We start from the raw sequence: 115,343 nt of genomic DNA, 5'->3' as shown, positions 1-115,343 counted from the left end.
GGCAGTTGCCGTAGCGGCGATTGTTTGGATTTTACTTGTTATAAAGCTGTTTCACAAGGTGTTCTTTGAATAGTAGAGGGAATTCAATAAAGACATGCGTAAAATTATTATAGGATGGGTCAGTTATGTTTATTTATACTGATATTGTCGAGAAATTTTCGTGTGAGATGTGCGGTCAATGTTGTCGTAATTCGTGGCGGGTAACAGTTGACGAGCAGAGCTACCTCCGTAATCAAGCGCTGTTTGTCGGTACAGGCCGGGAATGGGAGTTTAATCAAGCCTTTAATAAATTAGCCCATTCTGAGGGATATGGTGAGTACGCTTATATCGCTAAACAGCCGGCAGGAGGCTGCTGGTTTCTAGACACGGATAATAGATGCCGGCTGCACAAGGAGGGCGGACACCGTCAGCTAGATGCCGTGTGTCAGACTTTCCCGCGTTACCCGATGAGCACAGCACGCGGTATTGAAATCACACTCAGCTTTAGCTGCCCGGCGGTGTTGAAATTGGCAGACAGAATCGAACCGCTAAAGCTTATCAGGTCAGAACAGTCGCCTATTGAGCTGCTGCCTGACAACTATGTGGCCGAGATTCACCCCGCTCAGCAGCCGCTTTCTAACCCTTTACGCTATTATTTTGAATTGGAAATGCACTTTATTGATATCCTGCAATGCCGGGGGTTATCTCTGCCAAAACGCCTGACTTTGCTTAATGATACAGCCCGAGAAATAAACAGCTTCGCCAAAGAAACTGATATTGCCGGTAAGCTGACTTATTTGTTTAATCGCAACTATGATGACATGGAGGCCCTGAATGCGCTGGAATCAAGTGTGACCGCCAGTGCTTTGATTGAGAACTTCTTCGTTAGCTTTGTATTTAAAAAGCCTTTTTATATCTATGGGGTTGAAAAAACATTACGTCTGTTTAACTATATGTGGCAGCAAATCAACAGCAGCCGGAACATAATCGATACCATTCGGCAACTTGAATTTCAATACGGACATGACCGTACCGCTTTAAGTACAAAAGTCTGAATCGGGATTTGTGCTTATTTATTGGACGTGGCTGGGCATATATAAATACGCGTTGCATTTTGAAGCGAAACAACTTCAGCCCATAGGTAAAAAGAATTGCCACCTTTAACAAGATGGCAATTCTTTTTACCTTATTGAAATAGTTATTGGGTATGAAGTGTATAAGAACTTAAGGAGGTGCCGTTTTGATCGACGAAATTGATGTGAATTGGGTTGTCAAAATTTAATGTTAAACGGTCTAGCGGAATAATATCATAGGCTTTTGTGCTTGACCAACTGGTATTATAGAGTGGACTTTTGGTTCTGATCGTGACAGTGAGGTCGTTACCTGTCTGGATAACCCTTTCGATACCAATACCGTACCCCCTGTCGGCAACAGAACCTAAGTGTGCGTATAACACTAGCTGCCGGCCAAAATCGATAGAATCTACTTTGTCGACAATGATACTGGGAACTTCGGTCGTGGTGCCTGGTTTATTCAACAGGACACCTAATTTCATGTTAGCCGGATAAGCGCTTTCCCGCCATGCCCAACCAGCAAAGGCATCATTGCTGTACAGGGTTCGGCCACCGGTAACTATCGGGCCGGTTGCTGCACCAAGGGTTCCGTATCCGTATAGGCTGGCTGGACGATAAGTGGCAGGATACTTGCTGTTGCCGATACCGCGGATGGTAGTAATAACCCAGTTGCCATTATTTCTTTCTAAGTCAACTTTAAAGGTTTGGCCGCTTGTTTTTACTTGTACAATGGCTTTCCCACCCGTTATTGATAGCAAGCTAAAGCGGTCGTTGGTTGCATCGAAGCCAAAGGTGGCTGCATTGTCTTTTACAACGGCAACCGGATTGCCGGCAACTATGGTATCACCGCCGGTGCCGCCGGTAATTACCTCCTTTACGCTGTCAATTGCCCAGCCGCCATTATCCTTACTTAAATAAACCTTATAAGTTTGGCCGTTGGTGGTTTTAACCAAAACCAGCGCCTCATTGTCCCGGCGCCATTGCAAAGAAAAACTGTCATTGTTGGCATCAAAACCATAGGTGCCGGCAAGGGCCTTGACAGCCGCTACCGGTGAAGCAGCAGCAAAGTCTTTAGCATCCGTAGCTTCTTTGTCACGGTTCTTGTCACGTTCGCGGGCTTTGTCGGTATCCCCGGAAGTAATGTTCTTGCTGGTATCACTGGTATCCCCGGAAGTAATGTTCTTGTTGGTATCCCCGGTATCTCCGGAAGTAATGTTCTTGTTGGTATCAGCGGTTTCGCCGGTTTGTGCCGGTGCGGCAACTACCGTGTTATCAGCTGCATGAACCTTGGAAATCGGCAGGCCCGGCAACAGAGCCGAGGTTACAACGGCAGCGCCGGCAAGAGCAGCCAATAACCGTTTGTACTTGCGTTTGGCAATTTTTCTACGGCTGTTGTTCTTCATATTGTGCTCCTTTCGTTACCAAGGTTTATATTTAGTTTTAAGTTATTGTCTGCAAAAACGCATAATAAAAGTCGAAGTATTTTATGGCTAACTAACCAGAAAGAATAGTTTTTGGAGTAAAAAGTGTTTTGGAAAATAAACAGATAAACCAAATTATATAATAAACTAAGCTTGACTCCCGAATTTTGTGGGATAAATTAGAGTAAGACGTTGATACTAATCTAATGAAGAAAAATTTCGCAAGGAGGCAATAAAATGAAAAAATATGAATGTACAATATGTGGCTATATTTATGATCCGGAAAAAGGGGATCCGGATTCCGGTATTGCACCGGGAACCGCTTTTGAAGATATTCCGGATGAGTGGGTTTGCCCGGATTGTGGTGTGGACAAAAGCCAATTTACAGTTGTTGAATAATAAATAACCGAGGTGCTGCATGACGCTGGTACATTAGAGCGGTTATTCAGTTGAATTTGCTCAAAATTACAGGCGCAGCAACCGGCTATTGACAAAAATAAAGTCTAAAACTAAGCTAATAATAAGAAAATTATACTGGAGGTCGCTATGCCACAACTTATTATAAAAGGCTTAGAGCAAGACAAAGTAAAGCAAATCAGCAAGCCGCTTGTTGACGAGCTGCAACAGATTATAGGCTGTCCGCGTGATTATTTTACTCTTGAGGTAGTAAGCAGTATTTTTATTATGGACGGAGAAGAACGGCAAATAACACCGTTTGTGCAGGTGAACTGGTTCGACCGGGGGCAAGCGGTGCAGGATCAGGTTGCCGCGGCTATTTGCCGTCATTTGCAGCAAGCCGGTTGTCCGCAGGTAGAAACTTTTTTTGTGGTTCTGGAAGAAAACAGATACTATGAAAACCAAAATCACTATTAAAATTATAGAACTAAGTTAAGTAAACAAAGGTTATTATCAGCTGATAGCGGTCTATCAGTGTTAATAACCTTTTTCTGTTCTTTGAAACGAATGCAGGTTGTTTCCTTTTAAAAATACATTTGGATAAAAATAATTAATTAAAAATTATTCTTGCAAAAACACATTTTACTTTGAAGGATTTTAGTAGATAGTGGAGAATAGCATCAATATGGCAATTTTAAAAGGGGGAGGATATATTTGGATAATAAAGTTTTTTATAAGCTAAGTTACGGGCTGTATATAATTGGTTCAACACAAGAAGGAAAGTTCAACGGACAGATAGCAAATACGGTTTTTCAGATATCTTCCAATCCGCAGACTGTAGCGATTAGCATAAACAAAAATAATCTCACCAACGAGTTTATTAAGGCAAGCAAAGTGTTTTCAGTATCGATTTTACCAAAGACTGTACCACTGGATTTTATCGGACGTTTTGGTTTTAAATCCGGTCGAAATAATGCCAAATATGAAACGGTTTCATTTAAAGAAGGCGTAACCGGTGCACCTATATTGTTGGAAAATTCGGTCGCTTATCTGGAAGCAGAGGTTGTTGACATTCTTGAGGTGGAAACCCATACTTTGTTTATTGGAAAAGTTAAAAATGCCGAACTAGTAAGTAATGAAGAACCAATGACATATGCTTATTATCATCAAGTAAAAAATGGCACGGCACCTTCTGTTTCTTCTAACACCAAAAAAGATGAGAATACAGCCAGCGGAACAACAGTAGATGATAAGCTGAAAAAATATGAATGCTCGATATGCGGCTATGTTTATGATCCCGCCAAGGGGGATCCAGATTCCGGGATAGCTCCGGGAACAGCGTTTGCTGACATTCCGGAGGATTGGGTTTGTCCGATCTGTGGTGTGGCGAAAAGCCAATTTACAGAAATTAATTAACAATAAGGAGAGGATAGTATGACAAATGTAAGAGAATTGTACAAATGTAACGTTTGCGGTAATGTGGTGGAAATTGCTCATCCAGGCGCACCGGCGTTAGTTTGCTGTGGTAAGCCAATGGAAAAGCTGGAGGCCCGCGGTGAAGATACCGGTAAGGAAAAACATGTGCCGGTTATCGAAGAAACCGGTGCTGGAATCGTTGTTAAGGTAGGTAGTGTTGAACATCCGATGGAAGAGAAACATTCGATCCGGTTTATCGAAGTCTTAACAAAACATCAAGTATTACGTGCAGAGCTAGTACCGGGACAAAAACCGGAAGCAGAATTTCCGGTCAAACGTCAGGATGTACTAGAAGTCAGAGAATACTGTAACCTGCATGGATTGTGGAAAAATAACTAAAGTCAGGCTAGGTAAAATACAAACGGAGGATATTTCTATGAAAGAACTAAAAGGAACTAAAACAGAACAAAATTTAATGGACGCTTTTGCGGGAGAATCGAAGGCGAGAAATAAATATACTTACTTTGCGTCTGTGGCCAAGAAAGAAGGGTATGAGCAGATTGCCGCTTTATTTTTGGAAACAGCAGAAAACGAAAAAGAACACGCTAAAATATGGTTTAAAAAACTCGGCGGAATCAGCAACACGATGGCTAATTTAGAAGAAGCCGCTGCCGGGGAAAACTATGAATGGACAGGAATGTATCCCCAGATGGCCGAAGAAGCTCGCCAAGAAGGATTTGACGATATTGCGCGGCTGTTTGATGGTGTAGCTAGAATCGAAAAGGAACATGAAGAACGCTATAAAAAGCTTTTGCAAAATATCAACGATGGACAAGTATTTAAGAAAGACGGAAAAGTATTCTGGAAATGCCGGAACTGCGGCCACATCCATGAAGGCTTAAATTCACCGGAAAAATGCCCGGTTTGCGACCACCCGAAAGCATATTTTGAAGTAATGGCTGCTAACTTTTAGTTGCGCTTTTGCTTAGAATTAAGCAAACTAAGAAGGAATAAGGTTATTATCGGCTGATAGGTTTATCGGTGATAATAGCCTTTTTCTTTTGCAATAGGGGTTTTAATCCTCTATTTCAGGCAGAGACTTGATAGTGAATTGGTGGTTTCTTCCTTGCTATACGGAACGACGTTTATTGGCGACTAATAGATTTTATGGCATGGTTCTTGCTACAATTATAATACAACCGCTGCTATTATAACGGCGGAGACTTGCTAAGGCACAAGCTCAATAAAGCTAAAACGTTTGCTGCATTTAACAGGAAGGAGCGGAAACTAGTGAAAGAAAGATGTGTTTCAGGAAAAAAATTGCAGTATTTGCAGTACCCGGAAGGGGAACGAGCTGGCATACGAGAATCTAAATTATATAATGTGCCGCTTACCATGGCACAGGGGTGGATAGTATGAGACCGCTAATTGTAATAAAAGGTGCCGGTGATTTGGCGACAGGTATTGCTCACCGGTTATTTATGAGCGGTTTCCGGATTATTATGACCGATTTGGCTCAGCCAACCGTCGTCCGGCGGACAGTGGCTTTTGCGGAAGCCGTATTCACCGGATCAATGATTGTGGAGGGGGTAACGGCAGTAAAGACAGAACTCACCCAGGCTATCGAAGTGGTTCAGCAAGGTAACATCGCAGTAGTGGTAGACGAACAGGCTGCGGTGGTCGGACACTATAAGCCATGGGGAGTGGTTGATGCTATTTTAGCCAAGCGAAATTTGGGCACTACCATCGGGGATGCTCCTGTTGTCGTCGGTGTAGGGCCAGGATTTATTGCTGGAACCGATGTACACGCCGTTGTGGAAACTAAGCGCGGCCACTATCTGGGGAAAGTTATTACCAGCGGAGCCGCTATACCGAACACCGGCATTCCCGGCGATGTTGGCGGTTATACTCACGAACGGGTTTTGCGGGCTCCTGGTAGTGGTATTTTCCAGACAGTGGGCCAAATTGGCCGGCAGGTAGCGGCTGGTGAGATTGTTGCGAGGGTAACCGGGGTACCTGTGCAGGCTACGATTTCAGGTGTATTGCGGGGGCTGTTACGGGATGGCCTGGCCGTTACGCCGGGGATGAAGGTCGGCGATATTGATCCTCGCTGTGTACCAGACCATTGTTTTACCATATCGGATAAAGCGCGGGCTGTGGGCGGCGGAGTGCTGGAGGCTATTCTCCTCATAGGCAGCCGGCAGAAAGTACGGATATTTTAAAACTCCGGTTATGGTAGACTTGGTGCAATAATAATACAGTAAAGGCAAGTGGATTGCGAAAGATGAAAAAATCAATTTTGCAAGAAATACAGGATGCTGTTGTTCAATATGCCAAAATTATTGCCCATGTTATCCGTGTTGATGTTGAGATTGTGGATACAAATTTATATCGTATTGTTGGTACCGGTGTTTATGATACCGGCATTAACGAAGATATGTCCCGGGAGGGATTTGTCTATAAGCATGTACTGGCCACCGGCAAGCCTCAATTTATTGAAGAACCCGGCAAACATGAATTATGTAACTTTTGTCCTAAACAAGGTCGTTGTGATGAAAAATTGGAGTTATGTACGCCTATCCTATTAGGCGATGAAATCATCGGGGTTATCGGCCTGATTTGCTTTGAAGAGGCCCAGAAGAAACAACTATTGCAGGATTTGAGTTTTTATCAGTTGTTTTTAGAGCAGATTGCTGACTTTATTAGTGCTAAGGCCTATGAACGGCGCGAAAGCGAGCGCAATCAGCGCATGATGGAAGTCTTATTCCAGGTCATTAATAATGTGGATAAGGGGGTATTGCTGCTAGATAAGAGCAGTCAGATTGTCCAAATTAATGACAGTGCCATCAAGCAGCTCCAGCTTACTGAAAATTGTATGGGCAAACCGGTCTCGATCGTAGCTACAAGTGACTCGATGCTCGGCGTAGAAGAGTATAAGGTTACTATTAATAACACCACCTATTTCCTTATGGGGGATTTATTTTCAGTATCTTCAGGGCTGTCGTCCTATGAGCGGATTTTTATTTTTAATGAGATAAAAAATGTAAAATCAGGTATTTATGATTTAACCAAAGTAGCAATACCAGTCACTTTAGATAATATTGTGGGCTGCGCGCCGGTTACCCAGCAGCTTAAAGCCAAGTTAAGCAAAATTGCCGATTCTAATTCTACCGTCCTTATTACCGGGGAAAGCGGTACAGGTAAAGAGGTTGTTGCCAGAGCTATCCATGCTGCCGGCAACCGCAGTGAACGGCCGTTTATTGGTATTAACTGTGCTGCGATTCCTGATACACTGCTGGAGAGTGAGCTATTCGGGTATGTTAAGGGGGCGTTTTCCGGAGCTGACCCCCGCGGGAAAATCGGTAAGTTTGAACTAGCTAACAAGGGAGTAATTTTTTTAGACGAAATTGGTGATATGCCTTTGTACCTGCAGGTCAAGCTGCTCAGAGTGCTGCAGGAGCGCAAGCTTGTGCGCATTGGCTCTAACCAGTTGCTTTCCCTTGATGTTCGTGTTATTGCTGCTACGAACAAAGATTTAAAAGAGCTTATCAAGGAAAAAAAATTCCGGGAAGACTTGTATTACCGCTTAAATGTAATTCCTCTTGAGGTGCCGCCACTGCGTAATAGGGTTGAGGATATTGACCTACTGGTCGACTCTATGATGGAGAAATATGGCGGTTTGTTCCGGAAAAAAATCCGCGGCATTGAGCAGGATACTATGAATTTATTAAAGCAATACAGTTGGCCGGGAAACATCCGGGAACTGGAAAATACCGTAGAGTTTATGATTAATATGGCTGATGCCGATGGCTATCTGACGAGGGATACGCTGCCACGAAGCTTTTTTGACAACAAGGCGGTTTTGGCGGATGAGCAGCAGACAGGTTACATAAAGCCATTGCGCCAAATCGAACAGGACTACATACTGAAAGCGGTTCGCCAATTTGGCGATACTACTCAGGGAAAGCTGGCGGCTGCCAAGCATCTGGAAATTGGTATTGCTACTTTGTACCGGAAGCTGCATGAAATAGAGGCCGAACAGAATAAGATAAAGTAGACTGACTTTCAGATGGGGTTATAACCCCACTTGAAGGTTAGTCGCCTTTATGAATAAAAACATCCTTTCTACTTTTTTAACATAAAGAGAAAGGATGTTTTTATCATTATGATAACATGACAGCAGATATTTTGCAGACGAGGGGTGAGTGAGTTAGCAGTAGTATAAGGAACAGACCAAATGGGAGTTAAAATCAGAAGGTTTCCTATCAAAATGATAAGTTTTATCATTTTGATAGGAAACATAAGCAAATTTAATGCTCTCAATGAACAGATTTTTTAGAATTTTGTAGAAAAAAAGAGGATTGGCATAGATGGCTTACTATGATTTTATGGGGGCTGTGTGCTAATTTGCCTTATTTTAAAAAAGGCCATATTTCTGCTATGGCTTATATTGGCATGCTTATTGCAAAGTAAATAAACAAGAAAGAACACAATAATCAGAAACGAGGTACTAGAAATGGAGCAGCAAATAAAATGGGTCAAAAATCAAATGAACGAAAAAAGCCAAAAGGTTTCGATTAACTTCCTAAGCTTTTCCGAAATTAGCAAGGTAAGACAATTCCACAAGAGTTTTCCCGAATATAGTACAACTCCGCTGCAGCAATTAGATGATTTGGCTGCACGACTGGGTGTAGCCGGGGTATATGTTAAAGACGAGTCTTACCGGTTTGGTTTAAATGCTTTTAAGGTGCTTGGCGGCTCGTTCGCCATGGCCAAGTATCTGGCGCAGAGCTTAGGTAAAGACATAAGCGAGCTGGATTATAAACGACTGACTTCTGAGGAAATTCGTAAGCAGTTGGGAGAAATCACTTTTACCACTGCTACTGATGGCAATCATGGCCGGGGGGTTGCCTGGACGGCAAACCGCTTAAAGCAAAAGTCGGTTGTATATATGCCTAAAGGTTCTTCTGAAACAAGGTTGAAAAATATTCAGGCTGAAGGTGCCACAGCTTCGATTACCAATCTCAACTATGATGATGCTGTCCGTTTGGCTACCGAAAATGCAAATAAGTTCGGTTGGGTTGTTGTACAAGATACGGCCTGGGAGGGGTATGAAGATATTCCTACCTGGATTATGCAAGGGTATGGCACTATGGCTTTGGAAGCTTTGGAACAGCTTAAAACGGCTGGTGTGGAAAAGCCCACCCATGTGTTTGTGCAGGCAGGCGTTGGTTCGTTAGCCGGTGCGGTCCAGGGTTTCTTTGCCTCAGCCTGTCCGGACAATACGCCGGTAACGGTAATCGTTGAGTCAGATCAGGCTGACTGCTTATACAAATCAGCTTTGGCTAACGATGGCGAACCAAGAATTGTTACCGGTGAATTAACAACCATAATGGCAGGCTTAGCTTGCGGTGAGCCCAATGTCATTGGCTGGAACGTACTGCGTGATTATAGCGATATGTTTGTTTCCTGTCCTGACTGGGTGGCTGCCAAAGGTATGAGGGTACTGGGAAATCCTGTAGGCAAAGATACCCGGGTAATTTCCGGGGAATCGGGTGCTGTTACTGCCGGTCTCTTAACCGAGTTAATGACTAATCCGGATATGGCTGAAGCCAAAGCCAAGCTGGGACTGGATGAAAACTCGAGAGTTCTTTTGTTTAGCACCGAAGGAGATACTGATCCGGTTAAATATCGCAGCATAACCTGGGATGGTGAGTGTCCTACACCGGCGCGCCGCTAAATATACTGTTAGGAATGGGTAACCGGAATTTGAATTAAATCACAAACGGGGAGTGGGGAGCATGTTACTTGTAGGAAACGGTACTGTTATAACGAGAGACGCAGGATTGCCCTATCTAGACAATGGCTGTGTGGCTATTAAAGAAAACGTCATCGTCGAAGTGGGAGATACCCAAAGCATACGTAAAAAATATCCGGCTGCTGCGTTTATGGATGCTAAGGGCAAGGTAATTATGCCAGGCATGATCAATACCCATATGCACCTATACAGCACCTTTGCCAGGGGAATGGCACTCAAGGATGCTCCTCCCCAAAATTTTGTTGAGATTTTAGAAAGATTATGGTGGCGGCTGGATAAGGCGCTGACTTTAGAAGATGTATATTATAGTGCTTTGCCGGTCTTAATTGATTGTGTCAAAAACGGTACAACTACTATTTTTGACCATCATGCCAGCCCGGGTGTTGTTAGGGATAGCTTGTTTATTTTGGCTAAGGCAGCTAAGGTAGCCGGGGTGCGTGGCAGTTTCTGCTACGAGGTGTCTGACCGGGATGGCGAAGGCGTAATGCGTGAAGGCATCCGGGAAAATGTTGAGTTTATCAAACACGCTAACAACGATCAGGATGAAATGGTTCGTGGCATGTTTGGGTTGCATGCTTCTATGACCCTGAGTGATAAAACTCTTGCTGCATGTGCTGAGGCTAACGCCGGTACTGGCGCCGGTTTTCATGTGCATACAGCCGAAGCCGCCTCTGACCTGGAAGCCGGTTTGCGGCAGTACGGAAAATCACCGGTAGAACGGTTTGTTTCCCATAATATGTATGGCCCTAAATCAATTGCCGTACATTGTGTGCATGTAACGGAGAGAGATAAGGAGCTGCTTAAGGAAACCGGGGTTAATGTTGTCCACAACCCTGAATCCAATATGGGAAATGCGGTAGGCTGCTCACCGGTACTTGATTTGATGAGCCGGGGTATCAGAGTGGGATTGGGTACTGACGGCTATACCAGTGATATGTTCGAATCGTATAAAGTGGCGAACATTTTACACAAACACCATAACGCCAGCCCCAGTGTTGCCTGGGCGGAAGCGCCGACAATGCTGTTTGCCAATAATGCCGGTATCGCGGCAGAGTACTTCTCTCGTCCGCTTGGACGGTTAGCTGCCGGCTGCTATGCCGATGTTATTATAGTTGATTACTGCCCGCCAACCCCATTAACCAAGAATAACGCCGATGGACACATTTTGTTTGGTATGTCTGGCCGCAGCGTAGTCAGTACCATTATTAATGGCAAGGTTGTTATGGAAAACCGTCAACTCACAGGTATTGACGAGCGGGAAGTGTGTGAAAAAGCCCGTCAGCTCAGCCGTAAGCTGTGGGAGCGTTTTTAAATAAAGCAGGGAGAGCGATGCTTTATGACAACAATGCTGATAAAAAACGCCAAGGCAATTGTCACTGTAGATAAAGATGACAGCATATTAGAGAATCAAAATATCCTGCTATGTGATAACCGGATTGAGTACATTGGTTTAAGATGCCCGGCAGCTGAAGAAACGATTGATGCCTCAGGAATGTTTGTATATCCCGGTCTAATTAACACCCACCATCATTTGTACCAAACCTTTACCCGCAATTTGCCGCAAGTGCAAAATATGGAACTGTTTCCTTGGTTATGTACTTTATATGAAATATGGCGGGGCTTAACACCGGAGATCATCTATCACAGTTCATTAGTAGGCATGGGCGAGCTTCTAAAATATGGCTGCACTACGTGTTTTGATCATCATTATATATTTCCCAAAACCAATTCCGAGCAGTTCATTGATCAGCAATTTGCCGCAGCCAGCCAGTTGGGTATCCGTTTTCACGCATCCCGGGGGAGTATGTCCAGAGGCAAAAGCAGCGGCGGATTGCCGCCGGATGATTTAGTCCAGACAGTAGATGAAATTCTTAAGGACAGTGAGCGGTTGGTTGACAAATACCACGATAAAAGTAAGTATTCTATGCGCCAGGTGGCTCTTGCTCCCTGCTCACCGTTTAGTGTTACCAGTGATTTAATGAAAGAAACGGCAGTCCTGGCCAGGACCAAAAAAGTCCGGCTGCATACCCATCTGGCAGAAACTAAAGAGGAAGAAGAATACTGCCTCAAACTATTTGATTTAAGGCCGCTTGCTTATATGGAAAGTCTCGGCTGGGTTGGTAGTGATGTCTGGTATGCACATGGCATAGATTTTAATGAAGACGAACTGCAATTGCTGGCGGCAACGCAAACCGGTGTGGCGCATTGCCCTGTTTCTAATCAGAAGCTGTCCTCTGGGGTGGCGCAGCTTCCCCGGATGCTGGAACTCGGAGTGCCTGTCGGTTTGGCGGTGGATGGCAGCGCCAGCAATGATGGTTCTAACCTGTTAGGCGAAATCCGGACGGCCTTCTTACTGCACCGGCTTGAGGCAAGTTCTAAGGCACCCACCGGTTATGATATTCTGAAACTGGCCACAACCGGCAGTGCCAAAGTACTGGGACGCGAGGACGTTGGCAGTCTGGAAGCCGGTAAAGCCGCCGACTTATTTATGATAAATGTTAATACCCTGGAATATGTTGGTACTCATTTTGATCCTAAGTCTCTATTAGGAACAGTCGGTGTATCCCGGCCGGCAGCCTATACCATTGTTAATGGCCGAGTGGTTGTGAAAGACGGCAAGCTTTGTACGATTGATGAAGAAAAAGTTACCGCCTACGCTAATGCGCTGGTAAATAAACTGAATGCCTAGGAAACTCAATTCGATGCAGGTCCGGATGGATATGCACTTTTGAACGGAAAGGAGGAGAAAAGAATGAGTGTGGGCAAGAGTTTTCCGCGTGTTGACGGCATGGTCAAGGTAACAGGCAAAGCCCAGTATGTTGATGACATATATGAAAGAAATATGCTCCATGCCAAGGTTTTTCGCAGTACTATTGCCAACGGCTGGGTTAAAAAAATTGATATAAGCAAGGCCAAGGCCCTGCCGGGTGTGGAAGCTGTCGTAACTTACCAGGATGTTCCTAAACACACTTTTCCTACAGCGGGTCATCCCTACAGTAAAGATCCGGCACACCAGGACGTGGCAGACCGCAATCTGCTGACCCAGCGGGTGCGGCTGTACGGTGATGAAATCGCCGCCGTTATCGCTGTTGACGAGCTGACAGCTGAAAAGGCTGTACGGCTGATTGAAGCGGAGTACGAAGAATATGCCCCGATTTTAACAGCAGAGGATGCCCTGAAAGAGGGCGCAATCGAAATCCATGAGGGAACAAAAAATATTGTTGGTCATGACAACTACAAACTGGGCGATGTTGAAGCCGCATTTAGCCAGGCTGACTTTATATTTGAAGATAAGTTTGACACCAGCACCGTGCAGCACTGCGCCATGGAGAACCATACGGCCTATGCCTATATTGATAATAACGGCAAAATTACGGTTGTGTCTTCCACCCAAATTCCGCATATTGCCCGCCGGATTGTCGGTCAGGCACTGGGAATACACTGGGGGCGGGTACGGGTAATTAAGCCGTATGTCGGCGGTGGTTTTGGCAGTAAGCAAGACGCTGTTGTTGAACCGCTGGTCGCCTTTTTAACGACTATTGTTCACGGGCGGCCGGTACGCCTGCAGTTTAGCAGGGAAGAAACCTTTATCGCCAGCCGGGTGCGGCACGCCATTTCCTATAAGCTGCGGACTGCCGTCAACAAGGACGGTATGTTGGTCGCCAGGCAGGCGCAAGCCGCTTCCTTAAACGGCGGCTACGCTTCCCACGGACATTCTATTGCTGCCAACAGCGGTTCAAAATACCGGCAGTTATACAATCAGAAAGCAATAAACTATGAATCCCAAACCCTCTATACCAATATGCCTTCAGCCGGTGCTATGCGGGGTTACGGGATTCCCCAGGTTATGTTTGCCTTAGAGAGCCATATGGAGGATGTTGCCAGAGCAATTGATATCGATCCGATTGAGTTCCGGCTGAAAAACATTACCAGACAAGGCTGGAAAGATCCGCTTAGCCGAATTATGGTCGGCAGTAATGGTCTTGCCGAATGTATTGTCAAAGGCAAGGAACTTTTGCGCTGGGATGAAAAAAAAGCCCTGCTAGAGAACCAAGCAGGACCTAAGCGCCGCGGTATTGGTATGGCTAACTTTGCCTATGCCACCGGTACACATCCGGTGGGACTCGAAATTGGCGGTGCCCGTATTGTTATGAATGAGGATGGGTCGGTACAGGTACAAATCGGCGCTACTGAAATCGGTCAGGGCAGTGACACCGTATTTTGCCAAATGGCGGCCGAGACCATCGGCATTCCTATGAATATGGTAAATATTGTTGCCGATCAGGATACTGACATTTCTCCGGTCGATACGGGTTCTTACGCATCCCGGCAGACGTATGTAACTGGTATGGCCGTAAAAAAAGCGGCCGAGGAAATTAAGCGCAAGACCCTTGATTATGCCTGGGGTATGACCGACATACCGGCAGCAGCGATGGATATTGTCGACGGCTGGATTATTTACCGGCATAGCGGTGAACAGCTTATGCCGATAGCCGAAGTGGCGCTTGATAGTTGGTACAATACCGTCTTTGCCAGTCCTATTACTGCCGATGTCACCAATAATGCCAGGGTAAACGCTTTGGCGTTTGGCTGTACTTTTGTTGAGGTTGAAGTAGATATACCCACAGGTAAGGTTGAAGTGCTGGAGATTTACAACATTCATGACGCCGGAAAACTAATTAACCCCCAACTGGCCGCCGGTCAGGTACACGGTGGTGTCAGCATGGGAATTGGTTATGCATTGTATGAACAACTGCTCTTTGACAGCAAAACAGGAAAACCCTTAAATAACAATCTGCTGGACTACAAATTAATGACTACAATGGATACTCCGGACATTGGGGCTGAATTTATCGAAACCTACGAGCCTACCGGTCCATATGGGAATAAAGCTTTGGGTGAACCGCCAGCCATTTCTCCTGCACCTGCTATCCGCAACGCCATTTTAGATGCAACCGGTGTTAAGTTTAATCAAGTACCCATGACTCCGCAGCGGCTTGTGGAAAAATTTAAGGCGGCAGGCTTAATTTAGAGAAGGGGTGACCGGGATGTACGATATTGCCAGGTATGAAGAAGCGTATACGGTGGAGGAAGCGATTGCTTTATTGCAGTCCAATCCCCGTGCCGTCATCATTTCCGGTGGCAGTGATATTCTAATCAAGCTTCATGAAGGCCGAATGCCGGAAGCCGAATTGGTAAGCATCCACGGTATACCGGAGTTGAAAGGGATAACGCTGACCTCAGATGGTACCATTGCTATCGGTGCAGGCACAAGCTTTACTACTATAAGCCGTGACGTGATTGTACAGCAGTATATTCCCGTGTTAGGGGAAGCGGTAGGCATGGTAGGCGGGCCTCAGGTACGTAATATCGGTACTATCGGCGGTAATGTTTGCAATGGAGTAACGTCGGCTGACAGTGCGTCGACCTTATTTGCCCTGAATGCCTTGCTAAGGATTCAAGATTCTGCCGGCGAAAGGCTAGTTTCCATTCATGATTTTTACAAAGGCGCGGGTAAGGTAGACCTAGCCCATGGTGAAATTTTAACCGCTATTTTGATTACCAGAGAAAACTATGCGGGCTTCAGCGGCCACTATATCAAATACGCCATGCGTAATGCTATGGATATAGCTACCTTAGGCTGCGTTGTTGTCTTAAAGCTTACTAGTAAAAATAAGGTGGAGGATTTCCGGTTGGCCTTAGGAGTTGCCGGACCCACTCCCCTGCGCTGCCCCAAGACGGAAGCACTGGCCAAAGGCCGGCTGTTTGATGATAAATTGGTGGAGGAAATCGGAAAAATGGCCATTTCCGAAGTTAATCCCCGGACCTCCTGGCGTGCTTCCAGAGAGTTTCGTTTGCAACTGGTGGAGGAATTAAGTAAACGAGCCTTTGTGGAGGCTTGCCATAAAGCCGGGGGTGCCGCGATATGATGACAAGAAGAATTGCTTTTACCGTGAATGGCAAGGATCATACTCTCGAAGTTGATGTACGGGAATCGCTGTTAGATGTGTTGCGTAACAGATTGGATCTGACAGGGGTGAAAAAAGGTTGTGCCGTAGGCGAATGCGGCGCTTGCACGGTACTCATTGACGGCGAGCCTTTTGATACCTGCATTTATCTGGCCGTATGGGCGGATGGCAAAGAAATCCGCACAATTGAGGGCGAAGCCAAAGAGGGGAAGCTGTCTCGGGTACAGGAGGCTTTTTTAGAAGAAGCGGCCGTGCAATGTGGTTTCTGTACTCCGGGACTGGTTATGACAACAACTGCTTTGGTGGAAAGCGGGCAATCGTATACCAAAGAGGAAATCAAGAGGGAACTTTCCGGCCATATGTGCCGTTGTACTGGATATCACAACATCATAAAAGCTGCTGAAAAAGTGTTAGACGAAAATGCCGGGAAGGTCCATGACTGCTGTGGGAAATGCCATCAATAAGATGGATTTACCATATAAACGGGAGGGGAAAAAATGGACCAAGGTATACTTGATCGACTGTTTAAACTCAGTCAGAAGGAAACAGACGTCAAGACAGAAATGCTGGCCGGCTTGACCACTTTTGTGGCTCTTGCGTACATCATTTTTGTCAACCCCAACATTTTGGCAGATGCAGGAATTCCCAAAGAAGCTGCCATTGCTTCAACTATTTGGGCGACTGCATTAGCTACTACCCTTATGGCCGTGTGGGCCAACTTCCCAATCGCCGTAGCACCTGGTATGGGGCTAAATGCATTCTTTGCTTACTATGTAGTCGGCGTATTGCAGCTTTCCTGGCAGGTTGCGTTAGGCGCGGTATTTTTCTCAGGTATCCTATTCCTTATCTTAACCATCGGCGGTATTCGACAAGCCATCATCAAATCTGTACCCATGAACCTGAAATGTGCTATCGGCGTAGGTATCGGCTTATTTATTGCTTTTATCGGACTAAAAAATGCCGGCATTATTATTGCAGATAAAGCGACATTTGTAACAGTGGGCCATTTGACAAAAACAGAACCGCTGCTTGCGTGTTTCGGCCTGATTTTAACTGCGGTACTCATGGCCAGAAATGTAAAAGGTTCCATGCTTATCGGGATTATTACCACAACGATTTTAGGAATGTTTGTTGGTGCTGTGCCGACACCCCAGGGGATCAACGATATCGTTAGCTTCAGTCTTCCCAGTATGATGCCCACCTTTATGCAGTTAGACCTGATAGGCGCGTGGCATTATGGCATATTCTCCATTATCTTTACCTTTACCATTGTCGAGCTTTTTGACAATATGGGCACCCTCATCGGCTTGACCCGCAAGGCTAAGTTGATGAACGACAAAGGAGAAATCGAAAACCTGGATAAAGCGCTGACGACCGACGCGGTTGGCACACTTACCAGTGCGATTTTTGGCACCTCAACCGTAACCTCTTATGTAGAAAGTGCAGCCGGGATCGCCGAAGGCGGTAAAACAGGTTTGACTGCCCTGACGATTGCAGCCTTGTTCCTGGTCTCCTTACTGTTTGCGCCGCTGATTGGCTTGGTACCCGGCTTTGCTACTGCTCCGGCACTTATTCTGGTAGGCGCACTTATGATGGCTGAAATCGTTCACGTTAAATTTGACGACTTTACCGATGCTTTGCCGGCCTTCCTGACCATCATTATGATGCCCTTAACTTTCAGTATTGCCAACGGTTTTGCCTTTGGTTTTATCAGCTATACCTTTGTTAAGGTATTGGCCGGCCGCGCCAAAGAAGTCAGTGTGGTTATGTGGCTTGTCAGCTTGGCTTTCCTGGCAAACTTCTATATGCGTCTTCACTAAGCCAATGACAAATTTCGTAATCTTTAGAAATTTGGGCCTTGTGAGTGGTTAAAGGTGAGAAAGGCAGCCGGCCTTTTGCCAGAAGAGAAAGGGGATGCGGTATGAAGCGGATACAAGAGTTGGTGGATACGGCTTTAGGCAGATCGGCTGCTGATCTGGTATTGAAAGGTGCTCAGGTTTTTAACGTATTTACAGGTAGTTTTACCAAGGGGGACGTAGCCATCGTCAATGGCTATATTGTGGGGGTTGGCGAATACAGCGGCCGCAAAGAAATTGACGCAGCAGGAAAGTACATAACGCCAGGCTTTATTGACGGACATGTGCATATGGAAAGCGCTATGGTAAGTCCTGCTCAGTTTACTTGCGCAGTAGTACCCAACGGGACAACGACAGTGATTGCCGATCCCCACGAAATAGCCAATGTTTTAGGTGTGGAGGGCATCCGCTATATGCTGAATGCCACCGGGCAGCTTCCCTTAAATGTATATCTGATGCTGCCGTCTTGTGTGCCGGCCACCCCGCTGGAACACGCGGGCGCTGTTTTAGCAGCCAAGGATTTAGCAGAGTTTATTGATGAGCCAAGGGTACTGGGGTTAGGAGAAATGATGGATTACCCCGGGGTTTTAAATAGCGATGCCGCCATTATTGAAAAGCTTCATTTGGCGCAGGGCAAACGAATTGACGGTCATGCTCCCGGTTTAAGTGGTAAAGAACTGACAGGCTATATTGCCGCAGGAATCGGTTCTGATCATGAATGTGTCACGCCGGAAGAAGCAACAGAGCGGGTGGCGCAAGGCATGCATGTCATGTTAAGGGAAGGGTCGGCAGCCAAAAACCTGGTCCGGCTGCTGCCGGCCGTAAACCAGTACACGGTAAGTCGCTGTATGTTTGCCACCGATGACCGGCATCCCGAGGATTTATTGGAGCAAGGTCACATTAATCATATGGTGAGAATGGCCGTAACAGCAGGAACCCAGCTGGCTTGGGTATTGCAAATGGCTACCATCAATGCTGCCGGTTACTTTGGCCTTAGGGATCTGGGAGCAATTGCCCCGGGATACCGGGCTGACTTACTGGTATTTGATAATCTGGAAGAATGGCGCCCGGAAATGGTGTTTAAGGATGGTCAACTGGCCGCCGAAAATGGAAAGTCCCTGTTTATGAATTTCTTTGTCGACGACAAAGCGGTACGCAACACCCTTTGCCTGGGAGAAATCAGCCGGAATAAGCTCAGACTTCCGGCCAGATCGGCTACAGCCAGAGTCATTGGTTTAGTACCACATCAGCTTGTAACAACATCGGTAGAAGTAACGCTGCCGATGGTAGAGGGACAATTTGTCCCTGATATTCACAGAGATATTCTGAAACTAGTGGTGTGGGAACGGCACAAGGGAACAGGCAATGTCGGTGTAGGACTGCTGCAGGGCTTAGGCCTCAAGCAGGGAGCCATCGCTTCGACAATTGCCCACGATTCTCACAATCTGGTGGTAGCAGGGACAGATGATGATGCCATTATGCTGGCGATAAAAGCCATTGAACATATGCAGGGCGGATTAGCTATTGTTAGTGAAGGGGAGATACTGGGTACATTGCCATTACCACTGGCCGGACTCATGACAGATCAGGATATTGCTGAAGTACGGGAACAACTCGCAGCCCTTCACAAAATTGCCCGCAGTCTGGGAGTTAAAGAAGAATATGACCCGTTTATGACGTTAGCATTTTTAAGTTTACCGGTCATTCCGGCTTTAAAGCTCACTGACCAAGGCTTGGTAGATGTTACAACCTTTAAACATATATCTATATCTGTGTAATTTAGGTAGGCATATTGTGTTAATTTAGCACTCAAAAAAATACGAGGTGATGTTTAGTGTCAGAGAGTACACGTCATCCAGTTGATGAAATGCTGCCAACAGGCCAGTTGTTTGTCTATGGTTTACAGCATGTATTGGCAATGTATGCCGGTGCTGTTGCCGTTCCGCTTATTGTTGCTAATGCCATTGGACTAAGCACTGAGCAGTTAATCTTCCTAATAAACGCTGACTTATTTACCTGTGGTATTGCTACTTTGATACAGACTCTGGGCTTTGGGAACATGGGGATTAAGATTCCGATGATTCAGGGGGTTACGTTTGCCGCCGTTACTCCTATGATTATTATCGGTAAAACCCACGGTATGACGGCCATATATGGCGCCATCATTGTAGCGGGAATTGTCACCTACCTCGTGGCTCCTTATTTTAGCAAGCTCATCCGGTTTTTCCCGCCGGTAGTTACCGGTAGTATCATCACGATTATCGGTGTTAGCTTGATGCCGGTAGCTGTTATGTGGGCGGCAGGCGGCAATCCGACAGCTAAGAATTTTGCCAGTCCCGAGAATATAATGATGGCGTTGGTTGTTATGGTATTAGTGCTGTTCTTTTATCGATACTTTACTGGTTTCCTGAGCAACATTGCGGTTCTGTTAGGTTTAATTTGTGGAACGATTATCGCCATTCCTTTTGGTATGGTTAACTTCAGTCAAGTAGGTACGGCCCATTGGCTGGGACTCACAACTCCGTTTTGGTTTGGTCTGCCAACGTTCGATCTTGCTTCTATTGCTGCCATGGTGCTGGTAATGCTGGTAGTTATGACGGAGACTACCGGGGACTGTATTGCTATCGGCGAGATTATCGAAAAGCCTATCCACAAGGAGGATTTGGCCAGGGGTTTACGGGCCGACGGTTTCTCTACCGTGCTGGGAGGTATCCTCAATAGCTTTCCGTATACCGCATTTGCGCAAAACGTAGGCTTAGTAGGGTTAACCAGGGTTAAAAGCCGTTTTGTTGTGGCAGCTGCCGGTGTTATCCTCATTGCGCTGGGATTGGTGCCTAAACTGGCAGCTTTGGTTGCCGCTATACCGCATCCGGTACTTGGCGGAGCAGGCATTGTCATGTTTGGTATGGTAGCCGCCAGCGGCATTAAAACCTTGTCCAAAGTCAATTTTGACGGGACCTACAACATTATGGTGGTAGGTATCAGTATTGGTATTGGTATGATTACTCTGGCTGTTCCTAACTTCTATCACGGTTTCCCCAGTTGGCTGCAGGTTATTCTGCATAGCGGTATTACCGCCGGCAGTTTGGCTGCCATTCTCTTAAATCTCTTACTAAATGGTAACGAGGCAGCCCATGATGTAACCGAACAGAAAGATATTTCAGCAAAAGGCTGATGGGAGGAAAAACGAAAAAAGACAGTACCTTTGCTATCTGGGATATGCTTGGCCGGTAATTGGCCACTCCCATCGGACCGGCAGCCGGTCCGACACCCAGCTGACACGGAGCATTATTGCCGGCTGGGTGTCGGGCGGGCGCTTTATGGAAATTTAGTTAGACTTATCTCATCAGATAAAAGGAAAATCCGAGGAACTCTTAAGGCTGGTTATGATGCCGGTTACGTAGCCTGTGGGTTCCCTAAAGATACAGTCCCTACCGGGTTAACTATCCCTATCTCTGGATAAACCGTGCTTCTTCCTATGGGAAGCCGATTATCAATAAGAAACCGTCAATGCGTTTGCCTTGCAGGCAATACCCTGAAGCGGCGGGAAGGAGGGCAAGAAGCAACGCTTACTGTAGGTGAGCAAGCACAACCTTTGAGGCTGATTAAAAAAAAGAAAGGGGTTAACTACCTTGAAACTTGATTTTGAAAAAATAATGGAACTTGCCAAAAAATATGAACCGGAAATGAGCAAATTTTTGCGCGACATGATTGCCATTCCCAGCGAAAGCTGTCAGGAAGAGAAGGTTGTTCTGCGTATAAAAGAAGAGATGGAGAAAGTGGGTTTCGATAAGGTAGAAATTGACCCAATGGGCAATATTCTTGGCTACGTTGGCCATGGCAAGCACCTTATTGCTATGGATGCCCATATTGACACGGTAGGTGTCGGCAATCCCGAAAACTGGAAATATGATCCGTATAAAGGCTATGAAGATGATGAAATCATCATCGGCCGCGGCGCCAGCGACCAGGAAGGCGGCATGGCTTCCATGGTATATGCCGGCAAAATTATCAAAGACCTTGGCCTGGAAGATGACTATACCCTGGTTGTTGTTGGTTCAGTACAGGAAGAAGACTGCGACGGCCTGTGCTGGCAGTACATTATCAACGAAGACAAACTGCGTCCGGAGTTTGTTATCAGTACCGAGCCGACAGACGGCAAGATTTACCGGGGCCAAAGAGGACGCATGGAAATCAGGGTAAAGACAACAGGAGTGAGCTGCCATGGTTCAGCACCTGAACGCGGCGACAATGCTATCTATAAAATGGGACCAATCCTCAGTGATTTGAAAGCTTTGCACGAAAATCTCAAGGATCATGATTTCCTCGGTAAAGGCAGCTTGACGGTTTCGGAAATTTTCCATACCTCGCCTTCACGCTGTGCTGTTGCTGACAGCTGCTGGATCTCTATCGACAGACGCTTAACCGCCGGCGAAACCGGTGAATATGCCATCCAGCAAATTAAAAATCTTCCGTCGGTAAAAGCAGCCAACGCTGAAGTAACCATGTATACCTATGAAAGACCTGCTTATACCGGCTTAGTATATCCGACCGAGTGCTACTTCCCTACCTGGCTTATTGAAAATGAGCACCCGGTATGCCACACCCTGGTAGACTCCTTTAAGGGTCTGTTTAAGGAAGAACCCAAAGTGGATAAATGGACTTTCTCGACTAACGGTGTTTCCATTATGGGACGGTATGGTATTCCTTGTATCGGTTTTGGCCCGGGTCACGAAGACCAGGCTCATGCGCCCAATGAACGCACTTGGAAAAAAGAGCTGGTCAACTGCGCCGCTATGTATGCTGCCATTCCGACAATTTATGTTCAGCAATATGCCGACAAAATGACTGGCCGTACCCAAAACTTAGTATAAGGCTGCCGCTAGCCGAGCTTGCTATGCAATTACACCATAAAAATATATATAACATGATTATTTTAGGGAGGAATTTACGATGCAAACCGTATTCAGAGGAAGACATTTTATTAACTTGGAAGACTTCACCAAAGAAGAAGTAGATACCATGCTTGAGGTCTCTTTAGACCTGAAGAAAAAATTTGCCATGGGTATACCGACTCCGTATTTGCTCCATCAATCCATGTTCTTAATGTTCTTTGAACAATCTACCCGAACCAGAAACTCCATGGAAGCCGGTTTTGCCCAATTAGGCGGCCATGCCGGATTCTTAGATTCCAGCAGCATGCAAATTGCACATGGCGAAAGTGCCAAAGACACCGCTATCATCCTGTCCCGCTTCGGTCATGCTATTGCCTGCCGGTACTGCAACTGGGGCTATGGCAACAAGTACCTGACAGAAATGGCCAAATGGTCCACTAAGCCGATTATGAACCTGCAATGCGACCTGTATCATCCGTTTCAGGCGCTGGCCGACCTGATGACCATGAAAGAAAAAATCGGTGATTTAAAACGGGTAAAAGTCTCCATTATCTGGGCGTATGCCGAAAGCCACAAAAAACCAATTTCAGTCCCTGTATCCCAAGTGCTGCTCTTCCCTCGTTATGGCATGGATGTAGTATTGGCTCATCCCAAAGGCTGGGAACTGCCTGACTGGGTCATTGCCCAGGCCAAAGCTAACGCGGCAAAATACGGCGGCAGTGTTACCGTTACCGACAACGAAGCGGAAGCTTATGAAGGAGCGCATATCGTAATTCCGAAAAACTGGGGCAACTGGGTAAATGACCAAACCGGTTTGGCTGCCGCGGGTGCTGTAGCTGTTGTTGATGACAAACTGAAAGCCCATAAATCCTGGAAGTGTACAGAAGCAAAAATGGCTATCGCCGACAAAAATGTAATGTACATGCACGCATTGCCGGCAGACCGCAACAACGAAGTAGAAGATTCGGTAATCGACGGTCCGCACTCCGTCGTGTACGATGAAGCGGAAAACCGTCTACATACAGCCAAAGCGGTTATGACTTTGCTGATGGGTGGCAGATAAAAATGGCTAAGTTAGCTGTTATCGCTATAGGCGGCAATTCCTTAATCCGGGATAACGATCACCAAACAGTAGAAGACCAATACGACGCCGTATGCGAGACGGCTAAACATATCATCGGTATGATTGACCAAGGGTATGATGTAATCGTTACTCACGGCAACGGGCCGCAGGTCGGGTTTATTCTCCGGCGATCGGAAATTGCCAACGAAATGGCCGGCATGCACAATGTACCATTAGTTTCCTGCGGAGCGGATACCCAAGGTGCCATCGGCTATCAAATCCAGCAGGCTATGGACAATGAATTCCGGCGAAGGGGTATGGGTAAATCGGCCCTTACCTTAATAACGCAAGTAGTAGTAGACAGTAATGATCCGGCCTTCGCCAAACCAACCAAGCCTATCGGCTCCTTCTACACTGAAGAACAAGCGAAAAAGATTCAAAAAGAAAATCCTGACTGGGTTATGGTTAGTGATTCAGGGCGGGGATACCGCCGGGTGGTGGCTTCCCCTAAGCCCCAGGAAATCGTTGAAAAAGACGTTATCAACAAATTAGTTAGAGAAGGGTACTGTGTTGTAGCTGTTGGTGGCGGCGGTATTCCTGTAGTTAAACAGGCCGACGGCAGTTTGAAAGGCGTGGATGCCGTAATTGACAAGGATTTTGCCTCAAGTCTGCTGGCAGCACAAATTCAAGCTGACGAACTTATTATCTCTACCGGTGTGCCTAAAGTGTATCTTAACTACGGCAAGCCGGAAGAAAAAGCTTTAGATAAAGTAACTGTTGGTGAACTAAAAGAATATGTTAAGCAAAATCACTTCGCACCAGGCAGCATGCTTCCCAAGATTCAGGCCGTAATTGCTTTCATGGAGAATGGCGGGAAAAAAGCCATCATTACCAATCCGGAATCTCTGGCAGAAGCAGTAGCCGGTAAAACGGGGACTCACGTGTATCAGTAGGAAAAACAAGCAGAGATGCTCCCTGTGGGAGTATCTCTGCGGTTTTACCTGTTCAGTCATAGTAAGACTGTAAGTCGAAGTTTTTTCACCCTAACAGAAAGTATAACTTTCTTAAAAACAGGATAAGGGCAACATCGGCTTCCTCTTTCGCCAAGGCTCGGCGCAAGCCGTGTTTTCTTTATCAACTGGGCGATGGCGTAATGTCAATAGCATAAAGCATTGATTGACCTAGGTAGAGTACTAACACAAGTGGGTGTAAAATTGTGAATATTTAAAAGAAGGTGCAAAATGTGAAAAATGAAGTAGCTCCCGTCGATGAAATGCTGCCTAAAGGTCAGTTATTTACCTACGGACTACAACATGTCATGGCCATGTATGCCGGAGCGGTGGCAGTACCTCTTATTATCGCTAATGCACTAAAGCTGCCGCAGGAACAAGTGATTTACCTTATTCAATGTGATTTAGTGGTGGCTGGAATCGCCACCTTGATTCAGGCCCTGGGTTTTTTGAATATGGGGGTTAAGACTCCTATTATGCAAGGAGTATCATTTGCCGCTGTTGCGCCGATGGTTATGATTGGTCAAGCCCATGGGTTAGCCGGGATTTTTGGAAGTACTATTGCCGTCGGAGTTATTGGTTATTGTTTGAGTCCGATTTTTAGTAGTCTTATCCGGTTTTTTCCCAAAGTAGTAACAGGCACCATTGTTACATTGATCGGCGTATCACTTCTACCGGTGGCTGTGCGTTGGGCAGGCGGTGGAAGCCCGGCAGCAGCAGGCTTTGCCGATTTGCAGAATATCGGGCTGGCATTTACTGTATTAACCATTATTATTGTATTGTACCGGCTGCTTAAAGGTTTTTGGTGTAATATCGCCGTACTGCTGGGGTTGGTGCTTGGCACACTATTGGCCATTCCGTTGGGTGTAACCGATTTCTCACAAGTATCAACAGCAGCCTGGTTTTCGGTGGTTACGACGTTGGCTTTTGGTATGCCTACCTTTGATATAACGTCTATTATTTCGCTAACACTGGCATTCTTGGTAATTATGACAGAAACAACAGGCTCGATTATTGCGGTAGGAGAGATTGTCGGTAAACCGGTAAATCGCGAGGATTTGGCCAGGGGACTTAGAGCGGACTCATTTTCAACTTTATTGGGAGGGTTAATGAATACCTTCCCGCACTCGGCTTTTACTCAAAACATCGGCTTATTGTCTTTATCGGGGATTAAAAGTCGCTATGTAGTGGCGGCTGCCGGAATCATTTTGTGTTTGTTCGGCTTATGTCCCAAAGCAGCTGCTATCGTTGCCGCTATTCCTAACCCTGTGCTTGGCGGTGCCGGCATTGCTATGTTTGGTATGGTAGCTACCGGCGGCATTCGTACTTTGGCAAAAGTTGAGTTTGAAGGCAATCAGAATGCAATGATAGTGGCTATTAGTTTAGGTGTTGGACTTATTCCATTGGCTGTGCCTGGATTTTATCATAAAATGCCACTGTTTGCCCAGTTAATTCTTCATAGCGGTATTACCGCTGGCAGTATTGTTGCACTTACCCTCAACTACGTCTTCAATGAGTGTGGCAAAAAGGGAACCGACTTTATCTGTGAAGAGGAGGATGCCCGCCACCTCGTATAATATCAGCAAACCTTTCCTAATCAGGAGGGATGAGTGTGTATAATTTTATGCTGAACGGCCAGCAGGTTAGTGTTGGTCAAGATATAAATCTATTAGAATATTTACGGGATTATGCCCGGCTTACTTCTGTAAAAAATGGCTGTGCTGAAGGCGCTTGTGGAGCATGTATGGTGCTTCTTGACGGTAAAGCTACGCGAGCTTGTTTACTGACAACTGCCAAGGTCAGCGGCAAAGCAGTGCTGACAGTGGAAGGCTTGTCAGCACTGGAAAAGAACATTTATAGCTGGGCATTTTCTACAGCAGGCGCCGTGCAGTGCGGTTTCTGCATTCCTGGCATGGTGATTAGTGCCAAAGGGTTAATTGATAAAACGCCAGCTCCTACTTCTGTTGAAGTAAAAAAAGCATTACATGGTAATGTTTGCCGCTGTACCGGTTATGTCAAAATTGAACAAGCCGTGTTAATGGCTGCTAACGCTTTGCGCGAAGATTTTGTGCCGCCGGCAAGCCTTGATTATAAAGTGGGCGACAGAATGCCACGGGTTGATGCTAAAGATAAAACCTTAGGTACGGCCCAATATGTTGATGATATGTACGTGGAAGGTATGCTGCATGCTGCTATCCTCCGCGCACCATGCGCCCGGGCTTTTATCAAAAAGATTGATACGTCGGCTGCGCTGGCATTGCCAGGTGTCGAAGCGGTAATTACGGCAAAGGATATCCCCGGCCGGCGCCATCAGGGACACATTATTCCCGACTGGCCGGCGTTTATCGCCGAAGAGGAAGAGACACGCTATATCGGTGACGCCCTAGCCGCTGTCGCTGCCACAAGCAAAAAAATAGCCCAAGAGGCTGTAAAATTAATAAAAGTAGACTATGAAGAGCTGACACCGTTGCTTTCCCCCCGCAAAGCGCTTGAGGAAAATGCGCCGCAGCTTCATCCCAAGGGAAACTTGTTAGCCAAAACAGTGCTTAGACGTGGCAATGTTGAGGACGCTATTGCCAAAGCCAAATATGTCGTAACCCAGGATTATCAAACGCCACCTACTGAACACGCTTTTCTCGAACCGGAAAGTGCTGTGGCAGTGCCTAATGCCGACGGTACTTTGACGGTCTATAGCGGTGGTCAAAATGTTTATGATGACCATCACGGTATTGTTTCTCTCCTGGGAGTAGGAGAGCATGATGTCAGGGTTGTCAGCAAAATGGTGGGCGGGGGCTTTGGCGGTAAAGAGGATCTGTCTGTACAGCATCATGCCGCCCTGCTTGCCTGGCATACGAGGAAACCGGTCAAAAATACCCTGACCCGCCAGGAAAGCATTAATGTTCATCCCAAACGTCACGCTATGGAAATGAAATTTACGACCGCTTGTGATGAAAATGGCATCATTACTGCGATGAAGGCCGAATTAATTGCCGATACCGGAGCGTATGCCTCACTTGGCGGACCGGTGTTGCAGCGGGCGTGTACCCATGCTGCCGGCCCTTACCAAATCCCGCATGTCGATATTGTGGGCTTAGGTGTTTATACCAATAACCCGCCAGCGGGAGCTTTCCGGGGATTTGGCGTAACTCAGTCCTGCTTTGCCATGGAAAGTAATATCAATGTATTGGCGGAAAAAGTTGGTATTTCACAATGGGAGATGCGTTGGCGCAACGCCATTGAACCAGGTAAGGTATTGCCTAACGGCCAAATTGCCGACCAGGGCACTGCGCTTAAAGAAACCTTACTGGCAGTTAAGGAATATTTTGAATCCAGTCCGTATGCCGGGCTAGCCTGTGCAATGAAAAACGCCGGTATCGGGGTGGGACTTCCTGACATTGGCCGGGTCAAAATTAAAATTGAGGATGGCAAGGCCGTTATTTATACAGGGGCTGCCTGTATCGGTCAGGGATTAATCACGGTGATGAGTCAGGTTCTGGCCGAAACAGCAGGAATTTCTTCCTCCCAGATGGCCGCCGTCGAGCCTGATACCTACCTTACGCCTGATTCCGGCACTACCACCGCATCCCGCCAGACAGTATTTACCGGCGAAGCTACCCGGCAAGCTGCTCTAAAGCTCAAGGGTGCCCTGGCCGGCGCTACGCTCTCTGAACTGGAAGGCCGGGAGTTTTATGGCGAATATTCCGGCATAACAGACCCGATGGGTTCCGATAAACCCAATCCGGTCAGTCATGTTGCCTATGGCTACGCCAGTCAGGTAGTTATCCTGAATGAAGCCGGTAAAATTGAAAAAGTAGTTGCCGCCCATGATGTGGGTAAAGCGATTAACCCGACAGGCGTTGAAGGGCAGATTGAAGGCGGCGTAGTAATGAGTTTAGGCTACGCTTTAACGGAAGACTTTCCGATTAAAGATGGTATTCCACAGGTTAAATTTGGTACATTGGGCCTTTTCCGGGCCGGTAATGCTCCGGAAATTAAACCTATTATTATCGAAAAAAATAAGGCCGAACTGGCCTATGGTGCCAAAGGCGTGGGCGAAATTACTTCCGTCCCTACCGCTCCGGCTGTTGCCGCCGCTTATTTCAGGCTGGATGGTAAAATCCGTCCGGACTTGCCTCTCGCTCATACACCTTATAGCCGCAAAAAATAAAATTAACTTTAGGAGGTTATACCGATGAAAACCAATGTTAGCACAGACAAAGCACCTGCCGCTATCGGCCCCTATTCCCAGGCGATCAAAGCCAACGGCCTGCTATTTATATCCGGGCAATTACCGGTAAACCCGGCTGACGGCACAATTCCGGCTAAGGTAGAAGCCCAGGCTAAACAATCTTTGGAAAACGTTATGGCTATACTTTATAGCGCCGGACTTGGTGCCAATGATGTGGTCAAGACAACTGTTTTTCTGAAAGACATGAACGATTTTGCAGCAGTTAATGCTGTTTATGCTGAGTATTTTACCAAGGAGTTTCCGGCACGTGCCTGCATCGAAGCAGCTCGTCTGCCGAAAGATGCACTCGTAGAAGTAGAAGCCATTGCTGTGTGCGAATAAAAAATGACTAGGAGGAATAAATAATGGGCGACTTGATGAGACCTGTTCCCCTTCGTGAACTTATTGTACGGGTATTTGAAGAATATGCAGCCGATCAGGCCATTTTTGGCTATCCGGCCAGCCATTTCTTCCATAAGCAAAGCGACAAAACTTTTTCTTTATTTGGTGAAACCATCGAGACGGCCGTGGGTCCAGCTGCCGGTCCACATACCCAATTAGCCCAGAACATTCTTGTTTCCTACCTAGCAGGTGCCCGCTTTATTGAGCTTAAAACAGTGCAAGAGCAGGAGCCGCCTGTTGCCAAGCCGTGTATTGATGCTGAAGATGAATGCTTCAACACCGAATGGTCAAGCGAATATACGGTAGAAAAAGCCTACGAAGAATATATCAAAGCCTGGGTGCTATTGCATGTTGTCGAAGAAACGTTAGAACTTAGCAAAAGTGGCAAGCGCTCTTTTATCTTCAATATGAGTGCCGGTTACAACCTTGCAGGAATCAGTTCACCACGTATGGATGCCTATCTGAATAATATGATGGACGCCTCGCAGCATCCTTACTTTACCCGCTGCCTGAAGGAAGTAGACGAACTTATTGCTGACGGCAGCTTTCTGAAAGGCACCGGCTTAGAAGCGCGGCTGTCTATGCTGAAAGGGTTATCCAAGCGGATTTCGGGCAACATTTGCCAGTCTATGACGCTGTCCACTATGCATGGCTGTCCGCCGGATGAAATTGAACGAATCTGCAAATATCTTCTGACAGAAAAGAAAATTAATATTTATGTTAAACTTAATCCGACCTTACTGACTTATCAAGGGGTACGTTCAATTCTTGATAGTACCGGTTTTACTTATGTGCAATTGTCGGAAGAAGCATTTGACCATGATTTGCAATATACTGATGCTATTCCGATGCTAACAAGGTTAAAAAAGCTGGCGAATGAGCAAGGACGCTTCTTTGGCGTCAAGCTGACAAATACACTGGGGTCGGTTAACTTTAAAGGGAAGCTGCCAGGTGGTGAAATGTATATGTCAGGCCGGGCGCTATTTCCCCTATCCATTAACCTTGCTGTGAAAATTTCGGCAGAATTTGGCGGCCAAATGCCTATTTCGTTCTCCGGCGGTATTACCGAACACAATGCATTAGACGTTTTTGCCACAGGAATTAGGCCTGTTACTATGGCGACAGAGATACTTAAACCAGGCGGTTATGCTCGAATGGCGGCAATTGCGGCTAAACTCGAAACAGCTCCCGGCTGGGAATGTGACAAAATTGATGTTGCCAAATTGCAAGCCCTGGCGAAAAAAGCTTTGACTGCCGACTATTCGCAGAAGGAGTTCCGCGGCTTAGCCAAAGCTTCTATTAAGAGCCCGCTGCCGTTATTTGATTGTGCTGCCGCACCGTGTAAAACAGCTTGTCCGATTAACCAGGATATTCCGGAATATATTCGGCTGGTAGGACAGAAACGCTATGCGGAAGCGTTGGCGCTTATCTATGAGAAAAATGCCTTGCCAGGCATTACCGGCACAATCTGCGATCATGCTTGCCAGTATCATTGTACCCGCTTAGACTATGAAGGCTGTGTAGAGATCCGTGAAGTCAAGCGTCTGGCGGTTGAACAAGGCTGGAACGAGTACCGCAAAAACTATTGTTTACCCACAAATAAAAATGGTGTCAAGGTGGCGGTTATGGGTGCAGGCCCGGCCGGACTTGCTTCCGCGTACTTCTTAGCCCGGCAGGGGTTCAGCGTAACCGTGTACGAAACCCGCTCCAGTGCCGGTGGCACGGTGCAGCATGTCATTCCTAATTTCCGTATTAGTCGTGAAACCATTGACAGTGATATTAATTTTATCAAAGAACATGGCGTAGAATTTGTCTTTAATTCCAGCCCGCAGCTTACCCCGGCAGGACTTCAAAAACAAGGGTATAAGTACGTAATTGTTGCTGTAGGCGCAGGGGCTGAGAAACCGTTTACTCTTACAGCGGAAGGCGGCAAAAAACCGCAGATCATTCCGGCACTGAAGTTTTTGGAGCAGTTTAATAAAGACGCGTCTGCTCTCAATTTAGGCAAAACGGTTGTAACTATTGGTGCGGGGAACACGGCTATGGACGCCAGCCGTACCGCTTTACGGGTAAAAGGTGTGGAAAGAAGTACGATTGTATATCGCCGTTCTATCAGTGAAATGCCTGCCGACCGCGCTGAATACCATCTGGCAGCCGGTGATTGTGTCGACTTTAACTTCCTGGTTAACCCGGACAGAATTGATAGTGAGGGCAATCTCATCTGCCAGGTTATGCAGCTTGGCAGCCCGGATGCCAGCGGCCGCCGGAAGCCGGAAGCGACCGGCCAGTATAAAACCTTCCAAGCCGATACCATCATCATTTCAATTGGTGAAGATATTAATACAGAGCTGCTTTTGAACCTGGGAATTGCTACTCAAGGTCAGCAAGCTACCAATCTGGAGAACGTATATTTAGTCGGTGATGCCCGTCAAGGCGCTTCTTCAATTGTGCGGTGTATTGCCGACGGACGCAAAGCAGCAGATGCTATCTGCCAGAAAGAGCTGGCCTGTTTTGCTGTCAAAGCTGCCGAGCAGGGTAAAGCTGAAGAGGAACAAGCACGAAATATCGTGGCCAAGAAGCTTGGTTTGACAAGGGCGTCCGCACTGGCTGCCGAAGGTCCCGGCATAGTGGCTGTGGCTACCGGAGATAGGGAAGCCAGCCGCTGTCTGGAATGTAACTATGTTTGCAACAAATGTGTGGAAGTTTGCCCCAACCGTGCTAATTTGGCTGTTCGTATAAGTGATGGTTTTGCCAACTATAATCAGGTTGTCCATTTGGATGCGTTCTGCAACGAATGTGGTAACTGTGCCAATTTCTGTCCGTGGGAAGGCCGTCCGTATACTGACAAGATTACTGTATTTAGCCGGCATGACGATTTTGAACATAGTCAGAACAATGGTTTTTTAGTCACAGGCGAAGAAGTATTGGTACGTGTTAATGGTGAAGTTACTACCCATCACTTGGTACAAGGTCAACTGGTGGAGACAGGCGAGGCTGCACTTGATCAGGCACTAGCAGTATTTAATTATTTGTATACTAACAGGCCGGCTCTCTTCGGATGTGTGGAGGAATAGGGGGCAGCACCGAAAAAGATTGGGCAAGCATCAGAAACCGGGCAAATAAAATCTATAGAAGATTAGTGGAGAATATGGATAAAGGTGCTGCCGATCAAGAGGTACAAAAAATAATCGGTGAATTAAGACAGCATATAGAAGAGGAAGTTTGTAATTGTACTCCTGAAGTCCTCAAACTGCTTGGAGACATATATGCTTATGATGAGCGCTTTACGATGAAACTTGATCAATACCGATGTGGATTTGCTCTCTTTCTACGGGAGGCAATACAAGTCTATTGTGATAATTTAGAAGAGTGATGTGTCAAAGTAATTTGCAACACTTATATAACTAATTTCCTTTGTCAAAGGAAAAGCGTAGATGAGTCGGGAGTACCTGGCTCATCTTTTTTTTAAGGCAAGAGATTCGCTAACTACTATTCTTAGTTAGAAAAACATAATTTGTAGCACCGAAATGGAGGGGAGAGTCGTGGGCCAGAGTATGTCGTTAAAGCGAAAGGCCGTAGCAGCTGTTTCCGGGGTGTTTGCTGTTTGTATCCTATTGCTTAGCTGGATGAATTATTATCAGGCGCGGCAGGAAATAATCAGCTCGCTCGAAAAAAGTGCACAGCAGACAGTAAATATTAATGCACAAAAGCTTTCAACCTGGATTCAGGCCAGGCAGGCAGAAGTTTCAGTAATGGCCAATACCGAAGTCGTAAAGAGTGGTGATGTTAAGAAAGTTACTGCTTATCTGCGCCAGGAAGTCGATCGCTCGAATGGTATGTACTTTTCTTTGGGTTTTGGAGATACGAGCGGCAAGCTGGTTACTCAGGAGGGTTCTGTAATCAATATTGCCGCACAAGAAACTTTCCCGGTTATGATGCAAGGCAAAATAGCCATTTCCAATCCCTTCTCCAGTAAACAGGATCCCGGTCAATATATTGTGACTGTCGGCATACCTGTGGTACAGGATGGAAAGGTTACCGGTGTAGTAACAGGAGCTACGCGGGTAAACACTGTTTTTCAGGAAAATACTGATTTTCACATTGGTCAAAGTGATAAAGTCTTCATTATTCATAAAAAAGGCATAGTGTTTCACCATCCTGATAAGAGTCTGGTGCTAAAAAACTTATTTGATGTCAGCCCCGGTTATGGCCAAATAGTCAGAGAGTTAATGGAAGCAGGCGGCGGTAATCGGATACTTACGGTAAATGGTGAAAAAGATATAATTTTTGCTGCGCAAATTCCCAATACCGAATGGTTTATGCTGCTTGATGTGCCACTTGCCGAATATACCGGCAAGTTGAACGGGATATTGATAAAAATTATTATAGGTTCTATTTTTGCTGTTGTTATTTTAACTATAACTATCGCCTTCTTCAGCGGCTATTTGTTCCGGCGGATTAAATATGTTGCCAGACGGCTAAACGAAATTGCCACCGGTGACAGTGATTTAACGCAGCGCCTCGAAGTTAAGGCGCAAGATGAAATTGGTGAATTGGCACATGCCTTTAACAAAATGCTGAATAGTCAAAGTGCAACTATTGCGAATGTGTTAAAAGCCTCCCGGCAGGTAAAGGAGGCTTCACAGCAGTTACTTCTAACTTCTGAACAGACTGCTCAGGCCGCCGGTCAAGTGGCGGATGCTATTAATCAGACTGCTCAGGGAACGGTAGCGCAAACTGCTGCTGTAGCCGGTGCTGTAGATGTCGTTGGCCAACTAACCATAGGAATTGAACAAACTGTACAAACAGCAGCCGATGTGACTGCCGTATCGGAAAAAACCACTGCTCAAGCGCTGCAGGGCGAGAAACTCCTGACTTCAGTTGTTAGTCAGATGGCTGCGATTGAAAGTACGGTAACTAATACAGCCGGGATTATTCTAAAGCTAGGAAATCGATCGAAAGAAATTGGCAGCTTTGTTGGGGCAATTTCGGCTATTGCAACTCAGACGAATTTGTTGGCGCTTAATGCGGCGATTGAGGCCGCCCGGGCTGGTGAGCAGGGGCGGGGGTTTGCCGTTGTTGCTGACGAAGTTCGGAAGTTAGCCGAACAATCTGAGGCAGCAGCCCAACAAATTACCAGCGTAATCGGTGAAATTCAGAAGGACTCAGAATTAGCTGTTGAGGCAATGAAAAGTGGTACGGTCGCTGTAAAATCAGGGACAGAAGTAGTAACGGCGGCGGGAAGTACCTTTCATGCAATAATAGGGCAAATAGCTGGCTTATCAGAAGGAATAAAAACAATTACTGCAGCAATTGCGCACATGTCTGATTATGGCGGTCGTATTGCCGGTACGGTCAAGAATATTAACGATATTAGTAAAGATATTGCCAGCCAAACACAAACGGTGTCGGCGGCTACCGAGGAGCAATCAGCAGCCATGGAAGAAATTGCGGCATCAAGTCAAAAGCTGGCAGATATGGCGGTTGCAATGCAAGAAATGGTCGGTAGATTCAAAATTTAGCATTGCTATTGAAAGAAAAGTACCGCCAGATAGTTTATTATCAATTTGATAATAAATAGGTTCCTGTACAGGCATTTAAAAAGTTGAAAAGTAGCTTACTGTAGGTAAAAGGATAAAGTCTCCAAGAAAGATCTCTGACGCTTATCAAAATGATATAAATTATCATTTTGATAAGCGTCAAATAGTAATTTTAAGTAATTTTTTTGAATTTTGAAAACGGTATAAAAATATAATAAAGGCTGAAATCGATGGCAGGATCGGTAAACTCTTTCCTGAGTTATCTTTGGATTTCTTAATTTTAGTGGAATGAGAAAATTTGGCATAGTTTTTGCAATATATTAATAAAAAGAAAATTGGAAAAAGCCAATTAGCAGTGTAAAGCTGCCATTAGCCAAGTTTGTTATGGTAATTACACCATAAATATATATAACATGATTATTTTAGGGAGGAATTTACGATGCAAACAGTATTCAGAGGAAGACATTTTATTAACTTGGAAGACTTCACCAAAGAAGAAGTAGATACAATGCTTGAGGTCTCTTTAGACCTGAAGAAAAAATTTGCCATGGGTATACCGACTCCGTATTTGCTCCATCAATCCATGTTCTTAATGTTCTTTGAACAATCTACCCGAACCAGAAACTCCATGGAAGCCGGTTTTGCCCAATTAGGCGGCCATGCCGGATTCTTAGATTCCAGCAGCATGCAAATTGCACATGGCGAAAGCGCCAAAGACACCGCTATCATCCTATCCCGCTTCGGCCATGCTATTGCCTGCCGGTACTGCAACTGGGGCTATGGCAACAAGTACCTGACAGAAATGGCCAAATGGTCCACTAAGCCGATTATGAACCTGCAATGCGACTTGTATCATCCGTTCCAGGCGTTGGCCGACCTGATGACCATGAAAGAAAAAATCGGTGATTTAAAACGGGTAAAAGTCTCCATTATCTGGGCGTATGCCGAAAGCCACAAAAAACCAATTTCAGTACCTGTATCCCAAGTGCTGCTCTTCCCTCGTTATGGCATGGATGTAGTATTGGCTCATCCCAAAGGCTGGGAACTGCCTGACTGGGTTATTGCCCAGGCCAAAGCGAATGCAGCAAAATACGGCGGCAGTGTTACCGTTACCGACAATGAAGCGGAAGCTTATGAAGGAGCGCATATCGTAATTCCGAAAAACTGGGGCAACTGGGTAAATGACCAAACCGGTTTGGCTGCTGCGGGTGCTGTAGCCGTTGTTGATGACAAACTGAAAGCCCATAAATCCTGGAAGTGTACAGAAGCAAAAATGGCTACCGCCGACAAAAATGTAATGTACATGCACGCATTGCCGGCAGACCGCAACAACGAAGTAGAAAATTCGGTAATCGACGGTCCGCACTCCGTCGTGTACGATGAAGCTGAAAACCGTCTACATACAGCCAAAGCGGTTATGACTCTGCTGATGGGTGGCAGATAAAAATAGTTGAGGCCATAATTGCCTTCATGGAGAATGGCAGTAAAAAAAGCCATTATTACCAATCCGGAGTCTCTGGCAGAAGCAGTAGCTGGTAAAACGGGGACTCACGTGTATCTGTAGTAAAAACAAGCAGAGATGCTCCTGGTGGGAGTATCTCTGCGGTTTTAAATAGGCTAAGTATTTTGTATGTATCTGTTGGTAATTCAATGAAGAGTTTTTTTAGCATGATCTTGCTCCTTTACTTCGGGTAGTTAGCTTCCAATATAAAATGCAATAAGGGCTTACGGGTTAGAAAGACGGGCGAGGATAGTTTCAGTAAGTCTTTATTGGATTTCATATAAGACAGGAGGGGTTTTTATGGGGACAATTTTGCGTGGTGGCACCATTGTCACCGATGCCGATTGTTATGCAGCCGATATTCGTATTGGGGGAGAGCAGATTGCCGCAATTGGCAGTAATCTTGACCAGACGGGGGATGACGTAGTGGCGGCCGAAGGGTGCTATATATTCCCCGGCGGTATCGATGCCCATACCCATTTTGATTTGCCTGTAGGCAATATAGCGACAGCCGACGATTTTGCCAGTGGGTCACGGGCGGCTATTCTTGGTGGTACAACTACTGTTATTGATTATGCAACCCAGTTTAAGGGAGAAACGCTGCGCCAGGGGTTGGACAACTGGCATAGGCGGGCAGCAGGGAAAAGCTACTGTGACTACGGTTTTCACATGGCGATCAGTGATTGGAACGATAAAATTGCCCGGGAAATGTCCTGGCTGAGTGATGAGGCCGGTGTAACTTCGGTAAAGCTGTATATGGCCTATAAAAATGCAATGCAGCTCGATGACAGTGCTTTGTTTCAAGTGTTGGAGCATTGCCGGGAATACGGAATTCTTACCTGTGTCCACTGTGAAAATGGTGACATTATCGAGAATTTGATCCGTCAGCTTCGCCAGGCAGGGAAGCTGGCTCCCTGCTTTCATCCTTTATCCCGTCCGCCGCAAGTTGAGCAAGAAGCGGTAAACAGGCTCACGGTAATGGCTGAGATGACGGGTGCTCCCGTGTTGGTTGTACATTTGAGCTGTCGCGAATCGCTGGAAACGGTAGCCGCAGCGAAAGCCCGGGGAACTAGAGTATTTGCAGAAACGTGTCCGCAGTACTTAGTTCTTGATGACAGTGTGTATCAGGATGCTGGTTTTGACTGTGCCAAATATGTCATATCGCCGCCAATTCGGGCTAAAGCCAACCAGGAACATTTGTGGAAAGGACTGAGAACCGGAATTTTGGACATTGTTGCTACAGACCATTGTTCCTTTAACCTTCAAGGCCAAAAGGAGCTCGGGCGCGATGATTTTAGCAAGATACCTAATGGTGCTCCCGGGGTTGAGCATAGATTAGGACTTTTATATACCTATGGCGTAAAGGCCAGAAAACTCAGCCTTACCCAGTTTGTTGACAAACTGGCGACACAACCCGCAAAGCTATTTGGGCTTTATCCGCAAAAAGGTACGATTGCTCCGGGCAGTGATGCTGACTTAGTCGTGTGGGATGAACGGCGGCAAGTTACCATCAGCGCTTCATCCCATGCCCATAACGTAGATTACAGTCCTTATGAAGGAATGACGCAGCAGGGGCAGGCTGTTCATGTTTTTCTCAGAGGACGGCAAGTAGTAAAGGATGGGAAAATTTGTACCGGTAACCCCCAGGGACAATATTTGTTCCGCAAGCCATTTCCGCAAAAAGGAGTGTAGGGTATGTTTGCAATAACCATTAACGGCAGCTTGTATTCCGCTCCGGAAGACGGGAACTTGCTTGAATATTTGCGTGAAGAGCTGCGGCTGACCTCAGTGAAAAACGGTTGTGGGGAAGGGGCCTGCGGGGCCTGTATGGTGCTGCTTGACGGCAAAGCTATGCGTGCTTGTTTGCTTACGCTTGCTAAGGTGCACGATAAACAGGTCATAACCGTAGAAGGTTTATCCGAACAGGAAAAAGCGGTTTATAGCTGGGCCTTTGCCGAAGCCGGAGCCGTACAATGCGGGTTTTGTATCCCCGGTATGGTTATAAGCGCAAAAGGTTTGCTGGATCAAAAACCGGCTCCTAATGCGGGGGAAATAAAAAAAGCCTTGCAGGGCAACCTTTGCCGCTGTACAGGATATGTAAAAATTGAAAAGGCCATCTCCATGGCGGCTAAGGCGCTGCGTGAGGGATTTATTCCTCCGCCAGCCGGCAGTTACCGTATCGGCGAGCGTCTGCCGCGGGTAGATGCTCAGGAAAAAGTAACCGGAACCGGGCAATATGCCGATGACTTAAAGCTGCCTGACATGCTGTATGCCGCTGTCTTGCGTTCTCAATACCCGCGTGCTTTAGTGAAAAAAATAGATAGTAGCGCGGCCGTGGCATATCCTGGTGTGGCCGCCGTACTAACGGCAAAAGATGTACCGGGTAAACGCTTTCTGGGGCATATTGTCCACGACTGGCCGGTAATGATTGCCGAGGGGGAAGAGACCCGTTATGTCGGCGATTCGCTGGCGCTTGTGGCGGCAGTTTCCAAGAAAATTGCCCGGGAAGCCTTGCAGTTAATTAAGGTGGATTATCAGGAACTTCCGCCGCTCTTAAGTCCGCAGGCTGCACTAGCGGAAGATGCTCCTGCCATTCACCCTAAAGGAAACCTGCTGGCCAAAACCGTGCTTAAACGTGGGAATGCGGATGAAGCAATTGCCAAGGCTGCCTATGTTGTTAGCCAAAAATATATAACTCCGCCTACCGAACACGCCTTTATGGAGCCGGAGAGCGCTGTGGCCGTACCGGAAGCTGACGGGAAGCTTACGGTATACACCGGCAGCCAAAGCGTTTACGATGAGCATCATGGTATTACCGCTATGCTCGGGCTACCAGGTGAACAGGTACGAGTTATCAGTAAGCTGGTCGGCGGCGGCTTCGGTGGTAAAGAAGATCTTTCCGTGCAGCATCACGCGGCGCTGTTAGCATGGCATACCAAAAAGCCGGTAAAGCTGACCTGGAGCCGTCAGGAAAGCATTCGGGTACATCCCAAACGCCATGCTATGGAAATGGAATTTACCACAGCTTGTGATGAGACCGGCAAAATTGTCGCCATGAAGGGTTATCTGCTGGCTGACACCGGTGCCTATGCTTCGCTCGGCGGGCCGGTATTGCAGCGGGCTTGTACCCATGCGGCAGGTCCCTACCAAATTGAAAATGTCGATATTACCGGTTTGGGTGTTTACACTAATAACCCGCCGGCCGGTGCTTTTCGAGGTTTTGGTGTTACTCAATCCTGTTTTGCCATGGAAACTAATATCAATTTATTGGCGGATAAAATCGGCATTTCTCCCTGGGAAATCCGTTTCCGCAATGCTATTGAGCCAGGCAAGCCATTACCCAATGGGCAGATAGCCGATGCCGGGACCGCTTTAAAAGAAACCCTGCTTGCCGTAAAAGATGTCTTTGCGGCTAATCCTGGCGCCGGTATTGCTTGTGCAATGAAAAATAGCGGTTTGGGGGTGGGCAATTCTGATGTCGGCCGGGTCAAAATCAAAGTAGACCAGGGGAAAGTTGTGATTTGCACCAGTGCCGCTTGTATGGGACAGGGCTTAGCGACAATTATATTGCAAATTGTTGCTGAGACCACAGGGTTGCCAGGTACTCTTTTAACAACGCATGATCCTGATACTGCGGTAACACCGGACGGAGGCACGTCAACAGCATCGCGGCAAACACTGTTCAATGGGGAAGCGGCCAGATTGGCCGCATTGGTGCTGAAGGAAGACTTAGAGAAATATTCGTTGGCTGAGTTGGAAGGCAGGGAATATTACCGGGAATATCAAGGAATCACCGACCCGATGAACTCTGACAAACCTAATCCGGTCAGCCATGTGGCTTATGGCTATGCCACCCAAGTGGTTATTTTGGCTGAGGATGGAAAAGTTGCCAAAGTAATCGCCGCCCATGATGTGGGCAAAACCATTAACCCTACAACCGTAGAAGGACAAATTGAAGGCGGTGTGGTTATGGGCCTGGGCTATGCATTGACAGAGGATTTTCCCTTACAGGATGGTCGGCCAACAGCGAAATTTGGTACATTGGGCTTGTTCCGGGCAACTGCTGTACCGGAAATTCAATGTGTGCTTATTGAGGAAAATAATAATACCCTTGCCTATGGAGCTAAAGGGGTTGGTGAAATTGTTTGTGTGCCCACAGCTCCGGCGGTAGCTGCTGCCTATTACCACCGGGACGGCAAGATTCGCACCAGTCTGCCGCTGCCTGATACGCCGTACAGCCGCAAGAAATAAAAGCTGATTAAGATAAAAAAATGCCAGACATATTTTAATGTCCTGGCATTTTTTTTAGTTCTATAGACAATTATATTTTAGGGAAACTACTATCCTCGAATTGTTATTTTTCAGGACAAAGCGATTTTAGGCTGTTAAAGACAGGAAAAGGCAGTAGTCTTAAAGAAATCTCAATAGTAGTTATATGTTGACGGCTTTGGTGGTGATTCAAATGAAATTAGCCAGATTAATGGAGATTACTATACTGCTGCTTAACCGGCGGACAGTCACCGCCAGGGAACTGGCAGAACGCTTCGGTATTTCTGTTCGAACGATTTACCGTGACGTGGAAGAGTTAGCGGCTGCCGGCATTCCCGTTTATATGAGCAAAGGCAATGGCGGCGGCATAGCGCTGTTAGAAAACTATACACTCAGTAAAGCATTATTGTCAGAGCAGGAAAGCGGCAATATTCTGCTGGCCCTTAAGACCCTGCAAGCTACGCAGTATCCGGAAATTGAAAAGATATTCGAGAAGCTGACGGCAGTTTTTAAGAATACCCAGGCTAACGACTGGGTAGATATAGATCTTTTGCATTGGGGAAGCTCTCCCAATGAAAAAAACAAATTCAGTGATATTAAGCAGGCAATCATCAACAGACAAGTAATCAGCTTCGAGTACGTTAATACTAACGGTGAACGCAGCAGTCGCGCTGTCGAACCGCTCAAGCTGTTTTATAAAGGCAGCTCGTGGTATCTTGTTGGCTATTGCCGCAAACGGGGCAGCTATCGCTTGTTCCGTATATCCCGAATCAAGAATGTTCAAGTTGCCGCTGAGGTATTTATTGCAAAGGCTATACCGGATTGGGAGCAGGACGTTCTGGAAAAACCTCTTTCGTCAATAGCACTAAAGTTAAAGTTTAGTGACAAGGTGCTCAACCGTCTTTATGATGAATTCGACGAATCCCAAATTACCAAAAAAGCTGATGGATCACTAGAGGTAGTAGTAAAATGGCCTGAAGATGAATGGCTGTACGGCTATATCTTGTCCTACGGCAGCTTCGTTGAAGTATTGGAACCGTCTCATATCAGGAATAACATTATTAAACGGACCAGGGAAACTTTAAAAATATATGAAGAGTCAATTTGAATATGACATACAGTTGTCATATTCAGAATGCTATTATTGCGTTGAAAGGACATAGTAATAAGACATGTCTACGAGCTAACGGGTAACTTGCAAGCTACCCGGAAATCAACCGCAAGGAGAGATGAATTATGTTGAAGATTGAATTAACTGAGGAAAAGACGCAACCGGTATTATCAATAAGAGCCACTACCAACCTGGAAGCATTGCCCCAGGTTATCGGTGAAAGTTACATGAAAATTATGGCCTATTTACAGGAACTTGGCGAGGAAATGGTATTTGCCCCTTTTACCGCCTACCACAACCTGGACATGCAAAATCTTGATGTTGAAATGGGTTTTCCGGTTGCTAAATTGCTGCCGGAGAAAGACACTATAAAGGCACGGGAAATTCCGGCAGGCAAAGTCGTATCCGCAATGTACAAGGGTCCCTACAGCGGCATGGAGCAACCCTATAGTGAGATGGCAGCCTGGATTAAAGAAAATGGTTATACCCCTGCCGGAGTTTCCTATGAATACTACTTTAATTCTCCACAGGATGTTCCTGAAACTGAGCTTTTAACCAAGATCGTCATGCCGATTATCTAGTTAGACTGATATGCAAGACCTGCTTTACTTAAAAAGCGGGTTTTGTTTGTTAAGAAGATTCTTAGCGGGATAGAAGAGGATATGGTTTGAAGTCAACTCTGCTGCAGTATATGAGAACAGCTTAGTCGTTTTCTAAAAAGGCGATAACGTTGTTAAGCTTTGTTAGTGCTTCGGGAGATATTTTTAAAGTTCTGTTTGGCTGACCGGAACCCCCGTATACAAAAGGATACAGCAAAAGTTTTTTATCAAATAGAGTTGGGAGGGTAAGGTATCCATACCATAATACCTCTCAAGTAAGCTTTACTATTCAAAATTCCTAGGTAGCCACGTTTCTTCCATTGTAAAGTATTCCGTGTTGGAAGTAAAATCCAAACCCTCTTATCCTTTCACAGGATAAGAGGGTTTGGCAGTTTATGATCAACGGTTATTCTGCGGAGCGGTCTTTCATTACTTGCTCTAAGGTGTGCAAATACTTACTTTCTTCGTTGTCAGTATTGCTATTTGCGATTGTCGCCGCGGCAGCCTGCGACGACAGCTTATTTTCCTTAGGCTGTTTGTCAGTCAATAAGAATCGCCTCAACTTTCGATTTTGTCGACGTTATTATTAAGAGGTTCACCTCCGGCTGTAGTGTTCCCAACCGGCAGATAAACTTGCATAATAAATAAAACATGGAATGGTTTGTTTTGGTGTTTTCCGGAGGAATAGTTAATTTTTACAATTTATAAGGTCATTCTTGTCGAATTTTCAGAAAAATACACAAAGGATAATGTGCTGCCAGCAAGAAATATACGCATAGTCTTGCAAAAATTGGATGGAGTTCCTGGGTTCCGGGAGCCGATTGGCAATTTTATCATAAAGAGGTGCTGAAGATGTGTGCATTTTGGAAGAAATCAAACACTACGGCCCAAGCAACGTTAATGGAAACGACTGGTGATGTAATGCGGGCACCCAAAGCGCTTCCGGACGATTCGGCCACGAAAGCCGAAATACGTGGTTTGCAAACAAAACTGCATGGCGTTGTTAGCGGAGCAGGCGATGCTATTCTCTCGTTTGGACAGCAATTGTCAGAGTCAATAGACCAACTGGCTATGGGCAGCAAGCAGAGTGAAAAGTTTCAATTCGAAGTTGCTGCAGCGGTGGAGGCGGTTCTGGGAATCTCTGAGCAGAGCAAGGAACTTACTGTGGCTGCTGAAAGTGGAACAAAAAGCATGGCGGAAATAGAAGCGCGCATATCCACTCTTAATGATAAAGTGGAAAATCTGCGAAATATGTATGACGATATTCGTATTGCTGTAAATAATATATCGGCCTCGTTCAAACAAGTAAACGAGGCGAGTAATTCAGTAACATATATTGCCAACCAAACCAACTTGCTTGCGCTCAATGCTGCTATTGAGGCTGCCCGGGCAGGAGAAGCCGGTAAAGGGTTTGCCGTTGTTGCGGATGAAGTAAGAAAATTGGCCGCATCCAGTGAAGAAGCAGCCAAATCCATTCAAACAACGATGGCAAACATGGAAAAGGTGACGGATTCCCTGAATGCTGTAGTGGAATCCGGGTATGTAAATCAAGAAATTATGCGCGAAGAAGTAGTTGCAGTAAATGGCAAGGTCAAACATGCAACTTCGGATATACGGCTGATGGGTGACCGGATCGAGACAGTTATTAGTGCTTCTAACGAGAAAGCAATTCAGCTAAAAGCAGTTGTCGATGAACTTGATTCAACATTAGATGCGACCGCGCAAATAGTAACCGATCTGAAATCGATGATGCATGGATTTGGCGAATACCACTCGAACATGGTAAAGCTGGAACAGGACGTGGGCGATATCGGGGACAGGATGTTTGTCCTTTCTAAACATAATCCGGACGGTAAAATTATGTATTTCGGGCATGATGATAAATTCCCACCCTGGGTTTATTGCGAAAAAGGCAGTTCGGCTGGTCATAGTATTGATATTCTTAAACGCGTAGGACAGCAGATCGGGAAGACTGCAGTCTTTATCGGCAGGCCTTGGGCTAAAGTCCACAAGCTCATGCAGCAAGGCGAAATTGATGCGTTAATAAATGTAGGCTGGCCAAACCCCGAGCTGGCCTCAGAGGGGTGGCTCCCTACACGTCCGTATGCTCAATTCAAGGTGGTTGTATTCGGGACTCGCCGTGAAGCAGATAATGGCAGCGTCGTAAAACTGGCCGGAAGCCGTGTTGGTACAATCAGTGGCGGGATAGGCGGAAGCATGGCCTATTTGTCCAAGGCCGGAGCAAAAATAAATACATATCTCTCTGATATGGAGTGTTTCAGCCAGTTGAACCTTGGTAATCTCGATTATGTGTTAGCCGAAGAGCGGGTGGGACGAAGTATTTCGGAAAAATATTTTGCCGGCAAGTTTGTACCCGTCTCCGGACCGATTGAAACAATGGATGTTGTAGTTTTACTTTCGGCAGCTAAGAAAGGTTTGCTGCCGGAATTTAATGAGGCGATAGCAAAGCTAAGTTTATCCTAAGAAGGACCTGCGCTTTAGAAGTGGCTAAGCATACTTTATCCTGATGGAAAGTATAACTTTCGCCTGGATAAGGGCAACATCGGCCTCCGCTTTCGTCAAAGGCTCGGCGCAAACCGTGTTTTCTTTATAAGATAAGAAAGTATAAGTTTTCAGAGGCTGAGGCGGGAGGAATGGCGCGGGTTTGCGGAATCTTACTTTTGGCAATTGACCCAAAAGTAACAAAAGGTCTAGGCCCGAAGCCTCCAAAAGCTGAAAAGCCAGGCGGTACTCCTAAAATCCGTAAACTCGCTGCGCTCAAACAGTACGGATTTCTTAACGGAATACCGCCCGGCTTTTCTCCTGCGGAACGCTTTCTCCGGCAAAGGGCCAGGGGTTACGGGAGTTGCCGGGGTTAATGGATTTGAGTACCGGATTTCGGTATCAAAGGCCCGCGCTAGCAGGTTTTTTTTATGAAATAGTGATTTAGCAGTAAATATTATGGCAGATCTTTAAAACAGGTCTAAACCCATGTGCTGGGGCTTAGACCTGTTTTTATTTTAGATGTGTCCAAGTAACGGGGGCGGGATTGCGTTATGGGACAAATTGACTTATATATTAAATCTAATAACCGTCAGCAAAGAAGCAATAAGTATATTGGCTGGTTATGAAATATGCCAATTGGTAGTTTTCTTTGTTAATTAATTTGATAAAATAGTTATTGGAGGGTACCAATCCAAATACCTTAAAGAAGAGTGATCTGATGCGCATCATAATCAATCGTAACGCAGATACCCCTGTTTATTTGCAAATCAAAAATCAAGTACGAGATATGATTTTCTCCGGGATATTACCTGCCGATACTTTATTGCCGCCGGAAAGAAGTCTGGCTAAGGAACTTGAAGTTAACCGCAGTACGGTGATAAAAGCGTACCAGGAACTGAAAGCAGATAGCTTGGTGGATTCACATGTCGGTAAAGGTACGGTAGTTTTGTCCCATACAGTAAAAAAAACGGCGTTGCCTGACAGTTATATCAACCCGCTGCCGTGGTATCAATTTTTTACTGACAGTATAAATGCAGGTACTGACAATATTATCGGAGATATTATGGCTATGACTGGTGATAGCGGTGTAATATCATTTGCCGGTGGTATTCCGGCGTCGAATTTATATCCGGTAGAAATACTGAAAACAATCCAAACCGAGTTATTTACGACAGCCAACCGGGAACTGTTTTTACATAGTCCTGTTGAAGGGTATTATCCGCTTAGGGAAAGTATTAGTCACTTGTTGCGGCAACGTCAGATTGCAGCCTCGCCAAAAGATGTTGTTGTACTTTCCGGGTCACAGCAAGGTCTTGATTTTGCGGCAAGAATATTTATCAGGACTGGTGACACTGTATTGGTGGAAGAACCTACTTTCTTTGGGGCGATTCAGATATTCCGGTCTGCCGGAGCACGGGTTATCGGTGTGCCTATTGACCAGGAGGGTATGCGGACAGATGTGTTGGAAGCCTTGTTAATTCGTCATAAGCCTAAATTTATTTACACCTTGCCTACCTTTCAAAATCCGTCCGGAGTTTCCATGAGTTTGGAACGGCGGTATCAACTCTTAAACTTGGCTTATCAGTATCAGCTGCCTATTTTAGAGGATGATCCGTACGGAGAACTTTATTATGACAGGCCGCCGTATCCCCCGCTCAAAGCGCTGGATAGACATGGCTATGTTATTTATTTAAGTACATTTTCCAAGACTCTGTTTCTGGGGCTGCGCGTAGGCTGGGTTTCGGGTCCGCCTCAGGTGCTGGCAAAGTTTGCTCATCTAAAACAGCTGACAGACTTACATGTTAATACACCGGCACAGTTCTTATTGGACGAATTTATTCGCAGGGGATATTATGAAAAACACATAACCTTAGTGCGGCAAGAGTATTCTGCGCGCAGAGATGCAATGCTGAAGGCTTTGGAGAAATATAAAGTACCGGGAACCAAATGGGATAAGCCTGAGGGCGGTTACTATATCTGGTGCCGGCTACCTGACAATATTATCAGGCATAAGCTGGTGGCTAATGCCGGTAACAGGGGTGTTGTGTTTTTGCCCGGGGAAACTTTTTATCCAGATGGAACTCAAGGCGATACTCGTATCAGGCTTAATTATACTTTTACAAATCAGGAACAAATTCAAACCGGGATAAAATATTTAATGCAAGCTGTCCGGGAAACAACAAGCCTTGATGATAATCAAGAGAGTGAGAGAAATATAAAGCCACTGGTTTAATTAAATAGTAGAGGTGAATATAATGGGGATTGTTAAAATTAAGCAAGTAGACGCTTTTACTACCAGGCCGTTCGGCGGCAATCCCGCCGGGGTGGTAACTGACGCCAATGATTTGTCCGACGAAGTAAAGCAACAGATTGCGCGCGAGATGAACCTATCGGAAACGGCATTTGTCTCACATTCTAATGTGGCTGACTTTAAAGTGCAGTTTTTTACGCCAAATGTGGAGGTTGCTTTATGTGGCCATGCTACCATTGCCACTTTTGCCACCTTATATGAGGAAGGGAAACTGGATCAGACTAAGAGTATTTTTTATCAGGAAACTAAAGCCGGAGTTTTACCGGTAGAAGTAATGAAAACAGACAATCAGGTAATGTTTATGATGACCCAGGCTGTGCCGCAATTTGCGGAAGTAGAACTTAGCCGGGCAGAAATTGCTGCGGGCTTAGGGCTTGCCGTTGAAGATTTACTGCCAACACAGCCGTTGAAGGTATCAACAGGTCTGTGGTGGCTGGTAGTGGGTATTAAAAAGCTTGCTAAGCTGAGGAATGCTTGCCTGGATTTTTCCGCTATTGCCGCTATGAGCAAAAAGTGCGGGGCGGAAGGCTTTGTGCCATTTTGCCTCGAGACCGTTCAGCCTGACTGCAGTTTTCATTCCCGGGCATTCTGTCCGCTGGACGGAGTCAATGAAGACCCTGTCTGCGGGACTGGTAATGGTTCTGCGGCTGCGTATATTGCTGCTCATAATCTAATTGCAATTAACGGCGAGACTGCTTTGACCGGGGAAGCAGGTCTGGGAGTGGGACGTCCAGGCCGGGTGAATGTCCTTGTCAGTAAGCAGGGCGAGCAAGTCACTACTATTAAGGTTGGTGGCACGGCCGTACGCGTATTGGAAGGAGAAATGAGGTTTTGAAGACAATCGGGCTTATTGGCGGGGTAAGCTGGGAATCCTCAGTAGAGTATTACCGGCTTGTTAATGAAGGTGTGAAACAAAAATTAGGCGGGCTGCATTCGGCCCGGTGCCTGATGTATTCGGTTGATTTTGGAACTGTTGAGGAATTCATGCGGCAAGGCAATTGGCAACAGGTAACCCGGGAGATAGTTGATGCGGCACTGCGATTAAAACAGGGCGGAGCTGATTTTATCATTATTTGTTCCAATACCATACATAAATGTGCTGACAGTATAATTGAGCAAACCGGTATGCCGCTATTGCATATTGCTGACGCGGCAGCACAACAGATTAAAGAGCAAGGTCTTCAAAAAGTGGGTTTACTGGGAACCAAGTTTGTCATGGAGGGGGATTTTTACCGGAACCGGCTCAAAGAAAAGCATGGTATTGAGGTTATTATCCCTGAAACAAACGAACGCGAGTTGATAAATACAATTATTTTTCAGGAACTATGTATGGGTGTTCTTAACTCAAAATCAAAAGAGCAATTGCAAAAAATTATCAATAAATTGTTACTGCTGGGAGCAGAGGGAGTTGTTCTGGGCTGTACTGAAATTCCGCTCTTAATTAAGCAGGCTGATGTTGATGCCCCGGTGTTTGATACAATGACGCTGCATGCCGCTGCTGCAGTCAAATATGCATTAGAGTAGAAAAAATGCTTAACAAAAGTTAAGCTAGGACACACCTAGTACAAACCCGCTTTCGGCTGGAAAGCGGGTTTTACTTGTCCTGATAAAAAGTAAACTTTCGCCTGGATAAGGGCAACATCGGCTTCCGCTTTCGCCAAAGGCTCAGCGCAAGCCGTGTTTTCTTCATCATAAATAGCCCCGACGATTGCTGCTCGCGAATGCCAACGGCGATAAGTTTGCCGGAATAGTTTGCAAAAAAATAATAACAACTGAATCTAAATGACAATTGCTTTATGTAGAAGTGTTGGTTACAATACATAGTACAGAAACCAAGTTAGAGTAATTCGGAGGTGTTGAATAATGACTATTCTTGACCAAGTGTTAGATGCAAATCATAAGTTTGTAAACCACTATGCCGAATATGTAAACCAAAATGACGAGTCTGTGAGTAAACTTCCCAATCGTCATTTAGCCATTTTTACCTGTATGGATACTCGGTTGGTAGACTTTCTCGAACCGGCTATGGGAATTAAGCGAGGCGAAGCAAAAGTAATAAAAAATGCGGGTAACACAATTACCGGCCCATTTGAAGCCACTATCCGCAGTTTGTTAGTAGCTATTTTTGAGCTTGGTGTTAAAGAAATAATGGTCATCGGCCACTTGGATTGCGGTATTGCTCATACAACATCAGAAGAGTTAATTAAAAAGATGCGGCAGCGGGGAATTTCAGCAGACGCGATTAAGATGGTTGAGTCAGAACTTACGGTGTGGCTGGATCAGTTTCATCATCCCATTGATAATATTCGGCAAGTGGTAGATAAAATTCGCAATAATCCCCTTATTCCTTCGGATGTGCCTATTCACGGCCTACTATTTAATCCACGGACAGGCGCTATTGAAACTATTGTAAATGGATACCATGCAATAGACTGATATGGAAACTTATAGGAAGTATTTTCGCAAATCACATATTGCGTCGTTATTGAGAATACGTTATAATTTTAACAAAGGCTGATTTGAAGATCAGTGAGTTAACGGTGAAATAGTATCTAAATCTGAATACGCATGAACATATCCACGAAGGGTAAAAGGACTTACTATTGTTCTACCCTTTGTGGATTTTTTGTTTTCAGGAGGGAGACACCTGGATACCGACCTGCGGAGGGCTATTTTATAAGGAGATAGAGAGTGGTAGCAATAGCGATAGGTAGAAAAAGAGGCGAAATTGCCGCAAGCTATAGGATAATTTGGAGGAGAGAATATGATGCAAAAAGACAAGCTTTATGATGTATGGTGGCAAAACCGCGCGGAAGGCGAGCAGCAAATGGAAGAACGTCATAAAAAAGGGTGGCAGGAGGTGATCAATCTAATCCAGGAGCAGGATTTGTCCAGTATGTCTGTCCTTGATTTTGGTTGCAATCAAGGCGGTTTTTTACGGTATCTGTATCAAACCAAGCCATTTAAAGAAGGTTTTGGCATTGATCTGGCCCAGCAATCCATCGAAATTGCCAACTCCCGCAAAGGCGATTTGCCGCTTACCTATGTGGCGACAACCACGCCGGAACAGTTTGCCGGTAAGTTTGATTTGGCCGTCAGCCAGGCTGTAATATACTTAATTAATGATTTGAAAACTCATGCCTGGAAGGTTAAACAGCTATTAAAGCCAGGCGGGGTCTATTATGCCACCTATACTGACCTCAATGGTAATCCCAGCCTGCGGCATTTTACCGAGTGGATTAATCAGAACAGTCCGGTGGAATCCAACGCCCATACATTAGATTTTCTTGCTGAGACCTTCGCAGCAGAGGGTTTCCAAGTGGAAATTCAGCGGCGTAAACCGCAGGGGTTTATTGATATTTCCAGCAAAGACTCTTGCTATTTGAGTATTGCCGACCAAATGAAGGCTGCTTATGAACAGGCGTATATATTCCGGTTTGTTTTGGCGGAGAAAGAATAACTATGAACCTGCCGTTAGCCCTGGCGGATGTTTTAATTATGTGGAAAATTGCGCTGCCTGCCATGTTTTTAGGCTGCTATTGCGGCATTGTGATGAGAACCGGAAAATTTTTTGCATTTTTCAGTAATGTCACACGCCCAATGACATCCCTCGGAAAATTACCGGAAACATTAGGACCGTTTTTTATTTTGTGTTTATTAAACAGGTATGCGGCAAACGCCATGTTAGCGGATTCTGGCAAGAACGGTACTATAGGAAAGAGTACCTTAATGGCGGTCTATTTAATGGGGTCATTGCCAACAGGTATTTATTTTACCATTTTCTATTTTAGCCCTGTTTTAATTACCAGTTTAGGGTGGGATCTGGGGACAGCGTTTATTGTCATTAATATTGGCTTGAGTACTTTAGTTACCATAATCGGTTTCGTATGGAACAGGTTGCTTACTCAACAATATGAGGCAACTCAGCCGCAGAAAGTACCGGAAAATTGTTGTACAGAAGCCGACAAGACTGACCTGGTCATGGCCGGGAAGATAGCCTTCAAACAGTTTTGGGATATTGCCGTAGTTTTTATGCCTGTTACGTTAGCCTTTACCATCCTAATTCATACAGACTTCATCAAGGAAGCAATTGCCGGACTTGATCCTTTCTTGCGTTGGTTTAATCTTACGGCAACCGGGGTGTTGGTTATCATTGCCGGTATTCCTACCTTGATAGCGGCTATCGGTGTTGCCGGAACGCTGCTGCAAAGCGGTGCGTTGGCTCCGCCGGACGTTATTTTTGTTTTGCTCTTAGCCTCGTTTTTTCATAATATCTATGATGGATTATCTCGCGTACTGCCGACGAATCTCTCTATTTTTGGTGCTAAGACAGGGATTAATGTTACAGTGGTAGGGACAGGTCTTTATTTAACCATGGTAGCGGTAGGAGCCGGTGTTGCGCTGTATATGAAAGGTTATTAAAAAATAGCATAAGGAGATAGTTGTGATGAATTGGAAAGCAGCAGTAAAACAATTATGCGTACTAATGTTAGTCTTTATGGTTGCAACCATCACACTGACAGGTTGCTCACAGCAGTCGGCAGTAAAAAAAGGCGAACAAATACAGGTAACCGACCTTGCCGGACGGGAGGTAAAACTAAAAGCCCCTGTTAATAAAGTTGTACTGCAGTGGAGTGGCAGCGGTGGTGGCTTTATTACTATGCTGGCGCTGGAAGGGAAAAATGTACATCAAAAGATTGCCGGCTGGGATAATGGATTAAAAAATAATCGCTATGATATGTGGAAAGCGTACTCTGAGGCTATGCCGGAACTGGAAAAGATTGCTGATATAGGGAATATAGATCAGGACACCTTTAATGTTGAAAAGGTAATTGCCTTACAGCCGGATGTGCTTATTTTACCACTAGCTTTGCAGAAACAAGCCCAGGACATTGTGAAAAAACTGGAAGCAGCGGGAATACCTACGGTGTTTATTGACTATCACCTGGAAACTGTCGAAAATCATACGAAGAGTACAGAGCTGATAGGGAAAATTCTCGGCAAAGAGCAGCGGGCACAAGAACTGGCCGCCTACCATCAGGAAGAGATCAATAAGATCTACTCGCGTTTACAATCCATCAATAAGCCTAAACCTAATGTCTATGTAGAGTGTGGTTCCGACGGGGCAGCTACTTATGGCAACAGTTATGGAAACTATATGTGGGGCGCTTTAGTGGAAAAATGCGGCGGCACTAATATCACCAAGGATAAAATTGAAAAATTTGCTCCAATAAATCCTGAGTTTTTACTTAAGGCTAATCCAGATATTATTATTATTACAGGCGCTTATTGGCCGAAAAAGGCAGAGTCTTTGCGTATGGGTTTTATGGCCAACAAAGCAGAATCACAGAAACTACTTCAGTCTTTTACCAAACGGGCAGGCTGGTCAGAACTTAACGCAGTAAAGAATAAACAAGTATTTTCCATTCATCATGCTATTTCCCGTGAGGTTTATGATTCGGTAGTGATTCAGTATCTGGCGAAAAAAATTTATCCTGAAGAATTTAAGGATATAGATCCATTTAAAAGCTTCCAGGAGTTTCACAAGAAATTTTTGCCTGTTGAACTAAGCGGAGTTTGGATGATGGATTTACAGGATTAAATGAGGAGATGGGTATGGAGCTAGTAAAAGAACAAGCAGTATATCAAGGTATTACTGCGCGAAAATATTATTATTTGCTCCTGGTTGCAGCAGTGTGCATAGTGAGCTTGCTTGTCGACGTTTTAGTAGGACCGGCTTGGCTGTCGATATCAGATGTGGTTAAAGCTGTTTTTGGTGTGGCCTCGGTTGAACCAACAGCCAATGTTATTGTCTGGACTATGCGCTTGCCTACGGCCTTAATGGCCATTGTTGTAGGGGCTACTCTGGGTATTGCCGGCGCTGAGATGCAGACCATCCTGGATAATCCGCTGGCTAGCCCCTATACTCTTGGTATTTCTGCAGGTGCAGGCTTTGGCGCGGCGTTGGCCATTGTTGTGGGCGGAGATAAACTGCCAATACCGGAAGATTATCTTGTTCCCCTTAATGCCTTTGTTTTTGCGCTCATAACCTGTCTGCTGATTTACTTTATTGGACGGGCAAGGGCGATCACGGCCGAAACCATGGTGTTGGCCGGGATTGGTCTGTTATTTCTCTTTCATGCCTTGTTGGCGTTGCTCCAATACATGGCGTCTGCTGAAGCGCTACAGTCTATTGTATTCTGGCTGTTTGGCAGCTTGATGAAGGCAACCTGGACAAAAGTGGGGTTAGTTACAGCAATTCTTCTAATTGTTTTTCCTGTACTCGCCAAAGATGCTTGGAAACTTACGGCCATGAAGCTTGGCGATGAGAAAGCCAAAAGTTTGGGGATTCATGTTGAAAAGCTGCGGTTAAAAACCTTTATACTTATTTCGCTATTGACTGCATCTGCGGTATGTTTTGTAGGTACAATCGGGTTCATTGGCCTGGTCGGCCCTCATATTGCCAGAATGTTGGTAGGAGAGGATCAGCGATTCTTTTTGCCACTATCGGCGCTTGGCGGGGCCTTATTACTTTCCCTTGCTTCGATCGGCAGTAAAATAATTGTTCCAGGCGCGATTTTCCCGATAGGGATAGTCACGTCGTTGATCGGTGTGCCTTTTTTCTTTTCCCTTATTTTGACACAGAAAAGAGGGTACTGGTAATGCTGGAAATAAGTAATTTATCGTTTAGCTATGGGCCGCAACCAATATTAAAAAACATCAATCTTACTTTTCGTCCGGGAAAAATGACCGCGGTTATTGGCCCGAACGCCACCGGCAAGTCTACCCTGCTAAAATGTATCAGCGGTATCCTGCGGGGGCAGGGTGATGTTCTGCTGGATGGTGTGAATATAAACTCGCTTAAGCCACAGGGCATAGCAAAAGAGATCAGCTACCTGTCGCAAGAAGGCTGCGGTAAAGCTGTTTTAAGTGTATTTGAAGTTGTTCTTCTGGGAAGAGTGCATTCTTTGTCATTGAAAGTCAAAGAGGCAGAAATCCAGCATGTTTTAAAAATTCTCAAGCAATTGGGCATAGAAAAATTAGCTGCCAGAAATATTTGCGAATTGAGCGGCGGGCAAAGGCAAATGGTGTTTATTGCCCAGGCGTTAGTAAGAGAACCTAGTATTTTACTGTTAGATGAACCGACAAATAGTTTGGATTTGCACCGTGAACTGGAAATGCTGGAACTAATCAAACAGCTGACCATTAGCAGAAATCTGACGACGGTCGTTACTTTGCATCAACTTGATATGGCAGCCCGGTATGCCGACGAAATTGTCGTATTATCTGACGGTGAGGTCTACGCAGCCGGACAGCCAACCACAGTACTGACTCCGGACATGCTCCGGGAGGTATATCGGGTAAATGCCGCCGTTTATCAGGCTGGTGATGGCGTTCCCCTTGTTATGGCAATGAATTCAGTAAAATAGGAGGGATAAGTTTTGTTGGAAAGTCGCATTGAAAAGTATTGGAACAATCGGGCTGACAGCTATAATGAAATTATACAGAAGCAAATGGCTTGCAGGAAAAAACAAGCATGGGAGTCGTTATTGCTTAAATATGTGGGAACGCGGGAGAATCTCCGGGTGTTGGATGTGGGAACCGGTCCGGGTTTCTTTGCTGTTTTACTGGCCGGCCTGGGGCATTTGGTTACAGCAGTAGACAAATGTGAGGATATGTTAAAACAGGCTCGAAAAAATGTGGAAAGAGCAGGACAAAACATTCGTTTTGTGAAAGCGGAAGCTCATGCTATTGATCTACCGAATGAGAGTCTTGATATAATCGTATCGAGAAATGTTACCTGGCTTTTGCCTAATCCGTTAGAAGTATATAGGGAATGGTACCGGCTTTTAAAACCAGCAGGTAAGGTAGTGGTATTTGATGCCAATTGGCATTTACGACTGAGTGACCCGGAACTTCAAGCTCAATGTGATAAATACCGCCAGCTTGCCATCGAAAAAGGTTATCAGGACAAGTTTACGCAAGTACAGAAGGAAGAAAATGATGCTATTGCCCGGAAACTGCCATTGTCGAGTGAAAAAAGGCCGTTATGGGATCAACAGGCCCTTAGCCAATGCGGCTTTCAACAGATAGAAGTTCAGGAAAACATTAGTGATCTGGTTCATGATGAAATAGAACGAATCTTATATCATCCAACACCAATGTTTGCTGTATGTGCTACGAAATGAAAAAGATAAAGCTTAATGTTCAATATCAGCAGGTTGCGATTCAGATTGAAACAACTGATTCTCAGTGTATGCAGTAAACGATATGAAAATAGACAGTATCAGGATGGCGTTATCCTCATACTGTCTATTTTTTATTGTAAAAGCAAATTCATAAAAGACAATGGCTATAACTCATGAAATGGGATTATTTTCACAAGATCACTAATTACACTATTTACAAAAAACTGACGTTATTGTAAAATAATTCTTAAAACAAGGGTTATGAAAACTCTTAATAAATCACAATTGCTACATATGGACAGTTAAATATGAGGAAAATCGGTATGAAGCCGCTGAGGGCAGAAGGTCCTCCTGGTTTTTCATGCCTTTTTTGTTATTACCTCAAAATATCTAAAAAGAGAGGTTATGAAATGGCGAACCTGACGAAACAACGGCAAAAGTTACGAAAGTACGCGGCATTACTGATTTCCCTATTCCTCTTTGTTAGTTTGGCGGTTGGCTGCGGTTCGGAGAAAAATAGCGCGCCGGCCAAAGAGAAGACATTGAATTTTTCCTGGGCGAAAGACATTGGCCCTCTTAATCCGCACCTGTACAACCCGAACCAGATGTTTGCCCAAGCTTTAGTGTATGAATCGTTAGTACAGTACAGTGATGACGGAAAAATTATTCCCTGGCTGGCCGAAAGCTGGACAATCTCACCTGATGGCAAAGAGTATGTATTTAAACTGCGTAAGGATGTAAAATTCTCTGATGGCACTCCTTTTAACGCAGCAGCTGTTAAGAAGAATTTTGATGCTGTGCTGGCTAATAGCAAACGTCATGACTGGTTAGCGTTTATCAGGCAGATCAAAGATACACAAGTTATTGATGACAATACGTTCAAACTAGTGCTTAAAGATGCGTACTACCCTGTGCTGCAGGAATTGGCATTAATCCGGCCGATTCGCTTCCTGGCGCCTTCCCAGTTCCCGGACAATGGTAATACCGGCGAAGGCATCAAAAAGCCAATCGGTACAGGCCCCTGGGTATTGAGCGAATATAAACAAGGTGAAGTAGCGGTATTTGTTCGCAATGAGCATTATTGGGGAACAAAACCGAAGATTGATAAACTGGTTGTAAAAATTATTCCTGACAGTGGGTCACGGGTGGTTGCCTTTGAAAAAAAGGAGCTCAATCTAATTTATGGCAATGGCAGTATCAGTTTAGATGCTTTCAAGCAGCTTCAGCAGTCAGGAAAGTATGAAACCAAGATATCCGCGCCGCTGGCAAGCCGGGTCGTGGCTCTTAATACTAATAAGGGTGCGACACAAGACATCAAGGTGCGCCAGGCTGTCCAGCATGCTTTTAACAAGGATGCATTTGTGAAAGGCGTTTTGTTTGGTACAGAACATAAGGCGGATACTTTGCTTGCTGCCAACTTTCCGTACTGCAATCTTGGCTTAACGCCATATGAGTATAGTGAAGCCAAGGCGAAGGCTTTATTGGACGCGGCTGGCTGGAAGGAGGTCCCGGGCAAGGAGTTCCGCGAGAAAGACGGACAAGTACTGGAACTGGAATTTTGCTTTGAAAGCACCGATGCCATTCAAAAATCGGTTGCCGAAGTACTCCAGGGCGACCTGAAGAAAATTGGCATAAAAGTCAAGCTTACCGGCGAAGAACTGCTGTCCATTGTGGAGCGGCAGAAAAATGGCAACTTTAATATGATTTACAGCGATACCTGGGGAGCTCCGTATGATCCGCATTCCCTGGTCGGTTCCATGCGTGCACCGGGACATGCCGATTATCAGGCGCAGTTAGGCCTGCCAATGAAAGCTGAAATTGATCAGTTAGCTACAGAAGTGCTTGTTACAACCGATGAAACCAAACGGCAGGAGCTGTATAAGCAAATCTTTACAACCTTGCATGAACAGGCAGTGTATTTACCATTGTCATACCTGGCGAATATTGCTGTATATCCCAAAAATGTAACTGGTGTTACCTTTATGGGCAGTCAATACGAAATTCCTTTTACAAATATCGATATTCAGTAATTCATAAGAATAGAGGCAGTAACTATGCTTTCCTATATTGCTAAGCGCCTGTTGAGCCTGATACCTGTACTTGTGGGTATTTCAATTATTACCTTTCTTATTTTACGCCTTACGCCGGGTGATCCGGCGGAGGCGTATTTGCGATTATCGCAGATACCACCGACAGAAGCGGCAGTAGCAGCAGTCCGAACTGAACTTGGACTCGACCGCCCTTTGCCTGTGCAGTATGGGGAATGGCTTGTAAAGGCAGTAACTCTTGATTTTGGTAAGTCGTATACCACGCATAGGCCTGTGTGGGACGAAATGGCACTGCTTGTACCGGCAACAGCAGAGCTGGCCGGCGCTTCACTGCTTATTACCCTTGTAACCAGTATCCCAATGGGAATCTTCTCAGCGCTGAACAAAGACGGTTGGTTTGATAATTCTTGCCGGGTAATCGCTTTTGTTAGTGCTGCCACCCCTAATTTTTGGTTAGGGTTTATGCTGATGTATTTTTTTGCACTTAAACTTGACCTTTTACCTACTATGGGGCGAGGATCCTGGGAGAACTTGATTTTGCCAGCGGTAACGCTCTCTTTTAGTTATATCGCAACATATATCAGGCTCCTTAGAACCAGTATGCTGGAGAATATGGACCAGCCGTTTGTCTTGTATGCGCGGGCAAGAGGACTAAAAGAAAGCTGGGTAATTGGCCGGCATGTACTGAAAAATGCCATGCTGCCTCTTGTGACAGCGATGGGGATGAGTATCGGCTATTTATTATCCGGGTCGGTTATTGTGGAAAATGTATTTGCCTGGCCGGGGGTTGGTCGGTTTTGTGTGACGGCGATCTTGAATCGTGATTATCCGGTTGTACAGTGTTTTGTAATGATGATGGCTGTGATTTTCGTGATGGCTAACTTGCTTGTGGATATTGCCTATGCTTGGCTAGACCCGCGGATTCGCCTGAAAGGGGAGTCATCATGAGGGTAATATCTCCGGCTTTCCTCCAGAGATTTGAGGCCAGGCATACTTTGGTCGCCATAGGCCTAACCATTATTACCTTTACTATTTTATTGGCCATTTTTGCTCCTGTTGTCGCACCTCATGACCCTAACAATATCTCTTTAGAACGAAAACTTATGACTTCTAATAGCGATTATCCTCTCGGAACAGATCACCTTGGCCGCTGTATCTTGTCCCGACTTATTTATGGCGCAAGGGTTTCCCTGGGGGCGGCTTTTGCCGTTATGACGGTTACTCTCAGTGTTAGTGCATTGGTAGGAGCCCTATCAGGATATGCCGGTGGTAGATTGGATGCCCTCGTAATGCGCATCTGCGATATATTTTTGGCTTTTCCCAGCCTTATCCTGGCTTTGGCCTTAGTCGGGGTAATGGGGCCGGGGTTGCCGAATGTGGTGCTGGCACTGGCTCTTTCGCAATGGGCGTGGTATGCCAGGATGATCAGGGGTATGGTACTAAGTTTGAAGGAAAGGAATTATGTGCTGGCCGCTAAGGTGGCCGGGACTAGACAGTCTGTCATTATTATTAAGCATATCTTACCGAACATTCTTCCGCAAATTGCTGTGTTGGCGACGCTTGACGTCGGCTGGGTTATTTTACATATTGCAGGGATGTCGTTTCTGGGGTTAGGCATTCAGCCACCTACACCGGAGTGGGGCGCTATGATTAATGATGGGCGCCAGTTTTTGCGGGGATATCCTTCGTTGATGGCTTATCCGGGCTTCATGATTCTAAGTGTGGTTATGTCCTTTAATCTGCTGGGGGATGTGCTGCGGGACATGGTTGATCCCAAGAAAATACAATAGAAAAGAGTGGACAGTGTATGGCGAAGCAGCCGCTGCTTGCGGTAGAAGATCTCGAGGTTATCATTAAACGGAAAGATAAGGTTATCCCTATCGTCCGGCAGATTAGCTTTCAGATAGATAAAGGGGAAATTTTTGGGTTAGTAGGCGAAAGCGGTTGTGGTAAAACCATGACCTGTCTGTCAATTTTAAACCTTTTGCCAACAGGTATTCAAAAGATAGGCGGCCGGATACAGTTGGCAGGGAAAAACCTTGAAGGCTTATCAACTGCCGAGTGGCGTAAACTTCGCGGTGACCGGATTGCCCTTATCATGCAAAACCCCATGAGCGCTTTTGATGCCATTCGCACAATTGGCGATCATTTTATTGAAACTTTGCTTGCTCATGGGAAAACCGACACTAAGGCTGCCAGAAAAATTTCTTTAGAATATCTGGAAAGAGTAGGACTCCCGGATGCCGGTTTACTGCTCCATCAGTATCCTTTTGAACTGAGTGGCGGTATGCTGCAGCGAGTGATTATTGCGATTGCCCTGGCACAGAAACCGGATTTGATTATTGCGGATGAACCGACTACTGCCTTGGATGCAACTTCGCAGGTTCAGATACTTGACCTTTTGGCAGAGGTGCGTCGTGAATTTGGTACAAGTATCTTGTTGATCTCCCATGATCTCGGCGTTATTGCCCGGTTAGCTGATTCGGTAGCTGTTATGTATAAAGGGCAGTTTGTTGAACAAGACTCTGTTTACCAATTGTTTTTTAACCCGTGCCACCCCTACACCCAGTCACTTATGGAGGCACGGCGAAGTATTGGCCTATTGCGTAATAGGAGGTTGTCTAATGGCAGCAGCACAACCGCTTCTTGAATTACGGGATGTCAGTAAGCACTTTCACGGTGGTGGTATTTTCAAACAGGGGAGGAAGGTTCAGGCAAACAAACAGATATCGCTTTCTCTGGGTGTGCGGGAGTGTCTTGGCCTTGTCGGCGAAAGTGGTTCTGGTAAGAGTACCTTGGGCCGTGTTATTCTGGGGATTGAAAAACCGGAATCAGGAGAAGTGTTTTTTCAGGGAGTTAATCTATATGGTAAAGATAAAGCTGCCATCCGGCAGGTACGGCGTGATCTTCAGGTGGTATTTCAGGACTGCTTTAGCTCGGTAAATCCCCGGATGACGGCAGGCGCGAGTATCTCTGAACCTCTGGAAAATTATACGCGGCTAAACTACCGGGAGCAACTCAGAACAGTCGGTGAGCTATTGGAACTGGTAGGACTTAATCCTGAGGATGCCTATAAGTATCCGCATCAGTTTAGTGGCGGTCAGTTGCAGCGGGTATGTATCGCCAGAGCAATTTCTTTACGCCCCAAACTTATTGTTCTTGACGAGGCGGTCAGTAGTTTGGACGTAGTAGTCCAGAAGCAAATTCTGGATTTATTATCAAAATTAAGGGAAGAACTGGACATGTCATATGTCTTCATTTCGCATGATCTTTCAGCAGTAGCTCACCTGGCTGACCGACTGGCCGTTATGTGCGCAGGAGAGATTGTGGAGAGACTGGATACTATGGAGGATATTCATTGTCTTACTCATCCGGTGTCTGTGGCGCTGTTGGACGCTGTCTTACCCGCACTGCCGGAAAACCGTGCCGGCACAGTCTGCGATATTGCTGCTGCCGCGAAAACAATAGGTGAGGAGAGAAGTTCGCATGGAATTTAAACATAATGATTGGATTATTCGCAAGGTCACGGCAAAAGATATTGTTTCCGCGCTTGATTTCATCATCCCCATGCTACAAGAAATATATCCCAATATTCCTGATGTAGCAGTACGCTGGGATCTTGCTAACATGGAAGAAGCCTATGTTATACCCGATAACTCGCTCATGTTTGCTGCCTTTGAAGAGAATGGACAGGTGATTGGCACGGTCGCTATCAGACCTTATGATGACAGGCTTGAAGACGTGCGGGGGTGTTATCATGTTCCGGCTACGGCAGAACTGTCTCGCTGCTACGTAAAAAGCTCGCTGCGCCGCAAGGGAATCGCCGGTGGATTGGTGGCGGCCATTGAAGAATATTGCCACCAATATGGCTACCAGACCATTTGTCTTCATACCCATAAGTTTTTGCCGGGTGGCTTTCCTTTTTGGGTAAGTCAGGGATATACAATCCGCAGAGAAAAGCCGGAAGAACTTGAGACGGTTTATATGGATAAGAGTTTGGGCAGAAGCAATTTTCTTAACAACGCGAGCCCGCGGTTATAATTAAAGTAATCCCGCCAAATGTTCAGCAAAGAGCATTGACGGGATTAATTTTTTTTGCAGGAATTAACAACTGTCTGGAAGAAAACTAGCATAATAGGTTATTATTATAGTAACGGGATTTTTTGCCGTCTCTATTAGGAGGCTTACATGACGAAACTAGTTGGTTGGATACTTGTTGTAACGAGTGCGCTTTTGCTGGGATGGGCGGTTAAACATTATTATTTTCCTGTTCCAGTGGAAGCGCCAAAGATAGAGGAAATTGCCGTCCCTCCTGCTCCCGCCCCAAACGTAGATAGAGGACAAGAACAGAAGCCTGCGGCACCTGTTTATCGAGAGGAAGGTGCGGCGGAAAGGCAATTAGTCCCACAGCGTATAACGACAGGAAAAATATTAAACTCAGAAGCTGAACCGGTAGATTTGTCCAGCCAGACGATGTCAATAAGAAAAGAAGAAAAAAAGCGTCTGGAGATTATGCCCGGCGTCAAAGTGAAGAGCGGCGGGGTTGATATTAGCTTAGATAAAGAAAACACCCGAACCATTGAAGTAAGGCCAAATAGTCAGGGGCAAGTAATGCTTAAACAGAAATTCTAGTGTAAAGAAATGAACCCGCTTTCAAGCTGTATGCTGGAAGACGGGTTTTGCTTTTACATAGGGCAGTATAGTGGGACTGTCCTAATACCTGCTATTGCCTGGGCTTAAAGCTGTCACATTCTGTTTGGGTATAGTATTCGGCGTTATTGCCTCTTACCTGAATCTCACCCAAAGAACAAAGTTTATTACTGTTATAGGTGCAGGTTTCAACCGTACATTTCAGACAATCACAGGAGCCGGAACTTACGGTATTATTGGTTAACTCCGAATAATGCAGCTTGTTCAGATAAGAACCGCAGCTTGTATCAAAATCCTGTTGGGCTGAACTGCCGACAATATCGACGCAATTGGCGAAACAGATGCCGGATTTATTATGGGAGCAATTGGAAACTTCACAACTGATTTTTGCCATAGAAAATCCTCCTTTTTATTTGAAGTATCTATCCAGCAAGCCTTTGAAGGCGCAGCCATGCCGGGCTTCATCCTTGCACATCTCATGCACGGTGTCATGAATGGCGTCAAGGTTAAGTTGTTTGGCCAGGGTAGCCAGCTGCTTTTTGCCGTCGCAGGCACCATACTCTGCTTCCACTCTGGCGCTCAGATTGGCTTTCGTATCGGCCACAACGACTTCACCAAGAAGCTCCGCGAATTTTGCCGCATGCTCGGCTTCTTCAAAGGCAATCCTTTTATAGGCTTCCGCTACTTCCGGGAAGCCTTGTCTGTCAGCTTGGCGGGACATGGCCAAATACATGCCGACTTCAGTACATTCTCCTAAAAAGTTGGCGCGTAAGCCATCCAGAACTTCCGGGGGGACATCCTTGGCAATACCGATTCTGTGTTCGTCAGCCCAAGCAAGCTCACCAGACATTTCTTTGAACTTATCTTTGGATGCCTTGCAAACCGGACATTTATCAGGCGGCTCGTCTCCTTCGTGAACATAGCCGCAAACAGTACAAACAAACTTTTTCATTTGCGTTCCTCCCTACTGATTTTAAATGAGAAACCACGGCGTACCAAGATAGTATTGGATTATTCGTTCTATTTGATACCGTTTTGCATATCTTACACAAGGAAAAATATCCGGCATGGCGAACTAAGTTGGTAATCCAAAACAGGGAGGGATTATTAGGATGGCAACAGTAGCAACCAGGTATCTAGGAGATTTGCGCACCGAATCGGTGCATGTCCAGTCAGGAAGCAAGCTTACTACCGATGCCCCCACCGATAACCATGGCCGGGGAGAAGCTTTTTCTCCCACTGATTTGCTGGCGGTAGCTTACGGTGGCTGCATCTTGACTATCATGGGTGTTGCGGCCGAGACCCACGGTTTTAGCATTGAGGGAGCCGAAGTACGTACCGATAAGATTATGGGAACGAATCCGCGCCGTATCGTTGAACTGGTAGTAGAAATTACTTTGCCGCATAATAATTATAGTCCTAAAGAACGCAAAATCATCGAACTTGCTGCGAGAGAATGCCCGGTTTATAACAGCCTTCATCCGGATATGCAAAAGACGATTACCTTCAAATATACTGAATAACTTGATAAAATGAGACTGCAGGCGTGTCCGGCAGTCTCATTTTCTTTCCTATCCTGTAGAAAGTATATCTTTCGCCTGGATAAGGGCAACATCGGCTTTCGCTTTCGCCAGGGCTCGGCGTAAGCCGTGTTTTCTTTATAAAGTTCTTTCACCGAGCAGGGAGCGAATAAGGGCTACAGCCACTTTGGCCGTTTGATTGCGGTGGTCAAGGACTGTGTTGATTTCAACAAATTCGGCGCTGGTAACAATATTGGCCGCCGCCAAAAGCTCCATTGCCAGATGGCTTTCCCGGTAGGTTAGTCCTCCCAATACCGGCGTACCAACCCCCGGCGCGTGTAAGGGGTCCATGGCATCCATGTCAAAGCTGACATGCACGCCGTCAGTGCCGTCAGATACTTGGCGGATCGCTTTTTCCATTATTGCGGCCATGCCGAATAGATCAATTTCGTGCATGGTGTACACGGTGATGCCAAGCTTTTTTAAGAGCTTTTTTTCACCGGGATCCAGGTCCCGGACACCAATCATGACAAATTTCTGAGGATTAAGGGTGACCCTCCTGCCACCAATGCCAAGTAGTCGTTCATGACCTAGGCCAAACCTTACGGCTACCGGCATGCCGTGAATATTGCCGGAGGGCGAGGTCTCTGCCGTATTGATATCGCCATGAGCGTCAAACCATAACACCCCAAGCCGTTGCTTGTGCTGCAAGACACCGGATATCGTCCCGATGGCAATGCTATGGTCGCCGCCCAGCACCAGGGGAAACCGGTTTCTACTTATTTCTTCAGCAACTATCGCGCACAACTCGGTATTTACCCGGGTAATTTCGTCCAAATATTTGAGGTTGCTTTCGTCCAGATAACTGCAGTTGGGCTTGTTGGGTAAGATATCGCCTTTATCCTCGATGCTATAACCCAGAGCCTGCAGATGTTCTTCTAACTGGGCATAGCGGACTGCGCTCGGCCCTATGTCGACGCCACGGTGATTAGCGCCTAAGTCCAAAGGTACGCCAATAATGGAAACAAGGCGATTTAGAGATGGATTCATATAAAAAACTCCTTCCCTTCCTGCCAGTAGTTTTTCCACAACCGGAAGAATTAATCTTTAAAAAACTTACCTCCTGCAGTCTGGGTAGTATCAGCAATTTAAGTCTTCCTAGTACCCTCCCTTTTATTTCCGGGAATTTATTTGGTGAAATCAGCAGGATTTTGGTAAAAAAAGTAGAAACCTACCGAAGTTCTGAATAAAGTATAGCGTTAGTTTTATACCTGAAAGGTTGGGTTTATCATTAAATTGGCGAGTTGGGACGAATTTTGGCTAGAATTTCAGCAGGATTGTAAGCTGTTTATTTTTATTTTGGCATTATTTTGTTTGTTCCGGGTTGGCTTTATCGCCGTTATGCATTCGTTTTTGAGCGATTCTGTGGCGATGAATGATATTGTGACGGCGTTGTATTATGGTTTTCGCATCAGTCTTAAGAGTACCGGGGTGCTCGTTCTTTTACCACTGGTTTGCTGTACCGGTCTACGGCTGTTTATCCCCTGGAAAAAGCTTAGTAATATCCGTTATTACCTAGGGGTGTTGTATGTTACTCTGCTTAGCTTTTTGTTCCATGCACGCATTCCGTACTATCAAGAGTTTCATATGGCCTTTAACCAGTTGATTTTTAATACCCTAAAAGATGATGTGTCGGCTATTGTTCATTCTGTTATCGAGCAATATAATCTGCCTGTGCGGATGATCTTCGTTCTAGTTACCGCTTTTTTCTTATGTAAATTGTTAAAGCGCTGGCTTGCGGTCAAGCCTTTACCCTTTCCGCGCCTGCCTAAGTGGTACTACAACATTGTTCCCAGAGTGGCTTTGCTTATTGTCGTTTACCAGCTGGTAACTTTTATACAGTTTGGCGGAACTATGAATTATTTAGATAATATTGACTGGGAAAATTCCGGGGTTACCAAAGACCAACTGCTGAATGAGGCTATATTAGATGATGTGCAGGCATTATACCGGGCGTATGTACTGCATGGGCGGGTTCAGGCTTCCACAGGTCTGGATATGGATCCGGCCCGGATGAGGGAGTATGGCAGCTATTTGGCCGGCAAGCCCGTTAATTCACCTAAGTTAGATGATTTTTTACGAAAACGTGTCGCGGTGGGAACAGATACACCGCCGCGCCAAATATTTTTGATTGTTGGTGAAAGCTATGCCAATTGGCCGCTATTGCCTCAGTACAGTAACCTTAATATTGCGAATGGCCTCAAGGGCATAATTGCCCAGGAAAATGCCGTTTATGTTCCCAATTTCCTTCCTAACGGCTTGAGTACAATTTCCGGGGTTATGGGTATTTTGACAGGGCTGGCGGAGGCCAATCTGTACTTGAATTATTTGCCGGAAACTTATAAGGAACCGTATTCTACGGCCTTGGCGCCACAGCTTAAACGCCTGGGATACTCAACGGACTTTTGGTATTCCGGATCAAATTCGTGGGAGAAAATCAGGGATTTTACTCTGTCACAGGGGTTTGACAGCTTCTATGGCAGGGGCGATATCAACAGTGATGAGGGAAATGTCTGGGGCTGTGACGACGCATTTCTATATAAAGCTGTGCTTGACCGGGTTAAGGATGACAAACCGGGTTTTCATGTTGTTCTGACAGTCTCCAATCATTCTCCCTACACCGTAGACTTGGAGCGCGAGGGATTTGACCGTGCGGTTGTCGCCGCCGGACTGCCCGAGAAGCAAAAAGACGATGGTGATTTAATACGGAAATTAGGCCACTTCTGGTATGCTGATAAAGAGCTGGCCAAGTTTGTTAAAGCGGCCCGCCAAAAATATCCTGACAGCCTGTTTGTTATTGTTGGCGACCATGCCGACAGGGTTAACGTTGATAATAACCCGTCGTTGTTTGAAAGATATGCCATACCGTTTGTTATGTATGGCAAAGGGGTAACCAAAGATTCTATACCGGAAACGGCTGCGGGCAGCCATATTAATATTACTCCTACCCTGCTTGAGCTTGTTGGACCTAAGGATTTTACCTATTACTCCGTGGGGCGGAGTTTGACTCAGGGTAATGATTTCGGCATGAATTACGGTTTCTGGATTACGGCAGACTATATGGGCAAGGCTGATATTTTTCAGGAATTTAACGAACCTCACTCGCCAAGGCCGGGTGTGATACCGCCCGACCTGACTAAAATCCGCCAGGAAGTGGACTCAACCAGGGCGGTTTCCTGGTGGCGCGTCAAATATGGCAAAATGCTGCAGCCGGGTATGGCTATCTAACTATGGACCGTCGGAGCCGGGAAACCTAGTCGTTTTCCGGCTTTTGCTTTTACTTGGATGCAGGGTATGGTATACTAATTCTGGATATTCGTAGGAAACGGAGTGAACATTATGAAAAAAATGTGCACAATTTTGGCAGTTATGGTTACTTTGCTGGTAATGCTTACTGCCGGGTGCGCGGGCAATAACCCTGTTACGCCCAATCAGGCTGAGAGTACCCCGAAAACAACAACGGATGTAACTGCTAAGAAGAACAGTGTGGCGCTGTTTGAAACCTCGATGGGCAATTTCCGGGTTGAATTGGCGGAAGATAAGGCTCCACAGACATCCAAAAATTTTATTACCCTTGTTAACAAAGGCTTCTATAACGGATTGATTTTTCACCGGGTGATCGATGACTTTATGATCCAAGGTGGCGATCCCAAGGGTAACGGTACCGGCGGACCGGGCTATACTATTCCTGATGAGTTCAACAGCGACCTTAGGCATACCGAAGGGGTTATCTCCATGGCCAATGCCGGCCCTAATACCGGTGGTTCCCAATTTTTTATAACCCTTAAAGCAACTCCCTGGCTTGACAACAAGCATGCCGTGTTCGGCAAGGTCATTGAGGGGATGGATGTTGTTAAGGCCATAGGCAAAGTAAAAACGAGTGCACAGGATAAGCCTGTCCAAGATGTGGTAATTAAGAAAATCACGATAGAACAACCTAAGTAAATTAGCAAATAGTGTCGCGGCCAGAACTCGTTCCAGGGTTCTGGCTTTTATATTTGGTGTTTCTGAGCTAGAAGTAACCTAAAGCATAGCTATAGACTATTCTTGGCACTCTAACGTATATATGACATGGAGCGCAAGGGGGATGGACGAAATGACGCATGTTCCGTTAACGGCTTTTGGCACTGAGACCTTTGGGCGGTTGCAGGCAGCTATGCTGCATGTGCCGGCAATCGCGATCAGCAATATCAATGATATTACGGCCGGGTACTACTTGTTCGATACGGTGCCTGTGCCGGAAAAATATTGGGCAGAGCAGGAAAACTATAAAAAGCTTTTGCAGCAGCAGGGAGTCCGGGTGTATGAACTGGCCGACTTTGTCCAGAATGAGCGTACCAGGCTCGAGGAGTTAGCCAGTCTGACTTATATGCATGATACGGCCGTTATTACCAAGCAGGGAGCCGTGCTGTCCAAGATGGGGTATGGGCGAGCCGGCGAAGAGCTTGTAGTTAAAGAGGCGTTAATTAATTTGGGAGTGCCTGTCTGCTTTGAGTTTAGTGAACTCGATCAATTTGAAGGTTTCCTGGCACTATCGCCCCAAACTGCTTTGATCGCTTGTACCGAACGGCACAAAGCAGTTTCTGTCGAAAATTTTCTGCCGCAGGGGTTAACGCTCTTTAATGAAATAGTCTATGTAGATGTTTACAAAGCCAGGCGGTATATGCATGCCGATATGTTGTTTGGTAAAGTTAACAGCAATCTGGCGCTTGCTTACCTGCCGGCTATCCGGAGCGCCTGGCATATTACCCGTGAGGGGCGGCAGGAAATTGCGGACTTTCGGCAGTTTATGTTTGAACGGAATCTGGAACTTATTGCCGTGTCTGAGCATGAACAGCAAAACTGGGCTTGTTCGTTTGTACCTATTGATAATAACAATTTAATTCACTATGATATTGCCCTTAGTGCCAAAACTAAGCGGATTTTGGCCGGCAAAGGGGTAAATGTTATCGAATTTCATCCGGAGGCGTTGTTGGCAGGCGGGGGAAGCCTGCGTTGTTTAACGTTGATGCTGTTGAGAAAATAGGTTTTGAAAATACAAGAAGACTTGACTTTAGTTGATTTTTGTCAGAAACTGATAGTAAGAAAACTGTAGTTAGGTGAGTATATGAAACGAATATTACCTTCAATCAGTAAAATATTGCTGCTGGTATTGTGTTTGGTCCCCATGCTTGCTTTTGCGGGCGCTAGAGAAGATTACAAGGAAGCGCAGTCTTTATTAGTGGCGGCACGCGCCTGTCTGGCTATTTATAATGACAGGGCAGGAAAACTTTCCACCGAATACCTTAAACAAGATGGCTGGGAGATAGAGCCATATATACAGCCGGGTGAGTTGGATGATGCACGGTTTTTGATCGCTAAAAAAGAGCTGGGCGACGGTAGCCAGCCAATCTACCTATTGGCAATTGTCGGTACTGAAACAAGTAAAAATATCAAGACCGATCTAAAGATGCATCGAGTATATTTTGCCGGGCATACCCTGGAGGAGTTTACCGCAAGTGCGGCCCTGAAGAATATTCCCGATTCTGAGCCCAAGGTGCATTTAGGGTTTCATAACTATGTACAAACCGCGCTTAAAGCCAAATCGGCAGAACATGATAATCGCGGCAAATTGCTGACTGAGCTGTTGCTGGAGAACGCGGACCGAAAAATATATTTGACCGGGCATAGCCTGGGCGGGGCGGTAGCAACTCTGACTGGGGCAAGGCTATTAAGTATGGGGGTTAAACCCGAACAAGTAGAAGTAATTTCCTTCGGAGCACCGGCGGTTGGGAACCAGGCGTTTGTTGATGTGGCTTCGCCGAAGCTGCGTGTGACGCGGGTGGTTATCGATGGTGACCCGGTAACAGGTGTGCTGCAGACATTGTCAGATTACAAACAATTTGGCCGTGAAGTTAAGTGGGTTAGCTCCGACAAGACTCACAAAGGCCAACATGCAATGGTAGGCTATTTAGATACGGCAATTAAGAACTTTTACCAAAAACGCGAGCAAGCAGAGCAGGAAGGTCAGGCGGAATTAATTCCACAATCTGCAGTCACTGGCAATACGGCCAAGGTATATGTTATGCCGGCGAAAAATTATCTGACCGAAGATCTGAAGTCGGAGTTTTGGTATATGCAGCAAGGAGTGGTGGATAATTATCGCCTACTGCTGCCCAATGCTGTTTTTGCCGATGCCGACGCGGAACCTTTGCCGCTGAAACGGGCAGCCGAAATGGGCTGCCGCTGGCTGATCGTGCCGGAAATAAGCGCCCATAAGCTAAAAAATGAACGAAATTTATATTATATAACGCTGCAGCAAACTGTGTATGATACAGCTAATGGAAAGATTATATATTTCAACAACAATTCAACAAGCACGGCCAGCGTAACTCCCTTGGAGGCTTTGCTTCATAATATCAGGGAAATTGGCGCGGAAACAGGTAAATGGCTGGAGGACCCGAAATAAGGAGAACGTTTATGCTGAATCGCGGCGCGTATTTACGCAGTATGAGTGTAGAGCGGGAAAGGGTACATTCCTTTGACGAATACCCTTTTTGCCTGCCTGCATTCCGGGATATGGAGGCTATCGATTTTCACCCGAAAGTTACGATGATTGTCGGGGAAAATGGTACAGGTAAATCTACCCTGCTGGAGGCAATTGCCGTAGCCTGGGGGTTTAATCCCGAAGGCGGCACTATTAATTTTAGTTTCTCATCAAGACCTTCCCACTCCGATTTGTATCAATATATCCGTCTGATTAAGGGGATTAGGAAGCCGCGGAACGGTTTCTTTTTTCGAGCGGAAAGCTTCTATAATTTAGCGACAAATATAGAAGAGCTTGACCGTGAGGGGATTGGGGCAAGGATAATTAATTCTTATGGCGGGCGCTCACTGCACGAACAATCTCATGGTGAGGCGTTTTTTGCCACCTTCATGCACCGGTTTGGCGGGCAGGGCTTGTATATTCTGGACGAACCCGAATCGGCGCTGTCGCCATTACGGCAGATGGCGATGATTTCCAGGATTCATGATTTGGTCAGGCAGGATTCACAATTTATAATAACTACCCATTCACCCATTATCATGGCCTATCCTGATGCGACAATATTACAATTGACTCGGGATGGATTTGCCGTTTGCAAGTATGAGCAGACAGAGCATTATACCATTATGCGGGAATTTATTAATAATCGGGAAAAGATGCTTAAAATCTTGCTGGAATAAGAAATTGAAATTTTAACGGGACTGTCCTGTCGTTTGGTCTACCCAGTTGGTTTAGTTGTATAGGTAAAAGTTAAACTGAGTCTAAAAAACCAAAGCCCTGACACGTGTCGGGGACTTTGGTTTTTCCTGTTCTTTAATAGCATTTATATTTGCCTCCAGCTTTGATAGACTGGGCTCCAATTTGTGAGTAAAGGGAAATACCAAATAATCTTTCATCATTAAACCTAAACTTATTGCATTAGAAGTAGAAATTCCAGACCTTATAACACAAAGTTTAAGGTTATTTTGCGTCGTGAGCGGCCATAAATAGGAAAGCCGCACCCCCGAAGGATGCGGCTAGTTGATGGCGTAAAGCGGGAAGGAAGGGGAAAAGCCGTTCACAGTGAACGGCTTTTCGATAAAGGAGATAAACAGAATGTAACGCTTGGTTTTGGCGAAAGGAAAAATTACTTAACAGGTCGGGCTAAAATCATTATCGCAGCAGAAGAACAGCAAAAGAATAATGATAATTATTATAAAACAACCACCAAAGCCTCGGCCTCCAAAGCCACCGAATCCTCCCATATGTGTGTGCCTCCAATCCCATAAAGTAAGGGGTATATTTATTATAATCTATGTATAGTTGAGCAGTTTTGCTACAGCAAAAAACGTTTATTTAGTTAGTGCAAAATTGACGGTGTAAAGGGAAAAATTCCCACCAGTTACCCGGGAGGCGGCTGCTCAGTTAAACCTACCGAAGAATTAAGCACGATAAGCAGTCTCGATTTTATTTTCTACTAGGCAGGGTAAGTAGGTAGAGGCAAAGAAAAATAAAAAGGGATATTATCTGGAAACGGAGGAGAGAACTTGGACTTAGATACAATCGATCATGCTATAGATCAGTTCATAGCTACAACGCCGCTAAATGCTGCGGCAGAAATAGGATTGTCCGCCATTTATGCTAAGCCGCTTATCGGTATAGCCCATGCCGATGATGAGTTGTTTGAAGTCTTAAAGGATGAGATCGCCGTCGGACCGCAGCATTTATCACCTTGCGAATGGCTGCCGGGTGCCAAGGCGGTAGTATCGTATTTTTTGCCGTTTTCGCAGGCGGTTCGCCAGGCAAACAGGGAGGGTGACATGCCTGCTGTGGAATGGCTGTATGCGCGAATTGAAGGCGAAATGGTAAATGTTGCTTTGCGCAAATATCTGGTAAAGATGTTTGAAACAGAAGGATACCAGGCTGTTGCACCGGGGCTTGACGACAGGCATGCCGTAGTCAGCCGGAAAAGCAACTGGTCTGAACGGCATGTAGCCTATGTGGCTGGTCTGGGAACCTTTAGCCTCAGCCGGTCATTTATTACCAAAGCCGGTGCCGCAGGACGGTTAGGAAGCATTATTGTTACTGCACCCATTATGGCTACAGTCCGCAGTTACCAAGCCTATGATGAATATTGCACTAAATGTGGAGTTTGTATGAAACGTTGTCCCGTACGGGCTATTGATGAATCGGGTAAAAATAATGAAACTTGTGCTAAATTTCTCGATCATACGGCCGCACGGTTTAGTCCCAGATATGGCTGCGGCAAGTGTCAGACCGGAGTGCCGTGCGAAGCGTCGGTGCCTATTAGTCACTGAGGCGGTTTGCCAATGCAGTAATTCGATGGGGATGAGTGCAGAATTTGTTATTACTAGCAGGATTTAGCCTTTAGGAGAGCGAAATATCTATCATCTACTTTGCGGTAGGTTATGGATATCTTTGCCATGGACCAGGGGGAATTTAGATGAGAAAAGTAACCGGATTTGCAGTATTACTGGCACTTGTTTCCCAAATTGTATTCATCCCGGCCGCTCAAGCAAAAGTCTGGTTATTAGACCGTAAATGGGAGAAGGCACAAAAACAGAGTCAATATAATGACATTGTTAAGAAATATGGTCTTGACCCTGATACAGAAGCCAACGAATTTTGCGTTAACGTCTCCAATCGATTGCTGCAGCAAATTAAGAAACAAAATAAAGTTGAACTAGACTATTCGGTGTTCGTAATAAAACAAAAACAGCCTAATGCTTTTGCCGGACTTGGCGGAAACATTGCCGTTACCCGGGGCATGGTCGATATGCTAAATGGCGATGAAGATGAACTGGCGGCCATCTTGGCTCATGAGTACGGCCACTCAATCGGGGCGCATTTATTGGATTCCATAAACGGACAATTATGGACGGCAGTTTTATTCAATCAATATCTGCGGAATAACAATAATTCTATGTCGAAGATAGGAGCAGGCATTGCCTTTCAGCAAATCACAACTAAAGGATTTGGCCGGTCGCATGAATGGGCTGCGGACAATTATGGCATGCGCACAGCGACGGCAGCGGGATATAATCCCGCCGGGATTGCCGGCAGCTTTCAAAAATTCCTGGAGAAATACGGCGATAAGCATGTGTCGCTTCTTGGTGAAATCCTAAGCCCGGAAGAACATCCCAGCAACAAAGAACGAATCGAAAATAATATGAAGTTTGTTACTGCGTATAGCGGCAATCTTGTTACCGTACACGATGAATGGGTTTTTCTTGCTAAGAAACCGGTGGTAAAACCAGTCACCGCTGCCGGAAAATCAGCTAAAGAGCGTGCTTATCTCATTGCCGGGAGTCTTGCACAGGCTTTACACGAGGGACATAAAGAACCTGCACGATATAGTAACGGGCAGATTAGAATGGGTACATATTCGATTATGACAGTAACTGAGAACGATACAGATGGTGAATCTACCGCTGAAGCGATAAATAATGCACTGAATTTGCCAAATGAAAAAGTTGATGCTGATGATACATCGATGAAGCAAGCAGAGGACGCGTGAGCGTTCTCTTTTTTTTGCCGCAACATAGGGTCTGCCATGGTAACCCTAAATATTCCAATCGACTATGTGGTTTATTTTTTGTATAATAGTAGTACTATCTTTACGCTAGAAGGGGAAGGCAATGAAATCCATGCGCCATTTAGTAAACATTTCTGCCTATCTGCGTCATATTTGCAACTCTGCTTATAGGACCAAAGAGATTGAAGTTACGAGGTTCGAGGTGGCTCAGGTCCGCATAAGCCGCTAAAAGTATTGGCGTAGGCCAACCCGCCGTACAAGCTGTTTGTACAGAGTAATTTTTAAAAGAGCCTTTAGTATTGCTTAGCGGAGCGGGTTGTCATTATAATGTTAGATAGGGAGGGAGGGCTTTATAGGCCCTTTATTTATAATGGAACATTTCATGGACAAAATTCGAGGCTTACTAATCATAGTCGTTTTCATAGGATACGTATATATGCGCGGTGATTCCGAATGGCAATGGATATCAGACTTATTTGCCGCTTTGGCTATTGGAACCGTGATACACCGGTATTATCAAGCCTGGAAGCAACGCAAGTAATTACCTTGTGATAAGGGCAAAACAGTGCGATTAACGCTGTAAATAGGAGATTTTCAATACAAAATGCCAAGCCGTTTGCAAAAACGGCTCTTTTTATTACTTCCCAACTTTAATACGTTAAAGTACAATAGAAATAGATTTTAGTGAGTGGAGGAATTGAGAGTGAAAAAGTTAATAGCTATCATGATGGTAGTACTGCTAGCCGGTATGCTGGTTGCCGGCTGTGGCGGGACAGAGAAGAGAAAAGTTGTGGTGGGGCTTGATGACAACTTTCCGCCGATGGGCTTCCGTGATGATAAAAATAATATCGTAGGTTTTGATGTTGATATGGCCAAAGAAGCTTCGAAACGTCTGGGCATGGAAGTGGAATTCAAACCGATTGACTGGAACAGTAAAGAAGCCGAACTAAACGGCAAACGGGTTGACGTGTTGTGGAATGGTCTGACAATTACGGAGAAGCGGAAAGAGAACATCTCATTTACCAACCCCTATATGGAAAATCGCCAAATCATTGTTGTAGCTGCTAATTCGCCACTTAAGAATAAAGCCGATCTGGCCGATAAAGTAGTGGGTACCCAGGAAGGCAGCAGCAGCGTGGAGGCAATTGAAAAAGACGCAGCAACGATGAAATCGTTCAAAGAACTGAAAAAATATGGCGACAATGTAGCCGCCCTTATGGACTTAAAAACCGGACGTCTTGATGCGGTTGTTGTTGATGAGATTGTTGGACGGTACTATATAGCGAAAAAACCCGGTGAATATAACGTTCTTACGGAAAACTTCGGTTCTGAAGAATATGGCGTTGGTCTGCGTAAAGAAGATAAAGAACTGTTAGCGAAATTGCAAAAAGCTCTTGATGAAATGAAAAAAGACGGTACTTCCGCCAAGATTTCCAAACAATGGTTTGGTGAAGATATCGTAAAGTAAGGATATAATAAATGGACTATATATTGGGAATTCTACCGCCGCTCCTTGAAGGCACTGTAGTAACACTGCAAATGTTTTTTACAACTATTATTCTCTCATTGCCGCTCGGTTTGCTCCTGGCCTTGGCCCGTATTTCACGGTTCAAGGCCCTGAGCGGCGCTGTCGGGGTTTATATTTGGCTGTTTAGGGGTACCCCCCTGATGCTGCAACTGTTGTTTATTTATTTCGGTCTGCCGTTATTGCCTTATATCGGTGTGCGGCTTCCAGATTTCCCGGCTGCCGTGCTGGCTTTTGTTTTAAACTATGCGGCCTATTTCGCAGAAATATTCCGGGCAGGCATTCAGTCTATTGACCGTGGTCAATACGAAGGCGCGAAAGTCCTGGGCATGACGTATGTGCAGACGATGAAACGCATCGTGTTGCCGCAGGTTATCAAACGAGTGCTGCCGCCGGTAAGCAATGAGACAATTACGCTGGTCAAAGATACTTCGCTTATCTATGTTTTGGCTATGAACGACTTGCTGCGGACAACCCGGGCAATTGTACAGCGTGATTTTAATACAATGCCGTTTATTGTTGCCGCAATTGTGTATTTACTTATGACACTGGTGCTGACCTGGGCGTTTCAGAAGCTGGAAAAGCGCTATGCCGTATATGATGAGTAGGGGTATAAAGCCATGAATATGATTAAGGCTATCGACATTCATAAACAGTTTAACGACCTGGAAGTGCTAAAAGGTATTTCGCTTACCGTGGATAAAGGCGAAGTTATCGCTATTATCGGCCCTTCGGGCTCAGGCAAAAGTACGTTTTTACGCTGCCTGAACAGGTTGGAGACCATTGACCGGGGAACTATTGAAATTGAAGGTGAAACCTTGGTAACCGGCGGCACCGACGGTCAAGTGCGCTATGCCGTGGAAGCCGAGGCACGGCAGATTTGCCGCAAGATGGGAATGGTGTTTCAGCAATTTAACCTGTTCCCGCATCTCACAGTATTGGAAAATCTCGTTGAAGCCCCCATTACAGTAAAGGGGGTTAAACGGGAAGAAATCATACCTCAGGCTGAAGAACTGCTGCGTAAAGTTGGTTTAGCTGAAAAGCGGGATGTCTTTCCGTCAAGATTGTCAGGCGGTCAGAAACAGCGCGTGGCGATTGCGCGGGCGCTGGCTATGAATCCGGATATTATGCTGTTTGACGAGCCCACTTCGGCGCTGGACCCTGAACTTACCGGCGAGGTGCTAAAAGCGATGCGCAAACTGGCTGAAGAGCATATGACTATGATTGTAGTTACTCACGAAATGGCCTTTGCCCGGGAAGTGGCTAACCGCGTTATCTTTATGGACAATGGTGAGATCGTAGAACAGGGGACACCGGAAGCCGTGTTTGGTTCACCGTCGCACCCCCGGACAAAAGCGTTTTTGCAGAGAGTATAGTATAAAGTAAGAAAAGCCGCTAGTACTTCGTCTGGATAGAGACGGAAGCATAGCGGCTTGTTTGTTTATGAATGCAAACGGGATTGTTTGGTTGGTACCAAGCAATCCCGCTCTTTGTATCGGTATTAAATTTGGCTTTTATTAACTGTTTCAAACTCATCAAGGATTTCTTTTGACGGCGGAGTATCCAGTAAGCTTACAACATAGATGGCTATACAGGAGAAGATAAATCCGGGAACAATCTCGTATAGTCCAAGCAGTGCTAATTGCTTCCAGACAAGGACGGTGATACCGCCGACGATAATGCCGGCCAGTGCGCCGTTTCTGGTCATACGGTTCCAGAACAGTGATATAACCAGCGTGGGGCCGAATGCCGCGCCAAACCCGGCCCAGGCGTAAGCAACCATATCCAGTACGAAATTATTGGGATCAAGGCCGATAAGTACTGCGATAATTGACACGACAATGACGGTCGCGCGACTGATCCAGACGAGCTCTTTTTCACCGGCTTGTTTATGAATCAGTGACTTATAAAAATCTTGTGATACCGCTGACGCCGTAACTAACAGCTGAGAGGAAGCCGTACTCATAATAGCTGCCAACACAGCGGAAAGAATCAGACCCGAGAAAAAGCTGGAAAACAAGGTATCGGTCATTACCATGAAGACTGTTTCCACGGCCGAACCTTCCAGCGGCTGCTGCAGGTATACCCGGCCAACCATACCGACTAAAACGGCTGCCGCCAGTGACAGGATGACCCAAGTCATAGCAATGTTGGTAGCCTGCTTTAGTTCTGAGGAGGCACGAATCGCCATAAACCGGACAAGAATATGCGGTTGACCAAAATAGCCAAGTCCCCATGCTAATAAAGAAATGATAGCAATAAGCGAAAGTGGTTTGCCCTCAGGCGTGGTAAATGGATTAAACATTTCCGCATTCAAGGTGGATAAAGCCTGAACAGTTGTAGCCGGACCGCCCATCATGAACGAGGCTGTAATCGGCACAGCCAGGATGGCAAAAAACATCATGACGCCTTGCACAAAGTCTGTCCAGCAGACAGCCATAAAGCCACCAAGAAAGGTATAAAACACGACAACAGAAGCACCAAGAATCATGGCCCAGGTGTACGGGATACCAAATACCGTGTTAAACAATTTTCCGCCGGCGACAAAACCGGAAGACGTATATATTAGGAAGAAAATAAGAATAAATACGGCAGATATCACCCGGAGAATTTGGGAAGTGTCCCGGAACCTGTTTTGGAAGTAATCAGGCATAGTCAGTGAATCATTAGCAATCTCTGTGTATTGGCGCAGTCTTTTTGCAACAAACTGCCAGTTAACCCAGGTTCCCAGCATGAGGCCAAGAGCAATCCAACCTGCTCCCAAGCCGGCCACATAAGCGTACCCGGGCAAGCCCATAAGCATCCAGCCGCTCATATCGGAAGCTTCGGCGCTCATAGAAGTAACCCATGCACCCAGCTGACGGCCGCCCAATATGTAGTCAGACATATTTTGCTCTTTGCGCCAATAATAGATGCCAATGGACATCATTGCCCCTAAATAAACAATAAAGGCGACAATGACCCCAATATTCAGTTCTAGCATATGTATATCTCCTCTCCTACAATATGTAAAATTATAACTCTAAAGTGTAAAAATGTGCAATAGGCAGAGGCTTGTAATAACAAAATATACAATTCTTTCATTTAAACGATAAATACAACACCGATCTGTTTATTTTTGTGATAATTAGATAAATAATTGCACAAACCACATCCACACTGGGGCAATACACTATACAGATAAAATAAATCTTTTTAAAAATGGGTTTTGACAGTAGAGGGCGCTTGCGCTAGAATATAAAGGTATTGGCTTAAATATTACGCAGGAGTAGTAATTATGAGTGTTTTAACAGTTGAAAACGTATCCCATGGATTTGGTGCCAGAACCATTCTTACCGATGCTTCCTTCCGTCTGCTGAAAGGAGAGCATGTTGGTCTTATCGGTGCGAATGGTGAAGGTAAATCGACATTTCTAAATATTATTACCGGTCAGTTGATGCCTGACGAGGGTAAAGTAGAATGGTCTAACCGTGTAACCGTAGGTTACCTTGACCAGCATTCAGTGCTGACCAAAGGCAAAACTATCCGCGATGTACTAAGAGAAGCTTTTCAGAACATGTTTGATCTGGAAGCCGAAATGCTGGGACTGTATGACAAAATGGGGGACGCAACCCCGGAAGAAGTAGAAAAAATGATGGAAGAAGTCGGCGAATTGCAGGATATGCTTGAGCACGGCGGCTTCTATATGATTGATGCCAAAATCGAGGAAGTGGCTAACGGCTTGGGGCTGGGAGATATCGGCCTCGACCGGGATGTTACCGATCTAAGCGGTGGTCAGCGTACCAAGGTTTTATTAACCAAGCTGCTGCTGCAAAACCCTACGATTCTGATTTTGGATGAGCCTACCAACTATCTTGATTTTGAGCATATTGAATGGCTTAAGAAGTATCTGAAAAATTACGAGAACAGTTTTATCCTGGTATCCCATGACATTCCGTTTCTCAATGACGTGGTAAATGTTATTTACCATGTGGAAAATGCTGTGCTTACCCGTTATACCGGCAACTATGAACAGTTCCAGCAGATGTACTCTGTTAGAAAGAGCCAGGAAGCGCGGGCTTTTGAACGCCAGCAGCAGGAAGTCGAACGCTTGGAGGACTTTATTGCCCGTAACAAGGCGCGGGTGGCGACAAGAGGCATGGCTAACAGCCGTCAAAAGCGGCTGGATAAAATGGAGATCATGGAAAAGCCCCGTGAAAAACCGAAGCCTACATTCCAGTTCCGGGAAGCCCGGACTCCCAGCCGCTTTATTGTCGAAGCCAAAAACCTGGTCCTGGGTTACGACGAGCCACTCACCAAGCCTGTAGATATTACCTTAGAGCGCGGCCAGAAGGTTGCTATTCGTGGTGTTAACGGTTTGGGAAAATCCACATTGTTAAAAACATTGTTGGGCTATATCCAGCCGGTTGACGGCAAAGTTATCCTCGGCGACTATCTGTTCCCGGGTTACTTTGAACAGGAATCAAGCCGGGATAATAGCAAAACAGCCATGGAAGAAGTATGGGATGAATACCCGGGCTTGACCAACTTTGAAGTGCGTGCGGCGTTAGCCCGCTGTGGTTTGACCAATGAGCACATCACCAGTCAGATGATGGTGCTAAGTGGCGGTGAGAATGCCAAAGTCCGGTTATGCAAGCTTATGCTTAAGGATATTAACTGGCTCGTGCTTGACGAACCGACAAACCACCTTGATATGGAAGCTAAGGCCGAACTTAAACGGGCGCTCATGGAATTCAAAGGTACCGTACTGCTGGTTTCTCACGAACCTGATTTCTATGAGGACTGGGTAACCACTGTCTGGAACGTTGAGAACTGGACAACTAAAATAGTATAAAGAGAGACTTAGCTTCAGGTGGGGGTTTAACCCCATCTGAAGCTTAGTCGACCTTATCCAGCGACTTAGTCATCGGATAAAAAACAGCCAGGAGACTTTTCTATTTTTCGAAAAGACATCCTGGCTGTTCCTATGTCCGATGGGTGGCGAAAGGCTTCTCCAATAAAATTTGTGCACAATTGTGACTCGTATCACAGACTCTCCCGCTGTTTTTTGGTTATACTCATAATAACTCCTGAAACATTTTACGTCGACAAGAAAAAGGTAGTTATAGCTTAATGAGCGGAGGAAATTTATGTATTACGAAGAAATTGTCAAACTAAGTGCGGCCGCCCAAAAAAAAGCTGACTTTCTGCGGCAAAGCAAAAGCAAGTACCTGCTGGCTTCGGCTTTGGCCGGTATGTATGTGGGTTTCGGAATTTTATTAATTTTTACCATTGGTGGCTTGTTGGCTCAGGCGAATTCGCCGGCAGTCCGAATTGTTATGGGCATGTCCTTCGGTATTGCGTTAAGTCTGGTGATAATGGCCGGCTCGGAACTGTTTACAGGCAACAATATGATTATGACAGTGGGTAATCTGGAAGGAAAAGTAAATTTTCGCGATTCACTCCAGGTATACTTCTACAGCTTTACCGGGAACTTGTTAGGGTCTGTCCTGTTGGCTGCGTTGTTTGTGGCTGCCGGACTGGCGACAGGCAGTACGGCAGCGTTTATGGGGAAAGCGGCCCAAACCAAAATGACGTTGCCCTGGATGGAGCTTTTCTTCCGGGGCGTACTTTGCAACATATTGGTGTGCTTAGCTCTGTGGTGTTCTTTCCGCCTAAAAGAGGAAGTCGGTAAACTTATCATGGTATTCTGGTGTCTGTTCGCCTTTATTACTACCGGTTTTGAACATAGTGTGGCCAACATGACACTACTGGCTGCCGCGCTCTTGGCACCGGCAACTGCAGGCGTGTCGGTAGGCGGGTTTATTTATAACCTTGTTGTTGTAACCCTGGGCAATTTTGTTGGCGGTGCACTTGTGGTTGGTTTTTCGTACTGGTACATTTCTAAACAAGAATAAGAGAAACTTCTTAAAGCGTGAGTCAGGGGACGGTTCCTTGACTCACGCCTTTCTGGCATAAAATACAAGAAAAGACTAACTATTAAAAGTCAATAGGGAATCAAAACAAATTTGTGCATGGGAAAAAAACAACACAAAAAGCCTCTACCCAAAAAGGTAAAGGTATAACGTGGGTGGGCATAAATGACTATCCGATATGATTGGCAATTAACCGGAACTGAATAACACCATCTGCACAGAAAAAATCGATCTGATTTTTAGCTTGTCCACCGAGCAAAGTATAATCCCCACCGGCGCGGGCGGCTTCGCAAAGACTATGCAATACCGCCATTGTTTTTGGACAAAAGCCTGCCGGGCATTCATACTTGCAGTAAAAAGTATCGTCAACTTCAAAACCCATCCTGCAAGGGTTTTGCCGGATAACCGAAATTGTAAACTCCCAATCCTCAACTATTGTTTTATTCATTTGCGCTCATCTCCCTCAGACATTATATCACGATTGTAATCAGTTCCTTTCGGCGGTTTTTTGTGAGTCAGAGTCCAGCTAACTAAAGTCAAGAGAAATATTAAAACAATCGTTTTCAAAAAATGCTCATACGAAACAGTCCTTTCAGAAAAGCGAACATTTCTGAGAGGACTGTTTTTATAGTTCGTCTCTAAGAAGCAAGTTTTAAAGCATTTTTATATCGTTTTTCTTGTTCTTCTGGTGTAATGAGTTCAAAAGGCTTCTCATTTTTTAAAACAGAATATATAATCCTGATTAGCTTATTCATAATTGCACCTAGTGCTTGTTTCTTCGCCTTGGTTTGAACCTTTTGCTGATAATACGAAAGTAGAACAGAATTAACGCCTTGGCGTATCACGACAGTAGCGGCAATATATAATGCTTTTCTTATAAAAGGAGAACCTCTTTTGGTAATTCGGTTCTTCGTTCCGTTAAAATTCCCGGATTGTTTTACCGATGGATCTATTCCACAATATGCAACCAGTTGCTTTGCATTATTAAAACGATTAATATCGCCAATTTCACTGGCAAGAATATGAGCTAGTTTTTTGCCAATACCAGGGATGGTTGCGAGAAGATCTATAGCAGGTATATGAATAGACAAACTATCAATCTTTGCCTCTAATTGTTTAATCTGCTCATTGATATGCTTCAAATTAGTGGCATAGATTAGGATTACCTCATATAATCCTTCTACTAAGATACCTATTGATTTTGACTACTCGGCACATTTTAACAACAACTCATATTTGGTTTGACTATATTTCAAACCACGATGTGAAAAATACGAATTAGGCTAACTATCTCATCTTTTGGAGCCTGCTGTAAGGCATGCGGCGAAGAATACTTTATCAGCAATTTTAGTGAAGTATCCGAAGCTACATTCGAGAAAACCCGGGTATATGCCGGCATGACTTGTTCTACTGCAGCAGTGAGCTGATTAATCATGGTCACTCGCTGCTCCGAAAGTAGAACCGCCGCTCGGGAAAGTGTTTTTAAACTAAAACAATAATCCTCCTGTTTCGCAAACTCCTGTAATGGTCGCAGGAAAAAAAGCCGAGCCAATTCTTCGGCATCCACTTTATCTGTTTTTACTTTGCGAATTAGAGAAGATTTGATAGAATGGGAAATAAGAGGATTGATGAGAAAAACCTTAAATCCTCGATTACAGAAAAAGTGGACGATGCGTTGAGAATAGTGGCCAGTCGATTCTAGGACGATTGCTGGCTTGCGATTAAAAGCATGCTCCACTTTTTTTATTTGGCGAAGAACAAAGTCCAAACCATCTTTATCATTAAAAGCTTTGAAGGATTTCATAAACTGCTCGCCACTAGGTGTTAAAATTGCGTAAAAGCAAAAGCTTTTAGCGACATCAATTCCTACAACGGGATATTGCTGACTCATAAGACCTCCTTAATAGTAGATTGAAGGATTATCCATTCAGACAACAAAGCTTACATCCTTGCGCGTGAAACGGGAATAGTAAACCCCAACCAGCCTAAACGTATATACTTTGTGAATGGAGTAGTAGACTCTGAGACGGGTATAGATAAGAATCTTCCCTGGGACGGTTAAATTAACATCCTTCAAAAGTATTATAACAGGAAGTAATGTTCGGATTTATCTAAGCCCTCAAAATGGATAATCCCTCAACTACATATTACAGGGACGGTTCCTTGACTCATTCCTTTTTTTGGCATAAAATAACAATAAAAGGGGTGAAAAAAGATGCCGAGGGAAAGCCGGAAAAGAAGTGAGAGTAAAATATATCACGTAATGATTAGAGGAAATGAGAGAAGACAAATCTTCCTTGATGACGATGATAAGATAAGATTTATAGATATCTTAAAAGAGAAAAAACAGAATCAAAACTATTCAATATATGCTTACTGCCTAATGGCAAATCATGTTCATCTTTTGATAAATGAAGGTGACGAAACAATATCGCAGATAATGAAGAAAATAAATATAAGCTATGCCTACTACTTCAACAAAAAGTATGGCAGAGTAGGGCATCTCTTTCAGGATAGATTCAAGAGCGAGGCAATAGAAGATGACGGATATTTACTGTCGGCAGTGAGATATATACATAACAATCCAGTAAAAGCTAATGTAGTGAAAAAGGCGGAAGCATATAAATGGAGTAGTTATGGTTTTTATGTGGGTAAGTGCCACTATGCAAAAGATATTATTGATGAAGAAGTTATACTAGGAATGTTTTCTTGTGACCGAGAAAAAGCACTGGAGTTATTCAAAACTTTTTCTCGACAGGAGAACCAGGATACTTTTATTGAATATAAAGAAGATGAAAAGCTAAATAAAACAATACAAAATGAACAAGAGGCAAAAGAGTACATAACTGAGCAATTACGAAAACATAATGTATCTTTAGAAGAAATAAAGAATGCATCAAATATACAAATACGAAATGAATTAATAATGAAATTAAAAGTTAAGACAAGTTTATCAGTGCGACAAATAGCGGAAATATTGGGCGTTGGTAGAAACATAATTCAAAGAATGCAATGAGTCAGGGAACCGTCCCCCGACTCATGGACAATTTAGTATTTTTTGCTTTATCTACTTGCAATTCATGTAAAAAGATACTATATGAAATAGGCAGATTAGCAAAGTAATCTGCCCCTTCCCGAACCGTACAAGCGACTTTCACCGCATACGGCTCTCCATATTCCAAATGAGTTATCGTCGATTGGAGGACGATAACCTTCCAGTCTTTCCATGAGTTTTGATTGCTCCATCCAAAGCAACTTCTTTCAAGGTTGGAACTTGGAATACTGCCCCCCTTCACCATGTGCCTTCCATTACAGAAGGCCGTTAAGCTACTATTAGGGCTCTCTGCCATATACCGTCAGTCGGTACTTAGGCAGGTCACGTTTGACAGCTCCATATAGTGTCTCCATACGTAGGTACCCGGTTGGTCGTTACCCCGCTTACCACAGGTGCGTCAATAGGCCTGCTTATATCCAATCTAATAAATATTGGAGATACCCATTGATACCGGAGTTTTCGTCCGGCGGCGCCTATACAGCCACAGATCCGGATTCAGCCCACAGGCTTTACCATATATGGCCTGACTCGCCAGGCTACTCGATAGCAGTTGCTGTCTAATCCTGACTTTACCGACATGCTATTGTCCCCCAGCGGCTTTCGCATGAGGTAAGTCGGTTGTCTTACATCGCAACGCAGGAGCGATGATTTCTGTGAAATATATATGAAGCGCACAACGTGCGCACTATTAGAAATAGGTGGAAATTAAAAAGTAAAGTCGCCGTGACCAATAGGTGTTACAGCACCTATCGGCGCGAGCAGGTGACGTGACACCTACACGCAACAGCGAACTGTCCACGACGACAATCTTATTATACCTGTTTGCTATCTTGATTACAAGTTTTGGTAAATGGGATATAAGGATTGGCGTGTAGAGCAGGGGCTGAGCGACTGCATGCAATAATCGCTTGAGTATATCTTGATACGGTTTGGTGGGACACGCTGGCGGGTTCTGCTAGTTGTCCTGTATCTTGATACTGTAGCAACAAACGATAGGATCGCATGTGTAGGGTGAATAATCCTGCGTATGTGATTCTTTTTAATTTCCTCCTGTAAAAATCCCAATCATGGGTCATTACAGGAGGGCATAGAGCCTCCGTTCTTAAAAAGGGGGGTATTCAGTATGGTGACGCTGCATATAGCGGATAAAGAAATTGAATGTGCCGAAGTTAGGCCAATCAAATTAACAATGCTCATTACGGAAAGTGGGCAAGAGTATTTACTCATAAACGATTGGGGCCGGCAACATTTGTATGCCGTAAGACGAGGCGAAAAGGAGCGACCGGAATTCGCCTATATTGATCAGGTGGTGCGGGTGGAAGAAGAGCCACGGTTTAGAAGAATAGCGCAGTAGGTTTGCACGTAGAAAATATAAAAACCAAGAACTAACCTTGACTTAAAAAAACTAGTTCTTGGTTTTTATATTTCAGATGATCTAAGTGATAAACAATTTACTTTTACTGAAATACCTATAGTATTTTCACACAATTTGCCGTTCTTTGACTCGATGGGGTGTATTTTTAAAAATATATTTTTTTCTTATAATCTTTAATAAAAAATAAATATTTCACATTTAGGCAATAAAAGAGTAAAATGTAGTGATGCAATATTAATTGTAACCAATTAACAAAGTGGGTGGATGATTGTGGAAAAAATGACGCGGCGTACATTTCTTAAAATTGGTGCGACAGCAGGAGCTGCAGTTGTGGCTGGAGCTTACTTCCACTGGTTTGGTGATAATATACCTGCGACGGTACGCAATGGCACGGCAATGTATGATGTGCTGATTATCGGCAGTGGCGGCGCCGGGATGCGGGCGGCATTAGAGGCTGCCAAGGAAAAAGGTCTTAAAGTAGCCGTAATGACCAAAATGGTTCCTACCCGTTCGGCAACGACAATGGCCCAGGGGGGAATCAACGGTGCTTCCAGGGTTACTGATGACAAGGACTCACCGGAGGCTCATGCTTTTGATACGGTAAAAGGTGCGGATTACCTGTGCGACCAGGATGCCGTAGCGTATTTTACTGAACAGGCGGCAGAAACTCTGTTTGAACTTGATTATTTTGGCATTGCCTTTAACCGCCAGGAGGATGGACGTTTCCACCAGCGCAAAATGGGTGGCAGTACTTATGCCCGGGCGGCCTATTCGGCCGATATATCAGGACATGCCGTATTACATACCATGTTTGAACAATGCCTGAAACATGACATTGATTTCATTTCAGAGTGTCAGCTTCTCGAAATTGTAACTGAAAATGGCAAACTGAATGGCGTAGTTGCCATAGATATGCGCAGCGGCAATATGCTGTCAGTTCCGGCTAAAACAGTTATTGTAGCAACCGGCGGTTATGGCCGTGCCTATTGGGTACGGACAACAAATCCATACAGTTCGACAGGTGATGGTATTGCCGCTTGCCTCAATATCGGTATTCCCATCAAAGATCCGGAAATGGTGCAGTTCCATCCTACGGGACTCGCCGTTAATGGGGTATTGCTGTCAGAATCCAGCCGTAGTGAAGGCGCTTATCTGCTAAATAAAAATGGCGAGCGCTTTATGGCCAACTACGCGCCCCAGGCGATGGAATTAGGACCGCGTGACCTGGTGTGTCAGTCAATAGAAAAGGAAATATTGGCGGGACGAGGTATTGGTGAGGGGCTAAATGCCGCTGTATATTTGGATTTCCGGCATATTCCCAAAGAGCGGATCATGGAGCGGCTGTTCCAGGTTTACCAACTGGCAAAGCAATTTGAGGGCGTTGATATTTTAGAAAAGCCTGTGCCGATCAGAGGGACATGCCACTATTCCATGGGAGGCATTGATGTAATCGATTATAAGACTTGTGCTACGAAGGTTCCCGGTGTCTTTGCCGCAGGTGAATGTTCCTGTATTTCTGTACACGGAGCTAACCGTTTGGGTGCTAATTCTTTAAGTGAAGTGCTTGTGTTTGGCAAAACGGCGGGAGCAGGAGCTGTCCAGTATGCAAAAAATGCGGGTTATGAAGGTTCTAAAGAAAAGCTCCAGGCGGCAGTTGATCGCTGGAATAAGAAGTTCGACGAAGTCGCAGGTAAAAACAGTGGCGTTTCGGTTGCTTCCATCCGGGATAAGATGGCAATGACCATGTGGAATAATGCCGGCATTTTCCGTACAGAGTCCGGTTTGCAGCAAGCCTTACGGGATATTGACGGTTTGCAGGAAGAATATAAGAATTGCTTTGTTGGCGACGCCAGCCGTACCTGTAATACAGCATTTATGAATTATGTAGAAATTGGCAACCTCCTTGAAATAGCTAAAGCTATTGTAATGGGAGGCATTGCCCGTAAAGAAAGCCGGGGCAGTCATTCCCGTCCGGATTTCCCGAAACGGGACGATCAGAAGTTCTTGCAGCATACCTTGATTAGTAAAGAAGGTAACACCTTTAAAACTGATTATCGTCCGGTGGTAATTGCCAAATATAAGCCGGTAGAGAGGAAGTACTAATCATGCAGATTACGTTAAAAGTTCAGCGATTTTTAAATGGTAAACAATGGACCCAGGATTATCGCGTCGAAGTGGAAACCGGAATGACTGTTCTTGCGGCCTTGATGAAAATTAAGGAAACAATGGATCCAACTCTGACGTTTACCGCTTCGTGCCGCTCCAGTATCTGCGGTGCTTGCGGTGTGCGGGTAAATGGCAATGCACTGCTGGCCTGTGAAGCGTCGGTGGCCGAGTTGGTAAAACGTTATAACAGTGAAGTTCTTACCGTAGGACCGCTGGCCAATTTTACAGTTTTACGCGATTTAATGGTAGACTGGAAACCTAAGTATGATAAATTAAAGAAAATTAAACCGGCGCTGCAGCCTAAAGATGAATTTAGTGCTACGACCGGCTGTAAACAATCAAAGGAAGATTTTAAAAAGTATAATAAAAATTCGGAATGCATTTTATGTGGGTCTTGTGTTTCGGAATGTAACAAAAGTACTGCCGATTCCAGTGATTTTCTTGATCCGTTTGTTTTCGCCAGGGCGCAGAAATTTGTTGCCGATTCCCGTGATAAAGATCCGGTAGCTCATTTAGACCCTGCGGTCAAAGAGGGGCTGTGGAAATGTATGAACTGCCAGGAATGCGGCTCCAAATGTCCGAAAGGTCTTAATCCGGCAGAGGATATAGAAAAACTGCGCATTGCCACCTTTAAGAAAAAGTTATCGAGCAATGCAGGCTCTGACCATGCGCAGGCTTTCTATGATGACGTTCGTGATACAGGACGCCTTGATGAAATGAAATTGGGTCTTAAAACGGAAGGGCTAAAATCGGCACTTCGTATTCCTGTTGCTTACCGGTTGATGAGAGCCGGCAAGCTGGCCCCGCTTGAAAAACACGAAGCTATTCCGGAAATTGAAAAGGTACGTACGATCATGGCGGCGGCAAAGGAGGAGAAGTAATGAAATACGCATTTTTTCCTGGTTGTGTTCTCCGGGGGGCTGCAAGCGAAGCGTTTTTGTCAACTGTAAAAGTAACGGAAGCTTTGGGGATCGAACTTGTTGAAATCCCAAGCTGGACGTGCTGTGGTGCATCCCACCTGCAGGATGTTGATGAGATTACGGCGCTGGCAATTAATGCCCGTAACTTGGCTATTGCGGAAAGCATGGGGTTGCCGGTTATGACGGTGTGCAATACCTGCACCCTGCAATTACGACGTGCCAAAGACACTCTGGATCATGATGGAAAACTGAAAAGCAAGGTCAATGCCATATTGGCAAAGTCCGGTTATGAGTATAAGGGGACGGCGGAAATTACCCATCTCTTATGGGTGCTTGCCTCTAATCCACAGTTATTCGAAGGCAAAGTGGCTAAACCGCTTAGCGATTTAAAAGTAGCCGGGTATTATGGCTGCCATTTGCTGCGTCCGCCGACCATTATGAATTATGAAGACTCTTTGAATCCTCAGTCGCTGGAAAAAATAATCGGCTTACTTGGCGCTCAGGCAGTAACCTTTGATTTTAGGTTGAAATGCTGTGGCTTCCATGCTTTTTGGACGGCGGAAAAAGACGTAATGAAAGTAACCGGCCAGGCTGTGGATAGCGCTGCAAAGGCTGGGGCTGAGTTAGTGGTTACTCCTTGTCCTTTGTGCCAGATGCAGCTTGATATGTATCAGCCTGAGGGAAGGGAAGCAGCGAAGACTAATGTTGAAATCCCCGTTTTGCATTTGCCGCAGCTTATTGGTATGGCATTGGGGATGAGTAAAGAGGAGCTTGGTATTGGACGCCACGTTTCGGCTGCCGATAAAGTTCGATTTTAATAGGTAACATCTTGTAAGACCTAACAAGAGTGAAAAATTTTAACACTGGAAGCATAAATTGCGAGTTTGATGCAGTTTATGCTTTTTGTTTTACTGCTTAATTTTCGCCTTCCTGATTATTTGGGGGCTGTTGTAATATCAAATACTTGTTTCACTCCCGTTATTTCCGCTGTGATGGAATCCAAAGCAATAAGGTCATCAGGACCAAGCTCTTTTAAAGAGGATTTTCCTAAGGCCCGCATAGCCTCTTCCATTTCTAAAACCATGGACGTCAGTGCGTTTGTTACGCTGGTAGCCGCCGTATCGATATCAAGCTGTGTTTTGGTCGGTGAAGTGTAATATACGAGGGTAGTAGGCGGCTCCCAGGGGGCTGCTTTTGGAATTTGGTTATGTACCAGGGCAAAAAGAGGTATGGTACCCAGGTAGATGGCATCGGCTCCGAGCGCCAGCGCTTTCAGGCACTGTCCAGGAGTAAAATAACCACCAGCTATGATTAAACTAATCCGGCTGTTTTTTAAAAAACGCTTTGCTCGTATCAAAGCATTTAAGCTGGGTAATCCCAAGTCATCCTGTTTAGTAGGTGCTGATGCATGGGACCCGCCTTCTGCCCCATCAATAGCTATAACATCAAAGCCTAGTACTGCGGCAACGGCTAACTCTTGTTCGAGGTTATCAGTTGCCATTATTTTTAGCGCTATGGGAATGCCGTTGGCTCTTTGCCGTAATCCTTCCATAAAGACAGGCCAGTCTTCCGGACTTTTTAGCCCGGGCGGACCGAGTAGACTGATAGCCGGTTCACCGGGAGCTAGCCCCGCGAGCAGGCGGGCTCTGCCCGCAATCTCTGAAGCCTCTACGCGCGATGCTCCCAGGTTACCGCCTTGCCCCATTTGAACTTCCAGCATATGAGAGGCGGCAATTTGCTTGTTGGTTCGCCCGCCCCAGGACCAGCGGCAAATTTGTAAAATGAATTTGCCGGCTTCTTTGGGTTCTTCGGGGAGAAAAGGGCCTTCGCCGGAATTTGTGGCCGTTTTTAGTTTTTTGGAAGCTCTGGCTAACGCTAGTTTGGCTTCCTCGCTAAGAGCCGTACCATAGGCCATACCACCAATCATAAGCGGGATTTTTATTGTCATTGGTTTTTCTGCCTTGGGTCCGAGGGTTACGCTCAGATCAATTTTAGCGTTTTCGGGCAAGGAGAAGCTTGTCATTTGCCGGGGTGAAAACATCAGGTTATCATAGCCGAAGAAATGCCTGGGAGAGCCTAAGGGTCTTCCTATAACTTTTCCCGACTCGGCCCGTAAGCTCGTTTCTACTAAATTTAAGACCGACAAGCGCTTCAATGACGGATAAAGTTCGGCCAGATTCTGGTCATACTCTTCAGTGAACAATTTGGCTAACACATCATCCGTAATGCGATTCATGCTATAACGCAAAACCGGCTTAGCGAAAAGCAGTGTCACCACCAGTACCAATGCCAATAAAAGAAGCAGTAGTATTAAAATTTGCCAATTGGCTATAATGAATGGCATAATAATATTCCTCAATGAATTTTCAGTAATAGCAGCTTGTGCCTTGTCCTAAAGGCGCAAGCTGTATTTACATTTGCTGGTAGTATCAGCAGTTTCGTATGGTTTTAAACCACTGCTATTGCATCTTAGCGGAATGAACTTCCAGCTTAACTCCTGTAATCCTGGCAGTAGTAGCATCTAAGGCAACAAGGTCGTCCGGGCTGAGCTCTTTCAAAGAAGCCTTACCTAAGGCCTGCATGGTTTCTTCCATCTCGGCAACCATTGCAGTCAGTACATTGGCTACAGAGGTAGCAGCCTGCCCGATATTAAGCTGGGTTTTGGTTGGCGAATTATAATACACCAATGTGGTCGGTGGTTCCCAGGGAGCTACTTTAGTAACTTGGTTATGGGCGAGCGCTAAAAGGGGAATAGTACCTAAATAAATGGCATCTGCCCCTAGGGCCAACGCTTTAAGACACTGACCCGGTGTGAAAAATCTACCGGCCACCACTAAGCTAATCTGCGTGCCCTCTAAATAACGTTTCGCCCGCACTAACGTGTAGATATTGGGTACGCCAAGATCATCCTGTTTAATGGGAACTGTTGCGTGGGAGCCGCCGTCCGAACCATCCAGTATAACCGCGTCAAAGCCTAAATTCACCGCAACGGCTAGTTCTTCTTCCAGGCGATCGGTTGCCATCAGTTTTAGGCCTATGGGAATACCGTTGGCCCTTTGCCGTAAGTTTTGCATAAAAGCAGGCCAGTCTTCAGGTGTTTGAACTCCGGGCGGTGCAGGCAGGGCGATAGCCGGTTCGCCAGGAGCTAAGCCTCCCAGTATGCGGGCTCTGCCCTCGAGATCTTTGGCTTCTATGCGCGAGGTGCCCATATCGGCCCCTTGTCCCATTTGAACCTCTAACATATCGGCGGTGGCAATTTCCTGATCGGTTCGTCCGCCCCAAGACCAGCGGCCAATTTGTAAAATAAACTTTCCGGCAACTAACGGTTCTTCCGGCAAAAAAGGGCCTTCGCCGGAATTAGTAGCCGTTTGTACTGTTTTTGATGCTTTGGCCAAAGCCAGTTTAGCTTCTTCGCTAAGTGCTAAACCATAGGCCATGCCACCGATCATAAGGGGGATTTGGATGGTTAATGGTTTTGTTGCATTAGGGCCAAGCGTAACGCTCAGATCTACTTTGGCATTTTCCGGCAAGGAGAATTTCGTCATTTGTTTGGGAGTAAACAATAAGTTATCATAGCCAAGAAGTTGCTTAGGAGATCCTAAAGGTCTTCCGATTGCTTTGCCGGTTTCGGCCCGTAAGCTTAGTTCGATTAAATTTAAAACAGAAAAGCGTTGCAATGAGGGAAGTAGTTCGGCAAGATTTTGTTCATACTTGTCTGTAAGCAGTTTGGATAGGGCGTCATCATTGACGCGGTTAATGAAATAGCGCAAAACCGGTTTGGCTAAAATCACCGCCGCCATCAAGGCGAAAACCAGTGCAAGGAGCAGGAGCAGCAACCATTGGATATCAGTTATGATAATTTGCATAGTAGTATTCCTTAGCGGTTTTTTTTGCTAGTAGTATTTTACATTTATTGCAGGATTAAACCTCGATAAAGACCTCCCGGGATAAGTAAGATGTGGAGGCTACTTTAGAAAAATACGGAAATAATATAAAAGAGGGGATGACATTGGTTAAATTTTACGCATTCGTAAGCCTCTTATTGGCAACAATGAGTCTCTTTGCTTTTCTTGTTTATAACTCCATCCTCAATGCTGATGCGGCGTACCCTATCCCCCCTGACGCAGTACAGGGCAAATTGGTCTTTCAGAAAAATGCCTGCATCGAATGCCATACTGTCTTTGGTAATGGTGGGTATTTGGGGGGAGACCTTACCAAGGTGTATGATAAAACAGGCGATAAAGAGCTTAAGGACTATTTAACGCAATCACCGCTACTGACGGGAGCCAGGAAGAAGCGTCATGTCGGGGTGTCTGAGCCAGAGGCTGAAGCAATTGTGGCTTACCTTAGATATCTTAATACGATCAATACGCTTGACTGGCCTCTGGAAGCCACAAATACATCGATTCGGTAAGAACCGGACTTTAGACGGTAGAAGGAGTTTATTCATGCTACTTTCCCAAAAGCTGTGCTATAAATATGCGTTGATAACTTTTATGTTTTTCGGTATTCAGGGAATTGTGTCGACGGGAGGAGCACTGGACACGGTCTTTCCCGATTTCCCTAATCCAGTTCCATTTATTGCAGGAAGATCGTTTCATTTAAATATTAGCATCATGTGGCCGCTGTTCGGGATAACAGGAATAGTCTATTATTTTTTTGGCCGGGAAGCCGGCAGGGAAATGTATAGCCTAAAATTAATCGAAGCAAACTTCTGGGTGTTTTTAGTAACCATAGTAACTATTCTCGGATCCTTTATGTTCGGCTTCAATGAAGGAATTGAATATCTGGAAGCCTATCGGCCTCTCAAACTCGGGGTTGCTGTTTCTATCTGCATTCTATTTTATAATCTGATACGAACCTATTTTGTAGCAAGAGTACCCAAAAGCCGGGCTACGCTGGTTAGTATTTTGGCCGGAAGCTTCACGCTGATTGTATTCTTTTTGCCTAATATTCTCCGTTATGCACATCCGGTAGCTGAGGAATTCATAAAGTTCTGGGTAGTTCATTTATGGGAAGAAATGAGCCTGGAACTTATCGGTACAGGTGTACTTGCGGCCGTTGTGGTGACATTGCCGGGTATTCAACGTACCACTATTGAAAACATCATTTATCTGGATATTACTGTCATGGTCTTAACCGGGATTTTAGCTACCGGGCACCATTATTATTGGGCTGGCGGCCCGTTCTACTGGATATGGGTAGGCGGTGCGTTTAGCACGATTCAGGTTGTACCGACTTTGTTACTGCTCTACTCTATTATTAAGACAGTAAAGCTACAGTATTTTTTTCAGTTGGAACAACGGGAGAAAATTGCCATGGCGATGATAGGCTGCAGCATGTTTTACCATATTTTTGGGGCAGGTTTAATGGGCTTTCTTATGGCGATTCCGGCCATTAATAAATATATTCATGGAACGTACATAACTTCGGCCCACTCCCACCTGGCGGTTTTTGGTGTTTTTGGCTTCTTGGTACTAGCTTTGAGTTATTATATATTTTTTTCAGAAATCGTACTTGATAAAAGCAGCTATTGGCTTAGCTGGGCGGGAATTTTCCTGTTGAATGGTGGATTGCTGATCATGTCAATAGCCTTACTTGTTGCCGGTGGATTACAGTCGCATCTTTGGTATGTTGTAGGACTTACTGTCGGTGAAACCAACCAGGCTATTTTTCCCTGGTTGTTGCTGCGGTTGGCAGGAGGTCTGACATATACGACGGGGAGCTCTATTCTAACTTATATTATTATAAGAAAGACATGGAGCAATTTTTCGCTTTGTTTTCCTTCGCTGAAGCAGTTAGAGCAGCAACGTAAGCTTGAACTGCAAGATCTCCACGCCGGTTTTCAACAAATAAGTATTGCGGGAAATAATTTGTCGCGGGTTTTGCGCCGGACAAAAGTATTGCTGGATAAGTATCTTAAACTAAAATAAATTTATTTAGAAATTACTAATTGAAATGGGTTATAATCAGACCTAAGAGGGAGGGGGTTTTTATGGATACAAATTACCGAATAGCCTATGATAAAGGCTGGCAAGACTTAAAACAAAAAGATCCTGCGGAAGTCGCCCGTAGTATGGATGTGAGGTACATAGAGGAAGAACAACAACTTGTTGTTCCTTTTCTAAATGAGATTTACACGTTAGACCTAAAACACCAAACTATTACACGGAAATCCGCCGGGCAAGCACCCGGCATAGAAACGGCAATACTAATCTTGCATTATTTGTCTTTCTTTCAGTCCTTGGCGGAACCGGCGAATAAATGGGTGAGTTTAAAAGAGATACCAAACGGTGGCAGCCTGTTCTATCCGGCATTTCACAAAACAGCTATTCAGGGCCTGATTAAGGCATATGGTCAGCAGCCGCAGTTATTGCTTGAATACGCACCCCGGTTAGCTGGACAGCCCGCCGCCTTTGGGGATGCCTCCGCCGTTTTTCAGGTATTTCCGAAAATCCCGTTATGTGTAGTTATCTGGGAAGGGGACGAAGAAATCGCGGCCAATGCAACTATTTTATTCGATCCCTCCATTGCGCATTTTTTACATATAGAGAGCGTCATTGGTCTTGGCGGCTATCTTGCGAACAAGCTGATTAAGCTTGCCCAAGAACAATAAATGTCTTCTGATCGTTAAACACCGGCGTAAACTAAAGCGTTTAGGAAACACTATTACCGGAGGTGATAAGGGTGCCGACACCAAAACCAGGTCCTGATAAATTTGGGATTGAGCACGAAATCAAAGATACCGAAGGGAATAAGCCATTAACCGCTAAGGAATTGCGCGAGAAAGCAAAACACTACATGGATAAAAATCATTAGGCAAAATAGAATGATAGTAGGAACAGGTGAGATAGCTTCAGTAAGCAACGCCTTAAATTAAACATACAAAAACCTGCGGATTTTTTCGCAGGTTTTTGTATGTTTAGCCGGATAAGGCATAGGGATCGTAAGATGAATTTTTTTATTAATAAAAGCGAAAAAGGGAAGGATTCAGCATGTTTATGGAGAAAATAACCATTATATACCAAATAATGGGAGGGATGGGTGTGCGTAAAACAAGCTTACCTTTGTTACTGGTGATTCTTGGTTTAGCTATTTTGCTTGTCGGTTGCTCCGGGACGCAGCAGACGAAAGCGCCGGCGGCGGAAAATCTCATGGTGGGGATGATTACCGATTCCGGCACAATTGACGACAGGTCATTTAATCAAGGAACCTGGGAAGGTATTGTCAAGGCGGGAACGGATTTTAACTTCAAGCCTAAATATTTGCGGCCGGCCGGCTCGACAGAAGCCGACTATGACAAAGAAATTGCTAATTTGCATGATGCAGGTTACAAGCTGATTATTACGCCCGGATTTAAATTTGAGAATTCGATTTATACAGCCCAGGAAAAATACCAGGATAGCAAATTCGTAATTTTGGATGGATTGCCGCATCCAGGCAACGATTACAGTAAGGCCAAAATTGGTCCCAATACGGTAGCGATTAATTTTGCCGAACACGAGTCCGGCTTCTTGGCCGGTGTTGCGGCTGCTTTGCAAATGAAAACCGGTGAATTTGGTTTTATCGGCGGTATGGAAATTCCGGCTGTGCAGCGTTTCAACTGGGGATTTCAACAGGGCCTAAAATACGCTAATAACAATTTTGGAACCAATATTACGATAAAAGCTGAAAACTTCCTTTACCAGGGCACTTTTCATGATGTTGCGGCAGGACAACATCTGGCTGCCCAGATGTATGACCGGGGCGTCAACGTTATTTTTGCTTCGGCCGGCAACGTCGGTATAGGCGTAATTAATGAAGCAGTCGCACGGACAAAAGGCGGTCATCCGGTTTGGGTTATTGGCGTCGATATAGATCAATATTCACAAGGTTATTATGATGAAGGCAAGACTAAATCTGTTGTTTTGACTTCGGCTATGAAGTGTGTTAATCAAGCAGCTTATGATATGGTCAAAAGTGTGAAAGAGGGGAATTTCCCCGGCGGTAAATCACTTGTGTTTAATGCAAAAAATGATGGTATTGGTATTCCTGCCGCAAATCCCAATCTCCGGGAGGATGTTATCAGTAAGACTAAAGAAATTTTCACCAAATTAAAAGAAGGTCAGATAACTGTCGCTGATAAAGGCGAGGGATTGTTGCGCTAAGTCACGCTTAATTAGATGGTTAACCCCAAAGGTCCCTGCAAGTAATTGGGAGTAAAAGAGGTCCGGATTAGGGAGAGAGCAATAATGCTCAGCTTTTTCATCCGGACCTAATTTTGTTTAGTTACTTACTTTTTTCTAAGGAGAAAAACTTACCGGAAACTAAGTCTTGTTGGCAGTCAGACTTCATAATACCAGGAAACTCTTTGACTGGAGGGGGGGGGTTACAACGTGGAGTATGTCGTAGAAATGCTTAACATACGCAAGGAGTTTGTCGGGATTGTTGCAAATGATAATATTACATTAGCCGTTAGGCCCGGGGAAATACACGCATTATTGGGGGAAAATGGAGCCGGTAAATCCACGTTAATGAATATTCTGTTCGGCCTGTATCAGCCGGATAGTGGCAGCATACGGGTGCGAGGGCAAGAAGTGCGGATTGGTAATCCGAGTGTTGCTAATGGTTTGGGAATTGGCATGGTTCATCAACATTTTCAACTGGTTCACAATTTTACTGTTACGGAAAACATTATTTTAGGGATTGAGCCAAATAAGCTTGGTTTTGTTAATACCAGTTCCGCAGGTAAACGAATAAAAGAGTTATCTGAGCATTATGGGCTTAATGTTGATCCGGATGCCAAAATCGAGGACATTTCGGTAGGTATGCAGCAACGGGTAGAAATTTTAAAAATGTTATACCGGAATGCAGATGTCCTGATTTTTGATGAGCCGACGGCTGTGCTTACGCCGCAAGAAGTTACTGATCTTATTGGGATCATGAAAAACCTTGCCGCAGAGGGAAAGTCCATTATTCTTATTACTCATAAACTAAAGGAAATTAAGGCGGCGGCCGATCGCTGCACCGTGATAAGGCGGGGACGTTACATTGGTACGGTCGAGGTAGCTTCTTGCAGTAAAGAAGAGCTGGCCGAGATGATGGTTGGACGTCAAGTTTTTCTGAAAGTGGAAAAACAGGCGTGCTCTCCGGGGGAAGCTCTATTGGAAATCGAGGAGTTGACAGTACTTAATCAGAGCAAGGTGCCGGCAGTTAAAAACTTCTCTCTGCGTGTGTTTGCCGGGGAAATTGTCGGCGTTGCCGGGGTAGACGGCAATGGTCAGGCAGAACTGGTAGATGCCATAACCGGTCTTGGCAAGCTGCAGGCAGGGCGGATTTTGCTTGAGGGCCGGGATATTTCGGCTTTCACTGTCAAAGAGAGGATTAACGCCGGTTTGGCGCATGTGCCGGAAGACCGCCATAAACGCGGTCTGGTGCTTGAGTACAGCATGGAAGATAATCTGGTGCTTGAAGTGTATGACCGGGCGCCATTTTCGAAAAAATGTTTGCTAAATCGTTCAGCCATTCGGGATTATGCCGAAAACATTATGCAGCACTTTGATGTTCGAACCGCGCAAGGTCCTGGTACAATCGCCAGGTCATTGTCTGGTGGTAATCAGCAGAAAGCAATCATTGGCCGGGAATTAAGCTTAAATCCCAAGGTTTTGATAGCAGTACAGCCGACAAGAGGTCTTGATGTCGGCTCGATTGAGTATATACATAAACGGTTAATTGCCCGGCGGGATGCCGGGTGTGCCGTGCTTTTGGTATCTTTGGAACTGGAGGAGATACTGAATCTTTCCGATCGAATTGCTGTTATTACACAAGGTGAATTGATCGGTGTGGTTGAGGCCGATTCGGCAAATGAAAATGATCTTGGTATGATGATGGCCGGGTGTTCGAAAGGAGGCTGACTAATTGACTAGCATTAATTGGCAAGGCCAAAAAGAAACGGTTGTTTTGCTGCTGACTATTTTATTAGGGTTGGCTGCCGGGGCCATTCTCATGATGGTGACCGGCCATGATTGGATATCCGGCTATCAGTTTTTATTCCGGGGCGGTTTAATGAGTTTGGAACGGATCGGGAACACAATTGCAACAGCCGTGCCTCTGATATTTACTGGGTTATCTGTCGCATTCGCTTTTAAAACAGGACTTTTTAATATCGGGGTAGCGGGACAGATGCTAATTGGCGGCTTTTGCGCTACCGCCGCAGGGTTGTCGCTGGATTTGTCTAAGCCGCTGCTGTTAACGGTTATGATTATTGCGGCATTGGCGGGTGGCGGCTTGTGGGCGGCGATACCTGGGTGGTTTAAAGCCAGGTTCAATGTCCATGAAGTGGTTTCTACGATTATGTTTAACTGGATAGCATACTGGCTGGTATATTATCTTGTACCGATTTATTTTAAAGGCTCGTTTGAAACAGAATCAAGGAATATTCCGCTGTCGGCTTCCTTACGTACCGAGTGGCTAGCACAGTTGTTTAACGGGTCGTACATCAATATAGGAATCTTCTTGGCGATTGGCGCTGTTTTGTTTTGCGTATTTATATTGCGGCGAACTACGCTCGGCTTTGCATTAAAAACTGTGGGATTCAATCAGTATGCGGCCGAATATGCGGGCATCAATGCCGGCCGCAGCATTGTGCTTTCGATGATAATCGCCGGGGCTCTGGCCGGACTGGGCGGGATGACGCTGTACTGCGGTTATGCTACCAACCTGCAAATCGGGGTATTGCCGTCACAGGGAATTGATGGGATTGCGGTAGCTTTATTAGCGGCTAACTCGCCATGGGGGGTAATGGCAGCCGCGTTGTTTTTCGGTTTGTTGTATTCCGGTAAAGGTTTTATGAACGCTATGACCAGCATACCGCCGGAAATCGCGGATACCATTATTGCGACAATTATCTATTTTGCGGCTACCAGTGTACTTATTGAAAAAGGTATCGATAAATTTATGAGAAGGCAAAAAGGAGGGGCCTGAAGTGTGGCAGGTTTTTCAGCAAATTTCGCCGTATGCAATTGCGTTTGCCATTCCCTTACTTATCACTGCGATTGGTGGTTTGTATTCCGAACGGAGCGGGGTGGTTAATATCGGGTTGGAAGGCCTGATGGTTATGGGCTCTTTTGCAGCAGCGATAACAGTAGCGGTTTTGCAGCCGGTTATGCATAGCCAAGCTCTTTGGATAGGCCTTGTAGTGGCAATAGTGGCAGGTGCACTATTTTCCCTTTTACATGCCTTTGCCAGTATTAGCTTACATGCCGATCAAGTAATCAGCGGGACCGCTATCAATATGATTGCCGGTGCAATTACCGTTTTTATTGCCCGCAATGTAACAGGCAGCGGCAACATTCAGATTAATCCTTTTGCCAGGTTTGACATACCTGTGCTTAGTGACTTACCGGTGGTAGGTAAATTGTTATTTTCCAATACTTACGCAACAACCTGGCTTACTCTGTTACTTTTGGCGATTGCCTATTTTGTCTTATATAAGACGGTCTTTGGGCTTCGTCTTAGAGCTTGTGGAGAACATCCACAGGCAGTTGCTTCGGCCGGGGTCAATGTTCAATTCATCCGTTACCTGGCGGTCAGTATTTCGGGTGCATGTGCGGGGCTGGGCGGCGCCATTATCTTGACTACTTATTCGGGTGAGTTTAACGGAACGGTATTTGGCTTAGGTTTTTTAGCCTTGGCAGCATTGATTTTTGGACAATGGAAGCCGCTTGGTATTTTGGGGGCTACCTTCTTTTTTGGTTATGCCAGCACCATAGCCACCTCTGCGCAAGCTATCCCGGCTTTGTCGCATATACCCGGCGTAGCGCTGAAAACTTTCCCGTATATTGTAACCCTGCTGGTACTTGTCATATTTTCGAAAACATCGCAAGCACCGCGGGCATCGGGTCAACCTTTTGAGCAAGGAAAACGGTAAAAAAATCGAGCCCTACTCCATATTCATTGTCTTGTCTGCACAGCGGACATGGATAAAGCAGCAGGAGTCTCAGGTTCGGTTTTCCGCAAACTGCACAGAAGGAGAAAATAAAAAAGAAATAGCCGCTCCCACCCCATGGTTTGCGGCTATTTCATAATAGCGTAATCAGGGCTAACCGTTTTCCGGTTAGGCAGTCTATGGGCTGACGTGTGTCGAGCACGTCAGTCCTTTTCTTATATTATACCCATAGATTGTAAAATATGCAATCAGTCAATGAGAAAACAGGAGAATTAGGATAATTTAATGATTCAAGTTTATCGCTGCGGCAAATAACAAAGATATTGAGCATTGATAGAATATAGTTCAAAGACTGCAATGAGTCAGAGAACCGTCCCCTGACTCACGGCTGTTTGTCTGACAATAGCAATTACCCAATTAACTGTTTGTAGTAAGTCTGTTACCTTTATGTATTCCTCTGTGGTATGAATCTTAGACATTCCTGTACTCAGCGCTGTTGTTGGTATGCCGCAGGTATTGAAAAAGTTAGCATCAGTGCCGCCGCCGCTTTCCTCAAGTCTGGGTGTGAGACCGATACTTGCTGCTGCCTGGAAAGCCAGTGTGACCAGGCGGGATTCTTTGTTTAACACATAGGATTCATAAGATCTGGTTACTGTGACTTCCGCCCGGGCTTCGTTGGCGGCGGCTACCCGCTCAAATGTTTCGCAAATTTGTTTAGTCTGGGCTGCCGCCTTTTCCGGGTTCCGGCTACGCACCTCACACAAAAGCTCCACTTTGTCAGGTACGATATTTGTTGTTTCGCCTCCTTTAATATATCCGACGTTTGCCGTCGTTTCATGGTCGATCCGCCCATCTCTCAGTTCTGCCAGCGCTTTCCCGGCAACGATAATGGCGTTAACTCCCTCCTCGGGTGACACTCCGGCATGGGCAGCTCTGCCGTGGATAACGACATGCAGTTTGTTCTTACCAGGTGTTTTAATGATGATTTTTCCTGGTTCGCCGCTAGAATCGAGCACATAACTAAAATCTGCCTTTAAAAGCGACCGGTCCATATTTTTTGCACCATTCCCGCCGTTTTCTTCGGCAACTGTAAAAATTATCTGAATATCACCGTGAGGTACATCATTTTCGGTTATTACCCGTAAAGCTTCCATGATACTTACTATGCCTGATTTATCATCGGCACCGAGAATGGTTGTCCCATCAGAAGTAATCACACCGTCAGCCGTAACCTGCGGATTGATTCCGCGGCAAGGTTCAACACAGTCCATGTGTGCGCTTAGCAATAAAACTGGCGCATCTGAAACCGTTCCCCGCAAATAAGCCAAAATATTGCCACAGTTGCCGCCTATTTTCGTACCGGCATCGTCCTCCATAACTACAAGTCCTAAAGCGGTCAACCGTGATTTCAGTATGTCAGCAATCTCTCGTTCTGCTCGATTTGAGCAAGGTATTCGTACTAATTCAAGAAATTCTGCCAGCATTCTAGTTTGATCGATCATTTGATATAATCCTCCTGTGTATTGAGTTTTTTACCGATAATAAAAGAGTAAGGTCCCAATTACATTAACCAATTAACCAGCATAGCACCCGTCATTGGAATTGCCGACCTTTTAACTACGGCAAAAGGAGACACGCCCCTCATGCCGGAAGCAACAATAATGGCGGCCAAAATAGATAACCATGTATTAGAACTTGTCTTGTTGAAAATCGTTTGTTAATTTATATAAAGAGTTGATGGTATAATCAATATCACTGCGAGATATGTCATTGTGGGTAACCATCCGTATCTTGTGTCTTCCAAACGCAAGCGCCTTGATTTTATATAGAGCTAGTTTTTTTACATACTCGGCGGCTTCAATTTTTAAAGGTGAAATATCGAATATAACAATGTTGGTTTTAACGTTGGTAATAGCAAGGTTTAAATTTGTGCTAGCGATAGCTTCACCTAGCATGCGAGCATGAAGATGGTCCTCGTTTAGGCGGTTTACCATTGTTTTTAAAGCAACAATTCCGGCAGCCGCAATAATACCTGCTTTTCGCATCCCTCCTCCTAAAAGCCGGCGATAGCGGCGCGCCTGCTGGATAAAAGCGCCGGTTCCCACTAAAACGGAACCAACTGGCGCACATAGCCCTTTTGACAAGCATAGCTGCATTGAATCCGCGTACTGCGCCAGTTCAGCCACCGTGACATCTTGGGCAATTGCGGCGTTAAAGATTCTGGCGCCGTCAATATGAATAGGCAAAGAGTGTTGATTTGCCAGTTCTCTTATAGCTGCCAATTCAATTGGGGTATAAAATGTACCGCCAGCTTGCGCATGAGTATTCTCAATAGTAATAAGTGAGGTGCATGGGGCATTCATTTTTTTCCTGCGAATCGCTGGCTCAATTAGTTCCGGAGATAGTTTTCCATTTATACCTATTACCGGGTATGGCTGTGCGCCTGCAAGAGCTCCGATTCCCCCCGTTTCCGAGCCGAATATGTGTGAGGTAGCTTCGCAAATGATCTCATCGCATTTTTTGGTGTGTACCATAGCGGCTATCTGATTTCCCTGAGTTCCACTGGTGACAAATAATCCGGCCTCCTTTCCTGTCATTTGTGCAGCCAGTTCTTCCAGTGCTTTTACGGTAGGGTCTTCGCCATAACCATCATCTCCCACTGCTGCTTGAAACATAGCCCTTCGCATCACTGTGGTCGGTTGGGTAACAGTATCACTACGCAAGTCAATAATCTTCATTTTCTGACCTCCATCTTTGAATAGAACAAATAGTAAGCAAATATGATGCCAAGATAATTTGTAGTGAAAAAAATAAGAAAAAAGACTGGCTCGATGTCCAGTCTTTTATAGTCCTGTAGGAAAGTATAACTTTCCGCCTGGATAAGGGCAACATCGGCTTCCGCTTTCGCCAAAGGCTCGGCGCAAGCCGTGTTTTCTTTATGATTACGTAGAATTATCGCGCTTATATCCGCAAATAAGACAACTTTTTTTGGCAACTGTGATAACAAAGTAATCATTAAATGTCTTGTTGCGTGAAACGCAACGAGACGTTCGTGCAACATGGCATCGGGATAATTCAGATAATATAGAAAATCTATGATACAATTGAAGTAATATACGGCTCTTTTACAAAATTTGCTACCTTCTTTTAATAAACAGAGTAAGGTTTTTTATATTATAAGGAGAGATGGAAGATGTTGAAGCAAATAGGATTTGTTGCACCAAACGAAAAAATGGCTATAATTGCGAAAAGAATATTTGCGAAATATGGAGATGAGGTTCTAGTTGAAACCGGATCAATCGATATTGGCGTGGAAGTAGCAGAATCTTTAATTAAAAACGGAGTCAAAGTTGTAATTTCCAGGGGCGGTATTGCCCAACTTATCAGGAAAAGGTTGAAAATACCGGTAATTGAAGTGCCCATAACCGTTGAGGATATAGCTGAAGCTATACTTGAAGCGAGTACGGCAGGCAAAGCGATCGCACTGGTAGGATTCAATAACTTATTCAGAGGACTAAAATTATTGAATCCACTACTGAACATTAACTTCGAACAAGTTTTTATCAGGAGCCATGAAGAAATAGAATCAGAAATAATAAAGTTAAAGCAGAAAGGTATAGATGTAATAATTGGTGGAGAATATCAGTGCAAAATTGCCGATGAGCAGCAGTTAAAATCAGTTTTATTGAAATCGGGCTCTAAGGCCATATACCATGCCTATCAAGAAGCAAAAGCCATTCTGGATACAATGATGTATGAACGACAGAAAACTGAAGAGATACGGGCTATACTGGATTATACTAGAGCTGGATATGTGGCCATTAATAAAAAGGGCGAAATAACATTAATCAATCCGGCTGCCTTGAAACTAAATCCATATTCTAACGGCGAAGTGCTTGGTAAACCTTTGCAGGAAGTATATCCAGGCTTAATGAGCTTGATGGATGTATTAACTAGTGGCAAAGAGCACTTTCAAGAAATTATATCAATTGGAACTGCGAATGTCCTTTGTGATCAGATAGCGCTACTATCGGATCAAGAAGTAATAGGAGCCGTGGCAGTTTTTCAAGATATCGATGCTGTTCAGGAAGCAGAGCACAAGATAAGAAATAATTTTTTAGCAAAAGGTTGGTACGCCAACTATAGATTAAACGACATCAAAGGGGAAAGTCCGGCAATTAAAAAGAGTATACAATTTGCTAAAATGTTTTCCGGCACGGATTCAACAGTATTAATAACAGGTGAGTCTGGTGTGGGTAAAGAACTATTTGCCCAAGGGATTCACAACATGAGCAAAAGAAAGAATGGACCATTCGTTGGGGTAAACTGTGCTTCTTTACCGGAAAGTATTTTAGAAAGCGAGTTGTTTGGCTATCAGGAAGGCGCGTTTACCGGTGCAAAGAAATCAGGTAAACCCGGGTTGTTTGAAATTGCTCATAACGGGACCATCTTTTTGGATGAAATAAGCGAAATACCACTAACATTACAGGGGCGTCTGTTAAGAGTACTAGAAGAAAAAAGAGTAATGCGCCTGGGGAGCGACAAGATAATACCTATTGATACCAGAATAATTGCTGCATCGAATCGAAATTTAGCAACCTTAGTTGCCGAAAAAAAGCTCCGTGAAGATCTATATTTCAGGCTTAATGTTTTAAGACTTCACATACCACCGCTAAGAGAACGAAAAGAAGATATTTTTCCGCTTGCAAGTTACTTTTTAGAGAAAAGTATAAAAGATAAGGAAATTGTATTTACTGAATCAGCTATTGAGGCGTTGTGTGAGTACGTATGGCCTGGAAATATTCGTGAACTACGAAATTTAATAGAAAGAGTAGCCATTATGTCAGTTTTGGAACCTGTTGTCAGTGAAAAAGACATTCAGAATTTTCTCAAGGAAAATGAACCGCTGTTAACGTGCTCTACTAATAATAGCTTTTTTTCCAAACCCAAAATCAATATAACTAAAGAAGAAATCGCTAAGTCTATGCGGATTGCAGCTGGAAACAAAGAACAGGCTGCCAGAATTCTCGGAATCCATAGGAGTACACTATGGCGTTGGCTGAAAAAACACCAAATTGATGTGGAGTTGTAAGTTATAGGATGTCACAGCATTTTTTAAAGAAAGTTGTACATGGGGAGGAGCCGCTTAATCATGTCAAATTTATGGAAAGAAGAACCATTATATTACGCTGGTGATGAATTGCACGCCGCAAAACAAGCAAAAATACAAGCGGCTATAGAAAAAAATGATTTAGAGGGGATATTATTTATCAAATCGGAAGCAGTCCGCTATGTTACGGATTTTTATGTCAAGGGTTATAGGCCGTTTTTCGAACCAGAATATCTGGCTTTTATTCCAAAGCACAAAAAACCGGTTGTAGGATATACTTCGGGAAGTGATACCTATCGGATACAAATACGTTCAGATATAGAAGATCATCGGAAACTTCCTGAATTTAATAAATGGCCAGGTGAGATTGGGAAAATTCTTAAGGACTACGGAGTGACGTCAGGTAGAATAGGCACTGATTTGTTACCGTTTCATCTACATTATGAGATTATTAAGGAATTACCCAAAGTAAAATTTGTTGATATATCAGACCTGTGGATTGATCTTACAGCTGTTAAGCATCCGGTTGAAATTGGACATATAAAAAGAGCGGTTGAAATAACTGAGGTTGGTCTTAGCGCGGCATTTGATTTTATAAAACCAGGTGTAAGAGAGTATGAAGTTGCGGCTTGGGCCGAATATAATATGAGAAAACACGGCAGTGAAATGACACCGTTTATTACGAATGTTGCGTCAGGAGTAAATAGTGCAATATTTGAGCGCCTATCGACGGATAAGATAATTAGAAATGGAGAAATGGTCATTCTTGATATAGGTTGTTTATGGAGAGGTTATACCGGAGATCTCGGCCGTACTGTATGTGTTGATAGCCCTACAAAGGAACAGAAAAACATATATCGGGTTACGTATTTAGCTTTGCAGGAAGCGATTAAAGCAATAAAACCTGGAGTCACCTGCGGGTATGTGGATGCTGTGGCACGAAGAGTTATAAAAGAAGAAGGATATGAGCCTTATGAAAATCAATTTGCTACAGGGCATCAAATAGGCTATGGCCTTCATGGCCAACCTAGCATTAACCGTAATGTTGAATATGTGTTAAAGCCGGGGATGATAATGGCTCTTGAATCGAGAGTTACTATTTATGATAAACCGGAAATCGGAGGTTCGCACCTCGAAGATATAGTTATGGTTACAGAAACCGGTTATGAGAAAATTAGCAAACTATGCTATGATGAAATACTGTTAAAGTAATTTAAAATGAAGTTTTTGCGTTATATCTATCACACCCTGTTAAAGGGAACTGCTACAGAATATAAAAACTGTTGTTAGAAATACGAAAGGAAAATGCTATGACTCTATCCACTCAGTTGTTGAATTGGTATTATGAAAACGCCCGGGATTTGCCTTGGCGTAAAGATAAAGATGCATACAAAATTTGGGTCTCGGAGATTATGCTGCAGCAAACACGGGTAGAAGCAGTAAAGGACTATTATCAGCGGTGGATTGAGCGGTTTCCGACGCTGGAGGTTTTGGCTGAAGCGTCAGAACAGGAAGTACTAAAATATTGGCAGGGGTTAGGCTATTATACCCGGGCGCGTAACTTGCTGGCCGGTGTAAGGGAAGTTTGTGCAACTTACGGCGGAGAAATGCCGAATGACGAAAGAACCATACAAAGGCTGCCCGGGGTAGGTGAGTATACGGCAGGAGCTATCGCCAGTATTGCCTATGATCGAAGAACGCCCGCTATTGACGGCAATGTCCTGCGAATTTTCAGCCGGTTGTTTTGTCTGGATGGCGATATAACCAAACAGGCAACCAAACGGGAAGTTGATCATTTGGTTCGGCAGCATATGCCATATAACTGTCCGGGAGATTTTAATCAGGCGCTCATGGATCTGGGAGCTACCGTTTGCATCCCCCGAAATCCCCGCTGCCAAATGTGCCCTCTAGCCAATTTGTGCGAAGGTTATGCCAGAGAAGTTCAGGATACTTTGCCTGTGCGGCCGGTCAAGAAGGAACCGTTGCTAATACATTTGGCTGCCGGTCTTGTATTGAGGGATGGACAGTATCTGGTGCGACGGCGGCCGGAAAGGGGATTGCTGGCGGGAATGTGGGAATTTCCTACCGTAGAACTGACAGAAAAAAGGTTTGCAGTTGAAAGCCTTAAGGAAGGACTGCAAAATGAGTTTGGTCAGGAAGCTACGGTAGGGAAAAGAGAATTTCACTATATCCACACGTTCAGCCACCGGAAATGGGATATTTCTTTTTATCATTGCCAGTGGTTTGCCGGCAGTGAACTGCTAGAAGGCGTTCGCTGGTTAAGTTCCACCGAAGGCAATCCGCTGCCTTGGGCTGGTCCTCACCACAAAGTTGCTCTTGCTTTGGGGCTTGCCTGAAAGAAAAATAGTATCTGCATTACATGGTAAGAATTAACGGTAGTTTACCTCGAATAGCCAAGGTCAGCCTATTTTCGACTTCGTTCCAATTAATTAACTCCAAAATTTTGCGAACATATGCCTCGCGATTATATTGATAATCCAGATAATAAGCATGTTCCCACACGTCGATAACCAGTATAGGAATGGATCCCCACTGGGTAAGATTTTGGTGTTTTTCTGCAATTAATATTTCTAAACTATTCCAGGCTGGATTCCAGGCCAAGATTCCCCAGCCAGATGCTTCAACTTTGATCGTAGCCGCGACTAACTGGCTTAGAAAAGCATCAAAACTTCCAAATCGTCTCCTAATTTCTTTTACGGTATTTGGTCCCGGTTCACCTCCGCATTCCCGCGGCGCCAGTATCGTCCAATAGATACTATGCAATATATGACCGGAACCATTGAAGGCCAATTCGTTTTCCCAGTATTTAATGAAAGTAAAGTCGTCTGCTTCCCGCGCTGCCGCTAAGGATACCTCTGCTTTGTTAAGACCATCCACATAAGCTTTGTGATGATGATCGTGATGTAGTCTAAGGGTATCTTCGCTGATAATTGGTTCAAGCGCATCGTAGGGATAGGGCAATGGCGGCAACTGGTGTTTGCCAATAGGAACCCGTTTGCCTGCTGATTTTTGTAACACTTTTACATCCTCCTGAATATCTAGTATTTACTATAGAATATTCAAACGGTGGAGAGGGGTTACTGGCAGGAATAATGAAAGGTGATGGACAAATACTAATGAATACTAATTTAAAGGAGAGTCAGCATGGAATACAATCTACGCATCGGTATGAAAGCCGAAAAAACAGAACTGGTTACCAACGACAACACCGCAATGAAATACGGTAGTGGCGGAGTAGCAGTATATGCGACACCTGCAATGGTAGGACTTATGGAAGGTACTTGCCTGGCAGCCGTTGACCCACACTTGCCGGAAGGTATGGCAACAGTAGGAACTAACCTTAACATCAAGCACCTGGCGGCAACTCCTGTGGGCATGCGGGTTCGAGCTGCTGCTGAGCTTACCGAAATTGCCGGAAAGAAGCTGAGCTTCACCGTTAAAGCTTATGATGACAAGGAGCTAATCGGCGAAGGTACTCATGAGCGATACATCATTGATCTTGAAAAATTCCTGCAAAAAAACGAAGCAAAAAAGAATTCGTAAAAGATATTTTACATAAGCCAAGAACAAATAAAAAAACAAGCCCCCGATACTGGATATTCTAAAGAAATCCACTATCAGGGGCTTTTATCTGTTTTAATACCAGTTACTATCTCAGGGGCTTTCCTTGGTTTCTGGAGTAGAATCCTTGAATTGCGACTCGTAAAGCCGTGCATAACACCCGCTCTGGGCCAGTAATTCTGTATGAGATCCTTCTTCCATGATGCCTTCGTCAGTTAAAACTACAATTCGGTCGGCATCCCGAATGGTTGCCAGACGATGGGCGATAATCAGGGTGGTTCGGTTTTCTGCCAGCTTCGTCAATGCCTGTTGAATGATTTTTTCTGTTTCATTATCCAAAGCGGATGTAGCTTCATCCAGGATAAGAATAGGGGGATTCTTTAAAAAGATACGGGCAATAGCAAGTCTTTGCTTTTGTCCACCCGATAGTTTAACGCCCCTTTCCCCGATGAAAGTGTCATAGCCATCTTCCAAACTTAGGATAAACTCATGGGCGTGCGCCAATTTAGCAGCAGTAATAATTTCCTCTTCGGTAGCGCCGATTTTTCCATAGGCGATATTTTCCCGGATGGTATCAGAAAATAAAAATACGTCCTGCTGCACAATCCCGATATTTTCCCGCAGGGATTTTTGTGTGACCATGCGGATATCTGTGCCGTCCAGGGTGATTTTTCCTTGGTCAACTTCGTAAAAGCGGGGGATTAAACTGCAAAGTGTTGTTTTGCCGCCACCTGACGGCCCGACAAAAGCTACTGTTTCGCCAGCGTTGATGGCCAGGTTAATTCCTTCCAGCACATTGCCGTGATTGTTGTAGCTAAAGGTAACATTGTCAAATACGATGTTGCCGGTTACCTTCTGCAAAGTTCGAGCATTCGGCGCATCGACAATATCTGGTTCGATATCCATGATCTCAATAAACCGCCTAAAGCCGGCCATGCCTTTCTGATACATATCTGTAAGAAAAGTAATCTTGCGAATGGGCTGCAAAAAAATTCCAACATAAAGCAAAAAACCGATCAATTCCCCTACAGTAAGACGCCCGTAAAAGATGAGTGCGCCACCGGCAATGAGGACTGCCAGATTAATTACATTAGTAAATAGGGTAATACCACTATAAAACCTGGCCATAATTTTCAAAGCCCGCCGGCGTGTGTTCAGGAAGCCGGTGTTGCCCCGTTCGAATTTTTCCTGTTCGTATAATTCGTTGGCGAATGACTTTACCACCCGGATGCCGGATATACTGTCTTCGACCTGCGCGTTAATGTCGGCAATTTTTAGCCGGACTTCCCGGTAAACACTTTTCATTTCCCGGTTGCGAACGATGGTAAACCATAGCATGAACGGCACTAGGGCAAAAGTAATCAAGGCAAGTTCCCAGTTTAGATAAAGCAGAATGATTAGCGTCCCCAGCATGGTAACAACCACAAGGAATGCGTCTTCCGGCCCGTGATGCGCAAACTCGGAGATCTCGGTCAAATCATTGACAATCCGGGACATGATATGACCGGTCTTGGTATTATCGAAGTAGCGGAATGTCAGCTTCTGGACATGATCGAACAGAGTGCGCCGCATGTCGAACTCCATCTTGGCTCCCAGCACATGCCCCAAATAGTCAACAATATAATTTAAAACATAGCTGACCAAATATATACCAAGCAGTGCTGCGCCTGCCCAGAGCAGCAGCTTCACATCTCCGGCAGGTAAGATTTTATCGATTACATTACGGACAGCTAGTGGAAAGACCAGATCCAGCATTGCTATGATCAGGGCACAGCTGAAATCCAATACAAATAAAGGTAAATGCGGCCGATAATAAGATATAAACCGTTTAATCAAATTCTCTCCTCCTTCTTGTAAAAAAAGGAAAAGACCGTCCCGCATAATGTATTATGCGTACAGCCCCCTTAATACTAAAAACAAATGCCGCACCAACAGCGCGGCATTTTATCGACTATATAGTTGTCATGTGAAAGTTAAAATGCAGCCGGTTATGTGGGATGTTCTTAAAACCAAAAGAACAAATGGTTTGTAGAGGTGCAATATTCAGTTGCTGTCATTTTACTATTTTGTTTACGCATAGTTTATACACCTCGACATTAACATTTTATTCCAACATTTTTATTATAATCCAGCGGCGCTATATAAGTCAACCCTCCTTGTTTCCTTATAAACTCTATCCAAAATTTGTGCTGATAAAAAAATTGAGAACTGTGTAATACTAATCGTATCAATGGATAGGAGGATGACTAATGATTACTGCTGTTAATAATGATACAAAATATCAGCCTTATGCTGCTAGTGGCGTTTACTTAAAACCGGTCATGCCTTCGCATTTAGATACACTAATTATCAAATATAATGGAGTACTAGTTGGTTCTGGGGCAGATACAATTTATGCACATATTGGTTTTGGGCAAAATTGGACCCATATCGCAGAGTTAAAGATGCAAAAGAATATGAGTAGTTTCGAGTTATCTTTCGATATGCCAATTCCTGCTGACTGTATCAATCTTTGTTTCAGAGATAGCGCAGATAATTGGGATAATAATAGCGGCCGAAACTATACTTACACCATTGAGCTTGATGCGCATTATGGCGGAATAAATGTGTGAGACGAGGGATGGATAAGAGTCTCTCGTAGTTACAAAGCAAGATGAACATAAAACCAGACAGACCGTCTTTTCTGTAAAACGAAAAGACGGCCTGTCTGGTTTTTTATACAGCATGAGTCTTTAACTCGAAAAAATAGGTTTTCATCGGCAAGCCTATATGATATAATACGAACTATAATTTTTAAAATCAACCGAACGTTCGGGAAGGAAGATAATGAAATGTTCAGAATGCTTGCTGTGGCGCAGCCGGATACGGTGGCGGAAGCTTATAAAATACTGACAGCAAAAAGGTTTAATACAGTGCTTGGCGGTTGCGCCTGGCTGCGGATGGGATCTTTGGCCATCCCTACCGGTGTGGATTTGTCCAAGCTTAATTTAACATATATCAATGATTGTGCGGATACTATTGAAATTGGCGCTATGGTTACTTTGCGCGCAATAGAGAAAAGCCGGGCGCTTGCCGAATATGGTAACGGGATATTGCCACAGGCCGTTAGTAATATTATCGGTGTGCAGTTTCGTAATGTGGCTACTGTAGGTGGGTCTGTATTCGCGCGGTTTGGTTTTTCGGATGTGATAACCGCGCTGCTGGCGCTCGATGCAGAAGTAGAACTATATAAAGGCGGACGTATGAGTTTGGCTGACTTTTTGGATAAACCGCGGGCCAAAGACCTACTGATTAAAGTAGTTATTCCTAAAACTGAGCGTACGGCTGCTTACCAGGCTTTGCGCAATTCAGCAAGTGATTTTCCTATCTTGAATGTGGCTGTTTCCAGACTGGACGCCGAGTGGAAAATAGTTGTCGGCGCCCGGCCGGCGGTAGCCAAGTTAGCTGTTGATGCGGCTAAACTATTGACAGACGGAGTTACCCCGGAAGCGATAGAAAACGCCGCTCAGGCGGCAGCCGCAGAATTGTCTTTTGGTGATAATATGCGGGCTTCGGCGAAGTACCGGCAAGAGATGTGCAAAGTACTGGTCGGACGAGCCATTGCGGAGGTGGCGGCATGCAAATAGATGTAGTTATTAATCACAAACTTGTCACGTTAGAGGTTGCATCGGATGACTTTCTAGTGGATACGTTGCGAAAATACGGGCTGTATAGTGTGCGGCGGGGCTGCGACACGGCTTGCTGCGGGCTGTGTACTATCTGGCTTGACGGCAAACCGGCACTGTCTTGTTCGACCTTGTCGTTTAAAGCGCAAGGACGGCATATTACAACCATTGAGGGACTGGCCGGCGAGGCCGAGGAGTTTGCCAAATTCATGGCTGCCGAGGGCGCTGACCAATGTGGGTACTGCAGTCCGGGCTTTATACTCACTGTTCTCGCTATGAAACGGGAACTCATTAATCCCACTGAAGCAGAGATTACTCATTACTTAACAGGCAACTTGTGTCGCTGTACCGGGTATCAGGGACAGCTCCGGGCGGTAAAAAAATACCTGGGGGTAACAGCAAAATGAAATATGTAGGCAAAGGTATTGCTAAAACAGATGCTATTGCCATAAGCACCGGCAAACCGGTATATACCGAGGATATAGCGCCAGCTGATGCGCTGGTAGTGAAGATTTTACGAAGTCCTCACGCATTTGCCCGGATTAAAAAAATTGACACAACTAAGGCTTATGGTGTTAAAGGTGTAGAATGTATTCTTACCTATAAAGATGTGCCCAAAGTACGATTTACACTGGCCGGCCAGTCGTATCCTGAGCCATCTCCATATGACAGGCTTATTCTTGACCGCATTGTCCGCTATGTTGGCGACGAGGTAGCCATAGTAGCTGCTGTCGACGAAAAAGCAGCGGCTGCGGCTATGAAGTTAATTAAAGTTGATTATGAAGTTTTTCAACCGGTGATTAATTTTGAACAAGCGATTGGTCACCCGTCAGTAGTTCATCCGGAAGAAGACCTTACTTGCAATTTCCCTATCGGCATGGACAAAGATCGCAATATCTGTTCTTCTCACAAGGTTGAGGTAGGTGATGTCGAACAGGAACTTCAAAACTGTGATGTTGTTATTGAAGAAACCTACTATACGCAGGCGCAGGCGCAAGCCATGATGGAAACCTACCGAGCCTTTACCTATCTTGATCATACCGGACGTCTGGTTGTTGTCAGTTCCACCCAAGTCCCCTTCCATATTCGCAGGCATGTTGCCCGGGCCTTGGAATTGCCGGCCAGCAAAGTGCGGGTTATCAAACCACGGATTGGCGGCGGTTTCGGCGGCAAACAGACAGGTTCGGGCGAGGTGTTTACCGGCTTGGTGACACGTAAGACCGGTAAGCCGGCCATGCTTATCTATACCCGTACTGAAACTTTTAGCACGACAACCAGCCGTCACGCTATGCGGCTAAAAGTTAGAATAGGTGCCGACAAAGAAGGCTTCATCCGCGCTCTCGATATAGAAAATTTATCAGATACCGGCGCATACGGCGAACATGCGCCTACCACTTTCTCGGTATGCGGTGATAAGACGCTGCCTTTGTATAACAAAACCAGGGCCATACGTTATCACGGCCATGCTGTATATACCAACAAAATGCCGGCCGGGGCGCTCAGAGGCTACGGTGCTACCCAAGGCACTTTTGCGCTGGAGTCGGCCGTTAATCAGCTGGCGGCTAAGCTCAATATGGATCCGGCTGAGCTGAGACTTAAGAATCTGATAAGAGAAGGCGAAACCTGCCTTGCTTATAACGGGAAGAAACTGGGTAGTTCGGCGCTGGACCGTTGTATTGAAAAAGGTAAGGAGCTTATCGGCTGGCAGGATAAATACCCCCGCCGGCAAATGCCGAACGGAAAAATCCGGGCTGTTGGCATGGCTGTAACTATGCAGGGGTCGGGGATTGCCGGCATTGACACTGCTTCAATCGAAATCCGCCTTAATGAAGCCGGTGAGTATACCCTGCTGACAGGCTCGACCGATATGGGAACAGGCAGTGATACCGTATTGGCGCAGATTGCCGCCGAGGTGCTTACTGTTGAACCTGAGGAAATTGTCGTGCACGCTGCCGACACTGATATTTCCCCGTATGATCCCGGCTCGTACGCCTCGAGTACTGCTTATGTTACCGGTATGGCAACCTTGCAGGCGGCTGAAGATTTAAAGCAGCAGATTATTGCTCAGGCAGCCAAATTCTTGGAAACAGAGCCGGAACAGATTAATTTTGACGGGGAAACACTGACGACACTTGACGGCAGTAGGTCGATGGCATTGGACAAGCTGGCAGAACTATCGGTGTTAGGTGCAGGCAAGAAGCAGCTTGTAGGCAA

The 115,343-nt window shown here is 45.2% G+C and carries 101 protein-coding genes (2 of these 101 running past the window's edge); 86 read left to right on the top strand and 15 right to left on the bottom strand.

Annotated elements, in window-relative coordinates:
* Positions 1–73: the 3' portion of a YkvA family protein gene (locus SRRS_RS21355; protein WP_371363374.1), read on the top strand. Its footprint begins 314 nt before the window's first position; 73 of the gene's 387 nt are visible here — the last part of the coding sequence; its start codon lies beyond the left edge, outside the window; it ends in the stop codon at positions 71–73.
* A 52-nt stretch (positions 74–125) separates the two neighbouring features.
* The gene (gene fliB / locus SRRS_RS21350) at positions 126–1,034 is read left to right on the top strand and encodes a flagellin lysine-N-methylase (protein ID WP_371363373.1); all 909 of its coding nucleotides are present in this window, start codon (positions 126–128) and stop codon (positions 1,032–1,034) included.
* A gap of 143 nt (positions 1,035–1,177) precedes the next feature.
* Here the strand turns inward: fliB and SRRS_RS21345 are convergent, their stop codons facing one another.
* On the bottom strand, positions 1,178–2,455 hold the full coding sequence (locus SRRS_RS21345) for a hypothetical protein (protein WP_371363372.1): 1,278 nt from the start codon (positions 2,453–2,455) through the stop codon (positions 1,178–1,180).
* Positions 2,456–2,710: 255 nt separating this feature from the next.
* Here SRRS_RS21345 and rd (SRRS_RS21340) point away from each other — a divergent pair, with 255 nt between their 5' ends.
* The 31 genes from rd (SRRS_RS21340) to SRRS_RS21190 all read left to right on the top strand — a co-directional run bounded on the left by rd (SRRS_RS21340) (position 2,711) and on the right by SRRS_RS21190 (position 42,528).
* Positions 2,711–2,872: a rubredoxin gene (gene rd / locus SRRS_RS21340; RefSeq protein WP_371363371.1), complete on the top strand. Its 162-nt coding sequence runs from the start codon at positions 2,711–2,713 to the stop codon at positions 2,870–2,872.
* 147 nt (positions 2,873–3,019) lie between these two features.
* Positions 3,020–3,346: a DUF1904 family protein gene (locus SRRS_RS21335; RefSeq protein ID WP_371363370.1), complete on the top strand. Its 327-nt coding sequence runs from the start codon at positions 3,020–3,022 to the stop codon at positions 3,344–3,346.
* A gap of 237 nt (positions 3,347–3,583) precedes the next feature.
* Positions 3,584–4,285 carry a rubredoxin gene (rd, locus tag SRRS_RS21330; protein WP_371363368.1) on the top strand — a complete coding sequence of 234 codons (702 nt, stop codon included), beginning with the start codon at positions 3,584–3,586 and terminating at the stop codon, positions 4,283–4,285.
* Between the two features lie 18 nt (positions 4,286–4,303).
* On the top strand, positions 4,304–4,684 hold the full coding sequence (locus tag SRRS_RS21325) for a desulfoferrodoxin (protein WP_371363367.1): 381 nt from the start codon (positions 4,304–4,306) through the stop codon (positions 4,682–4,684).
* A 37-nt stretch (positions 4,685–4,721) separates the two neighbouring features.
* A complete protein-coding gene (gene rbr / locus SRRS_RS21320; protein ID WP_371363366.1) occupies positions 4,722–5,258 on the top strand; it encodes a rubrerythrin in 537 nt (178 codons plus the stop codon).
* A 317-nt stretch (positions 5,259–5,575) separates the two neighbouring features.
* Positions 5,576–5,704 (top strand): hypothetical protein, encoded by a 129-nt coding sequence (locus SRRS_RS21315; RefSeq protein WP_371363365.1) that lies wholly within the window; start codon positions 5,576–5,578, stop codon positions 5,702–5,704.
* Positions 5,701–6,507, top strand: coding sequence for a selenium-dependent molybdenum cofactor biosynthesis protein YqeB (yqeB, locus tag SRRS_RS21310; RefSeq protein ID WP_371363364.1), 807 nt, complete (start codon positions 5,701–5,703; stop codon positions 6,505–6,507). The genes SRRS_RS21315 and yqeB overlap by 4 nt, the downstream gene beginning before the upstream one ends.
* Before the next feature lie 62 nt (positions 6,508–6,569).
* Positions 6,570–8,342 carry a sigma 54-interacting transcriptional regulator gene (locus SRRS_RS21305; protein ID WP_371363362.1) on the top strand — a complete coding sequence of 591 codons (1,773 nt, stop codon included), beginning with the start codon at positions 6,570–6,572 and terminating at the stop codon, positions 8,340–8,342.
* Between the two features lie 459 nt (positions 8,343–8,801).
* A complete protein-coding gene (gene dpaL, locus SRRS_RS21300) occupies positions 8,802–10,025 on the top strand; it encodes a diaminopropionate ammonia-lyase (protein ID WP_371363361.1) in 1,224 nt (407 codons plus the stop codon).
* A 61-nt stretch (positions 10,026–10,086) separates the two neighbouring features.
* Entirely contained in the window at positions 10,087–11,415 is a 1,329-nt protein-coding gene (ssnA, locus tag SRRS_RS21295) for a putative aminohydrolase SsnA (protein ID WP_371363360.1), read from the top strand.
* A 24-nt stretch (positions 11,416–11,439) separates the two neighbouring features.
* Positions 11,440–12,792: an 8-oxoguanine deaminase gene (locus SRRS_RS21290; protein WP_371363358.1), complete on the top strand. Its 1,353-nt coding sequence runs from the start codon at positions 11,440–11,442 to the stop codon at positions 12,790–12,792.
* 63 nt (positions 12,793–12,855) lie between these two features.
* On the top strand, positions 12,856–15,135 hold the full coding sequence (gene xdhA / locus SRRS_RS21285) for a xanthine dehydrogenase subunit XdhA (protein WP_371363355.1): 2,280 nt from the start codon (positions 12,856–12,858) through the stop codon (positions 15,133–15,135).
* 16 nt (positions 15,136–15,151) lie between these two features.
* Positions 15,152–16,033 (top strand): xanthine dehydrogenase subunit XdhB, encoded by an 882-nt coding sequence (gene xdhB / locus SRRS_RS21280; RefSeq protein WP_371363353.1) that lies wholly within the window; start codon positions 15,152–15,154, stop codon positions 16,031–16,033.
* Positions 16,030–16,536, top strand: coding sequence for a xanthine dehydrogenase subunit XdhC (gene xdhC / locus SRRS_RS21275; RefSeq protein ID WP_371363352.1), 507 nt, complete (start codon positions 16,030–16,032; stop codon positions 16,534–16,536). The genes xdhB and xdhC overlap by 4 nt, the downstream gene beginning before the upstream one ends.
* Positions 16,537–16,569: 33 nt before the next feature.
* Positions 16,570–17,892: an NCS2 family permease gene (locus SRRS_RS21270; protein WP_371363351.1), complete on the top strand. Its 1,323-nt coding sequence runs from the start codon at positions 16,570–16,572 to the stop codon at positions 17,890–17,892.
* 101 nt (positions 17,893–17,993) lie between these two features.
* Positions 17,994–19,706, top strand: coding sequence for an adenine deaminase (ade, locus tag SRRS_RS21265; RefSeq protein ID WP_371363350.1), 1,713 nt, complete (start codon positions 17,994–17,996; stop codon positions 19,704–19,706).
* 89 nt (positions 19,707–19,795) lie between these two features.
* Positions 19,796–21,103, top strand: coding sequence for a nucleobase:cation symporter-2 family protein (locus tag SRRS_RS21260; protein ID WP_371369906.1), 1,308 nt, complete (start codon positions 19,796–19,798; stop codon positions 21,101–21,103).
* Positions 21,104–21,560: 457 nt separating this feature from the next.
* Positions 21,561–22,802, top strand: a complete 1,242-nt coding sequence (locus tag SRRS_RS21255; protein WP_371363349.1) for a YgeY family selenium metabolism-linked hydrolase — start codon at positions 21,561–21,563, stop codon at positions 22,800–22,802.
* A 79-nt stretch (positions 22,803–22,881) separates the two neighbouring features.
* Positions 22,882–23,886: an ornithine carbamoyltransferase gene (locus tag SRRS_RS21250; protein ID WP_371363348.1), complete on the top strand. Its 1,005-nt coding sequence runs from the start codon at positions 22,882–22,884 to the stop codon at positions 23,884–23,886.
* Positions 23,887–23,888: 2 nt separating this feature from the next.
* A complete protein-coding gene (gene arcC, locus SRRS_RS21245) occupies positions 23,889–24,839 on the top strand; it encodes a carbamate kinase (RefSeq protein WP_371363347.1) in 951 nt (316 codons plus the stop codon).
* 290 nt (positions 24,840–25,129) lie between these two features.
* A complete protein-coding gene (locus SRRS_RS21240; RefSeq protein WP_371363346.1) occupies positions 25,130–26,473 on the top strand; it encodes a nucleobase:cation symporter-2 family protein in 1,344 nt (447 codons plus the stop codon).
* Positions 26,474–26,508: 35 nt separating this feature from the next.
* Positions 26,509–29,064: a selenium-dependent xanthine dehydrogenase gene (gene xdh / locus SRRS_RS21235; protein ID WP_371363344.1), complete on the top strand. Its 2,556-nt coding sequence runs from the start codon at positions 26,509–26,511 to the stop codon at positions 29,062–29,064.
* Between the two features lie 24 nt (positions 29,065–29,088).
* Positions 29,089–29,466 (top strand): RidA family protein, encoded by a 378-nt coding sequence (locus SRRS_RS21230; protein WP_371363343.1) that lies wholly within the window; start codon positions 29,089–29,091, stop codon positions 29,464–29,466.
* A gap of 23 nt (positions 29,467–29,489) precedes the next feature.
* Positions 29,490–32,600: a putative selenate reductase subunit YgfK gene (ygfK, locus tag SRRS_RS21225; protein WP_371363341.1), complete on the top strand. Its 3,111-nt coding sequence runs from the start codon at positions 29,490–29,492 to the stop codon at positions 32,598–32,600.
* A complete protein-coding gene (locus SRRS_RS21220; RefSeq protein WP_371363340.1) occupies positions 32,585–32,899 on the top strand; it encodes a TipAS antibiotic-recognition domain-containing protein in 315 nt (104 codons plus the stop codon). Before ygfK ends, SRRS_RS21220 begins: the two co-directional genes overlap by 16 nt.
* Positions 32,900–33,068: 169 nt before the next feature.
* Positions 33,069–35,048, top strand: a complete 1,980-nt coding sequence (locus SRRS_RS21215; RefSeq protein WP_371363339.1) for a methyl-accepting chemotaxis protein — start codon at positions 33,069–33,071, stop codon at positions 35,046–35,048.
* 457 nt (positions 35,049–35,505) lie between these two features.
* Positions 35,506–36,510: an ornithine carbamoyltransferase gene (locus SRRS_RS21210; protein WP_371363338.1), complete on the top strand. Its 1,005-nt coding sequence runs from the start codon at positions 35,506–35,508 to the stop codon at positions 36,508–36,510.
* Between the two features lie 357 nt (positions 36,511–36,867).
* Positions 36,868–38,259 carry a dihydropyrimidinase gene (gene hydA / locus SRRS_RS21205; RefSeq protein ID WP_371363337.1) on the top strand — a complete coding sequence of 464 codons (1,392 nt, stop codon included), beginning with the start codon at positions 36,868–36,870 and terminating at the stop codon, positions 38,257–38,259.
* A gap of 3 nt (positions 38,260–38,262) precedes the next feature.
* Complete coding sequence (gene xdh, locus SRRS_RS21200) at positions 38,263–40,818, top strand: selenium-dependent xanthine dehydrogenase (protein WP_371363336.1); 2,556 nt, start codon at positions 38,263–38,265, stop codon at positions 40,816–40,818.
* A gap of 211 nt (positions 40,819–41,029) precedes the next feature.
* Positions 41,030–41,944: a helix-turn-helix transcriptional regulator gene (locus SRRS_RS21195; RefSeq protein WP_371363335.1), complete on the top strand. Its 915-nt coding sequence runs from the start codon at positions 41,030–41,032 to the stop codon at positions 41,942–41,944.
* 128 nt (positions 41,945–42,072) lie between these two features.
* Positions 42,073–42,528, top strand: a complete 456-nt coding sequence (locus SRRS_RS21190; RefSeq protein ID WP_371363334.1) for a GyrI-like domain-containing protein — start codon at positions 42,073–42,075, stop codon at positions 42,526–42,528.
* A gap of 424 nt (positions 42,529–42,952) precedes the next feature.
* Here the strand turns inward: SRRS_RS21190 and SRRS_RS21185 are convergent, their stop codons facing one another.
* Complete coding sequence (locus tag SRRS_RS21185) at positions 42,953–43,093, bottom strand: hypothetical protein (protein WP_371363333.1); 141 nt, start codon at positions 43,091–43,093, stop codon at positions 42,953–42,955.
* A gap of 305 nt (positions 43,094–43,398) precedes the next feature.
* Between SRRS_RS21185 and SRRS_RS21180 the strand changes: the two genes are divergently transcribed.
* From SRRS_RS21180 to SRRS_RS21095, 18 genes are all read left to right on the top strand, one after another.
* The gene (locus SRRS_RS21180) at positions 43,399–45,030 is read left to right on the top strand and encodes a methyl-accepting chemotaxis protein (RefSeq protein WP_371363332.1); all 1,632 of its coding nucleotides are present in this window, start codon (positions 43,399–43,401) and stop codon (positions 45,028–45,030) included.
* 739 nt (positions 45,031–45,769) lie between these two features.
* Positions 45,770–47,284 carry a PLP-dependent aminotransferase family protein gene (locus SRRS_RS21175; protein ID WP_371363330.1) on the top strand — a complete coding sequence of 505 codons (1,515 nt, stop codon included), beginning with the start codon at positions 45,770–45,772 and terminating at the stop codon, positions 47,282–47,284.
* Between the two features lie 22 nt (positions 47,285–47,306).
* Complete coding sequence (locus SRRS_RS21170) at positions 47,307–48,197, top strand: PhzF family phenazine biosynthesis protein (RefSeq protein WP_371363329.1); 891 nt, start codon at positions 47,307–47,309, stop codon at positions 48,195–48,197.
* Positions 48,194–48,886 (top strand): aspartate/glutamate racemase family protein, encoded by a 693-nt coding sequence (locus SRRS_RS21165; protein ID WP_371363328.1) that lies wholly within the window; start codon positions 48,194–48,196, stop codon positions 48,884–48,886. Before SRRS_RS21170 ends, SRRS_RS21165 begins: the two co-directional genes overlap by 4 nt.
* A gap of 339 nt (positions 48,887–49,225) precedes the next feature.
* Positions 49,226–49,798 (top strand): beta-class carbonic anhydrase, encoded by a 573-nt coding sequence (locus SRRS_RS21160; protein WP_371363327.1) that lies wholly within the window; start codon positions 49,226–49,228, stop codon positions 49,796–49,798.
* A 328-nt stretch (positions 49,799–50,126) separates the two neighbouring features.
* Positions 50,127–50,822, top strand: a complete 696-nt coding sequence (locus tag SRRS_RS21155) for a class I SAM-dependent methyltransferase (RefSeq protein ID WP_371363326.1) — start codon at positions 50,127–50,129, stop codon at positions 50,820–50,822.
* A gap of 2 nt (positions 50,823–50,824) precedes the next feature.
* On the top strand, positions 50,825–51,784 hold the full coding sequence (locus SRRS_RS21150; protein WP_371363324.1) for a hypothetical protein: 960 nt from the start codon (positions 50,825–50,827) through the stop codon (positions 51,782–51,784).
* 25 nt (positions 51,785–51,809) lie between these two features.
* Positions 51,810–52,964, top strand: a complete 1,155-nt coding sequence (locus SRRS_RS21145; protein ID WP_371363323.1) for an ABC transporter substrate-binding protein — start codon at positions 51,810–51,812, stop codon at positions 52,962–52,964.
* Positions 52,965–52,978: 14 nt separating this feature from the next.
* Positions 52,979–54,025 carry a FecCD family ABC transporter permease gene (locus tag SRRS_RS21140; RefSeq protein ID WP_371363321.1) on the top strand — a complete coding sequence of 349 codons (1,047 nt, stop codon included), beginning with the start codon at positions 52,979–52,981 and terminating at the stop codon, positions 54,023–54,025.
* Positions 54,025–54,792 (top strand): ABC transporter ATP-binding protein, encoded by a 768-nt coding sequence (locus tag SRRS_RS21135; RefSeq protein WP_371363319.1) that lies wholly within the window; start codon positions 54,025–54,027, stop codon positions 54,790–54,792. The genes SRRS_RS21140 and SRRS_RS21135 overlap by 1 nt, the downstream gene beginning before the upstream one ends.
* A gap of 12 nt (positions 54,793–54,804) precedes the next feature.
* Entirely contained in the window at positions 54,805–55,551 is a 747-nt protein-coding gene (locus tag SRRS_RS21130) for a class I SAM-dependent methyltransferase (protein WP_371363317.1), read from the top strand.
* Between the two features lie 410 nt (positions 55,552–55,961).
* Positions 55,962–57,581, top strand: coding sequence for a nickel ABC transporter substrate-binding protein (nikA, locus tag SRRS_RS21125; RefSeq protein ID WP_371363316.1), 1,620 nt, complete (start codon positions 55,962–55,964; stop codon positions 57,579–57,581).
* A gap of 24 nt (positions 57,582–57,605) precedes the next feature.
* Positions 57,606–58,547: a nickel ABC transporter permease subunit NikB gene (gene nikB / locus SRRS_RS21120; protein ID WP_371363315.1), complete on the top strand. Its 942-nt coding sequence runs from the start codon at positions 57,606–57,608 to the stop codon at positions 58,545–58,547.
* Positions 58,544–59,389: a nickel ABC transporter permease subunit NikC gene (gene nikC / locus SRRS_RS21115; RefSeq protein WP_371363313.1), complete on the top strand. Its 846-nt coding sequence runs from the start codon at positions 58,544–58,546 to the stop codon at positions 59,387–59,389. Before nikB ends, nikC begins: the two co-directional genes overlap by 4 nt.
* Positions 59,390–59,406: 17 nt before the next feature.
* Complete coding sequence (locus tag SRRS_RS21110) at positions 59,407–60,249, top strand: ABC transporter ATP-binding protein (RefSeq protein ID WP_371363312.1); 843 nt, start codon at positions 59,407–59,409, stop codon at positions 60,247–60,249.
* Complete coding sequence (locus SRRS_RS21105) at positions 60,224–61,096, top strand: ATP-binding cassette domain-containing protein (protein WP_371363311.1); 873 nt, start codon at positions 60,224–60,226, stop codon at positions 61,094–61,096. The genes SRRS_RS21110 and SRRS_RS21105 overlap by 26 nt, the downstream gene beginning before the upstream one ends.
* A complete protein-coding gene (locus tag SRRS_RS21100; RefSeq protein ID WP_371363309.1) occupies positions 61,086–61,640 on the top strand; it encodes a GNAT family N-acetyltransferase in 555 nt (184 codons plus the stop codon). The genes SRRS_RS21105 and SRRS_RS21100 overlap by 11 nt, the downstream gene beginning before the upstream one ends.
* Positions 61,641–61,787: 147 nt before the next feature.
* Positions 61,788–62,231 (top strand): hypothetical protein, encoded by a 444-nt coding sequence (locus SRRS_RS21095; protein WP_371363308.1) that lies wholly within the window; start codon positions 61,788–61,790, stop codon positions 62,229–62,231.
* Positions 62,232–62,322: 91 nt separating this feature from the next.
* Here the strand turns inward: SRRS_RS21095 and SRRS_RS21090 are convergent, their stop codons facing one another.
* Both SRRS_RS21090 and SRRS_RS21085 read right to left on the bottom strand, forming a co-directional pair.
* Entirely contained in the window at positions 62,323–62,643 is a 321-nt protein-coding gene (locus tag SRRS_RS21090) for a DUF1540 domain-containing protein (protein ID WP_371363306.1), read from the bottom strand.
* 15 nt (positions 62,644–62,658) lie between these two features.
* Positions 62,659–63,201, bottom strand: coding sequence for an NADH peroxidase (locus SRRS_RS21085; RefSeq protein WP_371363304.1), 543 nt, complete (start codon positions 63,199–63,201; stop codon positions 62,659–62,661).
* Positions 63,202–63,361: 160 nt separating this feature from the next.
* On the opposite strand from SRRS_RS21085, the gene SRRS_RS21080 reads away from it, so the two are divergent.
* Positions 63,362–63,772 carry an OsmC family protein gene (locus tag SRRS_RS21080; protein WP_371363302.1) on the top strand — a complete coding sequence of 137 codons (411 nt, stop codon included), beginning with the start codon at positions 63,362–63,364 and terminating at the stop codon, positions 63,770–63,772.
* Between the two features lie 135 nt (positions 63,773–63,907).
* Here SRRS_RS21080 and rocF read toward each other — a convergent pair whose 3' ends face one another.
* Positions 63,908–64,819, bottom strand: coding sequence for an arginase (rocF, locus tag SRRS_RS21075; RefSeq protein ID WP_371363300.1), 912 nt, complete (start codon positions 64,817–64,819; stop codon positions 63,908–63,910).
* A 246-nt stretch (positions 64,820–65,065) separates the two neighbouring features.
* Here rocF and SRRS_RS21070 point away from each other — a divergent pair, with 246 nt between their 5' ends.
* The 11 genes from SRRS_RS21070 to SRRS_RS21020 all read left to right on the top strand — a co-directional run bounded on the left by SRRS_RS21070 (position 65,066) and on the right by SRRS_RS21020 (position 76,791).
* Positions 65,066–67,057, top strand: coding sequence for an LTA synthase family protein (locus tag SRRS_RS21070; protein ID WP_371363299.1), 1,992 nt, complete (start codon positions 65,066–65,068; stop codon positions 67,055–67,057).
* 111 nt (positions 67,058–67,168) lie between these two features.
* Positions 67,169–67,774 (top strand): peptidylprolyl isomerase, encoded by a 606-nt coding sequence (locus SRRS_RS21065; protein ID WP_371363298.1) that lies wholly within the window; start codon positions 67,169–67,171, stop codon positions 67,772–67,774.
* A gap of 151 nt (positions 67,775–67,925) precedes the next feature.
* Entirely contained in the window at positions 67,926–68,855 is a 930-nt protein-coding gene (locus tag SRRS_RS21060) for an arginine deiminase family protein (protein WP_371363297.1), read from the top strand.
* 81 nt (positions 68,856–68,936) lie between these two features.
* Positions 68,937–70,277, top strand: coding sequence for a lipase family protein (locus tag SRRS_RS21055; RefSeq protein WP_371363296.1), 1,341 nt, complete (start codon positions 68,937–68,939; stop codon positions 70,275–70,277).
* An 11-nt stretch (positions 70,278–70,288) separates the two neighbouring features.
* A complete protein-coding gene (locus SRRS_RS21050; RefSeq protein WP_371363295.1) occupies positions 70,289–71,035 on the top strand; it encodes an AAA family ATPase in 747 nt (248 codons plus the stop codon).
* 330 nt (positions 71,036–71,365) lie between these two features.
* Positions 71,366–71,623, top strand: coding sequence for a hypothetical protein (locus SRRS_RS21045; protein ID WP_371369952.1), 258 nt, complete (start codon positions 71,366–71,368; stop codon positions 71,621–71,623).
* A gap of 258 nt (positions 71,624–71,881) precedes the next feature.
* On the top strand, positions 71,882–72,652 hold the full coding sequence (locus SRRS_RS21040; protein WP_371363294.1) for a 4Fe-4S binding protein: 771 nt from the start codon (positions 71,882–71,884) through the stop codon (positions 72,650–72,652).
* A 146-nt stretch (positions 72,653–72,798) separates the two neighbouring features.
* Complete coding sequence (locus SRRS_RS21035) at positions 72,799–73,872, top strand: M48 family metallopeptidase (RefSeq protein ID WP_371363292.1); 1,074 nt, start codon at positions 72,799–72,801, stop codon at positions 73,870–73,872.
* A gap of 721 nt (positions 73,873–74,593) precedes the next feature.
* Positions 74,594–75,358 (top strand): amino acid ABC transporter substrate-binding protein, encoded by a 765-nt coding sequence (locus tag SRRS_RS21030; RefSeq protein WP_371363290.1) that lies wholly within the window; start codon positions 74,594–74,596, stop codon positions 75,356–75,358.
* A gap of 11 nt (positions 75,359–75,369) precedes the next feature.
* On the top strand, positions 75,370–76,023 hold the full coding sequence (locus SRRS_RS21025) for an amino acid ABC transporter permease (protein WP_371363288.1): 654 nt from the start codon (positions 75,370–75,372) through the stop codon (positions 76,021–76,023).
* Positions 76,024–76,041: 18 nt separating this feature from the next.
* Positions 76,042–76,791: an amino acid ABC transporter ATP-binding protein gene (locus SRRS_RS21020; RefSeq protein WP_371369905.1), complete on the top strand. Its 750-nt coding sequence runs from the start codon at positions 76,042–76,044 to the stop codon at positions 76,789–76,791.
* A 125-nt stretch (positions 76,792–76,916) separates the two neighbouring features.
* Here the strand turns inward: SRRS_RS21020 and putP are convergent, their stop codons facing one another.
* Positions 76,917–78,398, bottom strand: coding sequence for a sodium/proline symporter PutP (putP, locus tag SRRS_RS21015; protein ID WP_371363287.1), 1,482 nt, complete (start codon positions 78,396–78,398; stop codon positions 76,917–76,919).
* A 294-nt stretch (positions 78,399–78,692) separates the two neighbouring features.
* Between putP and SRRS_RS21010 the strand changes: the two genes are divergently transcribed.
* Both SRRS_RS21010 and SRRS_RS21005 read left to right on the top strand, forming a co-directional pair.
* Positions 78,693–80,249, top strand: a complete 1,557-nt coding sequence (locus SRRS_RS21010) for an ABC-F family ATP-binding cassette domain-containing protein (RefSeq protein ID WP_371363285.1) — start codon at positions 78,693–78,695, stop codon at positions 80,247–80,249.
* Between the two features lie 295 nt (positions 80,250–80,544).
* On the top strand, positions 80,545–81,312 hold the full coding sequence (locus SRRS_RS21005) for a formate/nitrite transporter family protein (protein ID WP_371363283.1): 768 nt from the start codon (positions 80,545–80,547) through the stop codon (positions 81,310–81,312).
* A gap of 187 nt (positions 81,313–81,499) precedes the next feature.
* Here SRRS_RS21005 and SRRS_RS21000 read toward each other — a convergent pair whose 3' ends face one another.
* The 3 genes from SRRS_RS21000 to SRRS_RS20990 all read right to left on the bottom strand — a co-directional run bounded on the left by SRRS_RS21000 (position 81,500) and on the right by SRRS_RS20990 (position 83,221).
* Positions 81,500–81,778, bottom strand: a complete 279-nt coding sequence (locus SRRS_RS21000; RefSeq protein WP_371363282.1) for a TIGR04076 family protein — start codon at positions 81,776–81,778, stop codon at positions 81,500–81,502.
* A gap of 190 nt (positions 81,779–81,968) precedes the next feature.
* Positions 81,969–82,487 (bottom strand): IS110 family transposase, encoded by a 519-nt coding sequence (locus SRRS_RS20995; RefSeq protein ID WP_371369904.1) that lies wholly within the window; start codon positions 82,485–82,487, stop codon positions 81,969–81,971.
* 95 nt (positions 82,488–82,582) lie between these two features.
* Positions 82,583–83,221 (bottom strand): IS110 family transposase, encoded by a 639-nt coding sequence (locus SRRS_RS20990; RefSeq protein ID WP_371363281.1) that lies wholly within the window; start codon positions 83,219–83,221, stop codon positions 82,583–82,585.
* 324 nt (positions 83,222–83,545) lie between these two features.
* On the opposite strand from SRRS_RS20990, the gene SRRS_RS20985 reads away from it, so the two are divergent.
* The 5 genes from SRRS_RS20985 to SRRS_RS20965 all read left to right on the top strand — a co-directional run bounded on the left by SRRS_RS20985 (position 83,546) and on the right by SRRS_RS20965 (position 89,664).
* Positions 83,546–84,346, top strand: coding sequence for a transposase (locus tag SRRS_RS20985; protein WP_371363280.1), 801 nt, complete (start codon positions 83,546–83,548; stop codon positions 84,344–84,346).
* Between the two features lie 1,162 nt (positions 84,347–85,508).
* Positions 85,509–85,739 (top strand): hypothetical protein, encoded by a 231-nt coding sequence (locus tag SRRS_RS20980; RefSeq protein ID WP_371363279.1) that lies wholly within the window; start codon positions 85,509–85,511, stop codon positions 85,737–85,739.
* Between the two features lie 300 nt (positions 85,740–86,039).
* Entirely contained in the window at positions 86,040–87,863 is a 1,824-nt protein-coding gene (locus tag SRRS_RS20975; RefSeq protein WP_371369903.1) for an FAD-dependent oxidoreductase, read from the top strand.
* A gap of 2 nt (positions 87,864–87,865) precedes the next feature.
* Entirely contained in the window at positions 87,866–88,807 is a 942-nt protein-coding gene (locus SRRS_RS20970; protein ID WP_371363278.1) for a succinate dehydrogenase/fumarate reductase iron-sulfur subunit, read from the top strand.
* Complete coding sequence (locus SRRS_RS20965) at positions 88,807–89,664, top strand: CoB--CoM heterodisulfide reductase iron-sulfur subunit B family protein (protein ID WP_371363276.1); 858 nt, start codon at positions 88,807–88,809, stop codon at positions 89,662–89,664. The genes SRRS_RS20970 and SRRS_RS20965 overlap by 1 nt, the downstream gene beginning before the upstream one ends.
* Before the next feature lie 116 nt (positions 89,665–89,780).
* On the opposite strand, the gene SRRS_RS20960 is transcribed toward SRRS_RS20965, so the two are convergent.
* Positions 89,781–91,190: an FMN-binding glutamate synthase family protein gene (locus SRRS_RS20960; RefSeq protein ID WP_371363275.1), complete on the bottom strand. Its 1,410-nt coding sequence runs from the start codon at positions 91,188–91,190 to the stop codon at positions 89,781–89,783.
* 115 nt (positions 91,191–91,305) lie between these two features.
* Positions 91,306–92,712, bottom strand: coding sequence for an FMN-binding glutamate synthase family protein (locus SRRS_RS20955; RefSeq protein WP_371363273.1), 1,407 nt, complete (start codon positions 92,710–92,712; stop codon positions 91,306–91,308).
* Positions 92,713–92,804: 92 nt separating this feature from the next.
* On the opposite strand from SRRS_RS20955, the gene SRRS_RS20950 reads away from it, so the two are divergent.
* The 8 genes from SRRS_RS20950 to SRRS_RS20915 all read left to right on the top strand — a co-directional run bounded on the left by SRRS_RS20950 (position 92,805) and on the right by SRRS_RS20915 (position 100,754).
* A complete protein-coding gene (locus SRRS_RS20950) occupies positions 92,805–93,260 on the top strand; it encodes a c-type cytochrome (RefSeq protein WP_371363272.1) in 456 nt (151 codons plus the stop codon).
* 34 nt (positions 93,261–93,294) lie between these two features.
* A complete protein-coding gene (locus tag SRRS_RS20945; RefSeq protein ID WP_371363271.1) occupies positions 93,295–94,779 on the top strand; it encodes a cbb3-type cytochrome c oxidase subunit I in 1,485 nt (494 codons plus the stop codon).
* Positions 94,780–94,841: 62 nt separating this feature from the next.
* Positions 94,842–95,462: a DUF3786 domain-containing protein gene (locus tag SRRS_RS20940; protein ID WP_371363270.1), complete on the top strand. Its 621-nt coding sequence runs from the start codon at positions 94,842–94,844 to the stop codon at positions 95,460–95,462.
* A gap of 71 nt (positions 95,463–95,533) precedes the next feature.
* Complete coding sequence (locus SRRS_RS20935; protein WP_371363269.1) at positions 95,534–95,665, top strand: hypothetical protein; 132 nt, start codon at positions 95,534–95,536, stop codon at positions 95,663–95,665.
* Positions 95,666–95,892: 227 nt separating this feature from the next.
* Entirely contained in the window at positions 95,893–96,993 is a 1,101-nt protein-coding gene (locus SRRS_RS20930; RefSeq protein ID WP_371363267.1) for a BMP family protein, read from the top strand.
* Positions 96,994–97,221: 228 nt separating this feature from the next.
* The gene (locus SRRS_RS20925; RefSeq protein ID WP_371363265.1) at positions 97,222–98,739 is read left to right on the top strand and encodes an ABC transporter ATP-binding protein; all 1,518 of its coding nucleotides are present in this window, start codon (positions 97,222–97,224) and stop codon (positions 98,737–98,739) included.
* A gap of 4 nt (positions 98,740–98,743) precedes the next feature.
* Positions 98,744–99,808: an ABC transporter permease gene (locus SRRS_RS20920; protein ID WP_371363263.1), complete on the top strand. Its 1,065-nt coding sequence runs from the start codon at positions 98,744–98,746 to the stop codon at positions 99,806–99,808.
* 1 nt (position 99,809) lies between these two features.
* The gene (locus tag SRRS_RS20915; protein ID WP_371363262.1) at positions 99,810–100,754 is read left to right on the top strand and encodes an ABC transporter permease; all 945 of its coding nucleotides are present in this window, start codon (positions 99,810–99,812) and stop codon (positions 100,752–100,754) included.
* A gap of 380 nt (positions 100,755–101,134) precedes the next feature.
* On the opposite strand, the gene SRRS_RS20910 is transcribed toward SRRS_RS20915, so the two are convergent.
* Together SRRS_RS20910 and SRRS_RS20905 are read right to left on the bottom strand one after the other, a co-directional pair.
* On the bottom strand, positions 101,135–102,274 hold the full coding sequence (locus SRRS_RS20910; RefSeq protein WP_371363260.1) for a M20/M25/M40 family metallo-hydrolase: 1,140 nt from the start codon (positions 102,272–102,274) through the stop codon (positions 101,135–101,137).
* Between the two features lie 186 nt (positions 102,275–102,460).
* Positions 102,461–103,510, bottom strand: coding sequence for a low specificity L-threonine aldolase (locus SRRS_RS20905; protein WP_371363259.1), 1,050 nt, complete (start codon positions 103,508–103,510; stop codon positions 102,461–102,463).
* Positions 103,511–103,965: 455 nt separating this feature from the next.
* Here SRRS_RS20905 and SRRS_RS20900 point away from each other — a divergent pair, with 455 nt between their 5' ends.
* The 3 genes from SRRS_RS20900 (at position 103,966) to mutY (ending at position 108,239) form a co-directional block, all read left to right on the top strand.
* A complete protein-coding gene (locus SRRS_RS20900) occupies positions 103,966–105,864 on the top strand; it encodes a sigma 54-interacting transcriptional regulator (RefSeq protein ID WP_371363258.1) in 1,899 nt (632 codons plus the stop codon).
* Positions 105,865–105,924: 60 nt separating this feature from the next.
* Positions 105,925–107,094 carry a M24 family metallopeptidase gene (locus SRRS_RS20895; RefSeq protein WP_371363257.1) on the top strand — a complete coding sequence of 390 codons (1,170 nt, stop codon included), beginning with the start codon at positions 105,925–105,927 and terminating at the stop codon, positions 107,092–107,094.
* Positions 107,095–107,192: 98 nt separating this feature from the next.
* Entirely contained in the window at positions 107,193–108,239 is a 1,047-nt protein-coding gene (mutY, locus tag SRRS_RS20890; RefSeq protein ID WP_371363256.1) for an A/G-specific adenine glycosylase, read from the top strand.
* Positions 108,240–108,258: 19 nt separating this feature from the next.
* Here mutY and SRRS_RS20885 read toward each other — a convergent pair whose 3' ends face one another.
* The gene (locus tag SRRS_RS20885) at positions 108,259–108,921 is read right to left on the bottom strand and encodes a superoxide dismutase (protein WP_371363255.1); all 663 of its coding nucleotides are present in this window, start codon (positions 108,919–108,921) and stop codon (positions 108,259–108,261) included.
* 126 nt (positions 108,922–109,047) lie between these two features.
* Here SRRS_RS20885 and SRRS_RS20880 point away from each other — a divergent pair, with 126 nt between their 5' ends.
* Entirely contained in the window at positions 109,048–109,446 is a 399-nt protein-coding gene (locus tag SRRS_RS20880; RefSeq protein WP_371363253.1) for a thioesterase family protein, read from the top strand.
* Positions 109,447–109,557: 111 nt separating this feature from the next.
* Here SRRS_RS20880 and SRRS_RS20875 read toward each other — a convergent pair whose 3' ends face one another.
* Positions 109,558–111,300 (bottom strand): ABC transporter ATP-binding protein, encoded by a 1,743-nt coding sequence (locus SRRS_RS20875; RefSeq protein WP_371363251.1) that lies wholly within the window; start codon positions 111,298–111,300, stop codon positions 109,558–109,560.
* A 413-nt stretch (positions 111,301–111,713) separates the two neighbouring features.
* Here SRRS_RS20875 and SRRS_RS20870 point away from each other — a divergent pair, with 413 nt between their 5' ends.
* The 4 genes from SRRS_RS20870 to SRRS_RS20855 form a co-directional block, all read left to right on the top strand.
* A complete protein-coding gene (locus SRRS_RS20870) occupies positions 111,714–112,076 on the top strand; it encodes a carbohydrate-binding protein (protein ID WP_371363249.1) in 363 nt (120 codons plus the stop codon).
* A gap of 219 nt (positions 112,077–112,295) precedes the next feature.
* A complete protein-coding gene (locus SRRS_RS20865) occupies positions 112,296–113,090 on the top strand; it encodes a xanthine dehydrogenase family protein subunit M (protein WP_371363247.1) in 795 nt (264 codons plus the stop codon).
* The gene (locus tag SRRS_RS20860) at positions 113,081–113,536 is read left to right on the top strand and encodes a (2Fe-2S)-binding protein (protein ID WP_371363245.1); all 456 of its coding nucleotides are present in this window, start codon (positions 113,081–113,083) and stop codon (positions 113,534–113,536) included. Before SRRS_RS20865 ends, SRRS_RS20860 begins: the two co-directional genes overlap by 10 nt.
* Positions 113,533–115,343 carry the 5' portion of a xanthine dehydrogenase family protein molybdopterin-binding subunit gene (locus SRRS_RS20855; RefSeq protein WP_371363244.1) on the top strand. It continues 466 nt past the right edge of the window, so 1,811 of the gene's 2,277 nt are visible here — the first part of the coding sequence; it begins with the start codon at positions 113,533–113,535; its stop codon lies beyond the right edge, outside the window. The genes SRRS_RS20860 and SRRS_RS20855 overlap by 4 nt, the downstream gene beginning before the upstream one ends.

Source organism: Sporomusa rhizae (genome assembly GCF_041428845.1).
Taxonomy (GTDB): domain Bacteria; phylum Bacillota; class Negativicutes; order Sporomusales; family Sporomusaceae; genus Sporomusa; species Sporomusa rhizae.
The sequence above is the reverse complement of the archived record's forward strand: the minus strand, read 5'-3'. Positions and strand labels throughout refer to the sequence as shown.

Excerpts from the sequence above, each read along its gene's own strand:
- SRRS_RS20945 (WP_371363271.1), top strand. The coding sequence starts at position 93,295 with ATGCTACTTTCCCAAAAGCTGTGCTATAAATATGCGTTGATAACTTTT.
- SRRS_RS21260 (WP_371369906.1), top strand. The coding sequence starts at position 19,796 with ATGCTGCCAACAGGCCAGTTGTTTGTCTATGGTTTACAGCATGTATTG.
- SRRS_RS21095 (WP_371363308.1), top strand. The coding sequence starts at position 61,788 with ATGACGAAACTAGTTGGTTGGATACTTGTTGTAACGAGTGCGCTTTTG.
- SRRS_RS20965 (WP_371363276.1), top strand. The coding sequence starts at position 88,807 with ATGAAATACGCATTTTTTCCTGGTTGTGTTCTCCGGGGGGCTGCAAGC.
- SRRS_RS20975 (WP_371369903.1), top strand. The coding sequence starts at position 86,040 with ATGACGCGGCGTACATTTCTTAAAATTGGTGCGACAGCAGGAGCTGCA.
- SRRS_RS21025 (WP_371363288.1), top strand. The coding sequence starts at position 75,370 with ATGGACTATATATTGGGAATTCTACCGCCGCTCCTTGAAGGCACTGTA.
- SRRS_RS20880 (WP_371363253.1), top strand. The coding sequence starts at position 109,048 with ATGGAATACAATCTACGCATCGGTATGAAAGCCGAAAAAACAGAACTG.
- SRRS_RS20980 (WP_371363279.1), top strand. The coding sequence starts at position 85,509 with ATGGTGACGCTGCATATAGCGGATAAAGAAATTGAATGTGCCGAAGTT.
- SRRS_RS21100 (WP_371363309.1), top strand. The coding sequence starts at position 61,086 with ATGGAATTTAAACATAATGATTGGATTATTCGCAAGGTCACGGCAAAA.
- SRRS_RS20870 (WP_371363249.1), top strand. The coding sequence starts at position 111,714 with ATGATTACTGCTGTTAATAATGATACAAAATATCAGCCTTATGCTGCT.
- arcC (WP_371363347.1), top strand. The coding sequence starts at position 23,889 with ATGGCTAAGTTAGCTGTTATCGCTATAGGCGGCAATTCCTTAATCCGG.
- SRRS_RS21155 (WP_371363326.1), top strand. The coding sequence starts at position 50,127 with ATGATGCAAAAAGACAAGCTTTATGATGTATGGTGGCAAAACCGCGCG.
- SRRS_RS21090 (WP_371363306.1), bottom strand. The coding sequence starts at position 62,643 with ATGGCAAAAATCAGTTGTGAAGTTTCCAATTGCTCCCATAATAAATCC.
- SRRS_RS21055 (WP_371363296.1), top strand. The coding sequence starts at position 68,937 with ATGAAACGAATATTACCTTCAATCAGTAAAATATTGCTGCTGGTATTG.
- SRRS_RS20985 (WP_371363280.1), top strand. The coding sequence starts at position 83,546 with ATGCCGAGGGAAAGCCGGAAAAGAAGTGAGAGTAAAATATATCACGTA.
- SRRS_RS21230 (WP_371363343.1), top strand. The coding sequence starts at position 29,089 with ATGAAAACCAATGTTAGCACAGACAAAGCACCTGCCGCTATCGGCCCC.
- SRRS_RS21060 (WP_371363297.1), top strand. The coding sequence starts at position 67,926 with ATGACGCATGTTCCGTTAACGGCTTTTGGCACTGAGACCTTTGGGCGG.
- SRRS_RS20895 (WP_371363257.1), top strand. The coding sequence starts at position 105,925 with ATGTCAAATTTATGGAAAGAAGAACCATTATATTACGCTGGTGATGAA.
- nikC (WP_371363313.1), top strand. The coding sequence starts at position 58,544 with ATGAGGGTAATATCTCCGGCTTTCCTCCAGAGATTTGAGGCCAGGCAT.
- rd (WP_371363371.1), top strand. The coding sequence starts at position 2,711 with ATGAAAAAATATGAATGTACAATATGTGGCTATATTTATGATCCGGAA.
- yqeB (WP_371363364.1), top strand. The coding sequence starts at position 5,701 with ATGAGACCGCTAATTGTAATAAAAGGTGCCGGTGATTTGGCGACAGGT.
- SRRS_RS21050 (WP_371363295.1), top strand. The coding sequence starts at position 70,289 with ATGCTGAATCGCGGCGCGTATTTACGCAGTATGAGTGTAGAGCGGGAA.
- SRRS_RS20860 (WP_371363245.1), top strand. The coding sequence starts at position 113,081 with ATGCAAATAGATGTAGTTATTAATCACAAACTTGTCACGTTAGAGGTT.
- SRRS_RS21035 (WP_371363292.1), top strand. The coding sequence starts at position 72,799 with ATGAGAAAAGTAACCGGATTTGCAGTATTACTGGCACTTGTTTCCCAA.
- SRRS_RS21105 (WP_371363311.1), top strand. The coding sequence starts at position 60,224 with ATGGCAGCAGCACAACCGCTTCTTGAATTACGGGATGTCAGTAAGCAC.
- SRRS_RS21290 (WP_371363358.1), top strand. The coding sequence starts at position 11,440 with ATGACAACAATGCTGATAAAAAACGCCAAGGCAATTGTCACTGTAGAT.
- SRRS_RS21000 (WP_371363282.1), bottom strand. The coding sequence starts at position 81,778 with ATGAATAAAACAATAGTTGAGGATTGGGAGTTTACAATTTCGGTTATC.
- SRRS_RS21305 (WP_371363362.1), top strand. The coding sequence starts at position 6,570 with ATGAAAAAATCAATTTTGCAAGAAATACAGGATGCTGTTGTTCAATAT.
- SRRS_RS21005 (WP_371363283.1), top strand. The coding sequence starts at position 80,545 with ATGTATTACGAAGAAATTGTCAAACTAAGTGCGGCCGCCCAAAAAAAA.
- SRRS_RS21045 (WP_371369952.1), top strand. The coding sequence starts at position 71,366 with ATGCGGCTAGTTGATGGCGTAAAGCGGGAAGGAAGGGGAAAAGCCGTT.
- xdhC (WP_371363352.1), top strand. The coding sequence starts at position 16,030 with ATGATGACAAGAAGAATTGCTTTTACCGTGAATGGCAAGGATCATACT.
- SRRS_RS21085 (WP_371363304.1), bottom strand. The coding sequence starts at position 63,201 with ATGAAAAAGTTTGTTTGTACTGTTTGCGGCTATGTTCACGAAGGAGAC.
- SRRS_RS20910 (WP_371363260.1), bottom strand. The coding sequence starts at position 102,274 with ATGATCGATCAAACTAGAATGCTGGCAGAATTTCTTGAATTAGTACGA.
- SRRS_RS21325 (WP_371363367.1), top strand. The coding sequence starts at position 4,304 with ATGACAAATGTAAGAGAATTGTACAAATGTAACGTTTGCGGTAATGTG.
- rocF (WP_371363300.1), bottom strand. The coding sequence starts at position 64,819 with ATGAATCCATCTCTAAATCGCCTTGTTTCCATTATTGGCGTACCTTTG.
- ade (WP_371363350.1), top strand. The coding sequence starts at position 17,994 with ATGAAGCGGATACAAGAGTTGGTGGATACGGCTTTAGGCAGATCGGCT.
- mutY (WP_371363256.1), top strand. The coding sequence starts at position 107,193 with ATGACTCTATCCACTCAGTTGTTGAATTGGTATTATGAAAACGCCCGG.
- SRRS_RS21135 (WP_371363319.1), top strand. The coding sequence starts at position 54,025 with ATGCTGGAAATAAGTAATTTATCGTTTAGCTATGGGCCGCAACCAATA.
- SRRS_RS21150 (WP_371363324.1), top strand. The coding sequence starts at position 50,825 with ATGAACCTGCCGTTAGCCCTGGCGGATGTTTTAATTATGTGGAAAATT.
- SRRS_RS20900 (WP_371363258.1), top strand. The coding sequence starts at position 103,966 with ATGTTGAAGCAAATAGGATTTGTTGCACCAAACGAAAAAATGGCTATA.
- fliB (WP_371363373.1), top strand. The coding sequence starts at position 126 with ATGTTTATTTATACTGATATTGTCGAGAAATTTTCGTGTGAGATGTGC.
- hydA (WP_371363337.1), top strand. The coding sequence starts at position 36,868 with ATGGGGACAATTTTGCGTGGTGGCACCATTGTCACCGATGCCGATTGT.
- rbr (WP_371363366.1), top strand. The coding sequence starts at position 4,722 with ATGAAAGAACTAAAAGGAACTAAAACAGAACAAAATTTAATGGACGCT.
- SRRS_RS21180 (WP_371363332.1), top strand. The coding sequence starts at position 43,399 with ATGTGTGCATTTTGGAAGAAATCAAACACTACGGCCCAAGCAACGTTA.
- SRRS_RS21345 (WP_371363372.1), bottom strand. The coding sequence starts at position 2,455 with ATGAAGAACAACAGCCGTAGAAAAATTGCCAAACGCAAGTACAAACGG.
- SRRS_RS21080 (WP_371363302.1), top strand. The coding sequence starts at position 63,362 with ATGGCAACAGTAGCAACCAGGTATCTAGGAGATTTGCGCACCGAATCG.
- SRRS_RS20905 (WP_371363259.1), bottom strand. The coding sequence starts at position 103,510 with ATGAAGATTATTGACTTGCGTAGTGATACTGTTACCCAACCGACCACA.
- putP (WP_371363287.1), bottom strand. The coding sequence starts at position 78,398 with ATGCTAGAACTGAATATTGGGGTCATTGTCGCCTTTATTGTTTATTTA.
- SRRS_RS21250 (WP_371363348.1), top strand. The coding sequence starts at position 22,882 with ATGCAAACCGTATTCAGAGGAAGACATTTTATTAACTTGGAAGACTTC.
- SRRS_RS20960 (WP_371363275.1), bottom strand. The coding sequence starts at position 91,190 with ATGCCATTCATTATAGCCAATTGGCAAATTTTAATACTACTGCTTCTT.
- xdh (WP_371363336.1), top strand. The coding sequence starts at position 38,263 with ATGTTTGCAATAACCATTAACGGCAGCTTGTATTCCGCTCCGGAAGAC.
- SRRS_RS20970 (WP_371363278.1), top strand. The coding sequence starts at position 87,866 with ATGCAGATTACGTTAAAAGTTCAGCGATTTTTAAATGGTAAACAATGG.
- SRRS_RS21175 (WP_371363330.1), top strand. The coding sequence starts at position 45,770 with ATGCGCATCATAATCAATCGTAACGCAGATACCCCTGTTTATTTGCAA.
- SRRS_RS21170 (WP_371363329.1), top strand. The coding sequence starts at position 47,307 with ATGGGGATTGTTAAAATTAAGCAAGTAGACGCTTTTACTACCAGGCCG.
- SRRS_RS20865 (WP_371363247.1), top strand. The coding sequence starts at position 112,296 with ATGTTCAGAATGCTTGCTGTGGCGCAGCCGGATACGGTGGCGGAAGCT.
- SRRS_RS21065 (WP_371363298.1), top strand. The coding sequence starts at position 67,169 with ATGAAAAAAATGTGCACAATTTTGGCAGTTATGGTTACTTTGCTGGTA.
- SRRS_RS21220 (WP_371363340.1), top strand. The coding sequence starts at position 32,585 with ATGTGTGGAGGAATAGGGGGCAGCACCGAAAAAGATTGGGCAAGCATC.
- SRRS_RS21140 (WP_371363321.1), top strand. The coding sequence starts at position 52,979 with ATGGAGCTAGTAAAAGAACAAGCAGTATATCAAGGTATTACTGCGCGA.
- SRRS_RS21010 (WP_371363285.1), top strand. The coding sequence starts at position 78,693 with ATGAGTGTTTTAACAGTTGAAAACGTATCCCATGGATTTGGTGCCAGA.
- nikA (WP_371363316.1), top strand. The coding sequence starts at position 55,962 with ATGGCGAACCTGACGAAACAACGGCAAAAGTTACGAAAGTACGCGGCA.
- SRRS_RS21270 (WP_371363351.1), top strand. The coding sequence starts at position 16,570 with ATGGACCAAGGTATACTTGATCGACTGTTTAAACTCAGTCAGAAGGAA.
- SRRS_RS20940 (WP_371363270.1), top strand. The coding sequence starts at position 94,842 with ATGGATACAAATTACCGAATAGCCTATGATAAAGGCTGGCAAGACTTA.
- SRRS_RS21335 (WP_371363370.1), top strand. The coding sequence starts at position 3,020 with ATGCCACAACTTATTATAAAAGGCTTAGAGCAAGACAAAGTAAAGCAA.
- SRRS_RS21145 (WP_371363323.1), top strand. The coding sequence starts at position 51,810 with ATGAATTGGAAAGCAGCAGTAAAACAATTATGCGTACTAATGTTAGTC.
- ygfK (WP_371363341.1), top strand. The coding sequence starts at position 29,490 with ATGGGCGACTTGATGAGACCTGTTCCCCTTCGTGAACTTATTGTACGG.
- SRRS_RS21195 (WP_371363335.1), top strand. The coding sequence starts at position 41,030 with ATGAAATTAGCCAGATTAATGGAGATTACTATACTGCTGCTTAACCGG.
- SRRS_RS21210 (WP_371363338.1), top strand. The coding sequence starts at position 35,506 with ATGCAAACAGTATTCAGAGGAAGACATTTTATTAACTTGGAAGACTTC.
- SRRS_RS21110 (WP_371363312.1), top strand. The coding sequence starts at position 59,407 with ATGGCGAAGCAGCCGCTGCTTGCGGTAGAAGATCTCGAGGTTATCATT.
- ssnA (WP_371363360.1), top strand. The coding sequence starts at position 10,087 with ATGTTACTTGTAGGAAACGGTACTGTTATAACGAGAGACGCAGGATTG.
- xdhA (WP_371363355.1), top strand. The coding sequence starts at position 12,856 with ATGAGTGTGGGCAAGAGTTTTCCGCGTGTTGACGGCATGGTCAAGGTA.
- SRRS_RS21190 (WP_371363334.1), top strand. The coding sequence starts at position 42,073 with ATGTTGAAGATTGAATTAACTGAGGAAAAGACGCAACCGGTATTATCA.
- SRRS_RS21020 (WP_371369905.1), top strand. The coding sequence starts at position 76,042 with ATGATTAAGGCTATCGACATTCATAAACAGTTTAACGACCTGGAAGTG.
- SRRS_RS20990 (WP_371363281.1), bottom strand. The coding sequence starts at position 83,221 with ATGAGTCAGCAATATCCCGTTGTAGGAATTGATGTCGCTAAAAGCTTT.
- dpaL (WP_371363361.1), top strand. The coding sequence starts at position 8,802 with ATGGAGCAGCAAATAAAATGGGTCAAAAATCAAATGAACGAAAAAAGC.
- xdhB (WP_371363353.1), top strand. The coding sequence starts at position 15,152 with ATGTACGATATTGCCAGGTATGAAGAAGCGTATACGGTGGAGGAAGCG.
- SRRS_RS21160 (WP_371363327.1), top strand. The coding sequence starts at position 49,226 with ATGACTATTCTTGACCAAGTGTTAGATGCAAATCATAAGTTTGTAAAC.
- SRRS_RS20955 (WP_371363273.1), bottom strand. The coding sequence starts at position 92,712 with ATGCAAATTATCATAACTGATATCCAATGGTTGCTGCTCCTGCTCCTT.
- nikB (WP_371363315.1), top strand. The coding sequence starts at position 57,606 with ATGCTTTCCTATATTGCTAAGCGCCTGTTGAGCCTGATACCTGTACTT.